Annotated in this window: 89 protein-coding genes and 1 pseudogene (2 of these 90 running past the window's edge); 56 read left to right on the top strand and 34 right to left on the bottom strand. The window is 48.3% G+C overall.

The window, feature by feature from the left end; all coding sequences use genetic code 11:
• Window positions 1-30 carry the 5' portion of a DUF2157 domain-containing protein gene (locus HGH91_RS23525; RefSeq protein WP_168741242.1) on the bottom strand. Its footprint begins 954 nt before the window's first position, so 30 of the gene's 984 nt are visible here — the first part of the coding sequence; it begins with the start codon at window positions 28-30; the stop codon falls past the left edge of the window.
• Between the two features lie 121 nt (window positions 31-151).
• Between HGH91_RS23525 and HGH91_RS23520 the strand changes: the two genes are divergently transcribed.
• Window positions 152-1,024, top strand: a complete 873-nt coding sequence (locus tag HGH91_RS23520) for an SMP-30/gluconolactonase/LRE family protein (RefSeq protein ID WP_168741241.1) — start codon at window positions 152-154, stop codon at window positions 1,022-1,024.
• A gap of 183 nt (window positions 1,025-1,207) precedes the next feature.
• Window positions 1,208-1,501, top strand: coding sequence for a GNAT family N-acetyltransferase (locus tag HGH91_RS23515; protein WP_168741240.1), 294 nt, complete (start codon window positions 1,208-1,210; stop codon window positions 1,499-1,501).
• A gap of 141 nt (window positions 1,502-1,642) precedes the next feature.
• On the opposite strand, the gene HGH91_RS23510 is transcribed toward HGH91_RS23515, so the two are convergent.
• Entirely contained in the window at window positions 1,643-2,143 is a 501-nt protein-coding gene (locus tag HGH91_RS23510; RefSeq protein WP_168741239.1) for an OmpH family outer membrane protein, read from the bottom strand.
• Window positions 2,144-2,509: 366 nt separating this feature from the next.
• On the opposite strand from HGH91_RS23510, the gene HGH91_RS23505 reads away from it, so the two are divergent.
• The 9 genes from HGH91_RS23505 (at window position 2,510) to HGH91_RS23465 (ending at window position 13,624) form a co-directional block, all read left to right on the top strand.
• Window positions 2,510-3,082, top strand: a complete 573-nt coding sequence (locus HGH91_RS23505; RefSeq protein WP_145675120.1) for an RNA polymerase sigma-70 factor — start codon at window positions 2,510-2,512, stop codon at window positions 3,080-3,082.
• Window positions 3,083-3,092: 10 nt separating this feature from the next.
• Window positions 3,093-4,079 carry a FecR family protein gene (locus HGH91_RS23500; protein WP_168741238.1) on the top strand — a complete coding sequence of 329 codons (987 nt, stop codon included), beginning with the start codon at window positions 3,093-3,095 and terminating at the stop codon, window positions 4,077-4,079.
• 15 nt (window positions 4,080-4,094) lie between these two features.
• The gene (locus HGH91_RS23495; RefSeq protein WP_168741237.1) at window positions 4,095-5,864 is read left to right on the top strand and encodes a carboxypeptidase-like regulatory domain-containing protein; all 1,770 of its coding nucleotides are present in this window, start codon (window positions 4,095-4,097) and stop codon (window positions 5,862-5,864) included.
• Between the two features lie 74 nt (window positions 5,865-5,938).
• Entirely contained in the window at window positions 5,939-7,084 is a 1,146-nt protein-coding gene (locus HGH91_RS23490) for a hypothetical protein (RefSeq protein ID WP_168741236.1), read from the top strand.
• A gap of 200 nt (window positions 7,085-7,284) precedes the next feature.
• Window positions 7,285-7,698 (top strand): hypothetical protein, encoded by a 414-nt coding sequence (locus HGH91_RS23485; RefSeq protein ID WP_168741235.1) that lies wholly within the window; start codon window positions 7,285-7,287, stop codon window positions 7,696-7,698.
• Between the two features lie 93 nt (window positions 7,699-7,791).
• On the top strand, window positions 7,792-8,472 hold the full coding sequence (locus HGH91_RS23480) for a TMEM175 family protein (RefSeq protein WP_168741234.1): 681 nt from the start codon (window positions 7,792-7,794) through the stop codon (window positions 8,470-8,472).
• Between the two features lie 83 nt (window positions 8,473-8,555).
• On the top strand, window positions 8,556-11,093 hold the full coding sequence (locus HGH91_RS23475) for a phosphocholine-specific phospholipase C (protein ID WP_168741233.1): 2,538 nt from the start codon (window positions 8,556-8,558) through the stop codon (window positions 11,091-11,093).
• 203 nt (window positions 11,094-11,296) lie between these two features.
• Entirely contained in the window at window positions 11,297-11,866 is a 570-nt protein-coding gene (locus tag HGH91_RS23470) for a hypothetical protein (protein WP_168741232.1), read from the top strand.
• Between the two features lie 174 nt (window positions 11,867-12,040).
• Window positions 12,041-13,624 (top strand): murein L,D-transpeptidase, encoded by a 1,584-nt coding sequence (locus HGH91_RS23465; protein WP_168741231.1) that lies wholly within the window; start codon window positions 12,041-12,043, stop codon window positions 13,622-13,624.
• 1 nt (window position 13,625) lies between these two features.
• On the opposite strand, the gene HGH91_RS23460 is transcribed toward HGH91_RS23465, so the two are convergent.
• Window positions 13,626-14,381, bottom strand: a complete 756-nt coding sequence (locus HGH91_RS23460) for a murein L,D-transpeptidase catalytic domain family protein (RefSeq protein WP_168741230.1) — start codon at window positions 14,379-14,381, stop codon at window positions 13,626-13,628.
• A gap of 314 nt (window positions 14,382-14,695) precedes the next feature.
• On the opposite strand from HGH91_RS23460, the gene HGH91_RS23455 reads away from it, so the two are divergent.
• Window positions 14,696-15,475, top strand: coding sequence for an Fpg/Nei family DNA glycosylase (locus tag HGH91_RS23455; RefSeq protein ID WP_168741229.1), 780 nt, complete (start codon window positions 14,696-14,698; stop codon window positions 15,473-15,475).
• On the opposite strand, the gene HGH91_RS23450 is transcribed toward HGH91_RS23455, so the two are convergent.
• The 10 genes from HGH91_RS23450 to HGH91_RS23405 form a co-directional block, all read right to left on the bottom strand.
• Complete coding sequence (locus HGH91_RS23450; RefSeq protein WP_168741228.1) at window positions 15,464-16,288, bottom strand: SDR family NAD(P)-dependent oxidoreductase; 825 nt, start codon at window positions 16,286-16,288, stop codon at window positions 15,464-15,466. The genes HGH91_RS23455 and HGH91_RS23450 overlap by 12 nt on opposite strands.
• A 12-nt stretch (window positions 16,289-16,300) precedes the next feature.
• Window positions 16,301-17,194 (bottom strand): phytanoyl-CoA dioxygenase family protein, encoded by an 894-nt coding sequence (locus HGH91_RS23445; protein WP_168741227.1) that lies wholly within the window; start codon window positions 17,192-17,194, stop codon window positions 16,301-16,303.
• 282 nt (window positions 17,195-17,476) lie between these two features.
• Window positions 17,477-18,076, bottom strand: a complete 600-nt coding sequence (locus HGH91_RS23440) for an NTP transferase domain-containing protein (protein WP_168741226.1) — start codon at window positions 18,074-18,076, stop codon at window positions 17,477-17,479.
• Window positions 18,076-19,230, bottom strand: coding sequence for an XdhC family protein (locus HGH91_RS23435; RefSeq protein WP_168741225.1), 1,155 nt, complete (start codon window positions 19,228-19,230; stop codon window positions 18,076-18,078). The genes HGH91_RS23440 and HGH91_RS23435 overlap by 1 nt, the downstream gene beginning before the upstream one ends.
• Window positions 19,227-21,446: a xanthine dehydrogenase family protein molybdopterin-binding subunit gene (locus HGH91_RS23430; protein ID WP_168741224.1), complete on the bottom strand. Its 2,220-nt coding sequence runs from the start codon at window positions 21,444-21,446 to the stop codon at window positions 19,227-19,229. The genes HGH91_RS23435 and HGH91_RS23430 overlap by 4 nt, the downstream gene beginning before the upstream one ends.
• On the bottom strand, window positions 21,443-22,423 hold the full coding sequence (locus HGH91_RS23425) for an FAD binding domain-containing protein (RefSeq protein ID WP_168741223.1): 981 nt from the start codon (window positions 22,421-22,423) through the stop codon (window positions 21,443-21,445). Before HGH91_RS23425 ends, HGH91_RS23430 begins: the two co-directional genes overlap by 4 nt.
• On the bottom strand, window positions 22,420-23,055 hold the full coding sequence (locus HGH91_RS23420) for a 2Fe-2S iron-sulfur cluster-binding protein (protein ID WP_168741222.1): 636 nt from the start codon (window positions 23,053-23,055) through the stop codon (window positions 22,420-22,422). Before HGH91_RS23420 ends, HGH91_RS23425 begins: the two co-directional genes overlap by 4 nt.
• Window positions 23,056-23,144: 89 nt before the next feature.
• Complete coding sequence (locus HGH91_RS23415; protein WP_168741221.1) at window positions 23,145-24,491, bottom strand: serine hydrolase domain-containing protein; 1,347 nt, start codon at window positions 24,489-24,491, stop codon at window positions 23,145-23,147.
• Between the two features lie 173 nt (window positions 24,492-24,664).
• On the bottom strand, window positions 24,665-25,885 hold the full coding sequence (locus HGH91_RS23410) for a tetratricopeptide repeat protein (RefSeq protein ID WP_168741220.1): 1,221 nt from the start codon (window positions 25,883-25,885) through the stop codon (window positions 24,665-24,667).
• Window positions 25,886-26,059: 174 nt separating this feature from the next.
• A complete protein-coding gene (locus HGH91_RS23405) occupies window positions 26,060-27,040 on the bottom strand; it encodes a sugar phosphate isomerase/epimerase family protein (protein WP_168741219.1) in 981 nt (326 codons plus the stop codon).
• A gap of 348 nt (window positions 27,041-27,388) precedes the next feature.
• Between HGH91_RS23405 and lepB the strand changes: the two genes are divergently transcribed.
• From lepB to HGH91_RS23375, 6 genes are all read left to right on the top strand, one after another.
• Window positions 27,389-28,573, top strand: coding sequence for a signal peptidase I (gene lepB / locus HGH91_RS23400; protein WP_168741218.1), 1,185 nt, complete (start codon window positions 27,389-27,391; stop codon window positions 28,571-28,573).
• Window positions 28,574-28,738: 165 nt separating this feature from the next.
• Window positions 28,739-29,644: a YheT family hydrolase gene (locus tag HGH91_RS23395; protein ID WP_211092397.1), complete on the top strand. Its 906-nt coding sequence runs from the start codon at window positions 28,739-28,741 to the stop codon at window positions 29,642-29,644.
• A gap of 52 nt (window positions 29,645-29,696) precedes the next feature.
• A complete protein-coding gene (locus HGH91_RS23390; RefSeq protein ID WP_168741216.1) occupies window positions 29,697-31,106 on the top strand; it encodes a glycoside hydrolase family 30 protein in 1,410 nt (469 codons plus the stop codon).
• Between the two features lie 295 nt (window positions 31,107-31,401).
• Window positions 31,402-34,047: a GH116 family glycosyl-hydrolase gene (locus HGH91_RS23385; RefSeq protein WP_168741215.1), complete on the top strand. Its 2,646-nt coding sequence runs from the start codon at window positions 31,402-31,404 to the stop codon at window positions 34,045-34,047.
• 66 nt (window positions 34,048-34,113) lie between these two features.
• The gene (locus HGH91_RS23380) at window positions 34,114-34,671 is read left to right on the top strand and encodes a DUF1543 domain-containing protein (RefSeq protein ID WP_168741214.1); all 558 of its coding nucleotides are present in this window, start codon (window positions 34,114-34,116) and stop codon (window positions 34,669-34,671) included.
• 283 nt (window positions 34,672-34,954) lie between these two features.
• Window positions 34,955-37,981 (top strand): PVC-type heme-binding CxxCH protein, encoded by a 3,027-nt coding sequence (locus HGH91_RS23375; RefSeq protein ID WP_168741213.1) that lies wholly within the window; start codon window positions 34,955-34,957, stop codon window positions 37,979-37,981.
• Window positions 37,982-38,031: 50 nt separating this feature from the next.
• Here the strand turns inward: HGH91_RS23375 and HGH91_RS23370 are convergent, their stop codons facing one another.
• The 3 genes from HGH91_RS23370 to HGH91_RS23360 are packed head-to-tail and all read right to left on the bottom strand — an operon-like array spanning window position 38,032 to window position 42,873.
• Window positions 38,032-39,294, bottom strand: a complete 1,263-nt coding sequence (locus tag HGH91_RS23370; protein ID WP_168741212.1) for an acetyl-CoA C-acetyltransferase — start codon at window positions 39,292-39,294, stop codon at window positions 38,032-38,034.
• A 24-nt stretch (window positions 39,295-39,318) separates the two neighbouring features.
• The gene (locus HGH91_RS23365) at window positions 39,319-40,293 is read right to left on the bottom strand and encodes a 2-hydroxyacid dehydrogenase (RefSeq protein WP_168741211.1); all 975 of its coding nucleotides are present in this window, start codon (window positions 40,291-40,293) and stop codon (window positions 39,319-39,321) included.
• Window positions 40,294-40,320: 27 nt separating this feature from the next.
• Entirely contained in the window at window positions 40,321-42,873 is a 2,553-nt protein-coding gene (locus HGH91_RS23360; protein WP_168741210.1) for a cation-translocating P-type ATPase, read from the bottom strand.
• Window positions 42,874-42,976: 103 nt separating this feature from the next.
• On the opposite strand from HGH91_RS23360, the gene HGH91_RS23355 reads away from it, so the two are divergent.
• The 5 genes from HGH91_RS23355 to HGH91_RS23335 all read left to right on the top strand — a co-directional run bounded on the left by HGH91_RS23355 (window position 42,977) and on the right by HGH91_RS23335 (window position 50,474).
• Window positions 42,977-45,049, top strand: a complete 2,073-nt coding sequence (locus HGH91_RS23355; RefSeq protein ID WP_168741209.1) for an alpha-N-acetylglucosaminidase — start codon at window positions 42,977-42,979, stop codon at window positions 45,047-45,049.
• Window positions 45,050-45,181: 132 nt separating this feature from the next.
• On the top strand, window positions 45,182-47,572 hold the full coding sequence (locus HGH91_RS23350; RefSeq protein WP_168741208.1) for an ABC transporter permease: 2,391 nt from the start codon (window positions 45,182-45,184) through the stop codon (window positions 47,570-47,572).
• 115 nt (window positions 47,573-47,687) lie between these two features.
• Window positions 47,688-49,208 carry an ArnT family glycosyltransferase gene (locus HGH91_RS23345; RefSeq protein ID WP_168741207.1) on the top strand — a complete coding sequence of 507 codons (1,521 nt, stop codon included), beginning with the start codon at window positions 47,688-47,690 and terminating at the stop codon, window positions 49,206-49,208.
• Between the two features lie 187 nt (window positions 49,209-49,395).
• Complete coding sequence (locus tag HGH91_RS23340; RefSeq protein WP_168741206.1) at window positions 49,396-50,085, top strand: hypothetical protein; 690 nt, start codon at window positions 49,396-49,398, stop codon at window positions 50,083-50,085.
• A gap of 8 nt (window positions 50,086-50,093) precedes the next feature.
• Window positions 50,094-50,474 (top strand): hypothetical protein, encoded by a 381-nt coding sequence (locus HGH91_RS23335; RefSeq protein ID WP_168741205.1) that lies wholly within the window; start codon window positions 50,094-50,096, stop codon window positions 50,472-50,474.
• Here the strand turns inward: HGH91_RS23335 and HGH91_RS23330 are convergent.
• The 3 genes from HGH91_RS23330 to HGH91_RS23320 form a co-directional block, all read right to left on the bottom strand.
• Entirely contained in the window at window positions 50,467-51,525 is a 1,059-nt protein-coding gene (locus HGH91_RS23330) for a response regulator (protein WP_168741204.1), read from the bottom strand. The genes HGH91_RS23335 and HGH91_RS23330 overlap by 8 nt on opposite strands.
• 5 nt (window positions 51,526-51,530) lie before the next feature.
• Window positions 51,531-53,045, bottom strand: coding sequence for a PAS domain-containing sensor histidine kinase (locus HGH91_RS23325; RefSeq protein WP_168741203.1), 1,515 nt, complete (start codon window positions 53,043-53,045; stop codon window positions 51,531-51,533).
• A gap of 196 nt (window positions 53,046-53,241) precedes the next feature.
• Window positions 53,242-53,955, bottom strand: coding sequence for a pirin family protein (locus HGH91_RS23320; RefSeq protein WP_168741202.1), 714 nt, complete (start codon window positions 53,953-53,955; stop codon window positions 53,242-53,244).
• A 167-nt stretch (window positions 53,956-54,122) separates the two neighbouring features.
• Here HGH91_RS23320 and HGH91_RS23315 point away from each other — a divergent pair, with 167 nt between their 5' ends.
• The 14 genes and pseudogenes from HGH91_RS23315 to HGH91_RS23250 all read left to right on the top strand — a co-directional run bounded on the left by HGH91_RS23315 (window position 54,123) and on the right by HGH91_RS23250 (window position 66,086).
• Window positions 54,123-56,207: a TonB-dependent receptor plug domain-containing protein gene (locus HGH91_RS23315; RefSeq protein ID WP_168741201.1), complete on the top strand. Its 2,085-nt coding sequence runs from the start codon at window positions 54,123-54,125 to the stop codon at window positions 56,205-56,207.
• Between the two features lie 11 nt (window positions 56,208-56,218).
• The gene (locus HGH91_RS23310) at window positions 56,219-56,806 is read left to right on the top strand and encodes an HmuY family protein (RefSeq protein WP_168741200.1); all 588 of its coding nucleotides are present in this window, start codon (window positions 56,219-56,221) and stop codon (window positions 56,804-56,806) included.
• 23 nt (window positions 56,807-56,829) lie between these two features.
• Complete coding sequence (locus HGH91_RS23305; protein ID WP_168741199.1) at window positions 56,830-57,780, top strand: DUF6607 family protein; 951 nt, start codon at window positions 56,830-56,832, stop codon at window positions 57,778-57,780.
• 379 nt (window positions 57,781-58,159) lie between these two features.
• The gene (gene ureA / locus HGH91_RS23300; RefSeq protein ID WP_145675032.1) at window positions 58,160-58,462 is read left to right on the top strand and encodes an urease subunit gamma; all 303 of its coding nucleotides are present in this window, start codon (window positions 58,160-58,162) and stop codon (window positions 58,460-58,462) included.
• 18 nt (window positions 58,463-58,480) lie between these two features.
• A pseudogene (gene ureB / locus HGH91_RS23295) lies at window positions 58,481-58,780 on the top strand (urease subunit beta); the annotation flags it as partial.
• Between the two features lie 71 nt (window positions 58,781-58,851).
• The gene (gene ureC / locus HGH91_RS23290; RefSeq protein WP_168741197.1) at window positions 58,852-60,573 is read left to right on the top strand and encodes an urease subunit alpha; all 1,722 of its coding nucleotides are present in this window, start codon (window positions 58,852-58,854) and stop codon (window positions 60,571-60,573) included.
• Window positions 60,574-60,583: 10 nt separating this feature from the next.
• Window positions 60,584-61,090: an urease accessory protein UreE gene (ureE, locus tag HGH91_RS23285; RefSeq protein ID WP_168741196.1), complete on the top strand. Its 507-nt coding sequence runs from the start codon at window positions 60,584-60,586 to the stop codon at window positions 61,088-61,090.
• A gap of 3 nt (window positions 61,091-61,093) precedes the next feature.
• A complete protein-coding gene (locus HGH91_RS23280) occupies window positions 61,094-61,783 on the top strand; it encodes an urease accessory protein UreF (protein ID WP_168741195.1) in 690 nt (229 codons plus the stop codon).
• Window positions 61,784-61,801: 18 nt separating this feature from the next.
• Window positions 61,802-62,440, top strand: a complete 639-nt coding sequence (gene ureG, locus HGH91_RS23275) for an urease accessory protein UreG (protein WP_168741194.1) — start codon at window positions 61,802-61,804, stop codon at window positions 62,438-62,440.
• 10 nt (window positions 62,441-62,450) lie between these two features.
• A complete protein-coding gene (locus tag HGH91_RS23270) occupies window positions 62,451-63,260 on the top strand; it encodes an urease accessory protein UreD (protein ID WP_168741193.1) in 810 nt (269 codons plus the stop codon).
• On the top strand, window positions 63,218-63,958 hold the full coding sequence (locus HGH91_RS23265) for a hypothetical protein (RefSeq protein WP_247651825.1): 741 nt from the start codon (window positions 63,218-63,220) through the stop codon (window positions 63,956-63,958). The genes HGH91_RS23270 and HGH91_RS23265 overlap by 43 nt, the downstream gene beginning before the upstream one ends.
• 147 nt (window positions 63,959-64,105) lie before the next feature.
• Window positions 64,106-64,795, top strand: coding sequence for an NUDIX hydrolase (locus HGH91_RS23260; RefSeq protein ID WP_168741192.1), 690 nt, complete (start codon window positions 64,106-64,108; stop codon window positions 64,793-64,795).
• Window positions 64,796-64,800: 5 nt separating this feature from the next.
• On the top strand, window positions 64,801-65,352 hold the full coding sequence (locus HGH91_RS23255) for a 2OG-Fe(II) oxygenase (protein WP_168741191.1): 552 nt from the start codon (window positions 64,801-64,803) through the stop codon (window positions 65,350-65,352).
• A 2-nt stretch (window positions 65,353-65,354) separates the two neighbouring features.
• Window positions 65,355-66,086 carry a metallophosphoesterase family protein gene (locus HGH91_RS23250; protein WP_168741190.1) on the top strand — a complete coding sequence of 244 codons (732 nt, stop codon included), beginning with the start codon at window positions 65,355-65,357 and terminating at the stop codon, window positions 66,084-66,086.
• Between the two features lie 43 nt (window positions 66,087-66,129).
• Here the strand turns inward: HGH91_RS23250 and HGH91_RS23245 are convergent, their stop codons facing one another.
• From HGH91_RS23245 to HGH91_RS23225, 5 genes are all read right to left on the bottom strand, one after another.
• On the bottom strand, window positions 66,130-68,685 hold the full coding sequence (locus HGH91_RS23245) for an outer membrane beta-barrel family protein (RefSeq protein WP_168741189.1): 2,556 nt from the start codon (window positions 68,683-68,685) through the stop codon (window positions 66,130-66,132).
• A gap of 137 nt (window positions 68,686-68,822) precedes the next feature.
• Window positions 68,823-69,533: a LytR/AlgR family response regulator transcription factor gene (locus HGH91_RS23240; RefSeq protein WP_247651824.1), complete on the bottom strand. Its 711-nt coding sequence runs from the start codon at window positions 69,531-69,533 to the stop codon at window positions 68,823-68,825.
• Complete coding sequence (locus tag HGH91_RS23235; RefSeq protein WP_168741188.1) at window positions 69,530-70,573, bottom strand: sensor histidine kinase; 1,044 nt, start codon at window positions 70,571-70,573, stop codon at window positions 69,530-69,532. The genes HGH91_RS23240 and HGH91_RS23235 overlap by 4 nt, the downstream gene beginning before the upstream one ends.
• Window positions 70,574-70,762: 189 nt before the next feature.
• Window positions 70,763-72,082, bottom strand: a complete 1,320-nt coding sequence (locus HGH91_RS23230) for an ABC1 kinase family protein (protein WP_168741187.1) — start codon at window positions 72,080-72,082, stop codon at window positions 70,763-70,765.
• Window positions 72,083-72,087: 5 nt separating this feature from the next.
• The gene (locus HGH91_RS23225; RefSeq protein WP_168741186.1) at window positions 72,088-72,714 is read right to left on the bottom strand and encodes a TetR/AcrR family transcriptional regulator; all 627 of its coding nucleotides are present in this window, start codon (window positions 72,712-72,714) and stop codon (window positions 72,088-72,090) included.
• 566 nt (window positions 72,715-73,280) lie between these two features.
• Between HGH91_RS23225 and HGH91_RS23220 the strand changes: the two genes are divergently transcribed.
• The 14 genes from HGH91_RS23220 (at window position 73,281) to HGH91_RS23155 (ending at window position 94,513) form a co-directional block, all read left to right on the top strand.
• Window positions 73,281-74,681 (top strand): RtcB family protein, encoded by a 1,401-nt coding sequence (locus tag HGH91_RS23220; protein WP_168741185.1) that lies wholly within the window; start codon window positions 73,281-73,283, stop codon window positions 74,679-74,681.
• 4 nt (window positions 74,682-74,685) lie between these two features.
• Window positions 74,686-75,300, top strand: coding sequence for a peptide chain release factor H (prfH, locus tag HGH91_RS23215; RefSeq protein WP_168741184.1), 615 nt, complete (start codon window positions 74,686-74,688; stop codon window positions 75,298-75,300).
• A 60-nt stretch (window positions 75,301-75,360) separates the two neighbouring features.
• Window positions 75,361-75,918 carry an RNA polymerase sigma factor gene (locus HGH91_RS23210; RefSeq protein ID WP_168741183.1) on the top strand — a complete coding sequence of 186 codons (558 nt, stop codon included), beginning with the start codon at window positions 75,361-75,363 and terminating at the stop codon, window positions 75,916-75,918.
• Window positions 75,919-75,972: 54 nt separating this feature from the next.
• Window positions 75,973-77,103 (top strand): FecR family protein, encoded by a 1,131-nt coding sequence (locus tag HGH91_RS23205; protein WP_168741182.1) that lies wholly within the window; start codon window positions 75,973-75,975, stop codon window positions 77,101-77,103.
• A 204-nt stretch (window positions 77,104-77,307) separates the two neighbouring features.
• Entirely contained in the window at window positions 77,308-80,547 is a 3,240-nt protein-coding gene (locus tag HGH91_RS23200; RefSeq protein ID WP_168741181.1) for a SusC/RagA family TonB-linked outer membrane protein, read from the top strand.
• A 10-nt stretch (window positions 80,548-80,557) separates the two neighbouring features.
• The gene (locus HGH91_RS23195; protein WP_168741180.1) at window positions 80,558-82,075 is read left to right on the top strand and encodes a RagB/SusD family nutrient uptake outer membrane protein; all 1,518 of its coding nucleotides are present in this window, start codon (window positions 80,558-80,560) and stop codon (window positions 82,073-82,075) included.
• Window positions 82,076-82,088: 13 nt separating this feature from the next.
• Entirely contained in the window at window positions 82,089-82,958 is an 870-nt protein-coding gene (locus HGH91_RS23190) for a PKD domain-containing protein (protein ID WP_168741179.1), read from the top strand.
• A 30-nt stretch (window positions 82,959-82,988) separates the two neighbouring features.
• Window positions 82,989-84,101, top strand: coding sequence for an acyltransferase family protein (locus HGH91_RS23185; RefSeq protein ID WP_168741178.1), 1,113 nt, complete (start codon window positions 82,989-82,991; stop codon window positions 84,099-84,101).
• A gap of 298 nt (window positions 84,102-84,399) precedes the next feature.
• Window positions 84,400-84,942 carry an RNA polymerase sigma factor gene (locus HGH91_RS23180; RefSeq protein WP_168741177.1) on the top strand — a complete coding sequence of 181 codons (543 nt, stop codon included), beginning with the start codon at window positions 84,400-84,402 and terminating at the stop codon, window positions 84,940-84,942.
• A 15-nt stretch (window positions 84,943-84,957) separates the two neighbouring features.
• Window positions 84,958-86,097 (top strand): FecR family protein, encoded by a 1,140-nt coding sequence (locus HGH91_RS23175; RefSeq protein ID WP_168741176.1) that lies wholly within the window; start codon window positions 84,958-84,960, stop codon window positions 86,095-86,097.
• A 180-nt stretch (window positions 86,098-86,277) separates the two neighbouring features.
• Window positions 86,278-89,721, top strand: coding sequence for a TonB-dependent receptor (locus tag HGH91_RS23170; RefSeq protein WP_168741175.1), 3,444 nt, complete (start codon window positions 86,278-86,280; stop codon window positions 89,719-89,721).
• Window positions 89,722-89,744: 23 nt separating this feature from the next.
• On the top strand, window positions 89,745-91,586 hold the full coding sequence (locus HGH91_RS23165; protein WP_168741174.1) for a RagB/SusD family nutrient uptake outer membrane protein: 1,842 nt from the start codon (window positions 89,745-89,747) through the stop codon (window positions 91,584-91,586).
• 31 nt (window positions 91,587-91,617) lie between these two features.
• Complete coding sequence (locus tag HGH91_RS23160) at window positions 91,618-92,916, top strand: IPT/TIG domain-containing protein (protein WP_168741173.1); 1,299 nt, start codon at window positions 91,618-91,620, stop codon at window positions 92,914-92,916.
• 61 nt (window positions 92,917-92,977) lie between these two features.
• A complete protein-coding gene (locus tag HGH91_RS23155; protein WP_168741172.1) occupies window positions 92,978-94,513 on the top strand; it encodes a right-handed parallel beta-helix repeat-containing protein in 1,536 nt (511 codons plus the stop codon).
• A 371-nt stretch (window positions 94,514-94,884) separates the two neighbouring features.
• Here the strand turns inward: HGH91_RS23155 and HGH91_RS23150 are convergent, their stop codons facing one another.
• The 8 genes from HGH91_RS23150 to nirB all read right to left on the bottom strand — a co-directional run bounded on the left by HGH91_RS23150 (window position 94,885) and on the right by nirB (window position 107,648).
• The gene (locus tag HGH91_RS23150) at window positions 94,885-95,742 is read right to left on the bottom strand and encodes a class I SAM-dependent methyltransferase (RefSeq protein ID WP_168741171.1); all 858 of its coding nucleotides are present in this window, start codon (window positions 95,740-95,742) and stop codon (window positions 94,885-94,887) included.
• 84 nt (window positions 95,743-95,826) lie between these two features.
• Window positions 95,827-96,984, bottom strand: a complete 1,158-nt coding sequence (locus tag HGH91_RS23145; RefSeq protein WP_168741170.1) for an MFS transporter — start codon at window positions 96,982-96,984, stop codon at window positions 95,827-95,829.
• Between the two features lie 76 nt (window positions 96,985-97,060).
• Window positions 97,061-98,518: a rubredoxin gene (locus HGH91_RS23140; RefSeq protein WP_168741169.1), complete on the bottom strand. Its 1,458-nt coding sequence runs from the start codon at window positions 98,516-98,518 to the stop codon at window positions 97,061-97,063.
• Window positions 98,515-102,018 (bottom strand): nitrate reductase, encoded by a 3,504-nt coding sequence (locus tag HGH91_RS23135; protein WP_168741168.1) that lies wholly within the window; start codon window positions 102,016-102,018, stop codon window positions 98,515-98,517. The genes HGH91_RS23140 and HGH91_RS23135 overlap by 4 nt, the downstream gene beginning before the upstream one ends.
• A gap of 20 nt (window positions 102,019-102,038) precedes the next feature.
• Window positions 102,039-103,328 carry a NarK family nitrate/nitrite MFS transporter gene (locus tag HGH91_RS23130; protein WP_168741167.1) on the bottom strand — a complete coding sequence of 430 codons (1,290 nt, stop codon included), beginning with the start codon at window positions 103,326-103,328 and terminating at the stop codon, window positions 102,039-102,041.
• 17 nt (window positions 103,329-103,345) lie between these two features.
• The gene (locus tag HGH91_RS23125) at window positions 103,346-104,668 is read right to left on the bottom strand and encodes an alginate export family protein (protein WP_168741166.1); all 1,323 of its coding nucleotides are present in this window, start codon (window positions 104,666-104,668) and stop codon (window positions 103,346-103,348) included.
• A gap of 81 nt (window positions 104,669-104,749) precedes the next feature.
• Window positions 104,750-105,127 (bottom strand): nitrite reductase small subunit NirD, encoded by a 378-nt coding sequence (gene nirD / locus HGH91_RS23120; protein WP_246121224.1) that lies wholly within the window; start codon window positions 105,125-105,127, stop codon window positions 104,750-104,752.
• Window positions 105,128-105,152: 25 nt separating this feature from the next.
• Complete coding sequence (nirB, locus tag HGH91_RS23115) at window positions 105,153-107,648, bottom strand: nitrite reductase large subunit NirB (RefSeq protein ID WP_168741165.1); 2,496 nt, start codon at window positions 107,646-107,648, stop codon at window positions 105,153-105,155.
• A 184-nt stretch (window positions 107,649-107,832) separates the two neighbouring features.
• Between nirB and cobA the strand changes: the two genes are divergently transcribed.
• Window positions 107,833-108,627 (top strand): uroporphyrinogen-III C-methyltransferase, encoded by a 795-nt coding sequence (cobA, locus tag HGH91_RS23110; RefSeq protein WP_168741164.1) that lies wholly within the window; start codon window positions 107,833-107,835, stop codon window positions 108,625-108,627.
• The gene (locus HGH91_RS23105; RefSeq protein ID WP_168741163.1) at window positions 108,602-109,294 is read left to right on the top strand and encodes a Crp/Fnr family transcriptional regulator; all 693 of its coding nucleotides are present in this window, start codon (window positions 108,602-108,604) and stop codon (window positions 109,292-109,294) included. The genes cobA and HGH91_RS23105 overlap by 26 nt, the downstream gene beginning before the upstream one ends.
• On the opposite strand, the gene HGH91_RS23100 is transcribed toward HGH91_RS23105, so the two are convergent.
• Window positions 109,295-109,966, bottom strand: coding sequence for a Crp/Fnr family transcriptional regulator (locus HGH91_RS23100; protein WP_168741162.1), 672 nt, complete (start codon window positions 109,964-109,966; stop codon window positions 109,295-109,297).
• A 111-nt stretch (window positions 109,967-110,077) separates the two neighbouring features.
• On the opposite strand from HGH91_RS23100, the gene HGH91_RS23095 reads away from it, so the two are divergent.
• Both HGH91_RS23095 and HGH91_RS23090 read left to right on the top strand, forming a co-directional pair.
• Window positions 110,078-111,877: a chloride channel protein gene (locus HGH91_RS23095; RefSeq protein WP_168741161.1), complete on the top strand. Its 1,800-nt coding sequence runs from the start codon at window positions 110,078-110,080 to the stop codon at window positions 111,875-111,877.
• A 126-nt stretch (window positions 111,878-112,003) separates the two neighbouring features.
• Window positions 112,004-113,041: an MBL fold metallo-hydrolase gene (locus HGH91_RS23090; protein WP_168741160.1), complete on the top strand. Its 1,038-nt coding sequence runs from the start codon at window positions 112,004-112,006 to the stop codon at window positions 113,039-113,041.
• Here the strand turns inward: HGH91_RS23090 and HGH91_RS23085 are convergent.
• Complete coding sequence (locus HGH91_RS23085; RefSeq protein ID WP_168741159.1) at window positions 113,013-113,849, bottom strand: class I SAM-dependent methyltransferase; 837 nt, start codon at window positions 113,847-113,849, stop codon at window positions 113,013-113,015. The two genes, HGH91_RS23090 and HGH91_RS23085, sit on opposite strands and share 29 nt — an antisense overlap.
• Before the next feature lie 221 nt (window positions 113,850-114,070).
• Between HGH91_RS23085 and acnA the strand changes: the two genes are divergently transcribed.
• Window positions 114,071-115,343, top strand: partial view of an aconitate hydratase AcnA gene (acnA, locus tag HGH91_RS23080; protein WP_168741158.1) — the 5' portion only. The gene runs 1,454 nt beyond the window's last position; 1,273 of the gene's 2,727 nt are visible here — the first part of the coding sequence; the start codon lies at window positions 114,071-114,073; the stop codon falls past the right edge of the window.

Below are 115,343 nucleotides of genomic sequence, written 5' to 3'. Positions count from 1 at the left end.
ATGGAGTTTTTCAAATACTTTAATGTTCATAATTGGAGTTAAAGAGCGGGTAATTAGCTGCAATATACGATATCAGTACATAAAAGTATATATTGTGATGTAGTCCTGTAGCGGAACAGGCGTGAATAAAACGCATTACAAAACACGTTATATGAAATTGTATCAGGCAGAATTATTGGCTGCATTGCCCGACGAACTGGGGGAAGGAGCTTGCTGGTGGCCCGAAAGAAACAGTTGGTGCTGGGTAGATATATTAGGACATAAGATCTATTTGAGAGATGTTGACGGCCGGCAACAGGCCTTTGATGCGGGTACTTATGTGAGCACGCTGGTACCGGTGGCAGGCCGCAATGAGTTGCTGGTGGGGTTGAAAGAAGGGGTGGCATTTTTTTCACCGGAGCATGGCGTAGGGCCATTGATAACGGTATTGCACGGGGAGCAACAACTGCGTTGTAATGATGGGAAATGTGATCCGGCGGGTCGTTTATGGATAGGTACCATGCAAATGCCGGCAACTGAAGGCACCGGCACATTGTATTGTATTACCGGTAAACAGGCGCCGGTGGTGAAGTTGCAGGGTGTTACCATTTCCAATGGGTTGGTATGGCGAAGTAATAAAATGTATTACAACGATACGCATACGGGAACGGTACAGGAATTCAGCTATGATGAGCAAACAGGAGAAATTGCGTTTACACGTATAGCGGTAACGGTGCCTGAGGAGCTGGGCTGGCCGGATGGGATGGCTATAGATGCTGATGGTATGTTATGGGTGGCGCAGTGGGGCGGTAGTGGTGTTTATTGCTGGCATCCGGATACGGGAGCGTTGTTGGCTAAGGTAGAGGTGCCGGCGCCGCATGTGTCGTCATGTACTTTCGGCGGGGTAGACGGGAATGAGATGCTGATTACCACAGCGCGGGAACATATGACAGCGGCTGAGGTAGCTAAGTATCCATTGAGTGGGAGTGTGTTTCACGTGCGCCTTCCTGTTAAAGGCATGCCTGTCAACTACTTTAAGTATTAGTTATTTCTACATATTGATGTTTCACGGTATTCTGCTGTTTTATTAGTATATTTGCAGGCAGAATGAACTTTTTTAAGGTATTTTAATACCAACCATGCTATCTTATTTCAACTTCCCTTTTGCATAGGATACTTCCCATTATTACGCTACTTCGAGGAACATTATGTAAAAATAATTATGATCATGAAGGATTTTAAAATCATTGACAACAAAGAAGCCAGGCAGTTTGAAGCGCATATTGCTGGACAGCTGGCGAAAGTAATTTATGAGAGAAACGGCAGCCGTATTTTCCTGACAGGAGCTGAGGTACCGCCGGTGCTGGAAAAGCAGGGGGTGTTACCAATGATGCTGGGTAAAGTGATGGAGGAAATTTCAGCACAGAATATCCGCATGGTGCCTTCCAGTAAAAAAGTAGCAGAATTTGTACGTAGCCATCCGCAGTGGAAATCATTGCTGGCGCATGGTTTACACATATAGTTCTTTGTTGGTTACATTTGACATTTAGTTATTTAATTATTTGCCGACGGTCAGCATCTACAGGATATAGAATGGCGGAAGAAACGGTAAATACTTTACATCAGGCAAATAACTAAATAACTAAATATTCAAATGCCCTCATTACTTGATCCCCAATTTCTCTTTCACAGCCGGCATGAGGTCGTCGGATGGTGCGGATACCAATACCGCGTCTCTGGAGTTATCAATCACGAGCGTGTAGCCTTTTTCGTTAGCCACCGCCTTTAAAATCTTTTTAGCTTTATCTAATATTGGTGTGAGTAATTCCTGTTCCCTGGCAGCGATGCTCTGTTCAGACATGTCCTTGTATCGTTGAATGCTGGCCTGGGCAGATTTCAATTCTCCCGTCTTTACTTCCAGCATATTCTGGCTCATGGTTTTACTGGCACTGTCAAATTCTGTCAGTTTCTTTTTGTATTCTTCTATGAGTTGTTGCCCGTCTTTGTTCAGCTTGTCCTGTAGCATATTTAAACTGTCGTTCGCCAGTTTGCTTTCCGGCATCAGTCCGATCATTTCCTGGAAATTAATATAACCTGTTTTGGATTGAGCGGAAAGGACAGTACTTCCCATCAGTAATAAGAAAAGTGTACAGATAATTTTCATTCGGGATAATTTCCACAATATTAATCGTCCAGTTGTGAAATATTCTTTAAGATGAATATAATGTAATGTTAAAGTGACAAGAAAAGATTAATCAATGAAATCGTCATGGAATTACAGGTGGTGGCGGAATGTAGCAGTTTGTGGCTGACTTTCTCCAATACTGCCTATTTTCTTTTAATTAGGTATAATTAATTGATAAACAACGTGGTGAATGCTTGCGTCGCCAAAAGTTCCCGCCCATTATCTCTTCTCCCGGAAAATTATTAGCAACCAACGTAGGGGTAAGCACCTTAATGGGTGTCGTATAATAAATCAGTTCAATTGGCAGAAGGAATTATATTTGACGTTAGATATCAAACCCTACGCATGGAATTTAGTCATCCGGGTACTGCCGTACCGGAAATAGAAAACTCATTAACATTTGAACAGGTTTTTAAAACTCATTTTAAAGGCTTGCATGCGTATGCGTGTACATTATTGAAGGATGAAGTGATGGCAGAGGAAATGGTGCAAAATGTGTTTTGTAAACTCTGGGAAAAGTCCGGTGATATTACCATTAAGCAATCTGTTTCCGGTTACCTGTACCGGGCGGTATATCATGAGTGTATCAATTATATCCGCCACCAGAAAGTAAAAGCTACACATCAGGCACATACCAAATACCAGATGAGCAATGATCATGATACCGGCAATACCTCCGGTAAAGTAATATTAAGGGAGCTGGAAGAGAAGCTGGAACAGGCATTACAGGCACTTCCCGAAAAATGCCGGACGGTTTTTCAGCTGAGTCGCTTTGAAGAACTAAAGTACCAGGAAATCGCCGACCGCCTGGATATCTCTATAAAAACTGTGGAAAATCAGATGGGGAAAGCTTTACGCTTACTACGACTCAATCTGGTAGATTTTCTGCCTTTGTTATTAATTTTGCTCCACCTGTAAAAGTGAATCTGTGAAACAACAATCTGACTATATAAACGATGATCTGCTGGTGAAATACCTGCTGGATATCACTACGCCGGCGGAAAAAGCAGCAGTAATAACATGGTTGGCAGAGAAGGAAGATCATCAACGTTATTTTGAACACTTCCGGATTATCTGGGAAGAAAGTAAAAAACTGGCAGTGGTAAGTACGGTGAATGAGCAGGATGCCTGGATGCGCTTTCAACAACGGGTAGGCACCCACGAAAATAGTACCCGCGTTATTAAGCTCGATACCGGCGTTTCGCCCTGGCGCAGTTTCCTGCGCATAGCCGCTGTATTGTTGGTTTTATTAGGCGCCGGCGGCGTATGGTTTATTGCACAAAGAGGCGCCAACGTTCCTACTATCGTGCGTTCGGAAGGAAAGATTAAACAGGAGTTACTGCCTGATGGATCTGAAGTAACGCTCAACAAGCAGTCTACCATCACCTATGCCGCCAACTTTAAGAAGGAAAGAAATATACACCTGACCGGGGAAGCATTTTTTAATGTTGCCCAGGATCCCGGGAAACCTTTTATACTCAAGGTAAACGACGTAACGGTAAAAGTGCTGGGTACTTCGTTTAACGTAAAAAGTGTCCATGGAAAAACAGAAGTGATCGTGGAAACCGGCGCTGTGGAGGTGAGTAAACATGATAACAGCGTACAGCTGAAGTCACATGAAAAAGCTATCGTAACCGACAGCGAAGCTGCTCCCAGCAAGCAAAGCAACACAGATGAACTGTACAATTATTACCGCACACAAACCTTTGTGTGCAACGGTACGCCGCTCTGGAAACTGGTGGATATTCTTAATGAAGCCTATGGCGTAAATATTGTTATTGCCAATAGCAGCAAACGCGATTTGCAGATAAATTCTACCTTCACCAACAGTTCGCTGGATAGTACATTAAATGTAATCGGGCTTACTTACGAGATTTCTGTGGAAAAGCAGGGATCACAAATCATCTTGAAATAACAGCCGCTGTATTGTATGCCACTATCCAAGTCATTGCTAACCTTGTTCGTTGTTTGCGTGTTGTCGCTTACCGCCGGCGCCCAGGGCTTATTGAATAAGACCGTACGTATTAATGTGAAAGACCGCCCACTGGCCGAAGTATTGACCACCATCAGTAAGCAGGGGCATTTTTATTTTTCGTACCTGACAACTGTGCTGCCACAGGATAGCCTGGTGAGTATATCGGCTACGGATAAGACAGTCAGGCAGGTGTTAGACCTTTTATTGGATGGGGACTATATCTACAAAGAGTCGGGTAATTATATTATTCTCTTAAAGAAAACGACCGGACAAAACTACTACCTGGTCACGGGCGTGGTCACGGACAAAAGCACAGGGCAGCGACTACCCAATGCCAGCGTGTACGAACGAACGCAACTCATTTCAACACTTACCAACAACGATGGTTATTTCCGGCTGCGGTTAAAGGATAAATATCCTACCGCAGCCATCAGCGTTAGTAAGGACCTGTATGCAGATACCTCGCTGTTATTGAGTACCGGTCGTGACCAGGACGTGGAAGTGACTATTTCGCCTACTACCTACCAGCTCAAAACAGTTGATATCACCGGGCACCAGGTGGAGAAAAGATGGTTTGGTAAAGTGTTTCTATCTCCCCGGCAGAAATTAACCAGCTTAAACATTGGGGCCTTCTTTGCCGACAAGCCTTACCAGTTTTCGCTTACGCCGGGTTTGGGTTCTCATGGCAGAATGAGCGGACAGGTAGTAAATAAATTTTCGTTTAACCTGTTGGGTGGCTATGCGGCGGGGGTGGATGGATTGGAGGTAGGCAGTATTTTCAATATCGTAAAGCACGACATGCAGTATGTACAGGTAGCGGGTATTTTCAACATTGTAGGTGGCAAAACCCATGGCGTACAGCTGGCAGGTGTTCACAACAATGTGCTGGATTCCATGAAGGGCGTACAGGCATCTGGTTTGAGCAATATTATAGAAGGAAGTATGCGGGGAGTACAGGTATCGGGCGTAGTGGGCCAGGTGTATAAAAATATGACAGGCGCACAGGTACAGGGTGTGATTGGTATTGTACGGCAAGACATGAATGGATGGCAGGTAGCCGGTATACATAACTACAGCGGTGGTAACATGGGAGGCGTGCAGGTGAGTGGTATTACCAACTATAATCGCCACGATGCAGACGGCGTACAGGTAGCCGGCGCCGGTAATATTAACCGCGGCGTGATGAAGGGGGTACAGGTAGGTAGCCTGTTTAACTATGCAAGACGGGTAGATGGTGTACAAATAGGCCTGGTGAATATTGCAGATACCGTAAATGGATATAGCATCGGGATCGTTAATATTGTACGGAAGGGATATAAGAAAGTAGCCTTATACAGTACTGACCTGTTACCTTTGAATGTGGCCTGGAAAACCGGTGGCAGCAAGTTATACAGCATTTTGCTGGGAGGTTATCAGCCTGGTCCCTATCATCGCTGGGCTATTGGATATGGCATTGGTAAAAGGATTCCATTCAATAAAGTATGGTCGTTAACCACAGAAGTTACGCTGCAGAATTTATTCCAGGGCAGCTGGAATTATAAATCGGAGCTGTTCACGCTGCAACCGGCTATCAATGTGCAGCTGGCGAAAGGGGTTAGTTTATTTGCCGGCCCCACGTTTATGGTGGGAGAAAATAGCCGGGATAATAAAGTATCGCCCACCTATCATTATATACAGGTGGATAACCGCTGGTTGGGCTGGCACGCAGGTATCAGCATTTTTTAATTTTTTGCCGGATTTTGTATAGGGGTAGAAGTTCCTCAACGTGTCGTTATGCTGTACGTAATAACAAACATAGTATGAGAACAATTTATTCCCACAGCCGGATCATTTATTTAATCATTGCCCTTTTTTCTTTTGCCAGCAATAGCTTCGCACAAACGCCACTGACCAGCCCTGCGCATATCGGTTTGGTGTATCCGCTGAGCAGCAATGGAAAGAATGCGGCCGCCTATACCAATCATTTTTCTTTACATATTATTGCCGGCTTATCCAAAGCAGAAACAGGAGTAGCCATTGCCGGTATTTCCAATATTATTAAAGAACAGGCTACCGGTGTGCAGATTGGTTGTTTTTCCAATCATATTGGCACTACTTATCATGCCGCTACCATTGCAGGTTTTATGAACCATGTGAAAGGAAATGCGGGTGGTGCAACATTGGCAGGATTCCTTAATTTAGTAGACGGTAATGTAAATGGTTTCCAGGGTGCAGGATTTGCCAACCTGGGGGCTAAAGATGTGAATGGTACGCAGATGGCCGGTTTTATTAATACCGCGCAGAATAACTCTCAGGCGCAGCTGGCCGGATTTTCCAATATCGTTAAGAATAAAGCCACCGTGCAGGTTGCTGGTTTCCTCAATAAAGCCGATACGGTACAACACCAGATCGCCGGGTTTATCAATATTGCGAAGAAGGTGAAAGGTGTGCAGGTAGCGGGTGTTATCAATATTGCCGATAGCAGTGAGTATCCTATTGGACTGGTAAATATTGTGAAAGGAGGAGAGAAGCAGGTGAGTGTATCGATCGATGAAACCATGACCACTATTGCTGCTTTTAAATCCGGCGGTCGTGTGTTGTACGGTATACTGGGCGTAGGATATAACCTGAAAAATAATCCGAATCCACTGTATGCCCTGCAGGGTGGTATAGGCGCACATTGGCCACTGACAGCCCATTTCAGGATCAATGGAGAGGCATTGAATACTGTATTGACCGATTTTAAGAAAGGCTATTATCATCGTCAAACTGTGGGCATTTTCCCTGCCTATCGGTTCGGCAACCGCGTGGAGATATTTGCTGGTCCTACCTTCAATTTCGTGAGCATTAAACATGATGTTGGCCGCGATTTAATCAGTCACTATATCTGGTCGGAAGATGTGAGCCGCAACCGGTTCCATGGAGGGTATATCGGCGCTGCCGGCGGGATCCAGGTAACGCTGTAGAGAGTAGAAAGCTTAAAGCGGAAAGCAAAAAGCTATTGAAGCGGATGATCTTTATGAGGCGTTTCCGGTGACTGCATCCCCGCCGCATGATGGCGTTTTTGTGAAGCTCTGGCAGGGGTGTTCAGGAAAAGAATGGAAATTCCCGACCGGGCTTCTTTTGTGGCATTGTATTTGGAGAAAATTTGCTAAACGCATCATTTATGAAAACATGGCTTTACCTACCGTTGCTCTTACTGGGTTTCATTTTACCTGGTTGCACCAAGAAAACCACTGAGATCGTCATTCCAAATCAAACTATTTTATACGAAATAACGCCGGATGCCTGGGGATATGATAGCAACGGTGGTTTCTACTATTATAATATTAAGGTGCCTGAGTTGAACGGAGTAAATCAAACGGATGGTGTTATTGTATCTATGGCCCGGTATGGTGCCAGTGGCCAAACACCGCAGACGTATGAGTTATTACCGCAGGTATACAATAACCAGTCTTACTTTATCGTCCATGATGACGCTAACCTGGAAGTAGATATCAAAGGTATTAACGGCGCAGCTTCTGTTAAACCAGCTACCAAAGTAAGAGTGAAGATCGTATTAATACCTTCTGTTAACTAGGATTCAGCCAGCTTTACCATTTCTCAACATACATATACAGGGCTCCTGCGAAAGCAGGGGCCTTTTTTATTATGTTTGTAATAAATCCCCTTTATGAGCAAACCAGTCGTATATAATCAGTTGGCCGGACAACGGGTACAGCGTATTGAAGCCCTTAGCGATGGCGTATTTGCTATTGCCATGACTTTGTTGGTATTGGACCTGAAAGTACCGGTAGCCAACGCCCTGCAATCGGAGAAGGAATTGCTGAAAGAGTTGCTGGCCCTGGGACCCAAGATTGCCACTTACTTTGTGGGTTTTATGACGATGGGTATCTTTTGGGTGGGGCAATCGGCGCAACTCACCTATATTGAAAAAACGGACCGGCGTCTCACCTGGTTGTCGGTATTTTTCCTGGCCTTTGTGTCGTTGTTGCCCTTTACCACTGCATATCTCAGCGAGCACCTTCAGTCTAAAGTGGCTATCGGCTTGTATTGGGTCAATATTTTCATGTTGGGATTCATCCTCTATATTCACTGGCATTGTGCCTATGGCAGCGGTTTGGTGAGTGCAAAAGGAGAACAGGGGGCTGCGGTGAGCAGGGCTATGTTACGGCGCATTGTACATGCACAGCTGTTATATGCCGGCGGCGCGCTTATCGGTATTATCTTCCCGGTGGTGAGTGTGGGTTTTATATTTTTGGTGCAACTGAACTACGCCACTGCCTATACGACTTTTATTAAAAACCTTTTCAGAAAAGGCCGTAACAATAACATAACTACCACTCCTCATTGATAGTTGCAGATAGCCCGGATTTTTTATTATTTTCCGCTTTTGATGGATCCCTTTATCAGTGTACATGAAAAAATCAACTATTAATGGATAACAGAAGAGATTTTATTAAGAAGGCGGCGTTGCTATCTGGTGCTGCTGGCGTATTTAGTGCCCTGCCAGCTTCTATTCAGCGGGCAATGGCCATAGACCCCAGGCCTGGAAGTACTTTCCTGGATGCAGAACATATTGTTATACTGATGCAGGAGAACCGTTCCTTTGACCACTGTTATGGTTCCCTGAGAGGTGTACGTGGCTACAATGATCCACGGGCTATACAGTTGCCCAATAAGAACCTGGTGTGGCTGCAAAGCAATGAAAAGAATGAAACCTTTGCTCCTTTCCGTTTAAACCTGAAAGATACGAAAGCCACCTGGATGAGCAGTTTGCCACATTCCTGGGGCAACCAGGTAGATGCCCGCAACAATGGCAAGTACGATAAATGGCTGCTGGTAAAGAAATCGGGCAACAAGGATTGGTCGCCCATGCCACTCACCCTGGGGTATTATAACCGGGAAGATATTCCTTTCTATTATTCCCTGGCCGATGCTTTTACCGTATGTGATCAGAATTTCTGTTCCTCCTTAACCGGTACAACACCCAACAGGCTTTATTTATGGACGGGCACCCTGCGTGATGAGCAAAATGCTTCCTCCAAAGCCAATGTATGGAATGAGGATGTGGATTACGGCAGCGAAGCGCATTGGACCACTTTCCCCGAGCGTTTGGAAGATAATGGCATTTCCTGGAGGATCTATCAGAATGAAATCAGTGCAGCGGGATTGGAGGGAGAGAAAGACGGTATGCTGGCCAACTTCACCGACAACCCAATAGAATGGTTTACTGCGTTCAATGTACGTTTTGCTGCGGGGTATATCGCTTACCTGCAACAGCAAGTAAAAGAGCTGCCGGGAAAAATAGCAGAAACGGAAGCCAAACTGAAAACCACGTCTGGTGAGGAGGCTACTAAGTTGCAAAAACAACTTACCCAGCAACAGACCGGCCTTGAGAAGGCAAAGAAGGACGCGGAACAATTTACCGCTGCCAATTTCGCCAAGTTGTCGCCCAGGGCGCAGCAACTGCATAACAAAGCCTTTACTACCAATATCAACGACCCCGACTATCATGAGCTGGAAACACTCACCTATAAAGATGGGGATAAAGAGAGAACAGTACAGGTACCGAAAGGCGATATCCTGCACCAGTTCAGGACAGATGTGAACGAGGGTAAACTGCCTACCGTATCATGGCTGGTAGCGCCGGGCGAGTTTTCAGACCATCCGGGTTCGCCCTGGTACGGTGCCTGGTATGTGTCGGAAGTACTGGATATTTTGACTAAAAAGGAAGAGGTGTGGAAAAAGACCATTTTCATTTTATGTTACGATGAAAATGATGGTTACTTTGACCATGTGCCTCCTTTTGTAGCGCCTCATAAACCTGGTACCGGCCTGGTATCTGAAGGGATTGACACTGGTATTGAGTATGTAACCCGGGAGGAAGAGCAAGCCAAGAAATACCTGCGACCGGATGAAGTCAGGGAAAGCCCGATTGGATTGGGATACCGGGTGCCACTGGTAATTGCTTCTCCCTGGAGCAGGGGCGGATATGTGAATTCGGAAGTATGCGATCATACTTCTATCCTGCAGTTTATGGAGCATTTCCTGCAGCATAAAACAGGCAAGGCCATCAGTGAAACGAATATTTCCGCCTGGCGCCGGGCTGTATGCGGAGATCTTACCTCCGTATTCCGTCCGTTTAACGGCGAAAAAATACATGTACCATTCCCGGAAAGGAATGAGTTTATAGAAATGGTGCATAACGCCCGGTTTAAGAAACTGCCGGATGGCTTTAAGTCCTTGACAGCAGCAGAGGTGGCACAGGTTAATCAAAACCCGGCGGGATCTGAATGGATGGCCCACCAGGAAAAGGGGATCCGTGTGGCCAACGCGTTGCCGTATGAGTTATATGTAAATGGTAAGCTGAGCGCCGATAAACAGCGTTTTGAAATCGGTTTTGAGGCGGCTAACAAAGTATTTGCCCAGCAGGCAGCCGGATCGCCATTTAACGTATATGCACCCGGGAAATACCTGCAGGAAACCACGCAAACAATGGAGCCGGTGAGGACGTGGTCCTATGGCGTAAAAGCGGGCGATAAATTAACGGATAACTGGCCATTGTTGTCTTTTGAAGATGCGCACTATCATTTGCGGGTATACGGACCTAATGGATTTTTCCGGGAGTTTGCCGGCGATGCCAATGATCCGCAGGTGGAAATACAGGTGGGTTATCAGCTTAGCCTTACCAACAGCCGGAAACTAACCGGTAATTTGGAGGTGAAGTTAATGAACCACGGGGCTAAAGCGGCAGCAATAGTTATTACTGACCTGGGCTATCATAAAGGCGCGCTGAAGAAAACCGTAGCGGCTAAAACGGAAGCGGTGTTAATCGTGGACTTGTCTAAGAGCCACGGCTGGTACGACTTTTCGGTAAAGGTGGCCGGCAGCCACCTGTTTGAGCAACGATATGCAGGCCGCGTAGAAACGGGTAAAGAAACGTATAGCGATCCTGTAATGGGAAGGGTATAGTATTATCAAGTAACCTATTATTATGTAAAGGGAGTACCTGGAAAACAGGTACTCCTTATCTTTTTATAGGTATTGGTTTGAACTAAATTATAAGATTTTTGTTATTTGTTTTTTTGTATATTGACTTAGGTGTTGGTGATCCCGAATCTGTCTAAGCCTCAACTCAAATTACCTATTCATTAAAACATCCAAAATCTCTTTTTATGAAACGTTCTAACTGTCACCTGTACTGGTTACTTTCATTGGTTATGATACTTGCTTTTGTGGCCTGTTCTAAAGAGGGTTCTCAAGGCCCTGCTGGTCCTGCCGGTCCTGCTGGCCCTGCCGGCCCCGCTGGTCCTGCCGGTGCGGATGCCGCTGGCATTACCTATTCGGCCTGGGAACCTTTAGCATTTGATTCCATCCGGGATAATAATGGTGTAGCCACAAAGACTGGTTTTTTTGCCATTATTGATGCCCCCAAACTGACAGATGATATCCTTAACAAGGGGCTGGTGAATGTTTATTTTAATTTCGATTCTACTTCCAAGCCGTATATTGTACCGGTACCTTATGTGGATAACAATATGTATATCACCTACCAGGCGCAGAAAGGAAGTATCTATATTGTTTCAAATATAGATCTGAGCGGTGGTTCCATTCATACGGGAGACAGTCCTATTAACCTGTTCCGGTATGTGTTGGTACCAGGAGCTACAGCGGCGCGCAGCGCCAACGGGGTAGACTGGAAAAATTATGCGTCTGTGAAGAAATTTTATGGCCTGAAAGACTAGGTACAGATAAAATCACAACGATACAAAGTCCTTCTTCCCGCCTTGAACCGGGAAGGGGGACTTTTTGTTGAGGTATATGCACAATTTGTTCCCGGTAGGCTACGTGAGGGGTTGTTTTTCTAGCTGCGGTACAGTATCTGGCGACCGGCTTTTATTTTGCTAACTGATATAATTATGGAAAGGCAAATTTTGAAGGTGTTGCTGGCTTGCCTTATTGTGGCCGCCTGCAAGGGACCTTCCTCCCCAGGTACCTCGTCACCCCCGGAATCCCAAGAAGAAGATACGGTCAGTCCCCGTAATAGGGGGATTACCTCCGCAAATGCCTATAATGATCTGTTCCTGGATAGTATGGCGGTAGAAAAATTTATTCAGCAAAAGCAGTTGGACAGCCATATGGCTAACCGGCTGCGAAGTTTTTACAATACCCGCAATTATGAGTTTGCCTGGCTGGATAGCAAGGGGCCTACTGAACAGGCCTCGGCCTTTCAGAGCTTGTACAGCTATAGCAAGGATACGGGTAGCAGCAAGGCCATCGATATCCGTTTAGACGGGCTAAAAGCGGAAGACAGCCTGGTGATCACCGCCAATAATCCTGAAATGACTCATCTTGAATTGCAGCTAACTGTGCGATTGGTGGCTTATTTCAGGAAACGGGGTGGTAGTGTGGAGCAAATAGAGCATATGGTGCCCGCCCAACGTTATGAAGTGATGCGGCTGGCTGATTCCATGCTGAAAACAAATGACCATTTATTTCCGGCAGTAGCGCCTATGAAAGCGCCGCTCAAAGCCTATATAGGATATGTGCGCGACGGAGGCTGGGATACGTTGCCCCGGGTTGGCAAAGGATACCGGAAAGGTCAATCTTCTCCCAATATCCGGTTGGTAAAAAAACGATTAGCCATTACCGGGGAGCTGGCAGACGAGGATAGCAGTGCGGTATTTGACGATACCCTGGAAATGGCGGTAAATACTTTTCGTAACCACCATGGCTACACGGAAAACGGGGTATTGAATGATACCATTACCAGGGAGTTGAACGTATCTGCACAGGCGCGCCTGCAGCAGCTGCTGATCAACATGGAAAGAATGAAATGGATGCCAGAAGCGGATAAAGGCAAGCTGATACTGGTCAATATCCCCGCTTTTAAACTACATGTGGTAGAAGGCAGCCGGAAACTTTTTGATATCGACATTATCGTTGGAAAGGAAGGGCACAGCACTACCATGTTTTCGGGTTGGCTGAGCCAGGTGGTGTTTAGTCCTTATTGGAATATTCCACGCAGTATTATAAGAAAGGAGATATTACCGGCTATGAACCGGCGGCCGGGTTACCTGGCATCGAAGCATATGGAAATAGTGGGGCATCAAAACGGGTTGCCGGTTATCAGGCAGTTGCCGGGACCGCATAACGCGTTGGGCCGGGTAAAATTCCTCTTCCCCAATAGTTATAACATTTACTTCCATGATACACCGGAGAAGAGCTTGTTTAACCACGATATCCGGACCTACAGCCATGGTTGTATCCGGCTGAAGGACCCAATGAGAATGGCACAGTTTGTACTGGAAAATTCGCCGGAGTGGACCACCGAAAAGATCACGGCGGCCATGGACAGTGGTAAGCAAACCTATGTAGCAGTGAAGCACCCGGTACCAGTGATTATCACCTATTTTACTGCCTGGGCAGAAGGGGACACGTTACATATAGCACCGGATGTATATGATCACGATATTCCTTTCCGGAATAAGTTGTTCCTGTAGCTTAGGAAGCGGTGCTGTTGTGCCTCAGGATTTTTGTGTGGGCAGAATAATATTTATCGGGGCTGTATAAAAACAGGCAGGTCCCGTTCTGTATCCGCTGAATTACCTTACGATGAATATCGATGGGAATAGCGGGGCATCCCAGGCTGCGGCCAATATAGCCCTGTACCTTAGCCAGGCTTTCATTAACATAGTCGGCACTGTGCATCACGATGCCCCTGTTGAGTGCATTGTCGTTGATGCCGGCTTCCTCGCCTTCCAGGCGAAGGGATAATCCATGCTCACCGTTGTAGGTGTCGCCGGTAATGTAAAATCCAAGGCTGCTTTTAAAGCTGTTCATCTTATTGGAAAAGGTATTGGCAATATCTTTTCCTGAATTTCTGCCATGTGATACGAGGGTGTTGAACAACAACAGCTTGTTTTTGAGATCTATTACGAACAGGCGTTTTTTGGTACTGGGCAGTGAGAAATCAACAATAGACAAGATATCCGGATTTTTTACCCTTCCGGTTTCTTCCAGGTGCTGAAAACCCAATAGTGCGTTTTCAAATGCTTCCCGGGATAAACCGGCAGAGTCGAGCCGCATGATATCGTACAAACTTTCTTCCTTTTGTGTAGAATCGGTTTTAACGCCGTTGCGTACCGGTTGATTGGCCGCAGTTGACTTTTCGGAAGTAGTAAGTGTAGTAATCAGAAAAACAAAGAGGCAAATAGCACTGATAAAAATTAACGGTTTAATCGTTTTCTTCACATTCATTTTCACTCCGTAATTTGTTAGGTGATTGATTAAAAAGGCATAGGTCACGAAGTTAACTGATTCTGGCCTGGAATAAAACCCCAAAAGACTGTTTGAGTTCGCTTGAAAATTGGTTTTAACAGCGCTTTCACATACATGAGAAAAACATATAAATGCTAAACATTGGTTAAAGCATAGAAATATCCCGATAATTGATTATTTTATGTGATATAACTTCAGCAGATAGTTTCGTAGAAAGAGAAAACTGCCATAAAAACGGGTCGGTTCTTGCGCCGGCCCTTTTGTTATTATCCATTCATTTAAACTAATGAGCCATGCCTGAATTACCCGATTTGCAAGCATTTCGTCATAACCTCGAAAAGAAATTATTGCATCAGCAGCTGAAAACAATTACTGTAAAGAACAGTAAGAAACTAGCGGTTGCTGAAAAGACGCTGCAATCTGCCCTGGAAGGGCAAAAGTTGAAAGAGATACAGCGGGTGGGGAAGGAATTACATTTTGTATTTCAGAATGGGCATGTACTGGGCATGCACCTCATGTTGCATGGCAAGTTATACTTCTTTGAACATCAAAATAAAGAGAAGTACACGATCGCCGAATTATTGTTTGGCAACGGAACGGGGTTAGCCATTACTGATTTCCAGGGCTCGGCCAACATAGCGCTGGATCCTGCCGAAAAAACGGCTCCAGACGCCCTGTCAGATGATTTTAATGAAAATTACCTGAAGACGCAGTTGAGCAAGAAAAAGACCGGTATTAAAAAATTCCTGTTGGATCAAAAACAGGTGTTGGGCATCGGGAATGCTTATGCCGATGATATTTTATGGTACGCCAGAATCTCTCCTTTTTCCATCTGTAATAAAATCCCTGCCGCCAAGGTGAAAGCACTGTTATCTGCCATCAAGCATATTTTACGGGAGGCAGAAAAGAAGATACTTAAAAGCAACCCCGACATTGTTCACGGAGAAGTCCGGGACTTTATGCTGGTACATAATGCCAAATTAAAGGAAAGTCCCGGTGGCGCTGCCATCCATAAAGATACCGGTGGCGGCAGAAAAACTTATTATACAGATGAACAGGAATTATTTGAGTAGCATTCCCGACGCCAAAACTGTATCCGGGGCAGTGTCCCGCGGCTCATAAATTCCTCCGGCGATTTTTTCCACAAAGGCTTTGGGGAAAAATTTGGGCAGCCAGGCGTTCAATTTATTGGTGAAGCCGGGCACAATTTCCGCTTTGCCGCTAAACAAGCCATCAACGGCTATTTTAGCTACCCGTTCTGGTGTCATATTAAACCGGTCGGCAATCTTCCGGGTGCGGTTGCCCATGCGCGCCCTGTTTACAAAATCGGTGTCGGTACTACCTGGACTCAGTGCGCTCACGGAAATATTGGAGTGCCGCAGTTCATGCCGGAGTCCACGGGTAAACGATAATGCAAAGGCTTTGGTAGCCGCGTAAATATTCAGGTAGGGCACCGTTTGATAAGCGGTAGTGCTGGCCAGGTTAAGCAGGTACGCCCTTGGGAACTGCCGTAGTACCGGGATATAGGCGTACGACAGGCTTACCTGCGCTCTTATATTTACATCGATGATGTTCAGCTGTTCGGGCAGCGTTAATGTTTCAAACGCGCCATTGATGCCATACCCGGCATTATTTACCACTACCGATAATAAGTCGTGGTAGGTGCTGCTCCAGGTAGTTACCCGTTGCGCAGCATCGGGGGCAGATAAATCCTGGTGCAGCGTGTGTACGTGTACGTGATATTGTGCCGACAATGCTTCTGCAGTAGCTGCCAGGGTAGTTTGGTCTATATCTACCAGCAATAGGTGATAATTTCTTTCTGCCAGTTGAGCCGCAATGGCTTTCCCTATTCCTTTGGCTGCGCCGGTAATTAATGCGTATGACATAGTTGTTATTTTTTAGAGAGAAGGAGTGTTTACTTCCGCCAGTTTATCCCCGTGTGCGGTAACGTTTGCCCACTGCGGCTTGCCGCCATAGAGGTGTTGTTTAAACTGGGCCAGCTTATGATAGAAAGGCGTGGGGCTATTGGCTGTTTTAGGCTGGTAGTCGCCGGTAATGATAGGGATGTACATCACCCGCCGGCGGCTTTTTTCGCCGGTGTAGGGCGACTGCTGTACGCGGTGCCACAGGCGCCCATCATGCACGGTAAGATCGCCTGCTTCGATATCGAAGCCTACTTCCTTTTTATCGGGATTGTTATCGATGAAATATTTCTTTCTGAATAATAGTTTAAAAAGGCCTTGTTCGTGCGTGCCGGGCAGTACCCGTAAACCACCGTTATCCAGCGGGCAATCGTCGAGGTGAATGCCTACGTTGAGCATAGGAAGAATGCGCGAGCCAAGGAACAGATCACGCGGACTATCCGTATGCCAGCCCAGCTGTTTGAATTGGCTGGCGGCAGTATTGACATAATGGTTGATCACCAGTCCATCTTTTTCATTTTCGCCTATCCTGCCGCTATAGGGGCCCAGTAATGCGATGAGCGACTGGAGCCTCTGGTCTTTCAGCAATTCACGTAAGGCATTGCTGAAGTGGGAAGCGAAAGCAATGCGTTGAATGAGCGGAGCGCCGTTGATGTCGGTGCCGAATTTCAACGGGATACCATTTACTTTCTGCACCTGGTTGCGTAGCAGGAAGTCCTGTACCTGCGCTACCTCGGTATGAATATGGGCGAGTGTATGTTTATCCAGGAAATTTTTAAACTGGATGATTCCATGTTGATGGAAATACTGGAGATGCGTGTTGTTGATCCCCTCCTCGAGGCGGAATATGGGTTGGTTGTTCGTGTTCATGACGAATGTGTTTAGGCTGACAGTAATGTTGGTTGTTGAAATAAAAATGCAAAGCGGCAATGGTGGGAGGCCGCAGGTGGGATGGGCGTTAACAACAACAATAAACAGCTGCTGGCTGTTGCGGGCGATTGATCAGATGGTATAACCGGTGTCGGTTAGGTGGATAATAATTAGCGTCCATGGTATACGATTTTTATTAGTCTACTAATTTTGTAGACAAATATAAACATTCACTGTTAATAACAAAAAAATATTTTCCTGCTGCCGGTGCTGGCAAGGATATTATTGACCGGTATTATTCAGCAGTGCTTCGTAATCGCTGTTGGTATCGATATCTATGGCGCCTTCGGGAAAATGGCGTGTAGCTACCTGGCCTGCGTGTTGCAACAATATTTTTTTAGCCCCTTCCTGCCCGCTGAGAGACAGCAGTTGGGGGAAGAATTTTTTATCGAAGAGTACCGGCGTACCTATTGTGTCGCCATAGGAAGCCGCTATCAAGCCTTTGCCGCTGGATTTTTTGAGGGCGTAGAGGTCTTGCAGCAGGGTAGTGCTGATATGTGGCTGATCGCATAAAAGCAGCAGTGCGCTGGAGGTATTGGGTTGTAGCTGCAGCAGGTGTTGCAGGCCTGCTTTAATAGAGCTGCCCATGCCGGTAGGCCAGTGTGGATTAACCACCGTATGCACTTTTTCTGTTGGGAGTTGTTGTTTGATCTGGGTAGCAAATGCACCCAGCACCACCACTACAGGCATAGGACCCGATTGCTGGGCGGTGTGTACTACATTTTGTAACAGGCTTTTATGTTGAAAAGGCAGTTGCTGTTTTGGGGTGCCCAGTCTCTTTGAGGCGCCAGCGGCGAGGATGATGATACCGGTTGTTTCCATTATAATACTTGTTGGAGGATGATTTGTTGCTCGCGTGGATGAATAGTGGTATTTCTTTCCCGTAAGGAAGTAGCGGCTGTTGCCGACATCACTGATTTTATTTCACTAATAACGGAGAGTGCAATTTCTTCCGGTGTTTCTGCACCGAGGTCCAGTCCTGCCGGTCCGTGTATACGTGCCCGTTGCTGCCGGGAAACCGGGATACGGTTTTCCATGAGTTCATTGAGCATACGTTGTAATTTTTTGGCGGGTCCCAATACGCCTATATACGGCAGCGGAAGTGGCAGTAATTGCGCCAGCAGGGCCAGGTCGTAATTATAGTTATGGGTCATAAGCACTACTGCAGTATAGGCGTCGGGGTTTACCGCCGACAGGAGTTGTGCCGGTTTGGCCAATACTACCTGGGTGGCATCGGGGAACCTTGCTTTGGTAGGGTATAGGGGACGTCCATCGGCCACAATAGTGCGCCATCCCAGCAGGCTGGCCATTTTTATCAGCGGCATTACGTCATTGCCGGCGCCGGCAACGAGTAACTGTACCGCGGGTGGCAGATAGGCTGTGTGCGCAGTAAAGTGGTTGTTACCGGCCTGGTAAGTTTTGGTAAAAGAGGTGTGTGTATCCAGCGCCACCTGTGCATCGGCCATCACAGCCTGTTGGAGCTTCCTGTCTTCGATAGGGTATACTGTTTGCCCGTTGGCACCCAATAGCAGGCAGGTGCCGGGTTGAGGTCCTTTACGCTGGCGCAGGCTAAAAAGGGTAACCAGCACGGCGGGACTGCGATGTGCAATGGCTTCCTGGAGCAGTGCCAGTGGATTGCCAGGAACGGCAGCGTTGACAGGTTCCAGGAGAATATGAATAATACCGTTGCATCCGAGTCCTACGCCGAGTGTAGCATCGTCTTCATCGTTGGTGTCGTAGGTAACCAGCATGGGCTGCTGTTGCAGTATTACCAGCTGGGCTTTGCGCAAGGCATCGCCTTCGAGGCATCCACCGCTGATGGCGCCGGTGAGTGTACCATTTTCGGTTACCAACATACGCGCGCCAGGTTGGCGATACGCCGATCCTTCTACGTGTACTACCGTAGCCAGTGCCGTTTTCAGTCCCTGCTGGCAAGCGTTGTGATAAGCTCTTACGATATCTTCCAGTTCTTTCATGCGGTTGCGTTTTCGGTGGAGACAATATGCAATAGCTTATCCGGTGTGATAGGCAGGTCGCGCACGCGTATGCCGGTGGCATGAAATACCGCATTGGAAACAGCGGCGGCAAATCCTATCAGCGCAATTTCTCCCAATCCTTTGGAGCCCATGGGGTTGATATACGGATCTTTTTTATTAACGAAATACACATCGGTGGGGGGCGTATCTGCGTTGACCGGTACGTGGTAATCGGCGTAGTTATTATTCACAAAGCGGCCGAAGCGGTGATCGAGTATGGCCTCTTCCGTTAGTGCCATTCCGATGCCACCTACTACGCCGCCAATCATCTGGCTGCGGGCTGTTTTGGTATTAACGATGGCACCTGCATCAGCCACACTTACGATATGTTGTATGCGTACTACGCCAGTAGCGGGATGGACATGCACTTTGGCAAAGTGTACAGAGAAAGAGTACATGGAATATTTCTTTCTTTCCTCGCCGCCCTGGGAGGTAGCTGTTACTTTTACTTCCGGCAGCTTTTGTTGTTGGAGGAGAGCTTCGTGCGTAATTTTTGTTTGCCGGTCGGCAGTGATGAGTTGTCCATCTTCATAAATAATCAGCTCCGGGGTGGTTTGTTTGAATGCAGGCACCTGGCTGATAGCGAGGTTCGCCAATTCTTTCAGCAGGGCATGGCAAACATCTGATACGGCGCTGCCAACAGTTGATACGGTAGCAGATCCTCCCTGTTCCGGTGCATAGGGAAAGGTGGACTCACCCAACATGAAAGTTATTTTATCCGGGGAGATGCCGGTAACATCGGCGGCGATTTGTACCATCGCTGTGGCGGTACCGGGACCAATATCTGCGGCGGCGCTCTGCAAGGTGAGGGTGCCGTCGGATTTTAGTATAGCCGATACCGTAGCTTTGCCGCGATAGGCGCCGAAGGTGCCGCTGCTCATGCCATAGCCTACCAGCATGCCGTTTTCCTGCATGCTGCGGGGCGCCGGGTTGCGGCTGGACCAACCAATTTTTTCTGCTCCTATCTGGTAAGCTTCCTTCAGGTATTTACTGGAGAAAGGGAGGTTTCGTTCAGGGTCGGTATCGGCATGATTGAGGATACGCAATTGCAGCGGATCTATTTTCAGTTTGTAGGAGAGCTCATCTATGGCCGATTCCAGGGCGAAGGAACCGGTGGCTTCTCCCGGGCCCCGCATCCAGATGGGCGTGCTCATATTGAGCGGTACCAGCTGGTAGCGGGTATTTACGTTGGGGCAATCGTACATGAATTTCGTCATGGCCACAATGCCCTCTGTAAAGTCTTCATAAGGCGACGTGATAGCGACGGCTTCATGGGTAATGCCCGTTAATTTCCCGTCGGCGGTGGCGCCCATGCTTATTTTCTGGCTGGAGTTGGGGCGGTATCCTACCAGTGTAAACATTTGTTCGCGGGTGATCACCAGCTTTACCGGCTTACGTATTTTTTTGGCAGCCAGTATGGTGGCAATTTCCAGTGGCCATACACGGAGCGCCATGCCAAATGCGCCGCCTACAAACCGGGAGTGGACGGTAATATTTTGTTCGGGGATTTCAAACAGTTCCTGTATCGTTTCCTGTACGCTTTTTACGCCCTGTGTTTTGGCGTAGAGCGTGAGGGTGTCGGGTGAGGTCCAGTGTGCAATGATGCCTGCCAGCTCCATGGGATTGTGTACTTCCAGTGGGATGGTGTATTGGGCGCTGTGGGTAACGGGTGCTTTTTGCCAGGCGTTGATTTCTCCACGGGAGTAGTCTTTCATGCGGTTGTTCTGAAAGGCTTTATCCATGCCGGCTTCCATATTGGTATAATGCGTTTCCTGGTTGTACTGTACCTCTACCAGGGAGGCGGCATATACTGCGCGTTCCATGGTGTTGGCCACTACAATAGCTACTGGCTGCCCGTTGGAATAGATGCGGTTATCGCGGAAAATTTGCAGGCCGTTTTTGTCACCCGGATTCGTTTTTTTATATCCCGGTACCGGCGGTGCGTTCAGGTGCGACACGACATCTGCTACGCCGGGTGCGCGCAATGCTTTGGTGGTGCTGATGCTGGCAATGGCGCCGCAGCTGATGGTACTGCAAACCAATGCAGCGAATTGCATATCCGCCGGTTGGTGGTCGGCAAAGTATTTGGCTCCGCCGGTTACTTTCAGGCGACCATCCACGCGGTCCATGGGTTGTCCTGTTTGTGGTTTTTTCATGCGGTAGCAGCTTTTAGTAAGGCAGTTTGAATACTATTGAATGCCAGGTCTTTTTTAAAGCCGTTGTGGGCGTATGTTTTAGCGCCCTGAGTGGCGATGGTTGCCGCCAGCCGGAAGTTGTCGCTGGTAGGCGCTTTGCCGGTGAGCGCTTTTTCTGCATCGGGCAGGCGCCAGGGTTTATGTGCTACACCTCCCATGGCTATACGAATATTGCGTATCACGTTGTCGCTGATATCCATGGCCACGGCTACGGATACCAGTGCGAAGGCATAGGAGGCGCGATCGCGTACTTTGAGGTAGCAGATATGTTTGGTGAATGGGTGCGGGGGTATTTCTACAGCCGTGATCAATTCGTTTTTAGCCAGGTTATTATCCAGCTGTGGGGTATTACCGGGCAGGCGGTGAAAGTCGGTAAATGGAATGCGGCGTTCACCTTTAGGTCCTGCTACCAGCACGGTGGCGTCGAGGGCGGCCAGTGCTACGCACATGTCGCTCGGGTGAACGGCGATGCAGTTGTCGCTGGCGCCGAAAATGGCGTGCATACGGTTAATGCCGCCGATAGCGCCGCAGCCACTGTTGGGCTGACGTTTGTTACAGGGCATAGACGTATCGTAGAAATAGGTGCAGCGGGTGCGTTGCATCATGTTGCCACCTACAGTAGCCATATTGCGTAGTTGTTGGGAAGCGCCAGCCAGCAGGGCTTCCGACAACAGTGGATGTTGTGTTTTTACCAGCTCATGTGCGGCCAGGTCGCTGTTGAGCACCAGGGCGCCTATGTGCAGGGTATTACCATCCTGCCGGATCTCCCGGAGAGGGAGCTGGTTGATGTCGATCAGTTTTTCCGGTAAGGTGACCCCGTTTTTCATGAGGTCGAGCAGGTTGGTGCCACCGGCAATGAAGCGGGCGCTATGATCGCGTGCCATAGCGTCTATGGCAGCTTTAAGGCTGTTGGGTCTTACGTAGGAGAAAGGATTCATGCTGTTTGTCCTCCATTTTTTACATCCATGATGGCGTTTACAATATTGTCGTATGCACCGCAGCGGCAGATGTTGCCGCTCATGAATTCGCGGATTTGTTCCGGTGAGCCGGCATGCCCTTCGTGCAGGCAGGCTACGGCCGACATGATTTGTCCGGGAGTACAATATCCGCATTGGAAGCCATCGTGCCGGATGAATGCTTCCTGTACCGGGTGCAGCTGATCGCCGTTGGAGAGGCCTTCGATGGTGGTGATTTTTTTGCCTTCCTGCATTACGGCGAGGGTGAGACAGGAATTGATGCGCTGGCCATTGACATGTACCGTGCAGGCGCCGCATTGGCCGTGGTCGCAGCCTTTTTTAGTACCGGTCAGCGCCAGCTGTTCCCGTAGGAGATCCAGCAGGGTAACGCGGGGCTCTACGGAGAGCTGCATTTTCTTCCCGTTTATTTCCAGGTTGACCGGCATCTTTTCGAATACGGCGGCTATGGCTTCGTCATGCTGCGCGGCCTTTAGCACCAGTGGCGGTGCCAAGGCCAGCGCCATAACAGCAGAAGATTGTTTCAGGAAATCGCGGCGGGCTTCCTGTTTATCTTTTTTTGGTGGAACAGATGATGGCTTGTTTTCCTGTGGCATTTTGCACCCGTTTTTTTTCACTAATAAGTTAGCGAAAAAAAATGGTTCCGGGTGCTAAACTTTGATGTATGGTGAACGGAAAAATTGGTCTATTGTTTAGGGGCTACCTGGGTTTCCCCGTTGCGGGTTATGCGCATGGCGGTAGCGTTGCCATTGTTGTCGGTTACGAACTCAATATCGAAGCCGGCCTCATTGTCCAGGAAAAAGTGCGTATTATCTGCTGCGCTCATAGGCGATCTGGGGCCTTTGTCGGGATAAGCCACCAGCTGCCCGTTTTCCAGTTTAAGCTCTACCAGCAGTGAATGTACCGTAATCTTATACATGCCGGTGTATTTTTTCAGGATGTCTTCACTCAATTTTATCGCTATTTTCTTTGTTGGTATATAGTACGGTTGTTGGTAACAGGCGGCCAGTATGCTTTTGGCGATGCCGTTGAGCGCAGGGGTTTCAGTATTGCTGAGTAAAATAATGCAGATATCATCTTCCGGTACTCTCAGTAGCTGGGAGCGGAAGCCAAAAATGCCACCGCTGTGCATCACTGCTTTATGTCCAAAGAGACTGTCTATTTCCCAACCAAATCCATAATGGTTTTTTACCGGCGTGGTGGCGAGGGCGATAGATGGTGCGCTGATAATGCGGTTTTGTTGCAGCGCCTGGTGAAAGCGGTACAGGTCGCCGGTGGTAGAATAAACCGCGCCAGCAGAAAAAGACACGGATGAATCTACCAGTGGAGATATTTTCGTGTAATCATTCAGGCTGTCGGCTACATATCCAATAGTTCTGTTGCTGCTCTGCAAGTGCGCAAAGTCAAACCCGCTGTGTTGCATGCCGGCTGGTTTGAAAATATATTTCCTCACTGCGGCTTCCCAGGGCATGCCGGTGGCTTTATGCACAATATATCCCAGCATGGAATACCCAGAGTTACTATAGTTCCAGTCGGTACCGGGTGAAAAATCCAGCGGTTTATCTTTAAACAGTGCGATCATTTTTTCTTCTGTAGCTGGTTGTTCGGGGTGCCAGAGGTCCTTGTCCAGCCTGGTATAATTGAAGATGCCGGAAGTATGCGACAGCAGTTGACGGATGGTAATACTATCGCCATGTGGATAAGCCGGGTAGAATTTGCTGATGTGGTCGTCGAGTGATAACTGATGCAGCTCTACGAGTTTTAGGATCAGGGTGGAGGTAAAGGTTTTGGTAACAGAAGCCAGCTGGTATTGACTGCTGGTAGTATTGGGGGTATGTTCGTTTACGTTAGCCGGACCATAGGCTTTATCTACCAGTATTTGTCCATGTACCGCCACGAGTGCTGTGCCGGAAAACTGGTGCTGGTCATGATAAGCATAGAGGAGGGTATCAATTTTTTGTGCAGTGGTTTGGGCATACAGGGTTTGTACCGCGAGGACGGCGCACAATAGGGGGAGTATTCTCTTGAGCATTGCAAAAATTTTTGGAAAGGTAGTCCCGGGGATGGGAAATGGGGTGGTAAATGTGATGGAACTATGGAAAAACAGGACGAAACAGGTAAAGCGGCGTTTATTTAATGGGGGCAGGCGCAAAATAAAAAGCACCCGGCAAAGAAAAGCCGGGTGCTTTTTCTATTTCAGTGATGCTATTGTTGTTCGCCATTTTTAAGCTGTGCTAACCATTGCTGGGCAAATTCGTTGCCGGGTTCCAGTCTGATCACCTCTTCAAAAGCAGCGATGGCATTGGGCAGCTGGTCCATATTATAGAACAATACGGCCCGGTTTACGTGCACATAGGGATCGTTTGGCGCCAGTTTCAACACTTCATCATAGATCTCCAGTGCCTCTTCGTTCAGCTGAAGCAACATAAAGATAGATCCTTTATTCATCATCAGGTTAGGCTCTCCGGGCGCCAGTTCCAGGCCTTTGTTGGCGTATTGCATTGCCAGCCGTAATTTGTTGATAATGCCCATTTGGGTATCCTGGTTATACCCGTTGTCTTCCATGTAAGCGATCGCTGCGTTGGCTTCCTGGAGAATTTTTATTACCTGCTGTTCATACCAGCCGGCACTTTTTTCCACATTTTCCGAGAAGGGAACATTTTCCAGGTCTATTTCTTCTGTTGCATTCATGGCGGGTTTCATTTTATCGGCTGCCGGGGCATACCACCATTCACAGAATTTTCCCAGTTCGCCGCCGATGGGCAGTTCATCGGAAGGTGGTAAGGTATCCGCATCAATGGCATCGTTGGCCAGTACCAGTTCCAGTATGGATTCCAGTGCTTTGTAATTAATAGGTTCGTTCATTTGCTCTGCATTCATCACGATGTAGGGCATCAGCTGGTAGTAGCTGGCCAGCAGGCTGGTATTTTTTTGTTCGCCTGCCAGTTCCGCAATTTCGTGCGACATGCTAAATACGTCTATTTCTTCCGGAGCTATCGCATCTTCGCCGGTTAAGGTACCATTGTCTACCAGGTCGGTCCACAGCAGGGAGCCAGCATCGCAATATAAAATATAGCGGTTGGTGTTATGGTCGTAGTTGGCGTAGCCGGCTACCGGGTTGGTTTCAGCGTCCCATTCGGCGGTGGGCTGTTCGTAGATGAAACTGAATTTTTTGCTGGCTTCCAACGCATCAAACCAGGCTTTATGGGCTTCGTAGGCCGGATGAGCGTTGATGGGAAATGTGTATACGAAGCGGTGTTTGATCAGCGTATCTATTACGCGGAAATGGGTAAACCCGGTATCAAACTGTTGTTGTACGCGATAAAGGTTATAGAAAAGACTTCTTCGGTCGAGTCCTTCTTCGGGGCTTTCGTCCAGGCAATAAACGGATAATTCCACCCATGATTCAACTTCATGCATCGACATATGTAGCGTGGTTTTTAGGCAAAACTACGTAAAAAGCAGCAAGCGTAAGGCAGAAGGCACGCAAAGGAGCTAAGGAGCAAAGCAGCAAAGGCATTTTGTCAAAACATGAACTCTTATTGAGCTTATAAATTTCTTTGCTGCTTTGCTCCTTAGCTCCTTTGCGTGCCTCCGGCTTTACGCTTTCAACAATACGTTCTTCACGTATTTGTAGCTTTTGGTGACGCTCTGGAACGGATCGATGGTGATTTTGTCCTGTTCTACAAACAGGTGTTTTACACCTGCCAGCTTTGCCTGGGCAAATATTTTATGGAAGTTGATACTGCCGGTGCCTACTTCTGCGAAGGTAACGCCGGAGAGCAGCTCCATAGAGGTTTTATTTTCCGTGCCGGCGGCAGTGAGACTGGCAGTATTGTTTTTATCCATGTCTTTTACATGCCAGGCAACGAAACGGCCGGGCGCTTCTTTAAAGAGGGCTACCGGGTCGCGGCCTGATTTTACTGCCCAGAAGAGATCCAGCTCAAAGGATACGAGGGAAGGATCTGTTTCTTTGAGCATAATATCATAGCCGGTGCTATTAGTATCTGACAGTGGTTTAAATTCCCAATAATGGTTATGGTAGCCAATGTGCAGGTTTGCTTTTTTACAGATTTCTCCTGCTTTATTGAGTTGTTCTGCCATGAATTTATAATCATCCGCTACCAGTTTTTTATCCCAGAGGGAGAGTGGTAATACCGGTACAATGAAGTAGCGTTGACCCAATGCGGCGGCCAGTTCAATTTGCGGTTGCAGGGCGTCTGCGTTACCATTGCCCCTGGTAAGGTAGTCGTTGAGCTGATAGTGACCGCTGGGTGTTACCAGTTGGTGCTGTTGTAATACGGCGCCCAGTTCTTTTGGCTTGAGGCCCCAGAATTCGCCTTTATCGCCAGCGCCCTGGAAGCCGTAGAAGGTTTCTACTTCGCGGTAGCCAATGCCGGCTACTTTGGCCAGGGTACCTTTAGGGTCCTTGTCCAGCTGATCGCGCAGGGTGTACAGCTGAATACCGATTTTCCTAGGGAGTGCTTTATTGCCGGTCATCGCCAGGATGCTGCCGGGGAGCATCATGCCTGCTGCCATCAGTCCTGTTTGCTGAAGGAAGGAGCGTCTCGAAGTATGCATGGTCATAAAAAATTTATAACGTGGGTAAATATATAACCACTGCGGTGGTTATATAGGGCAATTTAATAAAACGATTTTATCTTGACCGAATTTTTTAGTCGCTGTGCGGAGGGTTGATACTTTTTTGCAGAAACCGGCAGCATAATATAATAAAAAGATAGTTTGCTATAACGGAAAGGTGGGTACGATAAAAATAAATATTTCCTTTGTAATGATTTATGGTGGCTGGTTTAAGTGCTGTTGTGCTGTGTCGTTGCAGTAGCTGTTTTTATTCCTGTAATTTTTGAATGGAGGAGGTTTTAAAATGGTTAAATTGTTAGTGGTTACTTGTCCAAAACCTTGTCCAACATGCGTGTTTTTTTCAGCACTATAAAACAAGCCGAAAAGGGTACCCGCCAGAAATCCAGGTTGCGGGAATGGATAGAGGCGGTAATTTTTGCCATTGTTACTGCTACCCTGATCCGGATTTTTATTTTTGAGGCTTTTGTGATCCCCAGTGCTTCCATGGAGAAGACCCTGTTAATCAATGATTTTATTTTTGTGAGCAAAGTCAGTTATGGCCCCCGCATTCCTATTACCCCGCTGGCCTGGCCTTTTACTAACCATACCATGCCTTTTACAAAAGATGTTGCGCCCTTTTCCACGGCTGTACAGTGGCCTTACAGGCGGCTGCCGGGATTTGGGCATATTGAGCGTAATGATGTAGTGGTGTTTAATTATCCCTGCGGAGACACGGTGCTGAAAAATAAAGCGGGAGAAGATGAAGACTACTATAGCATGGCCAGTTTGGGAGCGGAATACCTGCACAAAAATTACGGACCACCCATTACCAGGCCGGTAGATAAACGGGAAACCTGGATCAAGCGCTGTATAGCGGTGAGTGGAGATACCATTGAGATCGTGAGTGGCGAAGTATATATCAATCATCGCCCGGGAAGGATACCTCCGCATTTCCAAGCCCGGTATTATGTTACCATGCCAGACCGCAAGCGGCTGAGCGAGGCCATGCTGGACAAGCTGGGTACAGATCATATCCCGCGGCCTATGCGCGATTCAGGCATGTTCATACATAACCTGTCGCCAGATAACCTGGATACCCTCCATGCCAGGGGGGCGCAGATAAAGCGGGTGATCGTGGAAGGCTACGGCGATTATAAGATATTTCCCTTCGATAACAAACATTATGAATGGACGCAAGATTGTATGGGCCCTATCTACGTTCCAAAAAAGGGTGTTACGGTGACACTTGATTCTTTAACCCTGCCTTTTTACCGCCGTATTATTGATACTTACGAGCACAATACGCTGAATGTGGTGGGCAACAAGATTTATATCAATAACCAGGAAACCAGTACCTATACTTTTAAAATGAATTATTACTGGATGATGGGGGATAACCGTAACGAGTCGACAGATTCCCGTTTCTGGGGCTTTGTTCCGGAAGATCATATTGTGGGGAAGGCCTGGGTTATCTGGATGAGCTTTGACCATGGCCATATCCGCTGGCGGCGGTTGTTTAACGTGATTAAATAAAGGAGGCCTTTGCATGATAGTTGGGTCGGGATTAACAATTTTCTCTATACCAGGAATGGGAAGCGGCAAAATTACAAATTAAGGAGTACGAATTCGTACTTTCGCAGCATGCCCGTATTGCATCATTCAGATTATAGAGCGCCATTCCTGCTGCAGAATCGTCATATGTTAACGATTTACCCTTCCCTGTTTCGTAATATAGCTCCTGCGCCTTACCGCAGGGAACGTATTGCTACACCTGATAACGATTTCCTGGACCTGGATTTCAGCGAAAAAGGGAATGACCGTATCGTGGTGATTTTGCATGGCCTGGAGGGAAATTCCACCCGTAAGTATGTACTGGGCATGGTGCATATTTTCAATGAAGCAGGCTTCGACACGGTGTCTATGAACTTCCGTGGTTGCAGCGGGGAGCCCAATAAAAACCTCTGTTTTTATCATAGCGGGGAAACAGGCGACCTGCATACCGTGATTACCTACCTGCAAGCATTGGGGAAATACAAAACCATACACCTGGTTGGTTTTTCGCTGGGTGGTAATGTTACCCTCAAGTACCTGGGAGAAAGGGGAAGTGAGCTGAAAGGCGTCATTAAATCGGCGGTAGCCATTTCGGTGCCCTGCGATCTTAAAAGCAGTTCGGCTGAATTGGAGAAACGGCATAATATCATTTACATGCAGCGGTTCATCCGCGACCTGGGGGAGAAGCTGCGGTTAAAGGAACAGCTATACCCAGACTGTATCGACTTGTCGGGCTATAACGCTGTAAAATCATTCCGGCAATTCGACGACCGCTACACCGCGCCCATACATGGTTTTGGGGATGCGCTGCAATACTGGGAGGAATGCAGCTCCCGCAGATACCTCCACAGGATACAGGTACCTGCTTTGCTGATCAATGCCATCGACGATCCCTTCCTGAGCAAGGAATGTTATCCTTATGACCTGGCTTCCAATAGCACCTGCTTTTTCCTGGAAACACCACAGCAGGGTGGACATGTAGGCTTCGTGAAATTTGGAGTGCCTTATTACTGGTCGGAACAACGGGCGTTATCGTTCTTGCAGGAAGCATAAATAGTTTGTATTTTGATATCCGCTTTAGCGTGGACGAATTATTTATTTTGCTATGAAAAGAACTGGTCAATTTTTTCTGAGCCTTGCCCTGCTCCTGGGCAGCTATACGAACGGAAACAGCCAACAGAAAGTGCCTGGTATCAGCTATTGGCTTACTTCTCCCGATAAATCTATTGTGCTGCAACAACAGCCGCATACCTTGTTGTTTAGCTCCGTTAAAAAAGATATACCCGTTATAACGGTAGATGATACCCGCAGCTTCCAGGGAATAGATGGATTTGGGTTTACGCTCACCGGCGGCAGCGCCACGCTGATTAACCAGCTGCCGGCCGACCAGCAGGATGCTTTGCTGAAAGAATTATTTCTTACCAAAGGAAATAGCATTGGTATCAGTTACCTGCGCCTGAGTATCGGCGCTTCCGATTTGAGCGCCAGCGTATTCACCTACGACGATATGCCCGAGGGAGAAACAGATCCGGAGCTGAAACATTTTACCATCAATGAAGAAAAAAAAGACCTGATCCCAGTATTAAAAAAGATTGTGGCGCTCAATCCTGCTATCAAAATATTAGGCTCTCCCTGGACACCACCGGCCTGGATGAAAACCAACGAATCTTTTATTGGCGGTAGTTTGAAGCCGGAGTATTACAGCGTGTACGCACAATATTTTGTGAGATATATACAGGCGATGAAAGCCGCCGGTATTACGATCGATGCTATCACGATTCAGAATGAGCCATTGCATCCTAAAAATAATCCGAGCATGCTGATGCTGGCGCCAGACCAGGCCGCCTTTATCCGGGATCACCTGGGGCCTGCGTTTAAAAAGGCCCGCATCAAAACGAAGATCATCTTATATGATCACAACTGCGATAAACCGGAATATCCCATTTCTATTCTGCAAGATGCAGCTGCCAACCCGTATATCGATGGATCCGCTTTCCATTTATACGGTGGTACTATCGATGCGCTCAGTAAGGTACACGACCTGTTTCCCGGTAAGCATCTTTATTTTACAGAACAATGGTCGAATGGGAAGGGCAGCTTCGCTGAAGAGCTGACAACAAATACTACGCAGTTGATTATTGGCGCTACCCGCAACTGGGCACACAATGTATTGCAATGGAACCTGGCAGCGGATGCGCAGTGGAACCCGCATACTGATAAAGGAGGCTGCTCCCAATGCCTGGGAGCTATTACCATTGATGGAAATGCTATCTCGCGCAATTCCTCTTATTATGTGATCGGGCATGCGTCTAAATTTGTGCCGGCTGGTTCGGTGAGGATTGCATCCGATATTCCCGGTAAGCTCGATAATGTAGCCTTTAAGACACCTGCCGGGAAAAAAATATTGATAGTCGTGAATAACGACACCCTGCCGCAAACTTTCCAGATCAGCGTGCGCGGGCAACAGGCCATTGCGTCGCTGAACAGTGGCGAGGTGGCTACGTTTGTCTGGTAATGCTTTATTCTCCTTTCATGGTGTTGGTTTAACCGGGGTAATGAACCTCCGGGAAGGTTATATATATTGCCAAGACACCGTTATGATCAACACCTGGCAGAAAGATATTGCAGTGAACAATGATAGTAGTGCTTTTAAGGCGTTATACCTGCGCCTCATGCAAAAAAGACGGTATGAATTTATAGCATCGCACCTTTAATCCCGTGAAACATTATACCTGGCCTATTCCACAGGAAGCACCGGATAAAAACAAAAACCTGGTGCAAACAGCTGCCTGGAAATAAAATCAATTACTATGCGTATTGAACGGAGAAAATTCTTAAGAAATGTAAGTCTTACGATGGCTGGTGCACTCACGGTGCGCCTGCCGGTAGTAGGCCGGGCTATCCACGATAGCCAGCACCGCCTGCTGACTACCATCCAGCCCCCGGCGGAGTGGATCGCTTCCCTGTATGAACGTGGCCAGGCTACCCGTTACCTGAAAAGCAGGAACGAGCTGCAGTACATCGGTATGCCGGTAGGGGGTATTATGTGCGGTACCGTATACCTGGGTGGCGACGGGCGTTTGTGGCTATGGGATATTTTCAATAAAAACCAGGAAGGCATTGAGCCGAAGGTAGTAGACTATAACGCCAATGTACTGGATGGTGGAAAGAAAGTGCGCTCCCGCGATGGTGCCTGCTACATTGCTCCTTCTAAAGATATCCGTCCGCTGGACCAGGGATTTGCCCTGCAGCTGCGTTATGGTAATAAAACGGAGATACGGAAGCTGGATGAACACAGCTGGCCGGAGATCAGCTTCGAAGCCACTTACCCGATGGCTACCATCCGGTATATAGATCCATTGTTACCGGTAGAAGTAACGCTGGAAGCCTTTTCGCCCTTCATCCCATTGAATGAAGATGACTCGGGGTTACCTGTAACGATCCTGTCTTACAAAATAAAAAACAAGAGCAATACGCCGGTTACCGCCACCATCATGGGATGGCTGGAAAACAAAACTGCGCTGTACTCCGCAGCCACCGCGCACGAGCGGGTAAACACTGTAGTAACTGGTACCGGGTGGAGAGGAATTAACGCCACCATCCGTACGAAAAACGGGAGTAACGAAGCACTGGAGAAACAGTTCGACTATGGTAATATGTGCCTCGCTGCCTTTGACAAAGCTGCCATGGCTAATTCTGCTATGCCGGAAGGACCGTTGACCAACAAAAGCTTTACCCTGATGCCAGAAAAGCAGACGGTAAAAGATACCGGGGAGAAATTAACCGGGGCCGTGGCGTTATACAATACAATACCACCGGGAAAGACTATACGAAATGACTTTGCTATCAGCTGGTATAGCCCCAACCTGCATTTCAACGGTATCCAGGGCGAAGGCCGTTACTATGCCAACAAGTTTGCCGACGCGGTGGCGGTTATGGATTATGTAAACACTCATTACGAGCGCCTGAGCCGTGAGAGCCGCTTGTGGAAAGATACCTGGTATGACGCGTCCTTGCCCTGGTGGTTTATGGAGCGTACTTTTCTCAACATTTCCACGCTGGCCACTACCACGGCGCATCGTTTCCGCTCGGGCCGTTTCTGGGCCTGGGAGGGCGTAGGCGCCTGTGAAGGCACCTGTACGCATGTATGGCAATATGCACAAGCGGTGGGCCGTATCTTCCCGGCATTGGAAAGGGATACGCGCGAACGGGTAGACCTGGGCATTGCACTCCTGCCCGATGGAGGTATTCTTTTCCGCGGCGAAGCAGAGAAACGCCCGGCAATAGACGGACAAGCCGGTACCGTATTACGTATTTACCGGGAGCACCAGATGAGTAAAGACAGTGCCTTCCTGGAAAGGAACTGGTCTAATATCAGGAAGGCGACGCTCTTTATTATTCACCAGGACCGCAACGGCGATGGCATGGAAGACACACCGATGGAGAACACGCTGGATGCCGTGTGGGATGGCGAAATAGCCTGGATTGTAGGGTTGTGCATTGCTGCCGTAAAAGCTGCGGGCCTGATGGCGGCTGAGGTGAACGACCAGGAATTTGTGGCCATCTGTAACGACTATACGGAGAAAGGCAGACGTAATATGGAAACGCAGTTGTTCAATGGCGAATACTTTATTCACCAGCCGGATAAGGTAAAGGGGAGAACGGTAATTGGTTCTTACAACACCTGTCATATCGACCAGGTATATGGCCAGAGCTGGGCTTTCCAGGTGGGCATGGACCGGGTGATTGACCGCGAAAAAACGTTGTCGGCATTAAAGGCTTTATACCGTTATAATTACAAATCAGATGTAGGATCTTATATTGCTGCGCATCCGGGTGGGCGGCCTTATGCGCTCGCGGGCGAAGCAGGAATGATCCTGAATACCAATCCTAAAAATGAGCCTTATCCATTTGGGGTAAAAGATGCCTGGCAGTTAGGATATTTCAACGAATGTATGACCGGCTTCGAGCACCAGGTGGCGGCGCATATGATGGCCGAAGGGATGACAGATGAAGCGCTTACCCTCACCCGCGCCGTACATGACCGCTACCATGCGGCCAAGCGCAATCCTTTTAATGAAATAGAGTGCAGCGATCACTACGCCCGCGCCATGGCCAGCTACGGCACTTTCATTACTGCCAGCGGGTTCCAGTATCATGGCCCTAAAGGCTATATCGCTTTCGCTCCCACTATGAATAAGGACAATTTCAAAGCCCCATTTGTGACGGCAGAAGGCTGGGGTACTTATTCGCAGCATAAAGGGCATCATGTGTTGCAGCTGAAATACGGTAAGGTGACCTTGAACACCCTTCGCTTTCAACATAGCGGCGTAAAGCAGGTGAAGCTGGGAAACAAGACAATACCTTTTAAAACAGAAAACGGATTTGTTACCATACAGCTGGATCAGCCACTACAACTACAGGCCGGTCAGCAGCTCGACATTACAATGGTATAATAACAACTGTGCGCTGCGATGCAGGAAGAATAAAATACAGTACCTTACTGCCATAAATTTTTATCAATGGCAGCATTAAAATTGTTCATGGTACTGTTGGGATGTAAGCCAGCCGGTCGTCATACAGAACAGCATGATATATTCTTTGGTATTGGAAACCAGCTGAGAGACCTGATTCCTGATATGGAAGCATTCTGGCCGGAAGCAAAAGGGAAGTTACATATTGATGGTTTCCGGGAGGTGAATATAGTCGATAATCACCAGATCAGGGTGGTGGAGAGAAACGGACAGGAACCCGGCGACCGGCAGCTATTTTTTCTGAACCTGGGTGGATATAAACCCAATGAGATGGAAGAGTTTCATTATAAGATACTCAGTGTACAAACGGATATCGGCGCCGCGATCCGGGCATCTAAGGAAACTGTCTTTTTTAAACATACCACTTTCGGTACCGCTACATCTCACGTGGATGACAAATATGGAGTGGACGTAGATGATATTTATACAGTGAAAGATATACTGCCACCACATCTCAAAAAAAAATATACGCTGGAAATAACACCGGTACCAGGTGTTGGTACTGATCAGCTGCACTTGGGATATTTCCAGTTTAGTACAATATAAGTCTTGATGGGGGCTGTTTTTCGGCAGAAAGACAGCCCTTTTTGACCCCTTTTTCCCACGCCGGTGATCATGACAGCTTGACCGCTTGTCAATAAGAAAAAATATTACACTAATGATTGTCCCTTTCATTTCCGGCATGGTATCTGTGCCGTAGACTACGAATTTTTATTCGGTGAAATGGATGACAATGACCACCCGTTCCGGTTTCCCGGGACGGGTTTTTTTATGCCATTAATTTTATTATTTTTAATAGTTGTAAAAATGACAATTAATATTTCCACGTATGAAACATATTTACTGGTTTATCCTGTTATTACCGGTTGTTATTGGCGCCTGTCAGGCCAATAAGCCTACGTCCACCTCCACTGTAGAGGGCCCACTCACAGAAGCGCAGCAGCGGTTGCCTGAAAACGCCGTCAGAGGGCTCAAAACCCGGGAAGGATTGGAAACGACCCTCTTTGCCAGTGAACCTGCCATCATGAATCCTACCAACATGGACATTGATGAAAAGGGACGGGTATGGATTACAGAAGCCTATAACTACCGCAATGAACTCAATCCAGGCCATCCTTACAAACAGGCGGGCGACCGGATTATGATCCTGGAAGACCTGGATGGTGATGGCAAATCCGATACGGCTAAAGTATTTTACCAGGACACCTGCATTAATGCAGCACTGGGAATTTGTGTGCTGGGCAATAAAGTCATTGTTTCCTGTAGCCCCAACGTCTTTATTTTCACCGATACCGATGGCGATGATAAGGCCGATAAGAAAGAACTGCTATTCCGCGGGATTGGCGGTATCCAGCATGATCATGCCATTCACGCCTTTACATTTGGTCCGGATGGTAAATTATATTTCAACTTTGGTAATGCAGGGGATAGTATACTTGACAGGAACGGCAACGTTATTAAAGATGCAGAAGGGCGGCTGATTGCCAATAAGGGCATGCCTTACCGGCAGGGCATGATTTTCCGCTGTAACCTGGATGGAAGTGACCTGGAAGTGATGGCGCATAACTTCCGGAATAATTATGAAGTAGCAGTAGATGCTTTTGGCAATATGTGGCAGAGCGATAATGACGACGATGGTAACCGGGCTGTACGCATTAACTATATCCTGGAGCACGGTAATTATGGTTATACCGATGAAGTGACCGGTGCTGGCTGGTCGAGCCGCCGTATGAATATGGAAGATTCTATTCCTTACCGGCACTGGCATCTGAATGATCCGGGCGTAGTGCCCAACCTGTTGCAAACAGGTGCTGGTTCGCCAACGGGGATGGTGGTATATGAAGGTGATTTATTACCTCCCGTATTTCGTAACCAGATGATCCATGGAGAGCCGGGACATAACGTGGTGCGGGCCTACCCCGTGAAAAAGCAGGGCGGAGGTTATACGGCCGCTATTGAAAACATACTGGAAAGTAGTACCGATCAGTGGTTCCGTCCTTCAGATGTAGGAGTGGCTCCGGATGGTTCGCTGTTTGTGGCCGACTGGTACGACCCCGGCGTAGGCGGCCACCAGGTAGCTGATCTCGATAGGGGACGTATCTTCCGCGTAGCACCCGCGGGGAGTAAGTATAAAGTATCACCGCCAGTACTCAACACTGCCGCAGATGCAGTAACCGCGTTAAAGAATCCCAATCTCAGTACCCGTTACCTGGCATGGACAAAGTTGCATAATATGGGCGCATCGGCAGAAAAAGAATTGGTGAACCTCTATCATAGCAATAACCCGCGTTACCGGGCACGCGCCCTTTGGTTGCTCAGCAAGCTGCCTAACGGTGCAGACTATATCAAAACAGCATTGCGGGATAAAGACGAAGATATCCGTATTACGGCCATCCGTGCGGCAACGGAAGCAGGAGTGACTTACGGCAATATGCTGGTGACCGATCCCTCGCCGGCTGTGCGTCGCCAGGCCCTGCTGGCCATGTATCATAGTCATGAGGCAGATATGCCTGCCAACTGGGCGCTATTAGCAGCACAGTACGATGGTAAAGACCGCTGGTACCTCGAAGCGCTGGGCATTGGGGCAGATAGTAACTGGGCCGCCTGCTTCGACGCCTGGCGGAAATTACCACCCAACAAACAACATCCCGAGGCAGACAATGATATCATCTGGCGCGCCAGAACGCCGGCAGCTTTGCCGCTATTGGCGGCTCTGATTCAACGCGAAGAGAATGACCCCATGCAAAATAAGCGCTACTTCCGGGCCTTCGACTTTTACCCGGCTAAAGAAAGTACGCCTGTTTTGTTGGGATTACTGAAAGGACATCATCCTAAACAGGATTATATCAATGCCCTGGCTTTTATGCAGTTGGATGCCGGCGCTTTGCCCAGGACCGGAGAAATGGCAAAGCTGCTGCATAATGCGTTGCAGGTATTTAAAGACCGTACAGAGTTCATAGACCTGGTGCGGAAGTATAAGCTACGCGACCAGAATGAAACATTGTTACAAACGATCCTCAATAAACCCGCAAATGAAATACAGGGTTATGCCATGAAAACGCTGCTCGAATGCGGTGGGCAACCGCTGGTGGTGAAACGCCTCCAGGGCAAAGACACTGCTGCCGCCTTTATCCTGGTGGAAGCCATGGGTAAGGCCCAGGACCGGCCCAACCGCGAGCTGCTAACCGCCCTTATTCGCAATAAAGTATACCCGGCCCCGTTACGTGAGCTGGCTGCCCGCAACCTGGGTCGTGGATGGGATGGATATGCTGATTTATGGAGCCTGGTAGAACGTAAATTATTGCCGGCCGACCTGGATACGGTAACAAAAGATGTACTTACCCATGCCTGGCGTCAGGATGTGAAAGCCAAGGCAGTAGCGTATTACGAGCCGGCTGTTGTAAATAAAGCATTACCGCCTGTTGAAAAATTGCTGGCTATCAAAGGAGATATACCGAACGGTAAAAAGGTGTTTGCCAGCTATTGCAGTTCCTGTCATTTAGCGGGAAATACCGGGGTGAATTTTGGTCCGGCCTTATCAGAAATCGGCAGTAAGCTCACCAAAAGTGCCATTTATGAGGCCATTATCCATCCTGATGCTGGTATCAGCTTTGGCTTTGAGGGTTACTTCTTCCAGCTGAAAGATGGCTCACAGGTGCTGGGGTATATTGCCAGTCAAACTGATGAAGAAATAGACGTGCGTATGGCAGGAGGGCAAGGGGTAAAATTGAGGAAAACAAATATTGCGTCCCGCAAAGCATATGAACATTCGTTGATGCCTACAGGATTGGCTACCGCTATGTCTCAGCAGGAGCTGGTTGACCTGGTGGAATACCTGGCGTCATTAAAAAAATAGTACTGGCCCATTTAAAGCTAAGCCGCGCCGGTGCTCCCGGCGCGGTTTTTTTATCGTTCCAGTATGGCGGTTACGCCCATACCGCCGGCGGTGCAAATAGAGATGAGCGCCCGGCCGCTACCGCGCTGCTGTAATATTTTAGCCGTTTGTGCTACAATGCGGGCGCCGGTGGCAGCAAAAGGATGGCCGATAGCTACGCTGCCGCCGCGTGTGTTGAGTTTACTGCGATCGATACTGCCGAGTGGTGTGTCCCAACCCAGCTTCTTACAGTAGTCCGCATCTTCCCAGGCTTTGAGGGTACAAAGCACTTGCCCGCAAAAGGCTTCATGAATTTCATATACGTCGAAGTCCTGTAGACGCAGGTGATTGCGTTTCAGTAAACGGGCCACAGCGTAGGTGGGCGCCATCAGCAGTCCTTCTCCATGTACATAATCAACAGCAGCTGATTCTGCATCTACCAGGTGAGCCTGCACCGGCCAGTTTTGTTGCTGGGCATATTCTTCGGAGGCTAGCAGGAGGGCCGCGGCGCCATCGGTGTACAAAGTGCTGTTGCCGGCGGTCAGCGTACCATTTCCGCTGAAGTCGAAGGCAGGCTTCAGTGCGGCCAGTTTTTCAGGTGTGGTATCTGCGCGCACAATAGTATCTCTTTTTACTGCTTTGAAGGGTATTACCAGGTCATTAAAAAAACCGTCGTTATAAGCTTTTGCAGCATTCATATGGCTTTGATAGGCGAGGGCATCCTGCTCTTGCCGGGTGATGCCCCATTCCTTTACCATCTTTTCGGTATGTTGGCCCATAGACAGGCCCGTTCTGGGTTCTACGATAGAAGGATATACCGGGGCCAGGTCTTTGAACCGGAGAGAGGCCAGTATTTTTAGCCGTTCTCCCACGGATTTGGCGGCGCGTAGATCCACCAGTTTCCAGGCCAGCTGTTGTTTAAACAGCAGGGGAATATCGCTGTTGGTGTCACTGCCTCCACTGATGCCGGTGTCTATTTGTCCGCAGGCAATGCGGAGACCTAGTTGTATGGTGGCATCGAGACTGGTGCCGCAGGCTCTTTGCAGGTTGTAGGCGGGAGTATGTGGATCGAGGGCCGTGCCCATAATACATTCCCTGGCGAAGTTCCATTCGGTAGAGCGATTCAGGAGTGCGCCCAGCGCCACTTCCCCGATTCTTTTTCCTTCCAGCCCGTAACGCGTAACGAGGGCATTGAGACAGGCGGTCAGCATTTCCTGGTTGCCGACATGGTTATATTCCTTGAAGGATTTTACAAAAGGGATGCGTACTCCACCAATGATAGCGACCTTTTTCATGGTAACGTTAAAGATTAAACGTAATTACAAAGCGTAAATATGATTTACCGGGTTCGGTACAGGTTGTCCCTCGAATGCGGCAATAATATTTTGTGCGGCAATGCGCGACATGGCATTGCGGGTTTCTACAGTAGCAGACCCGATATGCGGTAATACCGCCACCGTAGGCATTTGCAGCAAAGGATTATCGGGGTGCATGGGTTCGGGGTTGGTTACATCCAGGCCGGCGCCCCATATCTGCCCGGTTTCCAGGGCGGCGATGAGATCTGTTTCGTTGTGGATACCGCCCCTGGCAGCATTAATAAAAATGGCGGAAGGCTTCATTTTCGCGAAGGCGGCTTTGTTGAATTTCTCTTTGGTTTCCGGTGTAAGAGAGGTATGTACGCTGAGTACATCGCTCTGTTCGAGGAGTTCGTCGAAGCTCACCCATTGGGCGTCCAGCGCTTTTTCGGCGGCTTCATTGCGATGCCGGTTGCAGTAAATAATCTTCATGTCAAACGCTGCGCGGCATCGCTGGGCCATTACGCTGCCTATGTTGCCGAGCCCCCAGATACCTAATGTTTTTCCTTCTATATCTACTCCCAGGTTGGCTGTAGGAGAGGAGAAACCCCACTCGCCTTTGATGATTCTTTTATGATGAAAAAATGCTTTCCTGGCTACGGTGAGCATCAGCAGGAAAGCGGTATCGGCGGTGGCATTACTCAATACACCGGGTGTGTTGGTAATTTGTATACCTAGTTCGGTAGCGGCTTTCAGGTCTACGTTGTCGTAGCCTACGGATAGCAGGCTGATTATTTTCAGGTGCCGGCAATGTTCCAGGAGTGAGCGATCAATTTTCCTGCCCCCGGCAAATAACAGGGCATCGTTTTCCTTACATTTTGCAATCATCTCTTCGAGACTCATTTCCCGCGGTTCACTCCACTGGGTAACGGTAATGCCCGCACGCTCCAGCAGTGCAAGGCCTTCTTCGGGAATAATCCTGGTGGTAAATACCTTCATACATCTATTGCTTTAATATCGGGTAAATTACATGCTGCCGGCGCTCGCTGCAGCGAGCTTGCGATGCAATTGCTTTTTCCGGACATGTATATTTCTTTTCCATGCTTTCCATAATTCAAACCATAGTACGGCGGTGGCGCCTAAACCGGTACAGATAAGCAGTTGCGGTAGCTGTAAGGCAGTTATACTAAAGAAGTTTGCTATTGGCGGCACATACAGCATAATAGCCAGCAATGCCAGGGTAATACAGATAACGCCTGTCATCATTTTATTATGATTGCGCCGCATACTGTGTATAAAAGAGTAGTAGAATGAGCGGTTTACTAAGGTAAGAAAAATATTGGCGAGTACCAGGGTGGTGAATACCATGCTACGGGTATGGATCTCCGAATAACCCATGGCTATACTCCATTGGTAAGCGGTCAGCACTCCGGCCGTAATCAGTAGTCCCTGGAGGATGCTGATATTCATTTCCCTGAACGACAGGAAGGTTTGCGTAATAGGCCGTGGCGGCAGCTGCATGGCATTTTCCTCCATCGGTTCATTTTCATAAACAATAGAGCAGGTAGGCCCCATGATCACTTCCAGGAAGATAACGTGTACCGGCGTAAATATATTGGGATAAATCCATCCCAGGAATAGTGGAAGGGATACCGTAAGAATAATAGGGATGTGGATAGAAATAATATACTGTATCGCTTTTTTGATATTGGTATAAATTCTACGTCCCATGGCAATGGCGTCTACCATGCTGCTCAGGTCATCATTCACGAGGATCAGGGCGGCCGCCTGTTTGGCTATTTCCGTTCCTTTTTTACCCATGGCAATGCCAATATGTGCGGCTTTTAATGCCGGGCCGTCGTTGACGCCATCGCCGGTCATGGCCACTACTTCCTGGTCGGCTTTCAGTGCGTTGATAGCGGCCAGTTTAGCTTCGGGAAACATTCGGGTGAAAATATTAACTGATTGCAGGGTATCCTTCATCTCCTCCGCCTCCATTTGCATGAGCGCATCGCCATTTATGGCTTTGTCGGCATGCTGCAGTCCTGCCTGTTGGGCAATGGCCTTGGTGGTAACCGCATTATCGCCGGTAATGATTTTAACCACGATGCCTGCCTGGTAGAATTGCTGGAAGACCTTTTCTATGTTGGCTTTTGGCGGATCGTAGAAGGCCAGCAGTCCCAGGAAAACAAAAGGAAATTCCTGCTGGGTGGCCGGAAACTGATCGCCGGTAAATTCGGCGCTCGCTACGCCCAGCACCCGGTATCCTTTGCCGGCAAGGGTATTCACCTGGTCCAGCATTTGTTTTTTTTCTGTTTCCGGGAGATGAGATACCGCAATGATAGCTTCCGGTGCTCCTTTCGCTGCCACGATGCGCTGACCGGTTTTGTTGCCAAAAATATGCGTCATCATAGGTGGCTTACCTTCCAGCGGATATTCATGGATGATTTCATACGCCGGGCGTTCGTCTTTGGACATTATTTTTTCGTATAGCCGGTGCAGTGTTTTTTCCATGGGATCGAACGGTACTGGTTCACTGGCCCACATGGCCGTGGTGATAATATCGGCCGGGAGGTTGTCTTCGCCGTATAACGTATGATCCGCTGCGCTGTAGATAGCGGGCAAACTCATCTTGTTTTCAGTGATGGTGCCTGTTTTATCGGTGCAGATAATAGTGGCGCTGCCCAGTGCTTCTACCGTGCGTATCTTTTTTACGATGATACCCATTTGCATGAGTCGCCGGGAACCCAATGCCATAAAGGTGGTGAAGGCCACGGGTATTTCTTCCGGCAGGATAGACATGGCCAGGGTAAGGCCTTTCAGCAGGCTGTCGGTCAGGCTGCTACTGCGGATATAGTTAAACAACCATACTGCCAGGAATACCACCACACCGACAATTGCCATCCATTTCACGAACTGGCGGATTTGCAATTGCAGCAATGTAGGTTCTTCTTTAATGTCCAGTATCGCCTGTCCCAGCTGCCCTATTTTCGTTTGTGCCCCTACCTGCGTTACTTCGCAGATGGCCAGTCCGGATACCACCAGGGTGCCGCTATATACTTTATTGTCTTCGTCATCAGGTTGCTTGGATACGGCAAAGGCTTCGCCGGTCAGCGCCGATTCGTTCACCGAAAAATCGTTGGCATGTACTATTACGCCATCAGCGTTGATGGTATTGCCTTCTGATATCATGAGCATATCGCCGGTAACAATTTCGCTGGTAGGAATGCTGGTAAGCTGACCGTTACGGATAACCTTGCTAAGTGGCTCATTCAATTTCTGGAGGGCGTCCAACGCCTTACGGCTGCGGCTGTCCTGGTAAAAGGAAATACCTGATACCAGCGCAATGGCCGCCAGCATGAAATAGGCCTCGCCCAGTGCGCCCATCGCAAAATAAATGGCCGTTACCGCGATGAGCAGTACCAGCATGGGCTCGTCTATTATCTCTTTAAGTATATGTGTAAACAGGTTGCCATCAGGAACGGGAGGGGTATTGCTGCCATATTGTTCCCTGGAAGCGGCTACTGCTGCGTCGTCCAGTCCATGAATATTTTCCGGTAAGTTAATTTGTCCAACCATATAGGATCTTTTAGGGTGATAGCCGTGTACTAAATTTACGAATTATGTAATTCATCTTTTTATTACCATCTTTATTGCTTCATACGATCTAACAGTGAAACAAATGAAAAAGCAAGTAATACTGGCAGGGCTGTTGTTATGCCTGTCTTCTACGTTATTGGCGCAGGATTTTCCGGCCATACAGCAACTGGCGCAGCGCAGGGTGCCCTGGTTGGCCAAATCGCTGATCTTGAAAAATATACCGGCGGAAAATGACAAAGATGTTTTTGAAATTACTACCCCGGGAAAGCAGGTGCAGATCAGCGCTTCCAGTCCCAGCGCCGCTGCTGCAGGCCTCAACTGGTACCTTAAGTATTATTGCCACCGCGCTATGTCGCATATGGGCGACAACCTGGCGCCTGTATCTCCCTTACCGGCTGTAAAAGAAAAAGTACATATTAACACCGGCTACGATTACCGCTATGCGCTCAATTACTGCACCATCAGCTACACCATGAGTTATTACAACTGGAAAGACTGGGAGCGGGAACTCGACTGGATGGCGCTCAATGGGGTAAACGTGATGCTGGCTACCATGGGAACCGAAGCTATATGGCAACATACACTGGAGCGCCTGGGCTATACGCCGGAGGAAGCGCGCCGCTTTGCAGCCGGACCAGGTTTTACCGCCTGGTGGCTCATGGGTAACCTCGAAAGCTGGGGAGGACCGGTGACCCAGCAAATGATAGACCAGCAAACCCGCCTGGAGAAGCAGATACTGGCCCGCATGAAGGGCATGGGCATCGCCCCGGTGATGCAAGGTTTCTATGGTATGATTCCGGTAAATCTGAAAGAAAAAATGCCGCTGAAGGTGATTGAGCAAGGAAAGTGGGCAGGAGGCTTTCAGCGCCCGGATTTCCTCGTGCCGGGCGATAGTAACTTTACCCGCATTGCCGGCATCTACTATGAAGAAATGAAGAAATTATATGGTAACGATATTCATTTTTTTGCCGGCGATCCTTTTCATGAAGGAGGTATCAGTAAGGGAGTGGATGTGACTGCCGCTGCTGCTGCCATCCAGCAAACCATGCTGGCACATTTCCCGGGAAGCACCTGGGTATTGCAGGGCTGGCAGGCCAATCCCTCCAGCGCTTTACTGGCAGGACTGGATAAGTCGAAAGTGCTGGTGCAGGAACTTTTTGGAGAAAATACCGCCAACTGGGACACCCGCAAAGGATATGAAGGCACACCCTTTATCTGGTGCAGTGTGAATAACTTTGGTGAGAAACTGGGATTGTACGGTAAACTGCAGCGGTTTGCTGACGAAACCTGGAGAGCGGCTCATAGCCCCTATGCCGGCTTGTTTAAGGGCACCGGCATTATGCCGGAAGGTATTCACAACAACCCGGTAGTATTTGACCTGATGCTGGAACTGGCCTGGCGCCCGGAAAAAACAGACGTAAAAGAGTGGATAAAATCATATGTACGTTACCGTTATGGCAGCGATAACGCCGACTTACAGGCAGCCTGGCAAGGCTTGCTGGCGACGGTATATAGCAGTTTTTCACAATACCAGGAAGGACCCAGCGAGTCGATCTTCTGTGCACGGCCTACCTTAACGGATCGCCCGGTATCATCGTGGGGCACCCGCAAACGCAATTACAACACAGCCGATTTTGCCGCTGCCGTAGCCACTTTTCTGAAAGCGGCGCCCAAGATGAAAAACAACGCCACCTATGACATTGATGCCATAGATTTCCAGCGACAGGTGAATGCCAATAAAGGAGAAGAGGTCTATACCAGCATGGTAGCCGCCTATGAGCGGAAAGACCTGGCCGCCTTTAAGCAAAGCGCCGCCAGCTTCCTGGCACTGATACAGCAACAGGACCTGCTGCTAAGCGGTAACCCGCACTTCCGGCTCGACACCTGGGTGAACGCCGCCAGGAACCTGGGACAAACGCCCGCGGAAAAAGCTTTGCTGGTAAAGAACGCCAAAACCCAGATCACTTATTGGGGACCCGATAACCCGGATACGGATTTGCACGAGTATGCGAATAAGGAATGGGGCGGACTCCTGCGCAGTTATTACCTGCCCCGCTGGAAAATGTATATCACTGCATTAACCAGTCAGCTGGAAGGAAAACAGGTACCACCAACAGATTTCTTTAGCTGGGAAAAGCAATGGACGCTGCAATAGCAGCTGTTCATAAATGAACAGAGGAGGTTGAAAGTGAACACTGTTGCTGGCCTGTTGAGCCTGTAAGTAATTGATAATCAAAAGTGCCGGATTCCGGCACTTTTTTTATGAACAATAGCCAAATTCGCTCCCATGTTCGGTAATTACTGCAAGATCGCGTTCAGAAGCCTGTTGAAAAACAGGTTTACAACGTTTGTAAATATTGGTGGGCTAGCCGTTGGCCTGGCCAGTTTTATCATCATCTTATTGTACCTGAACTATGAGCTGAGCTACGATCGCTGGGATGCCTCGCTGCAGCGGGTATACCGGGTATCGCAGCAAACAGAAAGTAATTTTACCGATAACCCCACCCCAGCACCCCTGGCGCCCCTGCTGCGGGAGCACCAGGAAAATATCACCGCCTACACCCGGATACAGCCATCGGGCAGCTTTGAAAGCCTGGTGAGTGCAGGAGACAAGAAGATTTACCAGTCAGACATTGTGGGGGCCGATAGCGGATTCCTGGAGGTATTCCCTTACCGGCTGTTGGCCGGGAATGCAGCTACGGCTTTCAAGGAGCCTTCTTCCGCGCTGCTTTCCAGGGAGGTGAGTGAAAAGCTTTTTGGCGCCGCTGATCCCATTGGGAAAGTTATTACGCTATTCAATAAACAGCCCTTTACAGTGACCGGCATTTTTGCGGAACCCGAAACGCCCACTCACTTTAAGGCAACCATGATATTGCGTAATCCATCGATGCCCGATAACAATGCCTGGAGTAATATTTCTTTCATTTCGTATGTGCGTTTACGGGAACCAATGGCGCCATCGAAATTGGATGAGCTGCTGAACCGCACTTATTTCGACTATCATATAAAATCGGGGAATCAAACCTATGCCGCCTGGCTGGGGGCAGGTAACAGGCCTTCCCTGTTTACAGAGGCGGTGGCGGATATCCACAATTTTCCACGCCTGGGCAGCAGTTCCTTTAAAACAACGATTATCCTGTTTTTGCTGGCAGGATTGTTACTACTCAGTGGCGCGCTGAATTCCAGCAACCTGTCGCTCGTAAAAACCCTGAAGCGTTCACGGGAAGTGGGCGTACGAAAAGTAATGGGTTCCAGCCGCCGGCAAATACTGTGGCAGTTCCTGCTGGAAGTGACTATCCAATGCAGTATCAGCCTGGTGCTGGCGTTGTTGTTATGCGTGGTGATGCTGCCGGTGTTTAACCGTACGTTTGATCTGCCCTTGTCGTTTTCCCGCCAGCTGCAGGGTTATACCATGCTATGGCAATGCGGGGCGGCCCTGGTGGCCATTGTATTAATTTCCGGGCTGTATCCGGCCATCGTATTTGCCCGCCGCGAAGCGGTGCATGTGCTGAAGGGCAATTTCAGCATGGGACTTAGCAGCAAGCGTTTCAGTCATTCGTTGATCGTAGTACAGTTTGCCGTATCGGTATTCTTTATTATCAGCGTACTGGTGATGTCGAACCAGATGCGTTTTATGCGGCACCGCGATATAGGCTTCAATCCCCAACAGGTAGTGCAGGTACAGGCGATGCAACCTACGCGCGAGGGAAATTTTGAAAAGACCCGGGCGAAGTTGCTACGTATTCCCGGCGTACAGTATGTGTCCAAAACCACGGCTGTTCCGGCAGGCAGGGTAGATACTTCCAGCATGCAGTTTCACTACCAGGGCAATACTACTTCCCTTACCTCCGTACGGATAAGTACCGATTACTTTCAAACATTGGGGATAGCGGTGCTGAAGGGCCGTGGTTTCGATGACGCCCATCCTGAAGACCAGAACAATACCGCTATTATCAACGAAACAGCGGCCCGGTTGCTCGGTGTAAAAGACCCGGTGGGGTCACCCATCAGCTATGCGGAGTGCGACAGTGTGCCCTACCGCATTGTGGGTGTAGTGAAGGATTTCCAGGTGCAGGGCTTCGACAGTTATGTACGGCCTACGTTTTATAGTATTTCCAATGCGCATTGTACGTATCAATCGGGAGGGGCGCTGATGGTAAAGGTAAATACAGCCAACCTGGACAAGACCCTGGCGGCGATTACGCAACTGTGGGGAGAAGTAGAGCCGGGATTTCCTTTACATTATTCTTTCCTGGACGATAATTTCCAGCGCTTATTCAGCAGCTATAGCCGGATACAGGCCATCATCCATGTGTTTACGTTGATATCCGTTTTCATTTCGGTAATGGGATTACTGGCATTAACCATCTATGTAACAGAGCAGCGTACCCGCGAAATTGGTATCCGGAAGGTATTGGGGGCCAGCATCAGCGGTATAGTAACGTTGTTGTCGAAAGATTTCCTGGTACTGGTAGTATTGTCAGTGGTGATAGCCACGCCGGTTGCCTGGTATTTGCTGGAGCAGTGGTTGAGAGATTTTGCTTTCCGGACAACGATTACCTGGCAGATATTTGCCGGTGGTGCTGCCAGCGCCCTGCTGATAGCCGTTGTAACGGTAGGCTGGCAGGCCTTTAAAGCCGCCAGCGCTAACCCTGCTCATAGTTTAAAGGTGGATTGATGTAGTCCCTAGTGTTAAATTTAGTTAAGGACAACCTGCCTGACGGTGGTACGGCATGGAGATTGTGGCCCTTGTATTCCTACACACGATCTGTCACATTAACTGTTAGCATGCTATGGAGGAATCGGCCGGGGTTAAGCGCTTTTTAAATTATCTTACTGCGGATAAGTGGGTGGCGGTGGCCATCTGTTTCATTACGGTATTAAGACTTTCTTTTACGGGATTAATGGGGCCTATGCCCCAGGATGCCTATTATTACTTCTACGGGCAGCATTTTGCCCTTTCCTACTTCGATCATCCACCGGCAATTGCCTGGATTTTACGGGCTTTTACAGACCTTTTCGGACGGCATGTGTTTGTGATCAAGCTGGCCGACACCCTGGTAACGGCAGGTACCCTGCTGGTGTTTTACCAGCTGGCCCGGTGTTTCCTGCCCAGGGAGCGGGCCTGGAATGCCTGGCTGCTACTCTATGCCACGCTGATGGTAACGATATTGTCGCTCATTTCCACGCCGGACGTCCCACTGTTGTTTTTCTGGTCGTTGTCTTTGTTGGCCATGTACAAAGCGCTGTTTGAGCAGCGCCGGATGTACTGGATCTGGTCGGGCATTGCCATGGGACTTACGTTCGACAGTAAGTATACTGCGTTGTTTCTGCCGGCGGGCGCTGTGCTGTTTTTATTATTGTCGCGGGAACACCGGCGCTACCTGTGGTCTGGCGGTTTTTTGCTGAGTATCCTGTTTTTTGCGATCACCATCTTACCGGTAGTGATCTGGAATGTGGATAACCAGTTTGCCTCTTTCCGGTTCCAGTCGTCTGAACGGGTAGGTGGGGTGGAGTTTCACCCGTTAGACTTTTTCGGTGTTATCGGGCACCAGGCGGCGATATTGTTACCGGTATTGCTGGGCGTTTTATGTTATTATCTCTGGAAATTTGTTCGTAAATACGGGATACATATTGGCCGCATCCCGGCGCGGCACCTGTTCCTGTTATGCTTTTTTGTGCCCATCTGTGGCCTGTTTACCGTGATATCGCCGGTATATTGGGTAAAGATTAACTGGATGATGCCTGCTTATATCACCGGCATCATCTGGGTAAGCACCTGGCTTACGTTTAAGTATATACGCTGGCAGTGGATTTGTTCACTGGTAGTGCATATGGCCCTGGCGGTGGAAGTGCTGTTATACCCGGTGCCGATCCACTCGGATGATACGATGATAGGCTGGAAGGGCCTGGGTGATGGGGTGAAAACATTGTCGGCCAGTTACCCGGATGATTTTATTTTTTCGGCAGATGATTATAAAACCAGTGCCATGCTCAACTTATATCTTGGCCGCATGGTATATTCCCGCAACGTGATTGGGGAAAACGCATTGCAGTTCGATTTTATAGGCACTGATTTGAATATCCTCAAAGGTAAAAACGCCCTTTTTATTAATTCTCTCACTGATGTAGATGATGATAAAGACGAAGTAGCTTTTATGGATGAGTTAGCTCCATTTTTTAGTTCCGTCACGCCGCTCCCCCCGATTATAGTCACGCAAAACGGCCGTGTAGTAAGGAAATTCCTGGTATACCGCTGCCTGGATTACCGCCCTCCCAGGGGTACCGATGATCGCCGTCATCCCGAAAAATGATGAATGTCATCCCGACAGGTAATGCGCATCATTGTTCAGCAATATGCGCGGAAGTAATTTTACATCATTGAATTTCTAACCGGATCATCATCATACTAAGATAAAATAGTGAACGGAGAGGTGCTGTTGTAAAGTATCACCGTTAAAAGCGGTGATACTTTTCCTGGTATCTTTAAAAATGCAAATTATGTTTAGTGGCTTGACTCCTACTTCCAGGCAACGCAGGTTTTGCGAAGGCTTCCTCTTCTTCCCGATTAAGCATCTGCGTAAATACGGGCATTTCATTTTCAGGCAATATGGAGGTCATGCGGGCGTGAAATCGTTGCTGGATATGAAGTTGGGGGCGTTGGACTTTAATACCCGGTATGCAGAAAGTATCCAACAATGTATTACCGAAGAGGCAGCGCCTAAAGCCCTGCGGGTATTGGATAAGATGGAAGCGGCCTATGCCAGAATGCAGGCAGCGGGAGCGCCGGTAACAGGTGTTTACCAGGATTTCAATGAATTGTTTATTCACTACTATCGTGAGGTGATGGTATATCATAACGTGGTATTGCGGAACCTGAAGGATGAGCTGAAGCCGGTGCTGAAGCCTAAGATCACTGATGGAACGACCGCTGTAGCCGGGTATGATCACATCCATAAAGTAGCTAAACTGGTCAGGGAGTTTTTGATACAGAGCAAAACGATATTGACTTTACTGGATGATTTTGTGGAGAAGGAAAACAATTTCCCGGCAGCTTACAATCATCGGGAAATCGTATTGCTGGTAAACGATATCAGGCAGTTATATTTTACGCAGAAAGACCTGGTACAGCTGTTAAAGAGCTGGGCCAGAGACAAAGACATACATGGACTTCAAACGTATTACAATTAGCCTTTGATATGGCGCATGAACTGCTGAAAGATCCTACCCATGCAGAATTTATTGAATGGTGCAGTGCATGGATCAGGATCCTGAAAACCTTGAGAGCGGAAAATGCAGCGTTGATTAACCAGTTGGCGGATGCATTAAAAGAAACCGCACGCCGTTCTTTCATAGAACAGGCGGAGGAATTTCAGTTGTTGATGTTGTCCAGGGAGCAGTCTATGATATTATTGAGGCACGAGATAAATGAGCAGATGGAATGGCTGGAAAAGCAGCCCGTTGGCGTACCTGCCCCTCATTTGTATGAGGTGTTGAAAGGAGATGTAGAGGGGATGGTACAGGAGCATGATAGGGTGAGGGTTGCTTTTCTGGTCTTTATTAACCAAGAGGTTAGTTAACCAGTTCCGTGAGTTTTTTGATAGACAGGGAGGCAATCTGTCCTTCTTTTAAGGCAATCAGTTGCTCGTCCCTGAAATCGCCCAGGGTGCGTATCAGCGACTCTTTGGCCACGCCTGCTACGGCGGCCAGGTTTTCCCGGCTGATATCTATCGTAAAATGTTTACTGCCGGTGCTGTTATATTTCTTATCCAGCATCAACAATGCTTCTGCCACTTTTTTACGCAACGAATTATAAGCCAGCCCAATCAGCTGCTGTTCTTTTTCAACCATTTCCTTCGACAATAACTGGATGAATTTCCCCAGAACTTCGGGATTGCTGCTAATCAGCTGCTCGAAGTCTTTCTGGGGGATAATGGCCAGCAGGCTTTCTTCCATGGCTTCTGCATTTTCCTGGTAGTTGCCGCCTTCCAGCAACGCATTATATCCCAGGAAATCCCCTTCATTGTACAACCCGATAATCAATTCCTTGCCATCATCATTACGTTTATACGTTTTTATTTTTCCCTGCACGATATAGTACAGGTATTCGGGCCGGTTGCCGGCGGTATAGACGCTTTGTTTCTTTTTGTACAGGTGGGTATTCCGGTCCTCCCGCAGGCGGGACAGGTGTTCATCGCCGGTGCTGGCAGACAGCAATACTTTTACGCCGTGTAAGCCGGTAATGCTGGTATCTTTAATTTCGGCGCATCTTTTCAGCCGGCTTTCAATGGCGCTCAGCAGCTCGGTTCCTTCAAAAGGTTTGGTGATATAATCATCGGCACCCATTTCCATGCCCTTGCGTACGTCGCCCCGTTCCGCTTTGGCCGACAGGAAAATAAAAGGTGTGGTTTGCAATGCTTTGTTTTTATGGAGCATATGCAGTACGCCAAATCCGTCGAGTACCGGCATCATAATATCGCAAACGATCAGGTCGGGATGATGTTCCAGGGCCTTGGCCACGCCTTCTTTCCCATTGGCGGCGGTAATCACCTCGTAGTTGGCCAGCTCCAGGATTTCGGCCACATTTTCGCAGATAGCGGTATTATCTTCTATCAACAGGATTTTTTGCATGGTATTTAGTTTTTCGGAAATGGAAGGGATACCAGGAATTCGGTACCCTGATCAAGTGTACTGTTGCAGGAAACAGAACCGTTCATCAGTTCTGCATATTTGGCTACGATATGTAATCCAAGACCGGTGCCTTGTATGTTGGCAACATGCTGGCTACGGAAGAAACGCTCAAACAGGTGAAGCCGGTCTTCCTCTGAAATGCCGATCCCCTTATCCCGTACGGACAACTGGAAGGCGCTGTTGCTGCACTGGGTACGAATAGAGATAATGGCGCCTTCGGGAGAAAACTTAATAGCGTTAGACACCAGGTTCATGACGATGTGCTTCAACAGTGTAGGGTCAAGATGTGCCTGTGTATTGCCGTGATGGGCATAATAGATTTGCTGGGCCGATTTTTTCAATCCATCCATTTCGCTGATGATAGTGCCGATGTGTTTGCTGGCATCGAACAGGCTGTGACGTACCTGGATTTTTCCTTCTTCAATTTTTCCTACAGATAAAAAGTCATTCAGGATATCGGTCAGCATATTCACCGAAGAAATGATACGCTGTATATGTTTACCGCGTTTGGGGGCATCTTCCACGGCTTCATACTTGGATACCAGGTATACCGACGACAGGATGGCGCTCAGTGGTGTTCTGAATTCGTGCGATGCCAGGGAAACGAACCTGGACTTCAATTCATTGAGTTCCCTTTCTGTTTCCAGGGCTACCCTTAATTCGGACTCTGCCTGTTTAATCCGGGTAAGGTCTATGGCGATACCTATATAGCCGGTAATTTCGCCCGCTTCGCGTATAGCCGATACCGTGAGTGATACCGGCAGGGAGGTGCCGTCTTTACGCAGGTACAGCCATTCATATTCATTGTGTAAATTCAGTTTAGCCTTGATCGTGAGTGTTTCCATCCCTGGTTCTACGGCCTGGTGCAGTTGACGTGAAAATTCCTCTGCTCTCAGCGCTACTTCTTCCTTATCATGCAGCATCATAGGGGTGTATATATCAATAACCTCGCTCGCTTTATACCCCAGTATCCTTTCTGCCGCCGGGTTAAACCATTTAATATATCCCTCCTTGTTGATAACAATGATCATAGCGCCGGCATTGCTCCATACGCTATTGAGAATGCTGTTGATCTTTTTGAGCGTACCTTCTTTAATCGCTACTTCCTTCTTTTGTTGTGTAAGTTGCTGCTGCGTTAGCTCTGATTTTTTCCGGTCGGAAATGTCCATTACATATATAATGGTTAGCACTCCTCCGGGTGTTTCATGGTCGCCCTGGTTGACTTCCACCGGGAACCGGCTGCCGTCTTTCCGCAGTGCAACCCGTTCCCCGTCCTGGCAGAACAGGAGACTGTCTATTGGTGCGCCGGTAATTTCCTCTTTCGTATAGCCGAACTGGTTAAGCAGGAAGGGGTTCGCCATGAGAATAGCGTTGTCACTGTCGGCTACCAGTATACCGATCGATGCATGGTTAAAGAGCACTTCGAAGCCGATGTAATTATTTTGAGTGGTACTAGTCATACCGTAACTGACCCTTTATTGCGGTGCTATATAAATTTAATGATTCCGTTTGGAATAACACGCAGCCAGTTCAAAAACCGATGTTAAGTCTTTCATTCTGAACATAGATTTTTTTATTGCTATAGGTAAGTGCTTCAAAATAATTATCATCCTGGGGTAAAATGAGTGGGACGCCTGGGCGTCCCTCACTGCTGTATTACTTCTGGTTAATCGGGGTTTCTATAATCAGGAACTCTGTCTTCTCACCACACTGCAGGGAGATATCACCGGTTTCCCAGATGCCTACGGCATCTCTTTCCTGTAACACCTGGTCCTGTACCCGCAGTCCGCCGGCAATGGAAAAAATGAACACGCATTTATTCAGCGGGTTGAAGGTGTAGGTAAGACTGGAAGGTTGCTCGTAATAACCCAGCGATAATTTAGCATTCTGGTTAATCCAGCAATGTTGCAAACCTTCCTCTCCTGAAACGATGGTTACCAGTTTATTTTTACGTTTATCTTTTGGAAAGCTGCGTTGTTGATAACGGGGCATGATATTTTGTTGCTTGGGCATAATCCATATTTGCAGGAAGTTCACCTCTTCGCTGCCAATATTATATTCTTCATGTCTTAACCCGCTACCGGCACTCATAATTTGTACCGCAGGCGCTTCTATTTCAGTGCTATACCCCATCGTGTCTTTATGGTTCATTTTACCTTTCAGCAACACGGAAATGATTTCCATGTTAACATGCGGGTGTATACCAAAGCCTTTGCCGGCCTCCACAAAATCGTCATTGAATGCCAGCAAAGTGCCGAATGCGCTGCGCATCGGATGGCAATAATCGCTGAAGCTGAAGAAGAAATTGCTTTTCAACCAGCCAATATCTTTAATACCCCTTTCGCTTGCGGGGAAGAGTTGCAGTTTCATATAATCAAGAACAGGTAACGTGTAAAAATTGTTTGCACCGGTACATAATTACCGTGAAAACGAAGTTAACGGCAATTTTCCGTATCTCGTAAATAACTTTCCCGAACTCGTAAGCCTTGTTTTTTTTCTGCACTTACTTTTGCTTCACTTTTCAGATAAACTTTAACATGTATAAATATTTACTCCTGATCGTATGCATCATGGGGATAGGGAATCTCTATGCCCAAACAGATACAGCTGCCAACGCTAAAGTGTTGCAGGAGATAGTGGTGACTGCTACCAGGAATGAGCAGCTGCTCAGTAAAGTACCGGTACCGGTGAAGGTAATTACGAAGCAACAGATACAAGCCATGGGCGCGGTATTGCTGCAGCAGGTGCTGGCCGAACAAACAGGTTTGTTTATCACCTCCAATCATGGCACCGGTGTACAAATGCAGGGGCTGGAAGCCGAATACACCCTGATACTGCTGGATGGCGAACCGCTGATAGGCAGAACCGCCGGTACCTTCGACCTGTCGCGCATCGTCGTGTCCAATATTGAAAGAATTGAAATTATTAAAGGTCCTGTATCATCCCTGTATGGAAGCGACGCGTTGGCCGGTGTTATTAATATTATCACCAGCCCTCGTCAAGCTGCTGGTATTACCAGCATTACCGGCAGGTATGGATCCAATAATACCTATACGCTGGATGCGAATACCCGCGTGCCTTATGCCAATGGTAGTTTTTCTGCCGGTATTAACAGGTATAACAGTGATGGATATACGTTAAATACCAATGCTGCATCACCTACCGTGTCGCCATTTAAAGCTACTACGGCGCAAGCCCGCTGGCAGCACAACTGGTCATCGAAATGGCATACCGTTGTGTCGGGCCGGTATTATGAACAGCGGGCCAACAATTATTTCGATGATGCCAAAGGCAGGGTGGATGATATTGGGAAGGAGAAAGATATGAATGCCTCCCTGCAAATCAGCCATACACCTTCTGCCAACTTCAAACAGGTGCTGCGCGGATACTACTCCAGGTATTCCACCAATGAAGAAATGCGCTACCAGCAGGATAAAAGTATGTACGATGCTTCCTTTTTTAAACAGCAATATATAAAGCCCGAATACCAGGCCGACTGGCAGATACATCCGAAACACCAGCTGACTGCCGGCGCCGGTTATGTGCATGAAACATTGGAAGCTACCCGCTACGATGAACGCATGGCGTTTAACACCGGTTACATTTTTGTGCAGGAAAACTGGAAACCTGCTAATGCCTGGAACATATTGGCTGGAGGGCGTTTTGATACACATAATCAATACCCTTCCCAGTTCAGTCCCAAGCTGTCGGTGTCCTGGAATTTCCATCCTGACTGGCGTATACTCGGTACCGTTGGCCGTGGCTACCGTGCGCCGGATTTCCGGCAACTGTACCTGCATTTCAACAATGCGGCAGTAGGCTACTCCGTAGTAGGTACCAAGCTGGCTGCTGATATTTTAAAAGAGATGCAAAATCAAGGACAGATCAAGCAGGTAAACATCGACCCGGAGCAACTGAAGAACCTGGATGCCGAAAGCTCCTGGTCTTACAACCTGGGAATAGAAGGAAAAGTATTTGCGGCTACTACGGCGAAGGTGAATTTCTTTTACAACCAGGTGAAAAACCTGATTGATACCCGGGCTATTGCGGTGAAGACCAATGACCTGGCCGTATACAGTTATATCAATATCAATAGCATTACTACCAGTGGTGCAGAGCTGGAGCTGGGGCAGCGTATAGGAGATTGCTGGCAGTTGTCGGGCGGATACCAGTACCTGCGTTCCAAAGACAATGAGCTCTTTAAAAAAGTAAAAAACGGGCAGGTATATACGAAGGATGCCGGTACCGGAGAAACGCGTGCACTTACCCGGAGGGAGTACTTTGGTTTGTTTAACCGTTCCCATCATGCGGCTAACCTGAAAGTAGCGTTTACCCATTCCCGTTTGGGTATAGATGCTAATGCCAGGCTGCTGTATCGCAGCAAATATGGATTTACGGATGAGAATGGAAATAATGTACCTGATTTAAAAAGCGAGTTTGTGCCGGGGTATGCTATGGTGAACCTGGCAGCAGCCAAATGGCTGTTCAGGCGCCAGCTGCGCCTGCAGGCTACCCTGGAAAACCTGTTTAATTATACCGACCCGCAGCATATTAGCACTATGCCAGGGCGGATTTATAGCGTTGCTGTTACCTGGAATTTTTATCACCCTGTTAATAAATAATCACAACCTATATGAAGATGCAATCTCTTACATCAGGCCTGCTTGCCTGTTCACTGGTTTTCCTTTTTTCCTGTAAAAAAGATGATAACAAAGATACCCAGCCGGTACCTGGCGCTACCTCTAAAACCGTCGTTAACCTCGACGCCGATGCGGCCAACAAAAACAGTTTTACCCTGTATAACCTGGAGGAAGGGAAAATTGTATCCAACAGCGATTCAGCTACCACCAAATGGGATATTGGGTTTAAGGCTACTACCATCATCATCAATGGTGGCAGCAGTGGCCCCGGCGGCACCGTAGCGCAGGTAATATCCGGTGTATATAACCAATTGAACCAGGCGCCGGAGGCAGGTTATACCACCGATGCTACCGCGAAAAAAGCCATTACCGGCTGGTATTCCTACAATATGAATACCCATGTGATTTCACCGGTAGTTGGATCTATTATTGTTGTGAAGACCACCAGCGGAAAGTATGTAAAAATAGAAATTACGAGCTATTACAAAGATGCGCCAGCTAACCCGGATCAGACTTCCCTGAGTCGCCACTATCATTTCCGCTACGTATACCAGGCCAATGGCTCCCGTAATTTTAACTGATTCTGTTACTAAACTCAAACAGCATGAAACACATCATTACCTTTACCATGGCTGGTATATGCCTGGCATGGACAGCTTCTGCACAGCAGAAAGGCGGCGACAAACTGGCGCAGGACAAAGCCGCTATAAAAAGCATGTGCGGATGCCAGGAAGTAACCTTTGAATATACCGAAACCTTCCCCGCCGATACGAGCTATAGACCTAAAGGATACCATAAAATTACTGACGCAGTGGAATATGTGACGGTAGCCGCGGAAGATAAAAACCGTATTGTATTGCAGCACCTGCTGATTGCCGATAGCATGGTCATCAAGCATTGGACAGAAGACTGGCTATACGAAAACCAGCAACTGCTGGCGTATGATAAAGACGATGAATGGAAGAAAGTATCCCTGCCAGCGGCACAGGTAAAAGGGCAATGGACCCAGAAAGTATATGGTGTGGATGATGAGCCCCGCTATGAGGGCTCCGCTACCTGGGTGCATACAGATGGCCGTCACTACTGGGAATCGGCCAGTGATGCACCGCTGCCCCGCCGGGAATATACTACCCGCAAAGACTACAACGTATTACACCGTACCAATCACCATGAAATTACCGCTACCGGCTCTATCCACGAACAGGACAACCTGAAAGTAGTGCGTATAAACGGTACCGATAAAGTAATTGTGGGCGAGAAAGGACTCAATACCTATAACCGTACTGATGAAAACAGGTGCAAGCTGGCAAAAGCCTGGTGGGAACAAAACCAGGCTTTCTGGGCGGTAGTGCGTAAGAGCTGGGATAAAGTATATGGCGGCAACAGCGCCATTCACCTCCAGCGTAAAGTGAATAATGAGCCGCTGTATAAGGTAATGGCAGCACTGGAAGAGAAGGCATTGCGCAAGGAACTGACCGGCGCCGCGCTGGAAAAAGAAGTAACCGCCACCCTGCAACAGTTTGCCACCAATAAAGAGTTGAGTTTACAACGATAAACGAGTGGATAAGAAAAGTCGCCGCAGTCATTCCTGGCTGCGGTTTTTTTTTGCTGCTAACCTTCGGGTTACCACACCTTTTTATTTGGTACCTGCTACGTATCTTTGCAGCTTGTTACTTTAACAGTGTAACAGTTGTAGGTTATGAGATGACTGGAATATTCCTATCCCGGGTCCAAATAAAAAAAGCGGTGCATGTGCAAACATGCGCCGCTTTTTACTTCCACAGCTGACATTCGTTAGCCAGGCAGTTGCTGTTATACAACACAACATTTCTTACCGGCGTTTTCCTGCCGATATGATTTTCGCGCCATTATCTGTATATTTCTGAAAAATATAACGGATACCGGTTTCCTATTGTCATTCACAAAATTAATATATGCATTTAACTCCCCGCGAAACGGAGAAGCTTCTGCTTCATCTGGCCGGCGAACTGGCCGCTAAACGAAAGGCCCGCGGCCTTAAACTCAATTACCCGGAGTCTATCGCCTACATCAGCAGCCACCTGCTGGAAGCTGCCAGGGATGGGAAATCAGTAGCGGAACTGATGCAATACGGCGCTACTATTCTCACCCGGGATGATGTCATGGAAGGTATTCCTGAAATGATACACGATGTACAGATAGAAGCTACTTTCCCGGATGGTACCAAACTCGTGACCGTCCATGATCCTATTCGTTAATATGTAAAACTACGCGACATGATTCCTGGAGAATATTTTTTAGGAGAAGGAGATATTGAATGCAACGTGGGCCGCAAAACCGTGAAGGTAAAAGTGGTGAACACCGCTGACCGCCCCGTACAGGTAGGCTCCCACTGCCACTTTTTTGAAATCAACCGCAAAATGAGTTTCGACCGGGAGAAAGCTTTTGGTAAACGCCTCAATATCGCCGCCGGTACGGCTGTTCGCTTCGAGCCTGGCGAGGAAAAAGAGGTGGAGCTGGTAGAACTGGGCGGCGCCCGCCGGGTATTTGGTATCAATAACCTGGTAAATGGCGACACCACCCTGGAAGCCAGCAGGGAAAACGCGATGACGAAAATGCTGGCCGCAAACTTTAAAAACAAAGCACAATGAGCCTGAAAATAAACAGAGTTAAATACGCCAATATGTACGGCCCTACTGTAGGGGATAAAGTAAGATTGGGCGATACTGATATTATCATTGAGATAGAGAAGGACTTTAACGAATATGGCGATGAGAGCAAGTTTGGCGGCGGTAAAACAGTAAGAGACGGCATGGCCCAGTCCAGCACCGCTACGAGCGACCAGGGTGTACTGGATTTTGTGATCACCAACGTGATCCTGATCGATCACTGGGGCATCGTGAAAGGTGACCTGGGCATCAGAAACGGAAAAATTGTAGGTTTTGGCCAGGCAGGTAACCCCGATACCATGGATGGCGTACATCCCGATATGATCATTGGCGCCGGTACAGAAGTACATGGCGGCGAAGGCCTCATTGCCACTGCCGGAGGCATCGATACCCATATTCACTTTATTAGCCCCCAGCAGATCGAAACCGCCCTGTTTAGCGGCATCACCACCATGATAGGCGGTGGTACCGGCCCGGCAGATGGCACCAATGCCACCACGGTGACACCCGGTAAGTGGTTTATGGAAAGAATGCTGCAGGCAGCCGACGCTTTCCCGATGAACCTGGGCTTCTTCGGAAAAGGCAACTGTGCCACCGAAGGCCCTATCGCAGAACAGATTGAAGCAGGTGGACTGGGTGTAAAAATACATGAGGACTGGGGCGCCACCCCCGCCGTTATCGACGCCGCACTGAAAGTGGCCGACCAATACGATGTACAGGTGGCTATCCACACCGATACGCTCAACGAAGCAGGCTTCCTGGAAGATACCATGAACGCCATCAATGGTCGCGTGATACATACCTTCCACACGGAAGGCGCCGGTGGCGGTCACGCACCCGATATTATCAAAGCAGCCATGTACCCCAATGTACTGCCCGCGTCCACCAATCCTACCCGTCCGTATACCGTCAATACAATTGATGAACACCTCGACATGCTGATGGTATGTCATCACCTCAGTAAAAGTATCCCGGAAGATGTGGCCTTTGCAGATTCCCGCATCCGCCCGGAAACCATTGCTGCAGAAGACATCCTGCACGACTTGGGCGTATTCAGTATGATGAGCTCCGACTCCCAGGCCATGGGACGCGTAGGAGAGGTAGTGACCCGCACCTGGCAAACCGCCGATAAAATGAAAAAGCAACGGGGTGCATTACCGGAAGATGCCGGCAAAGGCAACGATAATTTCCGCGCTAAACGCTATGTGGCCAAATATACCATCAACCCGGCCATCGCGCAGGGGATTTCCAACTATGTAGGCTCTGTGGAACCCGGCAAAATTGCGGATATCGTGCTGTGGAAACCAGCCCTGTTCGGCGCTAAACCGGAAATGATTATCAAAGGCGGTATGATCATCGCCAGTAAAATGGGAGATCCGAACGCGTCTATTCCTACGCCGCAGCCGGTAATATTGCGCACTATGTTCGGCGCCTATGGTAAGGCTATTCACAAAACCTGCGTGTCTTTCGTGTCCAAAGTATCGCTCGAAAAAGGCATCGTAGAAAAGTATGGCCTCGAAAAAATGGTGTTGCCCGTTTCCGGTTGCAGAACCATCACTAAAAAGCACCTGATCCATAACGATAAAACACCGGAAATTACCGTGAACCCGGAAAATTATGAAGTGCGTGTAGACGGAGAGGTGATCACCTGTGAACCGGTAAGTACCGTGCCTTTAGCGCAACGCTACTTCCTGTTCTAAAAATAACTGTATGATCATAGAAAAAATAGCTGGCAATATCGCATCCATGGCAACAGGTAACCGGAAGGTAGACCTGTTGCAACTGGAATGGTACGAAATGACGAAACGCATACAGCGCAAGCATACGCAGGGTGGATTGGAGATCGCCATTAAGTTTCTGAAAGAGGGGCAGCGCCTGCACCAGGGGGATATCCTGTATATGGATGATGAGAAAGTAGTAGTGGTAGATATCCTGCCCAGTGATGCCATTGTGGTTACTCCCCGCTCCTTATTGGAAATGGGTAGTGTATGCTATGAGATTGGCAATAAACACCTGCCTGTTTTTATACAAAACGACCAGGTGCTCATTCCTTTTGAAGAGCCCATTTTTCGCTGGCTGGCGGCTAGTGGCTATGATACCGTGAAAGCGCATACCCGGCTTACCAACCTGCTCAACGCCCACGTGCAGCCACATAGCCATGGTGGCGGTAGCTCGTTGTTCTCTAAAATTTTAGGCATGGCAGCAAAAGAACGTTAACATATGCAGCACCCGTTTTTAGGCAGCCTGTTGCACCTCAGCGATCCTACTTTGCCCATTGGCGGCTATTCTCATTCCAATGGCCTGGAAACCTATGTACAACAAGGGCTGGTGCATGACAGGGCTTCTGCCAAAGCATTTGTGGAACAAATGCTTACCGCCAACCTGCATTACAATGATGGCGCTTTTGTATGCCTGGCTTACAATGCAGCTGCCAGCAACGACCTCAAAGCCCTGCTGCTGCTGGATGAAGAAGTGGGTGCGCTGAAGCTGCCCAAAGAGATCAGGCAGGCCAGCCAGAAGCTGGGACTACGATTGATAAAAATTTTCAGCAGAAAGTATAATAGCCCTTTGGCAGAAGAATACGCTGCCGCTATTGCTACTAAAACGGCAGAAGGCCACTACTGCCTGACTTATGGTATGTATGCCGCGCTGATGGACATTCCGCTTACCGAAGCGTTGTACGCCTTTTATTATAACGCTGCCATCGGGATGATTACCAATGCCGTGAAACTGGTGCCCCTGGGGCAACTGGAAGGACAGGATATTCTGTTTGACCTGCAACCGGTGATAGCAGAGCTGATAGAAAAAACCATCCACCTGGACCGGGAACTGGTGGGTGTTTGCAACATAGGATTCGATATCCGCTGTATGCAGCACGAAAAATTATACTCCCGCTTGTATATGTCTTAATAAAAAAAGTAATTAACCATGAGCGATAGAAAATATGTGAAAATAGGAGTAGCCGGACCGGTAGGATCTGGTAAAACCGCCCTGATAGAGAGATTGTCGAGGCACCTGATGAATACCTATAGCATAGGGGTGATCACCAATGATATTTATACCAAAGAAGATGCAGAGTTTTTAACCAAAAACAGCCTGCTGCCCAAAGAAAGGATTATTGGTGTAGAAACCGGCGGATGCCCGCACACCGCTATCCGCGAAGATGCCAGCATGAACCTCGAAGCGGTGGATGAAATGGCTGCCCGTTTCCCGGAAATAGAACTGATCCTGATAGAAAGCGGTGGCGACAACCTGTCTGCTACTTTCAGTCCCGACCTGGCCGATGTCACCATCTTTGTGATTGATGTGGCGGAAGGAGATAAGATTCCCCGTAAAGGTGGTCCGGGCATTACCCGCTCCGACCTGCTGGTGATCAACAAAATAGATCTCGCGCCCTATGTTCATGCCGACCTGGGCGTGATGGAACGCGATGCCCGCAAAATGCGCGCCGGCAAGCCTTTCGTGTTTACCAACCTCATGTCGCTACAAGGATTGGATACGGTGATTGGCTGGATTAAGAAATATGCTTTACTGGAGGATGCAGCGGAACCTGCGCTGGTAAGATAAATGAATAGGAATGATTAACAAGCTGCGTATAATAAGCGGGTATAAAAATGGGCGCTCCTTTTTGCGGGACACCTACTTCACGCGCCCTTTCCGGGTGGCGAACGTAGGGGAACACAAAACGGATCCCTCACTGTACCTGATGGTGATGAGTTCCTCACCGGGGATATTGGATGGCGATCATTACGATATTGATATTAAGGTAGAAAGCAACAGCCGGTTGCAGTTGCAGTCACAATCGTACCAGCGCCTGTTCAATATGCAGCGTGGCGCGCAGCAACAGCAGCTGGTTACGCTGGAACCCAACAGTGTATTCAGCTATGTACAACACCCGGTAGTGCCGCACGAAAATGCCATCTTCAAAGGCCGCAACATTATCCGGATGGGCAACAACTGCGAGCTCACCTTCGGTGAAATTGTGACCTGTGGCCGCAAACATTCAGGGGAAGTATTCCGCTTCAGCCATTTTCAGAACGTTACTTCCGTGTTTTATGGGGATAAACTGATTGTAAAAGACAATGTGTTGCTGCAGCCTCAGTTGTTGTCGATGGAGGCAATTGGGCAGATGGAAGGATATACACACCAGGCCACACTCATTTATGTGAATACAGGTGCTGGTGTGGCGGCCGATTTACCGGATCAGCTATACATTTTACTGGAAGGAGAGGACGGGATTGTTGCCGGCGCCTCGGCCAGCGGGCCTTACAGCACCGTGGTCAGGATACTGGGCAACGGTGGAGAGCAGTTGTTTAACTGTCTCCGTAAAATACAGCAACATTTATGGAAAGCCGCGGTAGTGACGGCAGTAATGAAAGTACTATGAATATTGGGTTAACAACATTGATACTATCGGCGGTTACCATCAGCTGCCTACATACCGCCACCGGGCCGGATCATTACCTGCCTTTTATTGTGCTGTCGCGCTCCAGGAAATGGAGTATGTCCAAAACCGTTTTCTGGACCATCCTCTGTGGTTTCGGGCATATTTTCAGTTCTGTTATTATAGGGCTGATCGGTGTATTGCTGGGATGGCAGTTGTCGAAGCTGGCGTGGTTTACTGATGTGAGAGGTAATCTTTCCGGCTGGTGCCTGCTGGCCTTCGGCGCGGTATACCTGGTATGGGGACTGCGACAGGCATGGCTGAATAAGCCACACAAGCATTTTGATGTATATGAGGGGGGAGATATTTATGTATATGAACATAAACATGGAGAGGTAGTATATCCGCAAAACAGGGTGAAAGTAACCCCCTGGATATTGTTTGCCATTTTTGTAATGGGCCCCAGCGAGCCCCTGGTGCCGCTGTTATTTTATTCGGGCGCACATCGCTCTTCCCTGGAAGTGATGGTGCTGATTAGCGTTTTTGCGATCGTTACCGTTATTACCATGTTAGCCATGGTACTGATAGGTTGTTATGGTTATTCCATTATTAAAACAGATAAACTCGAACGGTACGTACATGCCATAGGCGGAGGAGTGGTGACCCTGTGTGGGATAGGAATGGTATTTCTTGGCTGGTAAATTCTCACGTTAAAAAAAATACGTAAATGAACCAACGGAAACGTTTTGTTTCCCCTTATCTGAGGGGGAGTAAGGCAGATCATGCCTTTTTTTTAGGTTTTCTCCCAAAAAAATTGTTACTTCACGTTATATTGACGCAAACAACCCATGAAGCTTTTTCACGAATATAGAAACCCCTCTCTCGCCATAGACCTCGTTGTATTTGGCTACCACGACAATACCCTGTCTGTATTGCTGCTCAACCGCAAAGAGGAGCCGTTTAAAGACTGCTGGACGCTGCCGGGAGGTTTTTTACAGATGGAGGAAACCTTCCTGGACACCTGTTCCCGCATCCTGCAAACCAAGCTGGGCATGAACGAAGTATTCCTGGAGCAGTTATATTCTTTCGACGATCCGGGCAGGGATCCCCGGGGACGGGTAATTGCCGTAGGGTATTACGCCCTTATTAATCCTGCCAAGTTCAAAATCGTGGCAGGTAGTATGGCCAACGACGTAAAATGGTTCAATGTAAGGAAGCTGCCGGTGCTGGGGTTTGACCATAAACACATTTTTAAGGCGGCCTTACAGCGGCTGAAATCGAAAATACTGTACCATCCGGTGGGCTTCGAGTTGTTGGATGAACTGTTTACCATCACAGAGCTGCATGAGTTATATGAATGTATCCTGCATACCACGCTTGACCGCCGCAATTTCCGCCGCAAGATCCTGGATGCGGAATATGTTATCAATACCGGCATGAAGCGGGAAGGACTGAAGAACAGGCATCCTGAGCTTTACCGCTTTAATAAACACCTGAAGAAAAACAATTTCCAGATTAATGTACCTACAGAATCATAACGACCATGGAAAAGTATACTTACAATCCCGGCATTTTCACGATTCGTGAATTTTTTTCTTTGGAAGAATGCAGCGCGCTGATTGAAAAAAGTGAAGCCCTTGGCTATGAAGAAGCCATGGTAGACGTGGGGAATGGTGTGCAGCGCCTGATCAAAGGTGTACGAAATAATGAGAGGGTATTGTATAAGGATAAAGCATATGCTACCTTTATCTGGGAGCGCCTGCACGAATTTGCGCCGGAGGGCACAGATAACCGGGTAGCCGTTGGTCTGAATGAATTGTTCCGTTTTTATAAATACAGTCCCGGACAACGCTTTAAAATGCATAAGGACGGGAGTTTCGAGCGGAACCGTTTTGAAGCCAGCCAATATACTTTTATGATCTATCTGAACGAAGCATATACCGGGGGAGAAACCATTTTTGCCTCTGGTGAAGTCATTCGCCCGGAAACCGGCACCGCGCTGATCTTTCATCACCCATTACGGCATGAAGGCTCCCTGCTGACGGCCGGTGTGAAATATGTGCTGAGAACGGATATTATGTACAAACAAATTTAAACATGTCCGCAACCTACGTAATAGGTGATATACACGGCGCGCTGAAAGCCTTAAAACAACTGATAGCACGGATTGCGCCGAAAGAAGCTGATACACTGATTTTTTTAGGAGACTATGTAGATGGCTGGTCGGAGTCGGCCGGCGTACTGGAGTACCTGATGGAGTTGGAATTAACCTATCGCTGTATTTTTATCAAAGGTAATCATGATGCCTGGTGTGAGTCCTGGCTGAAAGGTGTTATGCCCGAAGCTTCCTGGATAAGGAACGGTGGCGCGGCTACCATCGCCAGCTATGAAAAGTTGTCCCCTTCGCAGCTGCAAAGGCATACTGCTTTTTTCAACGATATGCGCCTTTTTTACATCGATACACAAAAGCGCTTGTTTGTACACGCCGGCTTTACCTCTACGCATGGGCCTGAATTTGAAAGGTTTGCTCCCATGTTGTATTGGGACCGCAGCCTCTGGGAATTGGCTCTGGCACTGGATCCGCAAATGCCGCGCGATGCACGGTTCTACCCCAAACGTTTATTGCTGTTCCAGGAAATTTATATTGGTCATACCCCCAGTGTTAATTATGGAGAAGTACTGCCCATGATTGCCTGTAATGTACATAACGTAGATACCGGCGCGGCCTTTATGGGCAAGATTTCTGCGATGAATATTGATACCAAGGAAGTGTGGCAGAGTGATACGGTACAGTCGTTTTACCCGGACGAAAAAGGCCGGAATGCTTAGGCTTCCCTTCGCATTCCGGCGCTTAAATATAACAGACAACTTCTTATTGAATCACTTCCTGCATTCCCTGCATGCCTGCGCCCATATTCTTTCTCTTGAACAGGCTGGCATCTATTTTACCAAACCGGTAAGCAAAGTTGAGGCGTATCATTTGCGGGTCACGCAAACGGCTGTAGTACTGTGTGAAGTAAGCGCTTTCAGAGTACTGATCTGACCAGCGGGTTCTGAAAATATCGTTCACGCTCAGTGTTACGGAGGCAGCATTGTTTTTCAGGAAACTCTTTTTGATAGCCGCATCTACACCCCAGAAGGAAGCAATATACCCCTGGGAGGCATTCTGCGACTGACCGAACATGGGGCCGTTTTGCGGACCACCCTTGTTGTCGTTTACCGGCAGGTTGGTTTTGGACTGATAAGTACCGGTAAGCTGCACCTCGAAATTAGCGGGTAGTTTAAAGGTGTTGTTGAGCTTTCCAAACCAGCTCCAGAGGGCATCCTGCGACTGTGCTACATTATCCGTATTGATTTTGGAATTGTAGATATTCACGTTGGTCGACATATTCCACCACTTGGTAATGGTATTCATAGCGGTAACTTCAGCACCGGCAGAATAGCTGGAGTTGGCGTTGATATAAGTATTGACCAAAATTTTCTGGTTATTTACCGGGTCGGTTTCGTTGGTCAGGTAACGGGTAATCAGGTTGTTGGTATGACGGTAGTAGAGAGATGCCAGCAAGGTGTTGTTACCCTTAAACGTTTTCAGGTACGACATTTCCATTGACTGGGTGAACTCCGGTACCAGGCCTGGGTTACCTTTCGTGATGTTCAGCTTATCTGTTGAGTCGGTAAACGGTATCAGCTGGAAGAAATTAGGCCGGTTAATTCTGCGGGTATAACTTACCTGCAGCTCCTGGTCATGTTTCAGCTTCTGGCTTAAAAACACGGAAGGAAACAAGCTTACCGGGTAACTATTGCTGAAGTGCTGGCCATTATTGAGCAGGTCGCCGGTATAGCTGGAGCTTTCTGCGCGTACTCCTACCTTATAGCCAAAATTCTTGATGGTGTTGGAGATGCTGGCATAGGCCGCATATACGTTGTCGTTATTCTTATAATTATTAGAGGCCGCCGGAATCAGGATGTACTTACCTGTTTCGGGATCCATCATATAGTTATTGAAGTTACTTTTCGTAGTGCGGATAGAAGTTCTCAAACCTGTTTCCAGTTTTAGCTTGCCGCGGAAAGGCTTCACATAGTCCGTTTGGATGGTCATGAAGCTCACAGAGCCACCACCGAGGATCTGCTGGATATCGCTGCCGGTAATATTGTTTTTATCAACAGCGTACCGGTCTGTTCTATAGTCGGAGTTGTTGTTGCTTTTACCGCCGAAGTAGTTGAAATCGGCTGTTAGTTCTTCTCCTTCTTTAGGGAACAGGTGCTTCATGCCCAGCACTAATCCATTGGCATTGAATTTATTATGCGAGCTGGAATTCCGTTGGCTGAAGCCGTGGGTAACAGGATTCAACAGCGTGTCGCTGTTGATATCAATTCTTTCGGTAGGGTTCATTGCTCCATGCACTTTAATACCTGCGATAGACAGGGTGGTGCGGTTGGTAACGAACCAGTCGAGCCCCAGTTTACCAAAAATGAAGCCGCCATTGGTTTTGTTGGCATTTTCCTGGTTGATGAGGGTGTGCGGTATGTCTCCGAAATTATCACGATCGGTGGTACCATTGGTACGTCCCTTCATTTGGTTGCCCATTACGCTGGCACTGATGTTTACCTTGTCCTGGCGAAGGTTGAAGTCGCCACCACCATTGAGCGCGCCGCGTTTGTCTACACCCGCGCGGATATTCCCGTTGTAACCGGTTTTACGGTTCTTTTTCAGCACGATATTCAGGATACCTGCGCTACCGCCAGAAGCGTCGTATTTAGCGGAAGGATTGGTAATTACTTCCACGTTTTCGATCGCATCGGCAGGGATCTGTTCCAGTGTAAGCGTAGTAGGACGTCCATCGATGTAGAGCTGTGGCGCTGCATTGCGCAGGGTTACATTTCCGTCGATGTCTACGTTAACAGACGGTACGTTTTTCATTACATCGAGAGCCGTACCGCCGGCGCTCACGATATTTTTTTCCACGTTGAATACCTTTTTATCGATATCCATCTGCATAATGGGTTTGGTACCGGCAACAGTTACACCCTGTAATTGAGTGGTGCTGACAGCCAGCTTAATATTACCCAGGTCTTTGTCGAATGGCGGAAAGGTAACAGGTTGTTCTACCGTTTTATAGCCGGTAGCCGTAATCCGCAGTTTGAGTGGGCCCCTGCCAGGCAACTCATCCAGGCTGAATTCACCATTGCCTTTGGTGAGTACGCCTTTCAGCAGTTTTTCCTTCATTTTTTTGCTGACAGTATCCATGCGATTTTGCAGGATAATTACAGAAGCATAAGCAACGGGTTTTCCATCTGGGTCAATAATTTTTCCGTAAAGATGTCCGTTCATTCCCATGGGCATTCTGGCGCCAGCGCCAGCGGGGGCCTGTGCCCAGGCAGAGACGGTAAGCAAAAACAGGGCGATTAACGAGTAGATCTTGTGCATTTTATTTAAAATTCAGAGATGCAAAAGTATACCGCGTTGGTGGATTAAATAAAATAAATGAGATGAGCGGGAAAAATATGTCTACGAAATGCGGGCGCCAGGAAGTATTTTAACAAAGAAGAGAAGCCTGGAATACTTTACTGACCTGATTTTCCGGCTAACGCGTATACGGAATCCCGGTAGGTGTCTCCTACAGGTAATTCTATTTCATCCAGGAAAACACTGTTCTTCCGGATGGCGGTAATAGCCCCTACAGATACAATATGCGACTTGTGAATACGGATAAACTTTCCCGGAGGTAGCTGTTCTTCCAATCCCTTGATACTCATACGGGTTATCACTGGTTTAGGGTTGCCATGGAGATGTATTTTTACATAGTCTTTCAGTCCTTCAATCCAGGTAATGTCTGCAAATACCACTTTCAGCAAGCTGTAATCCACATTCACAAAAAAGAAGTCTGCCTGTTCCCGGTTGGCCTTACTACCCGATTTCAACAGGAAGAGCTCCTGTGCTTTATTGCAGGCCCTGATAAAGCGTTCCAGCGATACCGGTTTTACAAGATAGTCGGTTACTGCCAGGTTAAAACCCTCCAGGGCGTACTTTTCGTAAGCGGTAATCAGGATCACCATCGGTTTATTGGGCAGCGATTCCAGGAATTGCAGGCCGGTAAGCCCGGGCATTTGTATATCAAGAAATATCAGGTCTACCGGCTGATGACGCAGTATTTCCATCGCTTCAAAGGCATTCTGGCATTTGCCCGCGAGCTGCAGGTAAGGCACCATGCTGATGTTGTCTTCCAGCAGGTCCAGCGCCAATGGCTCATCATCTATGGCAATACATTTCATCATCCATGAAGATTTAATTGCAAGGATACTATAAACCAATCATCTTTTTTGTCGATATGCAGCACGTACTCCTCACCGTACAGCAAATTTAAGCGTCTTTTTACGTTCACAAGCCCTATCCCACTGGTTTTATCCTTCACCTCCGAAGAAATGGGATTGTATTTGTTACGCACAGAAAAAAAGAGCATCCCCGGGCGGGTATACAACTGGATATCTATCTGAGCATCGGATATTAATCCGGTGCCATGTTTAAATGCGTTTTCCACAAAAGGAATGAGCAGCATGGGGGCTATCTCATAAGTGTTTTTACTAGCTTCCAGGGACACATGAATGATTACATTTTTTCCGAAACGCTGTTGCTGCAGGTCAATATAACTTTGCAGGTACTCTGCTTCCTTTTGCAGCGGCACTTTGTCTTCGTCGGCTTCATACAGCATATACCGCATTAACGACGACAGCTTGATCAGCGAGGGCTCCAGCACATCCGATTTTTTACGGGCCAGCGACACCATGTTGTTGAGCACATTAAACATAAAATGAGGACTCACCTGGGAACGCAACAGCGATAATTCCGTTTTCAGGTTTTCGTTTTCGCGGGCGCTGGTTTTTCTTTCCTGTCGCACCTTATCCACAATCATCTGGAAAGCTGTGCTGGTAGACCAGATGAAGAAAAATACGAGCAACGTAAAAAGGATAGCGGGTCTGATATCTATCACATGAGGGTTCAGGAAAAGGACTTCAAACTCATAGCGTGCCATCATCATAAAAATAAATACTGCCAGCACCGACAGTGTGTATTTTACCACCTTTTTTTTGTTGAGCAACCGGGGAATAAATACCCAGGCATTCAGGTAGAAGAAGGTAATCATCACCAGGTCTGTAAAGTACATATACAGCTCCCACTTGTGTTTTTCATTCATGCGTTCCTGCGCATGCGTATCTGACGAGGGATGTAGCAGGTAAGGCAGTGAAATGAATGCGAGCCATCCTAAAATATGGAGTGCTATAATAACCCATTTTTGTTGATACCATTCCCGTTTCATGGTGGCAAATTAGGAATTTATATATTTATCATGTGTGCGAGTTGCGACCAACCCGGATATTTCTTCGACCAACGTGTTTTGGAGCGTAAAGCTGAAAGCATAAAGCACAAAGCTATTGAGGAGAATGCTTGAAGCGAATTTTCAATACTCGCTAAGTTCTTCTCCTCAATAGCTTTGTGCTTTATGCTTTCAGCTTTTCGCTAATTCTTTGATCCGGCTATTCCCGGTAATGATATTTGCTTTCAGTTCACTGAGAATGGAATATAATCCAAAGTAAGTACGATTGATATACAAACTATGCCGGGAACCCCGCGCCACTTTGGAGTCGCGGATTTCCTTCATGTTGTACAGTTCATCCATGTAGGCGTAGATCTCGTTGAAGTAGGCTTCATTACCGAAATCGAAGTTCTCTACGGTGAAGGGGAGCGTCAGCAGATCGATCATATGCTGGAATAACCCAGAGAAAAATTCCACTTCTTTGGGTGTATCTGTAGGGTGGATCATTTCCAGGTTAGTATATATTTCGTGCCGGCGTTTTTCATCTTTCAACACTTCTTTATCTACCAGCAGGAAATAATTTTCATAAAAGTCGAGCGGTACTTCTTTTACACAACCAAAGTCGAATATGCCTACGGTGCCATCGGGGCGCATGAGGAAGTTGCCTGGGTGCGGATCGGCATGTACCTGCTTCAGGCTATGTACCTGGAACTGGTAAAAATCCCACAGGGCCTGGCCTATCTTATCTCGTACTTCCTGGGAAGGGTTTGTCAGCAAAAATTCTTTCAGGTGTTTGCCTTCCAGCCAGTCCATCGTAATAATCCGTTCAGACGACATGTCGGGGTAGTAGCCTGGAAAGCGGAGGTTGGGGATATGTGCGCAGGCGGCCGACAAATCCATGGAGCGTCGAAGCTCCAGTTTGTAGTCGGTTTCTTCCAGTAGTTTACTTTCTATTTCATCGAAGTATTTATCCATGTCCACTTCGTTCATGCCTACAATGCGTATCGCGAACGGTTTTACGATACGGAGGTCGGATTTCACGCTGTTGGCTACGCCGGGATACTGGATTTTTACGGCCAGTGTTTTACCGGCTTTGGTGGCTTTATGCACCTGTCCGATGGAAGCGGCGTTGGAGGCCTGCATTTCGAAGGTATCGTATAACTGGGTGGGTGATTTGCCCAGTGTTTTTACAAAGGTATTCACTACGAGCGGGCCGCTCAGCGGGGGCGCGCTGTACTGCGACATCGCAAACTTTTCTGTATAGGCTTTGGGGAGCATTCCTTTGTCCATGCTCAGCATCTGTGCCACCTTGAGGGCGCTGCCTTTCAGGTTGCTAAGTGTATCGTAGATATCAGCGGCATTGTCCTGGTGGAGCGTTTCCTTCGTGGTGGAAGGGTCCATCAGTTTGCGCGTGTAGTGTTTGATATAATTGGAACCAACTTTAAGTCCGGTCGTAACAAATCTGCCTGCCCTTTCCACCTTGGAGGTAGGAATGTTGGATTGCTCTTTCATGGTGTTTATTTCCTCGTAAAAATAAATTTCCCAAAGTCCAGCAAGCTATCCAGGGTATTGGATTTAATCAGCTGGAAACTGAGATTCACTGCTTTTTCAATCGCAGCATCGGTCATTTCAAATTGGTGACTGGTATCATCCAGCCAGTATTTCAATACAAACAGGGCCTGTAGCCAGAAGCCATGTACATATTGATCGGAGATATATTTTCTTTCTTTGATTTCGTTGGATTGATAGCCTTCTTTTACCAGGTCGCGTACATACGCATTAAAGGCATCGTGGAAGGTATCGAGCTTGTTGCGGTACAGGTCTGGCAGGCGGAAATGTTTCCGTTGCAGTAACAGGTAGCTGCGGTCTTCCTTCAGTTTTTGTACCCAGAGAAAATAAAAGGCCAGGAGTTTTTCCTGTGCGTTGTACTGGAGATAGGTAGCATCTGCCTGCAATTGTTCCAGTGTTTGCTGGAAAATAGCTAACCAGATATCCTGTTCCACCGACTCAAGAGAGCTGTATTGTTCGTAAAACGCAGCTTCCGTGATATCTACAATTTTGCAGAGTGCATATACCGATACCGGCGCTTTGCCATTTTCAAGCCAGTACACTTTATAGGCGTTGCGAATAAGCTGTTTGTCCATAAAAAAAAGGTTTACGGTTGTTGAATAAGCCCGTCCGGATTGGTACCGGAGGTTAATAGTGCGGGCGCATACAAATTTACGGCATGCGCGCTTATAAACAGCTTTTTATCGTGGGTGGAAATGTTAAAATCTGTTTTATTTACCGGGAAATTACTATGATAAAAAAAGGAATTTGGTATTTGGAAAATAACCATATCTTTGCACCCGAATTCCTTATTCTTCATCGTTTAAAATTACAAGGAATCATGACAGAACGTACCCACATATCACCCGCACTGCTGCTTGCCTGATCAGGCAAACGCCTTGTTATTGCTCGTATTTTCCTGCATTACATTACCCGATTGTTTATACAAGATAGTATAAATCAAGATCGTATATACAGCCATATTTTATAATAATTTTCCGGCTGTAACAGGATATCGTATAAGCGTATACGTTAGGATATTGTTTGCCCCATCACGCCTCACCCAGCAGTTGCTTCATCACCATATTACAATGGGCGCCCGCGCCCAGAGGGCGTGCTATGCCCGCCCCGCAACAATTATACATACTACAATCACCATTTTATGGGCAGTATAAAAACAAAAGAACTAAGTAAAATAGGTTATACCAACGACAGGGCCAGAAGCCTTGTTATCAATACTATTTCCAAACATTTTAAACATACCGGCAAGGCAGACCTGATGGCGCTGCTAACAGCCATCAAAGCAGATCCTGCAGCTTACCACGGAGATGAAATACTGGGTAAGATTGCCGCCACCTTTATGGATGAACCGGTGGAATGCCATTTTCAAAGTTATGAGCTGCTGGAAAAAGCAGGGCAACTGAAAGTATATGGCAGCAAGGAAATTGAGCGTTCGGCCAAGCAACAAATGGAAGTGGCCATGTCGCTGCCGGTTACGGTGCAGGGGGCTTTAATGCCCGATGCGCACACCGGCTACGGACTTCCCATCGGCGGCGTGCTGGCAGTAGATAATGCCGTACTGCCTTTCGCCGTAGGCGTAGACATCGGTTGCCGGATGGCGCTCACCATTTTTGCAGAAGGGGAGAGTTTCCTGAAACGCTTTTCCCACCAGGTAAAAGTGGCATTGAAAGACTATACTCACTTTGGCATGGAAGGAGGACTACCCTTCGAGCAATCGCATGAAGTGCTTGATGATCCTGCGTTTCAATCGATCGAGCTGCTGCGGAAATTACAGATCAAAGCAGCGCGTCAGCTGGGATCGTCTGGTAGTGGTAATCACTTTGTAGAATTTGGGTTGATAGAAATGGCGGAAGACAATGCGCTGCAACTGCCGCCAAAGCAATACCTGGCGTTGTTGTCGCATTCCGGTAGCCGGGGCCTGGGCGCCAATATCGCGCAGCATTATACCCGCATCGCTATGGATAGCTGTAAGCTGCCACGGTCGGCACAGCAACTGGCCTGGCTGGACCTCCACAGTGAGGCCGGTCAGGAGTATTGGCTGGCCATGAACCTGGCCGGCGATTATGCCAAAGCCTGTCACGACCGGATTCACGCTAATCTGATGAAGGCGCTGGGCCTGGAGGCACTGGCCACCATTGAAAATCACCACAATTTTGCCTGGGAGGATACCCTGCCCAACGGTCAACGGGTTATCATTCACCGCAAAGGGGCTACCCCTGCGCATGCCGGCGAAATGGGTATCATTCCCGGCAGCATGTGCTCGGCGGCCTACCTCGTAAAAGGGAAGGGCGTGGAGCAAGCGTTATACTCCGCTTCCCACGGCGCAGGCAGGGCCATGAGCCGTAAGCGCGCCAAAGAAAACATGACCGTATCGGGTATGAAGAAAATGCTGGCCAACGCAGGCGTTACCCTTATTGGTGGCAGCGTAGAAGAAAATCCGCTGGCGTATAAAGACATCGAAGCAGTGATCAACGCCCAGCAGGAACTGATCGACATCGAGGGCCGTTTTATGCCCGCTATTGTAAGAATGAATAAAGATTAATGACATGGACAAGGCAATTATACAAATCACTTCCGGCCGCGGCCCTGCAGAATGTAGCAGGGTAGTGGCCCGGGTACAGGAACTGATGCTGAAGCAGGGCCGTGCGGCGGGCATCTCCCTGGAAGTACTGGAAAACATAAAAGGCGACCTGCAAGGCACCCTGTCATCCGCCACACTGCTGGCCCAGGGCGAACGCCTCCCGGCCTTTATCAAAGAGTGGGAGGGAACGGTGCAATGGGTTTCTCCCAGTCCCTACCGTAAATTTCACAAACGCAAAAACTGGTTTGCCGGTGTGTCGGTATTCGATGTACAACAACAGTTGTCGTGGAATGTGAAAGACGTAGTACTGGAAGCCTGCCGCGCTTCCGGACCAGGAGGCCAGCATGTGAATAAAGTGGAAACCGCTGTGAGGGGCACGCATCTTCCCAGTGGCTTGCAGGTACTGGCCATGGACAGCCGCTCACAGCTGCAAAATAAACAGCTATGCCTCCAACGTCTTGAAGCGAAGTTCCTGGCCTGGCAAACTACCAGGCTCGTAGGCCAGCAGCAGGACCGCTGGCAGGAACACAACGAGCTGGAAAGAGGACAGGCCGTGAAGGTGATCCGGGAAAGGCTGTAGAGGAGCAGAAAGCTTAAAGCTTTCTGCTTTTTTTATTACATTTATTGCAAAGAGGGATACTTGCACGAACTAAGTGACATAGCGCTATTGCAACGACTACAACAGGCCGATGAAGCTGCTTATACCGAGATATTTCATCGCTACTGGGAAAAGCTATATGCCATTGCCTATAATCGCCTACGTATACGTACCGCCGCAGAAGATGTAGTACAGGAAGTATTGGCCAGCCTCTGGGTGCGACGTAAAGAACTCGACATACGCCATCTCTCCGGTTACCTGGCCACCGCCACCCGTTATGCCGTATTCCGCCAGATCAGCCGCTTATTACCAGATCAGCCACTCGATAATCCGGATGTACAGCAGCTGGTATCCACGCCAGACAGCGACCTGCTCGATTTTTACCGGCTGCAGCAGAGACTGGGGAATGCCATTGACGAATTACCTGAAAAATGCCGCCTGGTATTTTTATACAGCCGCCGCGATCAATACAGCAATAAAGAAATTGCCGCCGCCCTCCAGCTATCCGAAAAAACAGTGGAAGCCCATCTCACCAAGGCATTGAAACACCTGCGGATACGCCTGAAAGATGTATACCCTTATTTTTCCTTCTTCTTCTAAAAAAAATATCTCCCCACACTAAGGGTTATCGCTGTATTTCTGTACTCTACCTATATGCAGCACCTGAAAGACCTGATTCAACGTTACCTGAAAGGCCGCGCTACGCCGGAAGAAACGAGTGCGCTGGAAGACTGGTATCACAGCTTTGATGATAACGAAGTACCGTTGCCACTGGAGCCGGGAGAAGATCCTGCGCAATTGAAACAACGCCTGTTATGCAGGCTGTTGCCCGTTATGCAACCGGAAGCGCCCATCAAAGTAATGCCTCGCTACCGCCGTTACGCAGTGGCTGCTACAGTGGCGCTGTTGATTGCTGCTGCCGGCAGTATCGCTTTATGGCATCGGTATAAGGTTATACCCAAAAATGAGATGGCGGTTCATATCCCTGCCGGGGAAATTGCGCCCGCCCAAAAGAAAGCCCTGCTCACCCTGGGCGATGGCAGCACTATTGCCCTGGATGATGCCGCCAACGGCGCATTGAGCCAGCAGGGCGGTGCTCGCGTAGTAAAGCGTTCTCCCGGGCAATTGGACTACCAGGCCAATGGCAGCGCCGGAGAAGTGGTGTATAACACCCTCAGCGTTCCCCGGGGCGGCCAGTACCAGGTTACGTTACCTGACGGTACCAAAGTATGGCTCAATTCTGCGTCCTCTCTACGTTATCCCACCGCCTTCAAAGGCACAGACAGGAAGGTACTGCTCACGGGCCAGGCCTATTTTGAAATTGCGCCCAACGCTACCCAGCCCTTCCACGTACAAACCAACGACATGGAAGTACAGGTGCTGGGTACCCGCTTTGATGTAATGGCATACGCCGATGAACCTACTGTAAATGCTACCCTGCTCGATGGCAAGATAAAAGTGCATGATAAAATATTGCAGCCGGGACAGCAGGCGGTGTGGTCGCCCACAGCAGGGAAACTACGCATCAGCACCGCCGATGTGAATAAAATTATGGCCTGGAAAAATGGCCTGTTCGTCTTCAATAATATGGATCTCCCTACTATCCTGCGGGAGGTAGCCCGCTGGTATGATGTGGAAATTGTGTATAACACCGTTCCCGGTAAAGAACTGTATGGGGGCGGTATCAGCCGGAATCTTAATTTATCAGCCGTGTTGCACGTACTCGAAGAAAACGGCAACAATCATTTTAAAATTAATGGAAAGCAAGTAATGGTATTACCGTAAACCTGTAAACAGCAACGTATGAAATAACTTTTGAACAATGGAAAAACCGGAGGTGGTGACACACCCCCGGCGAAAGTCCAGCATCCTGTAAGATCAGCGAAAGATCATTTAAGAATTCTAAACCTTATTAAAAGTATGTATTTAAAATTTAAGGAGATACCTTTTCTCCCCAAGGGACTTTTATTAACCAAAATTTTGCGGGTGATGAAAATGACCACCTGGCTTATCCTGGTAACCTGCTTACATGTAAGCGCCAGGAGTTTTTCACAACAAGTCACACTCTCTGTGAAAAACATGCCGTTACAGAAAGTATTTGCAGAAATAATCCTGCAGTCGGGCGCCACTATTGTATACAATGAATCGGTGCTGAAAAATACGGTGCCTGTTACCCTGCACGTTAACAATGCCAATGTGGAAACGGTGCTGGAGCAATGCCTGCAACACCAGCCAGTTACTTTTACCGTGAGCAATGGGGTTTTTGTGATTCGCCCTATATCGCCCCCGGCTACTGTTCCCCCGCCCACAGATACTATCGGGAAAATAAGCGGCGCCGTACGATCGGCCGATGGAATGCCCCTGCCCGGGGCTACCATCCTGGTAAAAGGCACCAGCCGCGGTAATGCTACGAATGCAGCGGGGCTATTTACGGTGGCCGCCAATCCCGGTGAAATACTCATCTTTACCTATACCGGTTACGATAAACAGGAACTCCCCGCTCATCCTGGCATGCAGGTGATCCTGAAAACCGGCAGCAGTCAGCTCGACCAGGTGGTGGTAGTGGGTTATTCCGATAAGAAAAAAAGTGAATTAACCAGCGCTGTTACCGTAGTTAACGCCGCAAAATTGAAAGACGTTACCACCAACGATGTGGGAACCATGTTGCAGGGAAAGGTATCGGGGCTGCAGGTAGTAAGCAGCTCCGGCGTTCCCGGTGCTGCTGCCGAAATCCGCCTCCGTGGTATTTCTTCGGTCAATGCTTCGCAGAGTCCACTGGTAGTGGTAGATGGTATCATTGGCGGCAACTACGACCCTAACGATATTGAAAGTGTAACGGTATTGAAAGATGCCGGCGCCACCGCCATGTACGGTTCCCAGGCCAACGCAGGGGTGATCATCATCACCACCAAAAGAGCCGTATCGGGCAAAACACAATTCCAGGCAAAGATCACCACCGGTTTCCGTACACCCGACTTCGGAACAATGGATATGATGAATGGCAGTGAATTGTATGAGCGGCAAAAAGAATATTACCGCGACTATATTCCCGGTGCTACCAACAACTCCTATAAAATAGACCTGCTCAAGTTTTATAACGAACGGCCCTTGTCGCTCCGCAATCAAAATTACAACTGGCTCACAGACATGTTTCGCCGCGCACCCATGCAAAACATATACCTGTCGGCCGCCGGCAAAACAGAGAAAGCCGATTATTACCTGGGCTTGTCTTACTACAATGAGAAAGGCACTTTCATGAATACCAACTACCAACGGGTAAACCTGAGAGCCAATTCTACCTATCATTTCTCTCCGCGGATCAGTCTCACCAACAACATTAACCTCAGCGGTTCTTTTGGCAAAACATACGACTACAACGATATGTACTATGCGTTTCTGAACATGCCCTGGGATAATCCGTACGACAGTATGGGAAAACCATTGTACGTAGATGGCAATGCCGCGTTCAAATGGTGGTCGCGCGATAAGGTAAACCCGATTCATACGATCAACAATTCAGAACATCCTTACAAGAATTTTGATGTGAACTATGATATGGGATTGAACATCGGTATTACCAATTGGTTGTCTTTTGTGAGCACCAACCGCTTATCATTGGGATATAATAAAAACAAAACCTGGTATTCGCCATTGGTAGCCGGGCAATATCATGCTACCGGCTATTTGAGTGAACTGAGTACGCTCAACTATGGATATGTATCCAACAACTTGTTGAAGGTCGATTTTCATCGGGGTGATCATCATATCAGCGGCCTTGCAGGCGTTGCCTTTGAGGGCAGCAATACCGATGTGATGGGCGCTTCTGGTAAGGGATTGCCGGTAGGGCTAAAAGTGCTGAATACGGTGGCTAATAACCAGCAGGTATCTGGCAGCCTGAATGAAGCCATCATACAGTCTTTTATTTCCCAGGTAAACTACAGTTTCCAGGATAAATATTTCCTCACCGGTTCCTTCCGGGTAGATGGTTCTTCCAATTTTCCTTCCGGCAACCGGTATGCTTCCTTCCCTTCGGTGTCGGCCGCCTGGTTAATGAGTAATGAAGATTTTTTGAGAGATAATCACATTTTCACTAACGTGAAACTAAGGGCTAGCTATGGGGTTACCGGTACGCAGGACATCGGGTCGTCGCGCTACCTGGCACTGTTTTCACTGGCCAGCCAGTATAATGGGCAAAGCGCTGCTACGCCCTCTCAGTTACCAAGCCCGGACCTTACCTGGGAAAGCAAATATCAATGGAATGGCGGTGTTGACATCAGCCTGTTTAAACGGATCGACCTGAGCGTAGATGTGTATAACAACGTTACCAAAAACCTGTTGCTGCAGGTATCCCAGCCTTTATCAGTAGGCTTTGAAACCAAATGGCAGAACGTGGGTGAGCTGGTGAATAACGGGGTAGAGCTGGGATTGAGTTCCGTTAACATCCGCAGTGGCAAGTTTCAATGGAGCACCGACTTCAATATCAACTTCAATACCAACAAATTGCAAAAATTCCCCGCTAATATTATCAATACGCAATCCACCTGGAGTATTTCGCAGATATACCGCAATGGCGGCAATCTCTATGAATTTTACATGCCTAAATGGCTGGGGGTAGATAAACAAACGGGCGCGCCGTTGTGGGAAGTGGTGAACAAAGATGGTACTACCAAAGCTACTTCCGATTATGCCAGTGCTACCTACCAGGAAGTGGGTTCCGCGCTGCCTAAATTCCAGGGAGGGATGACCAATACTTTTACCTACAACGGTATTTCGCTGGGTGTGAATATCTATTTCCTGTCGGGCAATAAAGTGTATAGCAACAACCTGCGTTTCGTTGAAAACGATGGTAATGAACCTTACTACAACCAGGTGAACCTGCCCAAAGGCAGCAGTACCTGGGCTAAGCCGGGTGATGATGCTACGGAGCCCAGTCCGCAAAATTCGGCTAACTCCACCCAAACATCTACCCGCTTTTTGAAAGACGGGAGTTTCCTCGCCCTGCGTAATATCAGCCTGAGCTACGAGCTGCCGCATGCGCTGGTAACCAGGATGAAACTGAACGGCATTACAGTAGGCTTTACAGCCGACAATGTACACACGTTTACCAATTTCCTCGGACAGGACCCGCAAACCACGATCACGCCCGGTTCCCAGGTGATGCCAGGGGTATCGGATTTTAAATATCCGAATAACCGCCAGTACCTGTTCAACATTAATTTCAGATTCTAAACCGCTCATCATGAGATCAGCCATTATAATATTGATACTACTGCCCTTGCTGTTGTGGCAAACCGGTTGTATGAAAGATGTAAATCCCAGCGATGCCCTGAGTACGGAGACAATTACCGGCTCTGCAGAGGGATTAAAGAATGCCGTAAATGGCGCATATTCACTGTTGAAAGATCATGTGCCTTTCAACGGTACTACCGATGATAATAACATGTACCTGCGCCAGTATTTCCAGTTGTCGGACTTTGCCAGCGATGATATTGTATGTGGACAAACCACAGAAGATCCGCTGTTTTATAGCTTCTCCCTGGACCATGCTCCCACGCAAACGAATACCCGTTATTTCTGGTATATCTCTTACAAAATTATCAATGACGCCAATACCGTGATAGAGGCGGTGAACAAGCTGCAGCATGTGGATGCGGCCACACAGCAGATGTTGGGCGAATGTTATTTCCTGCGGGCGCTCAGTCATTTAAACCTGGTGAAGTTATTTGCCATGCCGTATACGCAACAGGCTTCCGCACCAGGTGTGATCTTACGTACCTCTACCAGTGATCCCGCACAAAAGGCAAGAGCCACTGTAACAGAAGTGTATGCACAGGTGATAGCCGATGCCAGCAAAGCGGCGGAGTTAATGAATCAATCGCGGGGACCGCAGTACGCTTCCCGGGAAGCCGCCTGGGCACTTCTTTCCAGGGCTTACCTGTATGAAGGGAAAAATGACAGTACTATTTACTATGCCAACAAAGTAATAGGAAGCGGCCGGTTTACATTAACTACCGCAGCTACTTATCCGGATATGTTTGCCAATGCTACCGCTGCCAGCGAAACCATTCTTTGTGTAGCATTTACTCCGATAGATGACTACAAGAAGTTTGGTTCGATTGCCTCTATGATCTACTCAGATGGTAACTCCGGCTGGGGCGAGGAATTTGCGTCTGCTTCGCTGAGAGATACCATGTCGGCCAACCCGGAAGATGTACGCTGGAAATACATTGTGCCGCTGAAAGATGGCAGCGGCGCCGTGCAACAAAAAAATGGCATCGATATTTATTACATCTCTAAGTTTTCCGGGCAGGGTGGAAGTCCCACGCTGAGTTCACCTATCCTGTTCCGCCTGGCGGAAATGTACCTCAACAAAGCGGAGGCGGAAGCAAAGTTGGGTAATACCGCCGCTGCGCTCGACGATGTAGACATGATCCGGTCGAACCGCGGCTTATCCGGTGCATTATATCATCAGCAGGTGCCGGCGGGTAAAACGGCGCTGGACCTGGTATTGAAAGAGCGGCGCCTGGAGCTGGCGTTCGAAGGGCACCGTACCTATGATGTTTACCGTAATAAACGGGTGATGAACAGAACTTACTGGGGCTATCATTTGCCGGGTTTAAAGCAATCGGATATTAATCCCGCTGCCAATCCTTCCGGTTACAATGGGATGCTGATACAGCCGGATAATCCGAAGATTGTTTACTACATCCCGATCGACGAAGTAGAAACGAATAAACTGTGTACCCAGAATCCTTAAAAATTTCCTGAACATGCAAAAGAAACTGCTTTATATATTCCTGCTGCTTTGTATAGCTACTGCCTGTAAGAAAGACGATAACGAGCCGGCGCCGCTGGTGGTGTATACGGTGAATGTAGATGGTTATACTGTTACCTTCAACAATACCTCCACAGGAGCCACCTCCTGGAAGTGGGATTTTGGCGATAGTACTACTTCTACAGAAAAGAGCCCGGTGCATACCTATAAGGGCAAAGGGAAGTATGTGCCCACCCTGTATGCCACGTCTGCTGCGGGCGTGGTGGCAGAGGGCGCTACGGTGTTACGGATCTCCAAAACTTCCCCGGTAAAACTGAATGATAACAGCCTGGCCGACTGGGATACGATCAGCCAGAACATGATCACCGCCGGCCCGGCGGGTGGCGTGTTTAAAAAGGCCAAATTTGATTACGATGGACAGAGTATGTATTTCTATGTAGAAATGACCGGTAAGGTGGCCGACGGGGTTATTTTCGATGTATATATAGATAGCGACAACAGTGCGGGTACCGGGTTGCTGACAGCATTGTTTACCGGTGGGGGATATGATGTGCTGCTGGAAGGGCAGCTATTGCTGAAGCCGGCTACTGCCGCTATTCCTATGGCCATGTATTATCATACCGGGGCGCAAACCAGCTTCAGTTTTGACCAGCAGTCGGGTACCGACTTTTACAGTATCGGCACCGTACAGGAATCCAATGGGGTGATCCGGTTTGAAGGAAAGCTGGATCGCTCCAAGATAAAGGGTTTTACGGGGGCGGCTATACGTTTGGGGATGGTGGCTACAACCAGCGACTGGGGCACACAGTTGGGCACTATCCCGGATGAAGGGGCGCCTTCCTTTTTATTGAATATGCCGGAATAAATGATTAATTTAAGCACTCCAATCTGTACTATGAATACTACTACCAATGTCAACCAACGATTGATTTCCCTGGATGTGATGCGTGGATGTATTATGATTTTGCTGGCGGCAGAAAGTGCCCATGTATATGGATCACTGGAGCATTTGCACCCAACCGGGATATGGGGTGCTATAATGCAGCAGTTCTTTCATCATCCCTGGAACGGGCTGCGTGCCTGGGACCTGGTGCAGCCGGCGTTTATGACCATGGCAGGGTCGGCGATGTATATCTCTTATTATTATAAAACACAAAAAGGGGTCACCTGGGCACAAAATTTCCGGCATATTGCTTTTCGTTGCCTAAAGTTGTTTATATTTGGTACCGCCCTCCATTGCGTATATGCAGGCCGGTTAGTGTGGGAATTATGGAATGTACTTACACAGTTATCCGTTACCACACTTATTGCTTACCTGATTATACGACGTTCCTATGTTTTCCAGCTGGGTGTAAGCCTGTTATTATTGCTGGCCATTGATTTACTCTATCGTTTCGTGCTGTTGCCGGGCTATGATCAGCCTTTTGTGCAGGACCATAACCTGGGATCATATGTAGATATGTTGCTGATGGGTAAATTAAATGATGGGGGAGGATGGGTTACCATCAACTTTATTAGCACTGCGGCGCATACCATTTGGGGCGTATTGGCGGGAAAGCTGCTGATTAGTAACCGTGCCGCCGGGCAAAAGATCCGTATCCTGCTCATTGCAGGCGTAGTGGGGCTGATAGCGGGGTTTGGGCTGGACTGGGCCGGTATAACGCCTATTATTAAACGGATTGCCACCGCTTCTTTTACGCTGGCATCCGGAGGTTGGGTGATGTTATTACTGGCGTTCCTGTATTGGATTATCGATGTAAAACAGCAAACGCGCTATGCCTGGATCGCCACCGTGATAGGGATGAACGCTATTTTTATTTACCTGTTTTTTGAAACGGTAGGAGGACAATGGGTAAATCCGACCACCGGTATTTTTGTAAAGGGATTTACCGGGATGACAGGCTTGCCGGAATCCCTGCAGGAGGTAGTGAGCGCCTTCGCGGTATTGGCCCTGGAATGGGGATTGTGCTACTGGCTGTATAAACGGAAAATATTTTTCAAATTATAAGCTATCTACTGAAACCCCCATGAAAAAAAGGCTCCGGTATCTTTACCGGAGCTTTTATTTTTTTATGTTTTTACATTTTTATTATTTACCTTGATTCAAGTTTAAGAAGTCATTCGCCAAAATCTTAGTAATCGTAATAATATAATCATCATCATAATGTGAACAATGGGAGAAATTTTCTTCCAGGAGTTATAAAGTATCATTGTCACCTGTAACGGGTTATCTGCTATGCAGTATACCTGATGTCATGTTTTATGCCACGTGTAAAGTATTATCATCAATAAGGCTTTCTTATTAAATGGATCATTGTTCAGATATCATATTAGTGCAACGATTGAAAGAAGGAGATGCCACGGCGTATGATGATTTATTTATGAAATATCATAAGCTGCTTTGCCTGAATGCGTATTGGTTTTTGCGGAATGATGCGGAAGCCAATGACCTGGTGCAGACATTCTTCCTGGACATTTGGGACAAGAAGTTATACCTTCATTTCGAGGGCGATATAAAAGGATACCTCCACCAGGCGGTGAAAAACCGCTGTCTGACTTACTTAAAAAAGCAGAAGGCAGAGCGGGAGCAGCAGGTGGCCTTTACCCAGTTGCAGGACGCCACCTGTACGGGGCATGCAGAAAATTCACCAGACTATTATAAACAGGCGTTGACGGCTATCAATGAGATGGCCATACAAAAGCGTTCTGCCATACAAATGGTGTATATGGAGGGAAAGCGTTACCAGGAGGCAGCAGATGAGATGGGAATCAGTATTAATTCCTTCAAAACCCATTTGAAGCGGGGCTTGAAGGTATTGCGTCATGCAGTCATTCATAAGGGATATTAACCCGGTTTTGTTAACATGGAAACATCGCAGGAAAAAATATTTGAACTATACATACAACATCTGTCGGGAACACTTTCCGCGGAAGAGGAAAGTTATGTACAGCAGCAGTTGCAGAACGATCCAGCTTTCTATGCCGAATGGCAACTACTGTCAAAGGAAGCGGCCAACATGCATGCCGGCGACTACCTGCAACGCATCGATTCCAGTGCTTCCCTTGAGCAGGTGAAACAACAAAGAGAGCGGCCCGTTACCCGCCCGGTGATCGCCATGAAAAGGGTTGCCGCAGCTGCGGCAGTGGCGGTACTGTTAATCGGCAGCGGGGCGGTGTTCTTCCTGGTCAACAAACGTCACCAGGCCCCTTTAACTGCCAACGCCTTACTCCGGCAAGCCAAAGAACCGGTAAAGCTGGTGCTGGGCCAAGGGCAAACCGTTGTACTGGGAGATACCACGCATCAAACCATCGCTTTAAACAACGCTACGCTGAATACCAGCCAGGGTGCCCTGCAATATACTTCTGCCGATACCATGCTCAATACCCTGGAAGTACCGGTGGGAGAAACGTATAAACTGGTGCTGTCCGATGGTACGGAGGTGTGGCTCAATGCCGCTACCAAGCTGCGTTTTCCCTTTATGTTCGGACAGTCGACCAGGGAAGTATATGTAGAAGGAGAAGCTTATTTCAGCGTGGCAAAAGATGTCCGCCGTCCCTTTATAGTGCGCACGGCTTTAACACAGGTACAGGTACTGGGCACTGCTTTTAATATTAATACTTACCAGGCTGGCATGGTGAAAACATCACTGGTGAGTGGTAAGGTAGTTACCAGCGCCAAAGGTGGTGCGCAACAGGCCCTGAGCCCCGGCATCCAGGCCAATTATGATGCGAATGCCGGCTTTACTACCAGTCACTTTGATGAAGAAGAAGTGCTTTCCTGGCGCGATGGGGTATACTACTACCACCACATGCCCCTGGTGGCCCTCCTGTCTGCCGCCTCCCGCTTTTATGGCGTACGTTTCGTACTGGACCAGGAAAAAATGGCCGGGAAATCTGTTACCGGTTTAATGGACAGGAAACGCCTCGATGACTTTTTATCCGACCTCAAAACAACCGCCCATATCGACTACCAGGTAGCTGGTAATGAAATTACATTGAGATAATTACATCCTTCCCCCAAAGTATTTTCCAATACGTACTCCGTTCCCACGGCTCATTTTACGGATTTGAAAAAAAAGTTGCTACTTCCTGTCACCCGTTTTTATAAAACCGGAGTAGTTGTATTGTAAAGCTTTTGTCAACCAATCGCTATCCAATCATTTTAACTTGTAAACAATTCCCGAATGAGAAAAAGTATACGCCAACGCTACCTGGCTATGCGAACAATGGTACGTCTGCTGGTACTGTGCGTCCTGGTATGTACCACGTTTTTTCCTGTACAGGCCCAGACTTCCACTCCTTCCCTGCAATCTATTGTTACCGTTACCGGTAATGATGTATCGCTCCTGCAGGTGTTCCGGGCTATTAAAAAACAAACCGGCCTTACACTGGTATACAGTAACCAGTTGCTCAATGATGCCGAAAAAATCAGCCTGAATTTCCAGCAAGCCAAACTGGCCGATGTATTGGCTTTTATTTTTAAGAATAAAAATATCAGCTATGTACTGCAGCGGAACCGTATTGTGCTGGACAAAAAAGAAACGCCGGCCGAACCTGTTTCTGCCGCGGCGCCGCCAGCAGAAGATAAACAGGCTGAATGGCTGGTACGGGGCCAGGTAATGGATGCCGATGGTAGTCCTATACCTGGTGCTTCCGTTACCGTGAAAGACTCCAAAAAAGGGACCGTTACGGACGTTTTGGGCGTTTTTTCTATCAGTGCCAACCGCAACGATATCCTGCGTATAGCCATGATGGGTATGCAAACGGAAGAAGTGAGGGTGAATAATCAAAAGACCATGAAAATCAGTTTAACGGCTAAGGTGGATAAACTGACAGAAGTGGTGGTAGTAGGTTTTGGTAACCAGAAAAAAGTAACGGTAACAGGTTCGGTCGCTTCTGTAAATATGGAAGATATGAAAACGCCGGTACGCTCCCTCACTAATGCACTGGTAGGTAAAGTGGCCGGTATCATTTCCATGCAGAGCGGTGGCGGTGAACCAGGTTATGATAACCCCAACTTCACCATTCGCGGTATTGGTAGCTTTACCGGTAGCACATCGCCCCTCATTATCGTAGACGGGGTGCAAAGAGAAGATGTAAACAGTACCTATGGCGGTGCTTTCAATAATATTGATCCTGAAGATATCCAGAGTATTTCCCTGTTGAAAGATGCATCTGCAACAGCCGTATATGGCGCCAAGGGCGCTAATGGCGTGTTGATCATCACTACCCGCCGGGGGATAGCTGGTAAACCCAAAGTATCTGCCAAAGCAGAAACAGGTATGAGTGGCCTCACACAGCTTCCTAAAATGCTGGATGGCGTTAGTTATATGAAGTTGTATAATGAAGCACAGGTGAACATGGGAAACCAACCTACCTACTCCGATGAAGTGATCCAAAAAACAGCCAGTGGATTGGATCCTTACCTGTATCCGAACGTCGACTGGATTAATACGATTTATAAAAAGTGGGCTTCCATGACCAATGCTAATGTGAACGTAAGCGGTGGTGGAGAAGCAATGCGCTATTATGTGTCGATGTCATTTTATGACCAGGAAGGTCAGTATAAAGTTGCCAAAACAACTTATAACCCCAATCTTAATTTTAAACGATACGATTTCAGGAGTAACGTAGATCTGAACGTCACCAAAACAACATTGCTTTCCCTCAACCTCGCTTCCATGCTGGTAAACAGCCGTTACCCGGGCAATCCGGCCGGCGGCATCTGGTATGCGGCGTATGGTACTAACCCGATTTCTTTCCCCGTAAAATATCCGGGTGATAAATGGGCCGGTCCGCGGAATAATGGCGGCGCCAATCCCTTTAATATGGTGCAGAACGCCGGGTATAGTACAGAGTTCAGACCTTCGGTGCAATCAGTATTAAACCTCAACCAAAAGCTGGATATGTTTACTTCCGGGTTGAGCGCTAACGTTAAATTCTCTTTCGATACCTACGGCGAGTTCGACAATTCCCGGAAAGGATTAAATGATTTATGGTACGCCGGCAGCCGGAATGAAGATGGCTCGCTGAATTTTGAACGCACCCGTACCGGTAGTACTTACCTGGGTTACGGTAGCTCGTCGAGCGGTGAGCGCATGATGTACCTGGAAGGCAACCTGACTTATGATCACAGCTTCGGTAAGCATAATGTTGGTGCTTTACTGGTGGGCGCCTTAAGAAACCGGGTGATCGGTTCGGCAGGAGATCTGAAAACTGCTATTCCTTACCGTAGCCAAAATGCTGCGGCGAGGGTTACTTATTCTTACCTCGACAAATACCTGGCAGAAGTAAACATGGGCGCCACCGGCTCTGAAAACTTTGAGACAGGAAAACGCTGGGGCTATTTCCCTGCTGCTTCCGCCGGATGGGTGATCTCAAAAGAGAATTTCTTTCAGCCACTCACTAAAACCATCAGCCTACTTAAAATCCGTGGTTCCTACGGCATGACGGGTAATGACCTGATCGGCAATGGTGATAGGTTTGGTTATCTCACCTATATCAATGATGCTTCCGGTACATCTTTCGGTGGTTCCGGTTCGCCTACCTACTATCCTGGCATTGCTGCTTCCGTTATCGGAACGCAGAACCTCACCTGGGAAAAATCTGCTAAAACAGATGTGGGTTTGGAAATAGGATTTTGGAATAAGCTGAGTTTTGTATTCGACGCTTTCCGGGATAAAAGAACCAATATCCTGGTACGCCGCAACTCCCTCTCTTCTATTGCAGGTTATGGTGGTATCGAAATTTATGGTAACCTGGGCGAGTTGGAAAATAAAGGGGTGGATGGTAGTGTAGAGTACACTGATCATATCGGTAGAGATGTTACTATTCGTTTATTCGGTAATATTACTTATGCCCGTAACAAAGTACTATATGCTGATTATCCCAAGGCAATATTTCCATATCAGCAGCGGGAAGGTACCAGCGCCACCGCTTTCTATGGCTATAAAAGCCTGGGATTATTTAAAGATCAGAACGATGTGGATAAAAGTCCAACTCAACTCAGAACCGTATTCCCCGGAGATATCAAATATGAAGACCTCAGTGGCGATGGAAAAATTACCGCCAACGATGCGAGTTACTTAAATAAATCGGCTTTTCCCGTATGGTCTTACGGATATGGCTTCAACATTGGTTATAAAGGATTTGAATTGTCGGGTGTATTTGCTGGTGTAGCAGATGTAGGTATCATGGCTAACGGCGTCGATATTTCCCATGGCCAGGATGGCGCGCCGGGCGTAGGAGTAATACCTTTTGCCGGTATGGGACAATATACCGCCAATGGTTTATCTGATATGCTGAATCGCTGGTCACCGGATAATCCGAACCCTAATGCGCATTATCCCCGGTTAACCGTAGCCAGTATAAATGATAACAATTACCAGAACAGTACCTGGTGGTTGAAAGATGGCAGCTTCATGCGGCTCCGGCAGGCATCGCTCAGCTATTCTTTTATCACTCCCCAGATGAAACGCCGTGGTATCAGCAGTTTACAGGTATATGGTGCAGGCACTAACCTGCTCACTTTCACGAAGTTTAAATTATGGGATCCGGAGCTGGGTAATAACTCCGCGAAGTATCCTTATCCGAAAACAGTGACCGTTGGCGTGAGAGCGCAATTCTAATCAAGACAAAAAAGAATACGTTTATGACCAGATATAAATACCTGTTACTTTTTTGCTGCGGTATGATCGCCATGAGCCTGGCGTCCTGCAGCAAGTACCTGGATAAGAAACCGGATAACCTTTTAACGGAAGACCAGATATGGCAAACTAGGGCTAACGCCGAAGCCTATCTGAATAATGTGTACACCGGCATGCGCGGGCCTGATGGTGGTGATTGGGCTTCGATGGGCTTTTCCGATGAAACTTCTGTGGCTATCCCCACGGTGGGAGTAAGGTTTATGGTATCGGGCAACTGGACCCCTTCTGATGGCAACAACTGGGACAGCTGGGGCTATATGTATGGCTTCATCCGCAAATCTATCATCTTCGACCAGAATGTGGATAAAGTGCCGGAGAGCCAGTTGAGCCAGGCGTTGAAGGATCAATATAAAGCAGAGAATAACTTTTTACGGGGATATTTCTATTACCAGTTATTAAGAAAATACGGTCCGTTTGTTATTGTATCCGGACTGATTGGGCAGGATGAAGATTTTACCAAATACTCCCGCGGCTCATTCGATGAATGTGTGGCGCATATCAATGGGTTGATGGATAAAGCCGCTGCCGGATTACCGGGTGTATGGAATTCTTCCGGTAACCTGGGAAGGCCCACCAAAGGGGCTTGCATGGCCATAAAGGAAAAAATAGCACAACTCGCTGCGAGTGAATTATGGAATGGAAATCCTGCGTTCGCCAATTTTAAAAATAATGATGGCAAGCAACTGGCGCCGGTGGGTTATGATGTGAATAAGTGGAAAATTGCCGCCAAAGCAGCAAAAGATATCATCGACTCCGCACACTATAAGTTATTCACCAACCTGGATAATGGTGGCTCCTCCTTCGATCCGTACCTCTCTGTGCGTGATTTGTTCCTGACTACCTGGAACGATGAAATCATCCTGGGCAGTATCGACTGGAGCCGCTGGGGGTACACTAAATGCGTTTCTCCAGGTCCCGGAGGTTATAACATGTATAATGCCACTCAAAACCTGGTAGATGCCTTTTACATGAATAATGGCCGTACCATCGATGATCCGGCTTCCAACTATGTGGAAACCGGATTTGCACCATCGGATGGAGATCAGGGTTGGTCGCATCACCAGGGAGACTGGAACATGTATGCCAACCGGGAACCGCGCTTTTATGCTTACATCGCCTACAACGGACGCCCGGTAGTACCGGCAGTGACGGTAGATGACAAGAACTATTATTCTTCCGACAATAACGTGAATGGGAAAGGACGAGTGGAGTTTTACTACAGTGGTAAATCCGGGCAGAAATCAGCCGGAAGCAACAACCTTACCGGTTACCTGCCCCTGAAGCGGGTGAGCTCCAGTGATAACATCCGCAACGATGTCACCGCTTATCGTTCTCCGTATATTCTTATCCGTTATGCAGAAGTATTACTGGATTATGTGGAGGCATTGAATGAATACGATCCTACCAATCCGGACATTGTTACTTACCTGGATATGGTAAGAACCCGTGCGGGATTACCGGGTATTGAAACCACTTATCCGGATGCAGTAGGTAATAAACTGGCGATGCGGAAGTATATACTGAGAGAAAGACAGGTAGAATTTTGCTTTGAAAGTGATCGTTGCTTTACCATGCTCCGCCGGAAAATGTTGGGTAACCCGGAAAACCAGACCATCTACGGATTGGATGTAAATGCCAACGATCAGGGACTTGGATTTTCATTCACAGGTTTTTATAAGCGCACCTTGTTCCAGAAAAGAGTATGGAATGATAAGATGTATTTGTTCCCGATCATACAGGGCGACCTGGAAAGGGATCGTTCATTGGTACAAAACCCAGGCTGGTAAAATTTTATTCATTCAATTTTAAATCATTGCTATGATCAGGTCATTGCATACATATATACTTTCCGGTTGTTTTTTAATGTCGGCCATACTAACAGGATGCCAGAAAGATGAAGGGTTGCAGCATGTGGCGGGGGCGCCCATCACGATAGCCGATTTTACTCCCGCCACTGGAGGAGGTACTACAGAAATTTTAATTACGGGAGATAATTTCTCGGGAGATACCAGCCAGATCACCGTTACCATCAACGGTAACCGCTGTGCCGTCGTGGGTGCCAACACAAAGCAGATTATGGCGGTAGTACCAAAGAGATGCGGTTCCGGCAATGTGGTGGTGACCATAGGGAAAGACAGCGGCAAGTCTACTGGTACCTTTAATTATGTATTCACCCATACGGTAACCACACTGGCCGGTAATGGGAAAGCCGGTTATGCAGATGGTGGTCCTGCAGACGCGATGTTTACTTTCAGCAATCCTGGTTGGCTGAGAATGATGGGTATTGTAGCCGATGATAACGGCAACGTATATGTGGCCGATCCTGGAAATGCCTGCATCCGTAAAATCGATAAAACCGGGCAGGTATCTATCCTGGCAGGGCATCCGGGCAATGCGGGTGGTTCAGATGGGGTGGGTACCGGCGCTACCTTTAACATCCCTTATGGACTGGGTATCGATGCAGCGGGTAATGTATATACCGCCGATCCCGGCACCTGGAGTATCCGGAAAATTACGCCGGATGGTACTACGTCGAGGATAGGTGGCACCGTACAGGAGCCCTGGAATGTAACGGTTAATAGAGCAAACGGAAAAATATATTATTCCAGCACTGGTGGTGGCGGTGTATTTGAAATGAAGCCTGATGGCAGCAGTGTGAACATTGCTACCATTGCGGCGCCGGGAGGACTTGCATTTGATCCGGCAGGTAACCTGTTTGTATCCAGCAATAGCGAGCATACGATCATTAAGTTAAAGGCCGATACCTGGGAGCCTACAGTAATTGCAGGTGCTACCGGTACGCCTGCTTATGCAGACGGAGTAGGTACAGCTGCCCGTTTTGCCAATCCATGGGGCCTCGCTATCGATGCCGGCGGTAATATTTTCGTAGCCGGTAATGGTAGCTATGGACCTAACGTGGATGAAAGTGTTCGCTATATCAAGGCTGGTACCTGGGATGTAAGCACCTTTGCGGGCAGCGGTACTGGAGGGTTTGCAGATGCTATTGGCACCGCCGCCGCATTTAATATGCCCATGGGTGTAGCGGTAGATAAAAATGGAATTGTATACGTTTTAGATAAGAATAACAACAGGGTCAGAAAGATAGTCACAGAGTAAAGCCATCAAATGTAAACCCGGGGCTGCAATAGGAATATTGCAGCCTTATATTTTTAATCGTATGTTTAACAACACTATGCATCTCTTTTTATTCATACTGCTGGCGGGAGCCTGCAGTAAAGGCGGCTCGCCTGTACCTGAACCGGTAGCGGCTAAAACACATACCTACTACGTAGCCACGAGCGGCAACGACGCCGCCAGTGGATCATTGAGCGCTCCCATGCGCACTATCAATGCTGCCTTATTGAAAGCCATCCCCGGCGACAGCGTTATTGTAAGGGCTGGTAACTATTATGAAAAGGTAACCTTTCCTCAATCCGGGCGACTCGATAAATTAATTACACTCAAGGCTTATGCCGGTGAAAAAGCCGCGATTGATGGTACTGGGTTATCGGTGAGTGGAAAGGAATCGCTGGTAACGATTAGTCGTGCCAGTTATGTAGTATTGGAAGGATTTGATATCTGCAACCTCAAAAGCAGTGCGCCAGGGGCCAACGTTAATGGGGTCACAGCAGATGCGGGCTCCAGCAATATTATCATCCGCAATAACCGTATTTATAACATTGAGCACAATGCTGCTCCTGCCGATGGCAGAAGTGGACACGGTATTGAAATCATTGGTAATACGGCCGATGTGATGAAAAATATCCTGGTGGAAAACAATGTGATTCACGATACCAAAACAGGGTACAGCGAAAACCTGACTATCAACGGGTATGTAGACGGATTTACTATTCGTGGTAATACCATTTATAACACGGAAAATATCGGTATTGATGCCGCCGGTGGATATGCTGCTAACAGCAACCCTGCGTTCAATTATGCCCGCAACGGCGTGATTACTGATAACGAATTATATAACATCGATATGACCCGCGGTCCTATTGGAGGCGTACATGGCCACGGCGCGATTGCTATTTATGTAGATGGCGCCCGGAATATTACCGTGGAACGCAACCGAATACACGAAGCGGACCGCGGTATAGGCATTGTGAGTGAAAATGACGCCTATCCGACCCGCGACTGCATTGTCAGGAATAATTTTGTATTTAACTGCTGGAGAACCGGTATTTACCTGGGTGGCTACCTCGGATATACTTCCGGCGGCACGCGCAACTGTTATGTAGTAAATAACACCCTGTTCATGAATAACCGGGAACCAGGTGCATTTGGGGAAATAGAAGGAGAAATCCGGTTGACGGAGCAATGCTTCGACAACATTATTAAGAACAACATCGTATATGCGAGACCGGTAGATGTATTTGTGCATAAATACACCAACACCGGATCGGGCAACGTAATAGACAATAATCTCTTTTATACCACAGGCACACCGCAATGGATCTGGGGAAGCACCAATGGTCCTGCTATAACCGATTTTAATGTGTGGAAAACTACTTCCGGTGTAGATGCGGCTACGGTTTACGGCGCAGATCCGCTGCTGGTTAGTACTACCACGCCCGATCTGCATATTACTGCCAATTCCCCCGCAAAGAATACCGGGGTGGTGATTTCAGAAGCGGTGAATGGAAGCCTGGATATCGATGGTAAGGCCAGGATGGTGAACAACCAGATTAGCAAAGGCGCACAGCAATAAACGCATAATAAACCCCTAAGAAGGTAAAGGGCTGGCCGTTATAAGGCTGGCCTTTTTCTTTTGCAGACTCCGGCGTGAATGGTAAAAATCCCCCTTTTACGTGATTGTTGGTATCTGCTTCTTAATGTACATTACAACTACCAGAATCTGTACACCATGGAAATGAAACCCTGTTTAAACGGCAACGTAGCTATATTCTTATTTCCGGTATCAGTAAGGCATTAACAGTTAACAATACGGCAGCAAGCTGCTGCAGGTAGCGTATACCCCTTGGGGGAAAACTTTTTGGGTATGCTAATAGCCGGATATCCAATTGCTCAAGTCTCGTTTTAGTTGAGTAAACCCGCTCTTTTTGGGCGGGTTTATTATTATCACGTAACGGCCAGCAGGAATTCTTCACCGGTAATGGGGCGTAAATCATCTGATCTCCCGGTAAAGTATTGTTCGGTAATATTTTCGGTATTAATGATTTCCACATGCTTGAATCCTGCGGTGCGGGCTGCAGCGGCGATTTCGCCGGGCGCAAAGAAACTGAGAAAAGGAGTGCCCGCGGCGGCTGCGCCTTTTTTAGCGATATCCAGCAAGGGCCTGTCTGCTTCCGCCAGCAATTCTGCCGGCAATAGGAAAGTCATGGCCAGTATAGACCCTTTGGCGAGTTGCGCTACCTGGTGCAGGGTGGCCGCAATGGCTTCCTGGGTAAGATACATACTAACGCCGGTACAGGCTACTACAGCAGGTTGACTGGTATCAAAACCGGCAGCGGTCAACTCCTCCCACCAGGAAGATATTTCGAAGTTGACCGGCACAAACTGCAGTGAATCCGGGATATGGAATCCCAGGTCCTTTAGCCGCTGTTGTTTCCAGGCCTGGGTGTCAGGTTGATCTATTTCGTATATCCGGAGTTGGGAAGCTATATCTGGTCTGCGTTGTGCGAAGGTATCAAGGCCGGCGCCCAGGAGTACATACTGGGTAACCCCTTTTTTATGTTGTTCGATGATCAGGTCTTCTACAAACCTGGCCCTGCCTACAATGGAAGCTCGTAACCCCCGGGTGAAAACGGGGTCCATATCGGGCCGTTCACGCCAGTTGCTATCCGGTGCAATTAGCTGTAATCCTATAGTATCTTCCAGGATATGCGGCGGTGCATCAATCTCTACATGTAATGCTCTCCACAAGGCCACGCGCACGGCGGTATTGTCTGGTGCTGCTGGGTAATTGCTTTGTTCCATAAATTTCGGGTGATAGGTTACAAAATAACTAATGCTACTAAAAATTAGAAATTAAGTGGCGCTTCACCAAAAATGGTTTTCCTGCTATTCCGCTTTGATGCCTTTCACCATCCATACAATCAGGAGGCCACATATGGCCATGATGGCAAATGACCAGCGCAGGCTGGTAGCCTGGGCTACAAAGCCCACCAATGGAGGCACTACCAGGAAGCCCAGGTAGCCAATGGTAGAAATAGATGCCAGTGTTTGTCCGCTGTTAGCGCTTTTTGATTTACCTGCCAGGCTGAATACCAATGGTACTACACAGGCTACCCCCAATCCGGCCAGTATAAAGCCAATACCTGCGGTAATGGGGTAGGGAAGAAGAATGGTGAGTAATAAGCCACTTAAAATAAACCAGCCGCTATACATCAGGATGGGCTTGATCCCTAATTTTTTTACGAGACGGTCGCCGGCAAAACGGCCGGTAGTCATGGCTACCATATAGATCACAAAGGCCGCTACTGCGGTAGATTTGCTGGCGCCTACTACCTTCTCAAAATATAGCCCGCTCCAGTCGTACATGGTATTTTCTGTGGCCATACAGGCAAAGCAGATCAGCGAGTACTTCAGCAATGACTTGTCCGGTAGTGCAAAGGCTGCCCGTTTTACGGTTTCTTTTACCGGCTGGTCGGGAAAGGTTTTGGGGGTATAATATATCGTGAAAATCAGCAGTAATACGCTCACGATCAACAGGTGCCAGGACGGCGCTATATTCATACTCACCATCAGGTAGCCGATAGCCGCGCCGGTAAAACCTGCCACGCTCCAGATCCCGTGAAAGGTGGTCATGATCGATTGTGGATATAAATGCTGTACCTGTACGGCCTGCGCATTCATAGAGAGATTGAGCAGGTTGCGGGCCGATCCGAAACAGAATAATACCAGGGCCAGCTGCCAGATATTGGTGGTAAATCCCGGCAAACTCAGTACGATGTTAAATATCAGTGCTCCAAAAATCATGATCTTGCGACTACTGAAGCTCCCCAACAATTTGCCGGTGATGGGCATTGTGAGCATCAGTCCTATCGGCAATGCAAATAACACCGCTCCCAGCTGGGCCTCATTTAAGTGCAATTGCTGCTGTATGGAGGGAATCCTGGATGCCCAGGACGAATAACCTAATCCGGAGAGGAAGAAAAATACGGAAGTGGCAATCCTGTACTGCCTGGCATCGGTTTCGTTGTGAATATTTGCTAACATGATCTGCGTACTGAAGGATGCAAAATTAGACAAACCACGGGAAACTCTGGTGGTCTTTTTAACTGTATATCCGACATTAAGCAGGCTGTGCCAGCAGCGTGGCTTCCCGAACCATCGTAAAATCCGCCACCGGCGCGGCACATATGGAACAACCATAGTCAGCCGGTAAGCTGGTAAACGGGGTGCCCGCTGCCACCCCCTGTGCTGCATCTCCTACCGTTTCATCGTACACGGTAAGACAGGTGGTACATTGATATACCTGTTTTTCCTCCACTGCATGCACTGTCAGCGAGGCCTGCTCGGTCACATAATGTTGCAATACATTGGCGGCGCTACGTTGCTCGTAAAAAGCTTTACACAACGCCACAATGTACGGCCCCAGCTGTTCTTTGGTCACCGCCTCCCGGTATACCAGCAACTGCGCCGAATTGGCGTTGTAATCTGCCGTATACAGGATATCATACCGCTGCATGTACTTCAGTTTGCTGCCATATTTATTTTCCTGCCGCCGGATAACTACCGTACCAAAAAGGCTGGCAGGATGCCTGACTCTTACACTGAAACAAAGCCCATAGGTTCGTACATCGGCGGTATCAAAATACCGGATAACATGCCGCTTCAATATCAGCCCATCTTCACAGTTATCTTCTACCTGCCAGTTCAGCTCATTGGCGGCATGGCGCACATTGATACCATGTTTGCCTAGTACGTAATCCCATAAAGGCCGATGCCGTGCATCAATATTTTTAATGATCAGCGATTTCCAGGGAGTGGCATAAAGTTGTCCCGTGCGGGTTTCCAGGCAAATGGTACATACTTCTTTCAGAAAGTCGATGGGGAAATCTTCATCCCGCCGGTAAATACCCAACCAGTAATTGTTGTCGTATTTGTTAAATCCTTCATAGTAGGGGAGATGAAAGGCCGGTAAATCGAGGTCGCGGTCTTTAGCACGGGAGATGTACGACAACCCGTCTTTCACTGCAGCATAGGCCTGCTCCGGCGAATGGCCGGCCAGCAAAAACGATTCCACAGCTTTGCTTACTTCGGCAATATGATTGGTGTAAATGAGTTCGGGCCATACATATAACTGCTGACTGCCGGGCAGGCGCAGGTACAGGTACCAGTAATGGGTATACGAAGAAGTGATCCAGTTGATATGCCCGGTAAACAGGGGCACAAAAGTTTGTCCGCTATCGCAGATATTCACTTTGAGTGCCGGCATCCCTTCAAAAAGATTAAACACATCTTTGTAAATACCTTCGCTGAGCCAGCTGTTTTGCACAAAGATGCCTGCCGCCGGATAGGCGCTCATCATATTGGGTTGCGTGGCAAAGGTAATTTGCCTGGCGGCGCAGTCTTGTTTGAAAGCTTCCAGGTGCTTATCAGGAATGTCTATCAACAGCTGTTGCCTTAGTCCAAAACGTACATGGGTAGCCTGCGCGTTGGTAGCGGTTTCCAGCAATTCCAGCAGGAAGCCCGGTGATATAATGCCACCGGTGAAATTAACGGACAGGGTATGGCTATGTTTTGTCATGATGATACCAGTTCGGTGGTTGTTTTAGGAATAGATTTTTCCAGTAATGCCTTTACCTCCGGTTTACAGCTACCACAGCCCATGCCGGCGCCGGTGGCCTGGCATAAAGCAGGCAGGGTATGACAGCCGCTTTTAATTTTCTCCAGGATATTCCCTTCTCCCACATTACCACAAGAGCATACCAGTTTGCCGATTACCGGCGTACCTTTTTTCCCGGAGCGTAATAGTTCCAGCCTTTTATCCGACAGCTCAATCCGCTGCTGGATGAGGTCCCGGAATTCGATGAACTCTGATTTATCCCCTATCAATATAGCGCCTACAAGCTTGTCCTGGTGTATGATACATTTCTTATAATAACGTTTGGCTTTGTCGATGAACACAACTTCTTCATAAGCCGGATCCTTGGGTGTTTCTACCATGCCCAGTGAGCAGAGATCGGTGCCATGCATCTTCAGGATATTCATGAAAAGGGAGCCCTGGTAATACTGGCTGATATCGCCGTTGAGATATTGCGCTACCACGGCAGCTTGTTGCTCGGCGGCCGCGGTGATGCCATACAACACGCCATTGAAAGCTGCTATTTCGCCAATGGCATAAATATCCGAATCGCTGGTTTGCAGGTATTCATTTACTACCACGCCCCGGTTGCACTGCAATTGCGCCGCCTGCGCCAGTTCTATATTGGGTACGGTGCCGATGCTCATCACCACCGCCTGGCAGGGAATGTACACCCCACTTTTCATGCGGATGCCTTCCAGTTGTGTTTGCCCGATGAACCGGTCTATTTCATCGTTGTAGATGATGTCGATGCCCCGGTCGGTCAGCTCTTCGTACAGGAGCTGTCCTCCCAGCGTATCGAGCTGCCGGTCCATGAGCCGGGAAGTACGCTGTATAACGCCTACGTCTATATTAATTTCTTTGAGAGATGCTGCCAGCTCTATCCCCAACAGGCCACCACCCACTATCATTACTTTCCCCCCGGAAGGATGTATATGTTGTTTGAAGCCATCAGCATCCATACGGGTGCGCATGGTGAAGATGCCGGGAATAGGCGGGATATCACGCAGGGTGGCTGCCCGGCTACCGGTAGCCATCAGAAGTATGTCGTACGTATGTACGTCGCCGTTACTGTCTGTTACCTGCTTGTTACCGCGGTCTATATGAGTAATGCTCACCCCGCGATGCAGCGTAATGCGGTGCGCGGCTTCTTCCTGGCGGGTCATTTTCACCAGCTGCTTCCATTGCTGGGTGCCACTGATATAATCAGGCAGCATTACCCGGTTGTAAAACGGCAGGTTTTCTTTGCTGAATACCACAATTTCATCAGTGGTATTCAATTCCCGGTACGATTTCACAAATCCGCAGGCGCCTGCACCTGCGCCAATGATCACTATTTTTTGTTTTGGCTTCTGGTAGCGATGTACCTGTACGGCGGAATATTTAAAATCCGGTTGTTTGGAAATAGGGTCCAGTAAATGATTGGTGAGGTTATTGGCGCGATGCAGGTCGCTATTTAAAATTTTGCCCCAGTGCATGGGTAAAAAAACAACGCCCTGTTTGATGCTGTTGCTGAGTTGTGCTTTTACCCGCACATTTCCCCGCCCATTGCTCACCGTTACAATATCGCCTTCTTTGATATGGCGCTGCCGGGCATCTTCCGGGTGTATTTCCAGGAAAGAGGAGGCAATATGTTGTTTCAGTTTGCTCACCTTGCCTGTTTTACTCATCGTATGCCACTGATCGCGTATACGGCCGGTAGTGAGTATCAGCGGACGTTCGGGGCTGAGCGGTTCAGAATGATTGGCATCTTCAAAGCTGTGGATAACGGCGCGCTGATCCGGCGTGTAAAATGCATGATCTTCAAACAGGCGGGGAGTGCCACTGCCGGTATGATACGGCCATTGTACACTGCGCTTTGCTTTAAGGGTGCTATAGTTCAGGTGACTGATGTCGATGTTGGTGCCCGCGGTGAGGCGGCAATGCTCGTCATAGATTTCTGACATATTCGTATAGTCGAAACCGTGATATCCCATCTTTTTGGCGAAGCGGCAGATAATTTCCGCATCCGGTAAGGCTTCTCCGGGTGCATCGGTAATTTTGGTCAGATAGCTGATGCGCCTTTCGGCATTGGTCATCGTACCTTCTTTTTCTGTCCATGCGGCGGCAGGCAACACTACATCGGCGTAACGCAGGGTTTCCGGCTTGTTGGAAATTTCCTGTACTACTACAAATTTTGCCTTTTGCAGCGCCGCTTCTGCAAAGCGTACATCCGGCAGGCTTACCAGTGGATTAGTACACATGATCCAGATGGCTTTCAGCCGGCCGTCGTTCAATGCGGTAAACATTTCCGTGGCGGTGAGCCCCGGTTTATCTGATAAGGTAGTGCCTCCCCAGAAGGCCTGCACTTCTGCCCGGTGCTTCGGATTGCTGAGTACCCGGTGGGCCGGCAACAGGTTGGATAAGCCTCCTACCTCACGGCCGCCCATCGCATTAGGCTGACCGGTTAATGAAAACGGCCCGCTGCCGGGTTTGCCAATATGGCCGGTGATCAGGTGGAGATTAATCAAACTCAGGTTCTTGTTCACGCCCACCACACTTTGATTCAGCCCCATGGTCCAGAAAGTCATGAAGCCGGTAGCGTTGCCGATATAATCTGCCGCGGTATATATCTCCCCCGGGGTAATACCACAAATGGCAGCCGCTTCTTCTATGCTCCGTTCCATCACGATATCCTTGTACTGATCGTAACCATTGGTATGTGCCTGGATAAACTGGCTGTTGGTATGACCGGCGGTGATCAGGGCGCGGCCAATGGCATGGTGCAAAACGATGTCGGTACCGGGATTTACCTGTAAGTGGAGGTCGGCTATTGCACAGCTCTGGGTAACCCGCGGATCGCTGACAATGATTTTCATCGAAGGATTAGCGGCCCTGGCGGCTTCTACCCGGCGCCATAAAATAGGATGGCACCAGGCGGGGTTAGCGCCGGCTACAAAAATACAATCGGCCTGTTCTATATCATCGTAGGTACCTGGTACCGCATCTTCTCCCAGGGCCATCTTATAGGCAGCTACCGCGCTGCTCATACATAAGCGGGAATTAGTATCGATGTTGTTACTGCCAATAAATCCTTTGATCAGCTTATTTACCACATAGTATTCCTCTGTTAAACACTGCCCCGATGCGTAGAAAGCTACGGCATCGGGACCATGTTGTTTTATAATGGCGGCAAATACAGCAGCAGTTCTTTCCAATGCCTGGTCCCAGCTCACCCTTTTCCTCGGAAGATCCCGGTGATAGCGCATTTCAGGATATAGCAGCCTGTCGGAGGTATCCATTACCGTATAGTGCAGGTTCATACCTTTGGAACAAAGCATGCCCTTATTTACAGGGTGCGCTTTGTCACCTGCTACATGCAGCTTACCTTGCCGGTCTTTTTCTACTACGATACCACAACCTACCCCACAATAACAACAGGTGGTTTTGAATGTTGCTTGCATGCCGGAATTTTAAAAATGAGTTAGGATACTGCTACGGGCACATTTACCGCTGCTTCGCTGGTGGCCGGTTGGCGAACGAATCTTGTCAGCATCACGATACAGGAAACACCGATCACAATAAACCCGATATATGTAAAGGCCTGTACGTAGGTGATGCTATCTGATTTAAACAGGAATCCGAATAACATGCCACCCATATTGCCACCGGCTCCTACGATGCCGCTGACCAGTCCCGCATTTTTTTCATTGATAAAAGGGACAATGCCGTAAGTGGCGCCATTGGCCATCTTGAGAAACAGGGCAAAGCTTAGCATCGCCATAATGGCGATCACCAGGGAGCCTGCCTGGGCAAATAATAATAATCCGATTCCTTCCGCCAGCAGCATCAGGGCCAGGAGCCATCCTTTGCCTTTCATGCCTGATTTAGCGCCTACTTTGTCTGATATAATGCCACCCAATGCCCGGGCAAAAAGGTTCATAAAACCAAATATGCCCGCCCAGAACCCTGCGCTGCCTTGAGAAAGATGGAAGGTATCCACGAAATGCAGCGACGCCACATTGTCGAACGTAATTTCCATACCGAAGCACATCCCATATGCCAGGGTGAGTGCCCAGATACGCCAGTCGCCCAATATTGACCAGTCCGTTTTTTCGTTTTTACGATGATGACCGATTTCATCAAAGTTGCCATTGGGCGTATCTTTGGTGAAACGATAATATAAATAGGCTACCCCCAGCATCATCAGCCCCGGTACTATCATGGCATATCGCCAGGCCGAAGCATTACTGTAACCAAAACCTACAATAGCCGCAAAAATTATGGGCATCACCATATTGGTAACACCGCCACCCAAATTACCCCATCCACCGGTAATGGCGTTGGCAGTGCCTTTGATGGACGGCGCAAACATCAGCGAAGTATGAAACTGTGTGATCACAAATGAACCACCTATCACGCTGATGGCTAAACGAAACAGCAGGAAAGAGGTATAGTCTCTCGACAACCCTACCAGGAACACCGGGATGGAACCTACCAGCAACAGCCGGATGGCTGTCTTGCGGGGTCCCCAGGTATCACAGAGCCTGCCTATGATTAACCGGGCAATGATAGTTCCGGATACAGAAGCAATAATAATATTGCCTACCTGTGCTTTGCTAAGTCCCAGGTCGGTACGGATGGTCGGCATCAACGGCGCCAGGCCAAACCAGCCAAAGAAGCAAACAAAAAACATCAGCCACGTGATGTGAAACGTGCGCATCTGTATGGTATTCAGACTAAAGAGTTTTATTTTATCTAGCGGAGCAGCCATAGTCGTATTTTTTCGGGTTATTTAATCAGCCACTCAGGCCGGATATTGACAGACAGGTAAGCCCAGTTACTGTTACTGGCAGCATTCCTGATATTTTTTACCGCAGGAGAGGTAAGCGTATTGGTATTCCAGAAGTGGCTGTAGCCGGCTTCCAGGCCCACCATTTTGGTGAGGGTATAGTTGGCCGTTACATCCGTTTCCGTACCAAATTGTTTCGACATGCCTGCAATGGCGGCGGCGCTGTAAAACTCATGTACATCGCCGGTGAAAGCCCATCGCTTGCCGGATTTCAGCCGGGTTTTGATATAGTAATCCTGCAACCCTTTGTTGCCAAAACCGCTGGCTACATAGAAGTAATCCATGTTACCCCAGAACTTATGCGGGGTGCCGTACAACGGGTCAAAATCCGGGTTGGTATAATCCACGCCAGCGCCTGCGCTGAAGGCCGGGCTCACACTATATAAGAAGGAGGCGGCTAACAGGCGGCCATCTATCGTTTGTCCGTTGGCGTTAGTGCCAAACTGTTGATAGGCGGCAGCGGTGAAGGCAATGCGATTGAACTGTTGCGTATAAAACAGGCCGGTGGTCATGCGCTGATGGGTACCCTGTTCCCATACTTTTACTGCTACATGTTCCACACTGTCTGTATGATATTTGGAAAACTGGTCGGACAGGAACAGGAAAGACAGGTTGCCTGCATGCAGCTTCCTGGAAACATACAGGAATTCCATGCTTTTATAGGCATTGCCTCCATTGGTATTGGCAGTGTAATTGCCGGGAGGGGTGGCATTGTACACGGTACCAGAGGCATTTTCCTTGTTCTGATTGAAAGCCGCGCCGGCGTGCATGATCCAGCTATTGCTTTCATATTTTAGTACGGCAGCATCATGGCGCCGGCCCTGTTGCAGCCAGTCGAGATTACCCAGCAGGCGGCTGTCGTCGTATACCAGTTCCTGCCTGCCAATTTTCAGTGACAGTGCTTTATTTTTTACGATAGTGTCGGTCAGCAATATTTCGGCCCAGGCTTCATGCAGCATAAAGCCGTTGTTATCAGGCGTGGTAGTGCGGTTAAGGGTAGATACATCCTGTCCCCATACACGTACATCCTGTACCGTTAGTCCCAGTTTAATCCGGTAGGCGTTAAATCCTGCGATGAGCCGGGTGCGCTGGGAGGTGAAAAAAGCCGGTGCAGCGCCTTGTACCTGTGGCGCTGCTTGTCCGTCGCGCAATTCGGTGCGGGTCCGGAGCTGGGCGCCGAGCGAAAGCTGGGCATAGCCGTACTGCGACAGCAGTAGTCCGGGGAGTATCATAGATACCCTGCGGGAGAACCATTTTTTCATGTAACTTTGGTTGATTTTGAATGAGCCAATCATTTCCGGATCAGAAGCCCGGTCAGCCTGCCAGCTGCCGGGTTTCGTCTTTTACACTTCTGCCATCACCGGTATCTCTGCTACGTTGATGTATACCCGGTCATCCACAATCTTTACGGGATAGGTGGTGAGGGAACATTCATGTTCGTCGGAGAGGCAACGGCCGTCTTTCAGGGAGAAGGTCTTTTTGTGAAATGGACAGGCTACTTTGGGCTCATCTTGCACGGTGCCGGTCATGCCGCGGCTGAGGGCCATCTGGCGGCGGTGCGGACAAAGATTCTGGGTTGCATACCATTCATTTCTGCGGGCAAAAAAGAATAATGCAATCTGTTCATCATTGTACTTTACGCATACGCCTCCATTGGTGGGTACATCCGTTGTTTTGCAGGCAAAGAACCAGGTGCCGGTGGTAGTGTGAGTAGTAGACATAGCCATATATTTTTGTGTAAAGAAATTATTTCCATTCTGCGGCTTTCTTCTGTGCCCGCATGGTTTCAAATTTTACAGTTGGGTCTTTATCGGCCGGTGCATTTACGAAGTGGGAAAAACGTTTACGCAGCTCGGGGTTTTCCACCACTTCTCTCCATTCGCATTTGTAATTGTCGACCAGCAGTTGCATGGCGGCTTCCAGCTGTTCGGCGATACCGAGACTATCGTTCACCACTACATTGCGGAGGTAGTCCATACCACCGTCGAGTTTGTTGAGCCAGGTGGCCGTACGGGTAAGCGGATCGGCTGTTTTAATGTAGAACATCAGGAAGCGATCGATGTACCGGATACAGGTATCGCTGTCGAGGTCGGCTGCCAGGAGTTGTGCGTGCTGTGGTTTGGAGCCGCCGTTACCGCATACATAAAGGTTCCAGCCTTTTTCGGTAGCAATGATGCCGAAGTCTTTCGACTGGGCTTCCGCGCATTCGCGGATACAACCTGATACGGCGGATTTGATTTTATGCGGTGCTCTCAGTCCCCGGTATCTTTCTTCTATCTGGATAGCGAAGCTAACGCTGTCGTGCAGTCCGAAGCGACACCAGGTGGAGCCTACGCAGCTTTTTACGGTGCGGAGTGCTTTCCCGTAAGCGTGACCGCTTTCGAAGCCGGCGGCAATCAGTTCTTCCCAGATGTCCGGAAGGTCGCTGAGATGGGCGCCGAATAAGTCGATACGTTGTCCGCCGGTAATTTTCGTATAGAGATTATATTTAGTAGCAATCTCCCCGATGACAATTAATTTCTCGGGTGTAATTTCTCCGCCCGGAATTCTTGGTACTACGGAGTAGGTGCCTCCTTTCTGTATATTGGCCAGGTAGCGGTCGTTGGAATCCTGGGCGGTGTCGTTGCCTTTGTCCAGGATCATATCATTCCACAGGCTGGCCAGGATAGAGGCTACCACTGGTTTACATACTTCGCATCCTTCCCCGGAGCCGTAGTGGTCCAGTACTTCATCGAATGAACGGAGTGATTTCAGTTTAATGAGATCCAGCATTTCCTGGCGGGAGTAGGCAAAGTGTTCGCATACCACGTTGCGGATATATTTGCCTTGTGCTTTCATGGAAGCGGTGATGAGGTCTTTTACCATGGGGGTACAACCACCGCAGCAGGTGCCGGCTTTTGTACATTTTTTTACGTCGTCCAGTGTTTCATGACCGTCGGTTACCGCCTGGCAAATAGCGCCTTTGCTCACATTTTCGCAGCTGCAGATCATGGCTTCGTCAGGCAGAGCAGTTACGCCGGCGCCATTGTCGGCAGTACCGCGACTTCCCAGCAGTAGTTCTTCCGGGTTGGCGGGGAGTACCATTTTATTACGGGCGGTTTGCAGCAGCAGGTTATAGGCTGCGGCATCGCCAATGAGGATGCCTCCCAGCAGGAACTGTCCGTCGGGTGTGATGTTGATACGTTTATAGGTGCCTTTGTATTTATCTTCAAATACAATGCTATGGCAGGTGTCGGGGGCTGGGAACGGATCGCCGAAGCTGGCCACATCTACGCCAATGAGTTTTAATTTGGTACTCATATCAAAGCCGGTGAAGGCTTTATGGTCGCTGCACATATGGGAAACGGCTACTTCCGCCATTTCGTAGCCGGGGGCTACCAGGCCATAGATCATATTATTATGCAGGGCACATTCTCCAACAGCATATATATAGGGATCGCTGGTTTGCAGTTGTTCATTTACGATGATGCCGCCGCGGGGACCGGTAGCGAGGCCACAGGCCCTGGCCAGCTCATCGCGGGGCTTGATGCCGGCGGATACTACTACGATGTCGGCTGGCAGGATGGTATCGTCTGCAAACTGTAGCCCGGTAACGGCTTCGTCGCCCATTACTTCCCGGGTGTTTTTGCCGGTGAGTATTTTCAATCCCAGTTGATGCAGTTTATGTTGGAGGATAGCAGAACCTTGTTCATCGATTTGCCGGGGCATCAGCCTGGGCGAGAATTCGATCACATGGGTATTGCTGATGCCGAGGTCGAGCAAGGCTTTCGCTGCCTCCAGTCCGAGCAGGCCGCCGCCGATAACGGCGCCGCAGCTGGCTTGTGGCGCATAGGCCTTCATCATTTCCAGGTCTTCTATGGTGCGGTAAATAAAGACACCTTTTTTATCCATGCCGGGTACTGGTGGAACAAATGCCGCGGAGCCGGTGGCGATTACCAGGTAATCATACTGTTCGGTGATGCCTTTATATGAAGTCACGGTTTTGTGTGTCCGGTCTATTTGCATGACCGGGTCGCCCAGGTGAAGCCGGATGCCATTGTCGGTATACCAGCTAAGTGGTGCGAGGAGAAGGTCGTTGGCTGTTTTGCCATCGAACCAGGAGGTTAGATGTACGCGGTCGTAGGCAGGGCGGGGTTCTTCTCCAAATACAACCAGTTCGAGGGGGGAGGAGGCGGACCTCGCTATTAGCTTTTCACAGCATTTATAGCCCACCATGCCGTTTCCGATGACTACTACTTTCATTAGATTATATTTATGGATCAGAAAAAACAGATATATTATAAATTATTTAATATAATGTTATTTAGCGTTTTGGAGATGATTTTTAAGGCGGGTGTATGATGTTGATTATAAAATTAAGCGTTTTTGTTTTAAATTTATGTATGATTAGTGTTAAATATGATATATAAATTTAAATATAATATGTATGCCAGTGTCGAATCCCTTTCTATCTTTAGTTGGAGCAGGTCCCGGAGACCCGGAAATGATCACCCTGAAAGCGGTCAATACCATTCATCGGGCCGATGTTATATTATATGATGCATTGGTCAATGAATCATTACTATGCCATGCCCGCCCCGGCGCCATTATCCGGTTTGTAGGTAAACGGTATGGATGTCATGCCTTATCGCAGCAGGAAATCAACCACCTGATCGTGGAAATGGCGATGGCGCACGGGCATGTGGTGCGACTCAAAGGCGGCGATCCCTTTGTGTTTGGCAGGGCAGTGGAAGAAATCACCGCCGCAAGAGACCACGGCATCGGGGTGGAAGTTATACCAGGTATCTCCAGTGCCATAGCAGTGCCGGCTTCGCAGTTTATCCCGCTCACCTGCCGGGGAATGTCTGAAAGCTTTTGGGTAACTACCGGCACCACCCGCTCTGGTGATATTTCGGGAGATATTGCCCTGGCAGCCCGCTCCACTGCTACAGTCGTGATCCTGATGGCCATGAGTAAGCTCAGCGAAATCATGGAGCTGTTTGCGGCACACGGGAAGCAGGACACGCCGGTGGCTATCATCCAAGAAGGGACTACCGTGCAGCAAAAGATGATCACCGGTACGGTGACAGATATTGCCTGGAGGGCTACGGCTGCAGGGATGAGCAACCCGGCTATTATCGTGGTGGGTGAAGTAGTGAACCTGCATGCCCTGCTCACTGCTACAGCAGTGCAACAACTAAACAATCATCTGGTACATGAAGAAAGACAAACAAGGCTGTGATGGTAAAACCTGCCTCCTGTGCCGGCTATCGCTCAAGGAATGGGCGCCGGCGGTAACATTACACCGCCGTAATTTTATCCTGCAAAAAGGCGAAACGCTGTTTAAAGAAGGCGACCCCGTGGAAGGCATTTACTTTATTCATGAAGGGCTAATGAAAGTGCATAAGCACTGGGGGCCGGAAAAAGAGCTGATTGTGCGTTTTGCACAGAAAGGCGATATTGTAGGGCACCGGGGTATCGGGGGGCTGGAACAGTTTTACCCTGTGTCAGCTACGGCATTGGCACCGGTAAAGGTTTGTTTTATAGAGATGGATTTTTTCCAGGCTTCTCTGAAAATCAATCATGCGTTGCTGTACGAGCTGATGTTATTTTATGCACAGGAGTTACAATCTTCCGAAAAGCAAATGCGCAATCTCGCCCATATGTCGGTAAAAGGCCGTATGGCTAATGCGCTGCTGTTGTTGCAGCAAAAATTCGGATTTAATAAGGATGGATTTATCGACATAGCTTTGAGTAAGCAAGACCTGGCTTCTTATATCGGGACTACTTATGAAACCACGTTCCGGATATTGAATGAGTTGATTGCAGACCGGCTGGTAGCGGTATCGGGGAAAAACTATACCATCCTGAATGAAGCGATGCTGCTTCGTTTGACCGATATACAATGATCAAAGGGTAATATATTTTTTCAATTTCTTTTCCTGTAGAATGGTGATGCTTTTGCCATCTACTGCAATTAATTTCTCCTGTATAAATTCCTGGAGGTTGCGGTAAATAGTTTCGTAAGTGGTGCCGGCAAAAGCCGCCAGGTCCTGGCGGCTGATGGTAAACTGAACATCGTTGTGCAGCCGGCTAATATCGAGCAAAGCGTCTGCCAGCCTGCTTTTTACATCCATGTGCACCAGGTTGCGCATCTTCCTTTCTGCTTCCTGTAGTTCGTCGGCATAAAATTGCATGAGTTTGAGGGTGAGCTGGGGATTTACTTTCAGTGATGCTTCAAAAAATGCCAGGTCGGTATAACACACCGTGGTATCTTCCAATGCCGTGGCAGACACGGTATACAGGCGCTCGCCGCTACCCAGGCCCCTATGCCCCAGGATATCTCCCTTTTGTGCAAAGCGTACAATCAGCTCTTTTTCCGCGCCCCATTGTTTATGCACTTTTACTTTCCCATCGTATAAAAAATAAATACCCTTTACCGGGCTGCCTTCCTGGAAGATGGTTTCATTCTTCTTATAAGAGAGATGTTGTTTATGGTCCCCTATAGCGGCAATCCATTCAGGAATGCTGAACTGGCAAAGGAAACAAGTCTTTAAATCGCAGGACCCGGCTTTCTTCATGGTTGCAAACGTAATGTTTTTTTGCCTTTTTGAGAGAAAAAATAGGATTTAATATGATTTAGATCATATTTTTGTGGTGTTTTTTAAAAAGAGGTTGTCATTTTATATATTATGAATCATAAAAAAGAGCAGAAGTTTGCCGGAAATATGTCCCGTAGAGTGTTTTATCTCAGTATACAGGCATGTATCAATGCGTTGGTAATAGGCTTCGTGGCAAAGGGATTGGTGCTGTTGATCAATCTGATCACCAATTTGTCGTTTTATGGAAAGTTTTCATTTGGAGAAGAAGGGCCGGCCGGCAATCAGCTGGGTTGGCTGGTGGTACTTGTACCTGTTATTGGTAGTGTTATAGTGGGTATCATGGCCCGTTTTGGCAGCAAGGCCATCCGCGGACACGGTATTCCCGAAGCCATGGAAAACATTATCCTGAATGAAAGCAAGATCCCGCCGGTTATTACTTTATTGAAACCTATATCTGCCGCTATTTCTATTGGTACGGGTGGTCCCTTTGGCGCGGAAGGTCCCATCATTGCCACGGGGGGAGCTATCGGCTCTTTCACCGGCCAGGTGATCCATATCTCTTCTGCTGAAAGAAAGGTATTGTTGGCCGCCGGCGCCTGCGCGGGTATGTCGGCTATCTTCGGAAGCCCGCTGGCAGCTATTTTGCTGGCGATTGAATTATTGTTGTTTGAGTTTTCGCCCCGTTCCGTGATACCGGTAGCCATTGGCTGTATTACCGGCGCCGGTATGCACATCCTGCTATTCAGCTCACACCCCGTATTTGCGATGCCCGACATTCCTGCGGTATCCGACATTGCGCTGGTGACTTATGTGCTCATGGGCGCAGCAGTGGGTGTAGTAGCGGCTTATGTATCAAAATCGGTATACTTCGTAGAAGACATGTTTGAAAAGCTGCCTGTCCACTGGATGTGGTGGCCCGCTTTAGGTGCGGTAGTCGTAGGTGTGGTAGGTTATTATGCGCCACATACCATGGGGGTGGGATATAATAATATTACCAGCCTGCTTACGGGTAACGTGCCGTTAACCCTGGTGATATCGCTTTGTGTATTGAAGTATATTTCCTGGGTAATTTCCCTGGGTAGTGGTACTTCCGGTGGTACCCTGGCCCCGTTATTCACCATTGGCGGCGCACTGGGCGCATTAATGGGCATAGTGGTACAGAAGCTATTTCCCGGTAGTGATATCAACATTGCTACCGCCGCGCTTATCGGTATGGCTGCCATGTTTGCCGGCGCCTCCCGCGCCTTGCTCACCGCCATCGTTTTTTCGCTGGAAACTACCGGGCAGCCACATGGACTGCTGCCGTTGATCGGCGCCTGTACAGCGGCTTACTTCGTTTCTTTCTTCCTGATGAAAGGAAGTATCATGACGGAAAAAATCCGCCGTCGTGGCGTATCTGCACCAGATGAGTATACCCCGGATGTGATGCAGCTCATCAATGTGGCGTCAGTGATCAGTCGCCCGTTAGCTGCGCTCCGTTACGACATGACCCTGGTACAGGCACAACAACTGTTGCAACAAAACGGTGCCTATTACTACCAATACCTCCCGGTAACAGATGAAGCCGGGCATTTTAAAGGCTACCTCAACCGGGAAACATTGACCAAGGCCGATCAAACGATTGTTCATCAATACCTGGAAGTTGCAGCACCTTATGTATATGCTTCCGACGATATTAACCTGGTAACAGAATTATTCGACAGTTACCGGCCGGATGTGCTGGTAGTACTGGACGAAGAAAAGAAAATAACCGGTATCGTTACCGCCGATGCCGTATTAAGAGCCTATGGTGAACGCCGCCGGGCCGATGCAAAGTATCATTCGGCCTTTTATGGAAACACCCGCCTGCTGCGCCTGATGGCCAGGGGGAAAAGATTGTTGGCACGGTAAAGTGTCTGCTTAAAGATAGGTTGAATGCAGGCCTGCCCTTCGGGGCAGGTCTTTTTTTATGCTATCCTAAAATATCCGGCGCGGGTATCCGTCTCCCTTATATCACGAGTTTCTTAACTTTAAGATATGCCGCAAAAATTAGCTTCTATAAAAGACAGGATCCGGTTGTCGCCGCAGTTTAAGCAAGGCGCTTTTCAGAACTTTTCGCCCACTCCCATGAAGCCGGACGATGTTACGTATTACCAGATGCTGAGAGAAACCTTTCAGCGCCCGGCGGATGTACGGCCCCCCATGCCGCTGCCTTCAGTAAAAAACAACCTGAAAACGCTGTACTCCGAAAAACCAGTGATCGTTTGGTTCGGACATTCTTCTTACCTGGTGCATGTAAAGGGTTTCAATATCCTGGTAGACCCGGTATTCAGCGGGAGCGCATCTCCTATGTCTTTTATGATCAAGGCTTTCCCGGGTGCAGATGCCTATACACCGGCAGATATGCCCGAAATAGACCTGATGATTATCACGCATAATCACTATGATCATCTCGATAAAAAAACACTAGCCCAGCTGAAGCCTCATACCAAAATGATCTATACCGCCCTGGGCGTGGGTCGCGATCTGCAATCCTGCCTGGTGAAGGACAACAATATTCATGAACTCGACTGGTGGGAAAGCGGTGAAGTAGCGCCGGGAGTAATGCTAACGTCGACGCCTGCACGACATTTTTCCGGCAGGGGACTGAAGCGGGGAGGTAGCCTGTGGAGCTCTTTTGTATTACAGATATACGGCTATCAATTATTTATAGGCGGCGATTCAGGCTACGACAGCCATTTCAAGGCCATTGGCGATAAATACGGTCCCTTCGACCTGGTTATACTGGAATGCGGCCAGTACAACGATAACTGGCCTTTTATCCATATGAAGCCAGAAGAAACCGTACAGGCAGCCATCGACCTGAAAGGAAAAGTATTGTTGCCTGTACACTGGGCTAAATTTGCGTTGGCCAACCATCCCTGGAATGAATCGGCCAAACGCGTCACTGCCAGCGCGGCCGCACGGGGCATGAAGATCACCACGCCTAAAATAGGACAGCCCGTGGTGGTGGGTGAGTCTTATCCCGATGAACCGTGGTTCCTGCTTACACCGCAAAACTCAGCATCTCTATAATTCCTTCGCCGGGCAGATGAAAAAAATGATGATGACCTCTTACCCTTTTTTCGATATCGCATAATGGTTCCAATGTTTCCAGCGACGCATTGAGCTGGTACAGTACTCCTGCCATATCTGCCCGGCTGTTGACATTGAAAGGCTTACCAATATAAGATTCCATCACCTCGCGGATACCCCGGTAGGTGGGCAGGAAGGAGGGGACCAGGTTTTCTTCCGACACCGAATAATCCAGCATCACATGATTACGGTGATCCGCTGTTTTAAACAACTGCATGGTCTGGATAAACGCTTCATTACTGATGTAATGTATCACGCCTTCAAAAATGATAATAGTAGGAATATCTTCCTGGTAGCCATTTTCCAGGAGTTTGCTCCATAGCAGCGCCGTATCGGTAACATCGCATTTGACAAATTGTATCTGCGCCTCCACAGGAACGAGATGATGATAGATGTGTTGTTTTTCTTCGATATACCCATTATCTACTTCTATAATGCGGCTAATATTTTCCCGATAATTTTCCAGGAGATATAAAGACAATGGATCCAGCCCGGCGCCCAGGATAATGACTTGTGGCCTGGAAATAGTAACCAGCTGCGATTTTAACTGGTCCCGTATACTTTGTTTACGCAGGCAGATGGTATCTATTATCTGTGGAAAACTGCGTTGCAGCTCGTAAAAAATACGACTGGTTTCACTGAAGTCGATAGCGGCAATATATTGCTGTTGCAGCGGCGAAGTGTAGAGCTGCATGGCAGCTTCCAGCACGAGGCGGGAAGTAGCGGGTACTTTTAGCTGTACGGTCATTTTGAGGTGTATTTATAGTTAAAACTAGGCATCCATCATGCATCGCGATAGCAGGGTTATTTTCTTATGAACCTATCACAAACCATTTATAATGAGGTATATTTATAGTGTAATGTTACCCGCTGTTGCCGATAGTTTAGGGCAACGGCTTTCTGCCTTTCGCGGTGATTTTTGATAAACAAATTACCAGCGGTATTGTTTCTATAAAACAATTTCTCACTATGCAGCCTAGTATCGCTTCTCTCAGCAAACTGGAAAAGGAAGGACGGCAAATTTCCCGCCTGCCTTTTTCTATCAGGATCCTATTGGAAAATGTATTACGGAACCACGACAACTTCGCTATTACCGACGAGCATCTCGACACCCTGGTGAATTGGGAACCGGGAGGAACCGATAAGGAAATTCCCTTTAAACCCGCGCGGGTACTGATGCAAGACTTCACTGGCGTAGCCGCCGTAGTAGACATTGCCTCTATCCGGGCGGAAGTGATCCGCAAAGGGAAGGACGGCGCCAAAATTAATCCGGCTATCCCGGTCGACCTGGTTGTAGATCACTCTGTACAAGTAGATTTTTTCGGTACCGATTATTCCTATACAAAAAATGTGGCCTATGAATATGAGCGCAATAAAGAACGTTATCAGCTGCTGAAATGGGCGCAACAGGCATTCGATAACTTTACGGTGGTGCCTCCCGGCATGGGCATTTGTCACCAGGTAAACCTCGAATACCTGGCCAAAGGCGTGATCAGCCGCGATGGCTGGCTGTTTCCCGACACCCTGGTGGGTACCGATTCACATACGCCCATGGTAAACGGGATCGGCGTATTGGGCTGGGGGGTAGGTGGTATAGAAGCAGAAGCGGCCATACTTGGTCAACCTATTTATTTTTCCTGTCCCCAGGTAATCGGGTTAAAGCTCACCGGGCGGCTGACCGAAGGTGTAACCGCTACCGACATGGTATTAGCCATTACCCAGCTATTACGTAAATATGGGGTGGTGGATAAATTTGTGGAAGTATTTGGCGATGGATTGGATCACTTATCGGTACCCGACCGCGCCACCATCTCCAATATGTCGCCCGAATTTGGCTGTACCGTTACCTACTTTCCAATTGATCAGCAAACCTTGCAATATATGCGGCGTAGCAATCGCCCGGAGCCCGAGATTGCGCAAGTGGAATCTTACTGCAAAGACAATATGCTCTGGCGGCATGGCGATGAGCAGATCATCTATTCTGATATCCTGGAGCTGGATCTCGGGCAGATACAATCTGCTGTAGCGGGGCCTAAGCGCCCGCAGGACCGTATCCTGGTGCGGGATCTGCACAACGAGTTTGAAACATTGCTCAATAAGGAATTCAAACGCATGTATACGCCGGAAGGCAAACGCCGGGACACGGCCTGGTTGTCGGAAGGTGGCTCTGGTACCGCGTTTACCTACGAAATACAGAAGCAAGCAGAAGAGGTGGCCGTGGAACTGGATTACTTGAAGTCGG

This window comes from Chitinophaga eiseniae, from assembly GCF_012641265.1.
In the GTDB taxonomy this organism is placed as follows: domain Bacteria; phylum Bacteroidota; class Bacteroidia; order Chitinophagales; family Chitinophagaceae; genus Chitinophaga; species Chitinophaga eiseniae_A.
Note: the sequence above shows the minus strand (reverse complement) of the source record. Positions and strands in the feature narration are given on the sequence as shown.

Bases quoted from the DNA above. Each gene is read 5' to 3' on its own strand.
- HGH91_RS23520 (WP_168741241.1), top strand. From the start codon at position 152: ATGAAATTGTATCAGGCAGAATTATTGGCTGCATTGCCCGACGAACTG.
- HGH91_RS23515 (WP_168741240.1), top strand. From the start codon at position 1,208: ATGAAGGATTTTAAAATCATTGACAACAAAGAAGCCAGGCAGTTTGAA.
- HGH91_RS23510 (WP_168741239.1), bottom strand. From the start codon at position 2,143: ATGAAAATTATCTGTACACTTTTCTTATTACTGATGGGAAGTACTGTC.
- HGH91_RS23505 (WP_145675120.1), top strand. From the start codon at position 2,510: ATGGAATTTAGTCATCCGGGTACTGCCGTACCGGAAATAGAAAACTCA.
- HGH91_RS23495 (WP_168741237.1), top strand. From the start codon at position 4,095: ATGCCACTATCCAAGTCATTGCTAACCTTGTTCGTTGTTTGCGTGTTG.
- HGH91_RS23490 (WP_168741236.1), top strand. From the start codon at position 5,939: ATGAGAACAATTTATTCCCACAGCCGGATCATTTATTTAATCATTGCC.
- HGH91_RS23485 (WP_168741235.1), top strand. From the start codon at position 7,285: ATGAAAACATGGCTTTACCTACCGTTGCTCTTACTGGGTTTCATTTTA.
- HGH91_RS23480 (WP_168741234.1), top strand. From the start codon at position 7,792: ATGAGCAAACCAGTCGTATATAATCAGTTGGCCGGACAACGGGTACAG.
- HGH91_RS23475 (WP_168741233.1), top strand. From the start codon at position 8,556: ATGGATAACAGAAGAGATTTTATTAAGAAGGCGGCGTTGCTATCTGGT.
- HGH91_RS23470 (WP_168741232.1), top strand. From the start codon at position 11,297: ATGAAACGTTCTAACTGTCACCTGTACTGGTTACTTTCATTGGTTATG.
- HGH91_RS23465 (WP_168741231.1), top strand. From the start codon at position 12,041: ATGGAAAGGCAAATTTTGAAGGTGTTGCTGGCTTGCCTTATTGTGGCC.
- HGH91_RS23460 (WP_168741230.1), bottom strand. From the start codon at position 14,381: ATGAATGTGAAGAAAACGATTAAACCGTTAATTTTTATCAGTGCTATT.
- HGH91_RS23455 (WP_168741229.1), top strand. From the start codon at position 14,696: ATGCCTGAATTACCCGATTTGCAAGCATTTCGTCATAACCTCGAAAAG.
- HGH91_RS23450 (WP_168741228.1), bottom strand. From the start codon at position 16,288: ATGTCATACGCATTAATTACCGGCGCAGCCAAAGGAATAGGGAAAGCC.
- HGH91_RS23445 (WP_168741227.1), bottom strand. From the start codon at position 17,194: ATGAACACGAACAACCAACCCATATTCCGCCTCGAGGAGGGGATCAAC.
- HGH91_RS23440 (WP_168741226.1), bottom strand. From the start codon at position 18,076: ATGGAAACAACCGGTATCATCATCCTCGCCGCTGGCGCCTCAAAGAGA.
- HGH91_RS23435 (WP_168741225.1), bottom strand. From the start codon at position 19,230: ATGAAAGAACTGGAAGATATCGTAAGAGCTTATCACAACGCTTGCCAG.
- HGH91_RS23430 (WP_168741224.1), bottom strand. From the start codon at position 21,446: ATGAAAAAACCACAAACAGGACAACCCATGGACCGCGTGGATGGTCGC.
- HGH91_RS23425 (WP_168741223.1), bottom strand. From the start codon at position 22,423: ATGAATCCTTTCTCCTACGTAAGACCCAACAGCCTTAAAGCTGCCATA.
- HGH91_RS23420 (WP_168741222.1), bottom strand. From the start codon at position 23,055: ATGCCACAGGAAAACAAGCCATCATCTGTTCCACCAAAAAAAGATAAA.
- HGH91_RS23415 (WP_168741221.1), bottom strand. From the start codon at position 24,491: ATGCTCAAGAGAATACTCCCCCTATTGTGCGCCGTCCTCGCGGTACAA.
- HGH91_RS23410 (WP_168741220.1), bottom strand. From the start codon at position 25,885: ATGTCGATGCATGAAGTTGAATCATGGGTGGAATTATCCGTTTATTGC.
- HGH91_RS23405 (WP_168741219.1), bottom strand. From the start codon at position 27,040: ATGCATACTTCGAGACGCTCCTTCCTTCAGCAAACAGGACTGATGGCA.
- lepB (WP_168741218.1), top strand. From the start codon at position 27,389: ATGCGTGTTTTTTTCAGCACTATAAAACAAGCCGAAAAGGGTACCCGC.
- HGH91_RS23395 (WP_211092397.1), top strand. From the start codon at position 28,739: ATGTTAACGATTTACCCTTCCCTGTTTCGTAATATAGCTCCTGCGCCT.
- HGH91_RS23390 (WP_168741216.1), top strand. From the start codon at position 29,697: ATGAAAAGAACTGGTCAATTTTTTCTGAGCCTTGCCCTGCTCCTGGGC.
- HGH91_RS23385 (WP_168741215.1), top strand. From the start codon at position 31,402: ATGCGTATTGAACGGAGAAAATTCTTAAGAAATGTAAGTCTTACGATG.
- HGH91_RS23380 (WP_168741214.1), top strand. From the start codon at position 34,114: ATGGCAGCATTAAAATTGTTCATGGTACTGTTGGGATGTAAGCCAGCC.
- HGH91_RS23375 (WP_168741213.1), top strand. From the start codon at position 34,955: ATGAAACATATTTACTGGTTTATCCTGTTATTACCGGTTGTTATTGGC.
- HGH91_RS23370 (WP_168741212.1), bottom strand. From the start codon at position 39,294: ATGAAAAAGGTCGCTATCATTGGTGGAGTACGCATCCCTTTTGTAAAA.
- HGH91_RS23365 (WP_168741211.1), bottom strand. From the start codon at position 40,293: ATGAAGGTATTTACCACCAGGATTATTCCCGAAGAAGGCCTTGCACTG.
- HGH91_RS23360 (WP_168741210.1), bottom strand. From the start codon at position 42,873: ATGGTTGGACAAATTAACTTACCGGAAAATATTCATGGACTGGACGAC.
- HGH91_RS23355 (WP_168741209.1), top strand. From the start codon at position 42,977: ATGAAAAAGCAAGTAATACTGGCAGGGCTGTTGTTATGCCTGTCTTCT.
- HGH91_RS23350 (WP_168741208.1), top strand. From the start codon at position 45,182: ATGTTCGGTAATTACTGCAAGATCGCGTTCAGAAGCCTGTTGAAAAAC.
- HGH91_RS23345 (WP_168741207.1), top strand. From the start codon at position 47,688: ATGGAGGAATCGGCCGGGGTTAAGCGCTTTTTAAATTATCTTACTGCG.
- HGH91_RS23340 (WP_168741206.1), top strand. From the start codon at position 49,396: ATGTTTAGTGGCTTGACTCCTACTTCCAGGCAACGCAGGTTTTGCGAA.
- HGH91_RS23335 (WP_168741205.1), top strand. From the start codon at position 50,094: ATGGCGCATGAACTGCTGAAAGATCCTACCCATGCAGAATTTATTGAA.
- HGH91_RS23330 (WP_168741204.1), bottom strand. From the start codon at position 51,525: ATGCAAAAAATCCTGTTGATAGAAGATAATACCGCTATCTGCGAAAAT.
- HGH91_RS23325 (WP_168741203.1), bottom strand. From the start codon at position 53,045: ATGACTAGTACCACTCAAAATAATTACATCGGCTTCGAAGTGCTCTTT.
- HGH91_RS23320 (WP_168741202.1), bottom strand. From the start codon at position 53,955: ATGAAACTGCAACTCTTCCCCGCAAGCGAAAGGGGTATTAAAGATATT.
- HGH91_RS23315 (WP_168741201.1), top strand. From the start codon at position 54,123: ATGTATAAATATTTACTCCTGATCGTATGCATCATGGGGATAGGGAAT.
- HGH91_RS23310 (WP_168741200.1), top strand. From the start codon at position 56,219: ATGAAGATGCAATCTCTTACATCAGGCCTGCTTGCCTGTTCACTGGTT.
- HGH91_RS23305 (WP_168741199.1), top strand. From the start codon at position 56,830: ATGAAACACATCATTACCTTTACCATGGCTGGTATATGCCTGGCATGG.
- ureA (WP_145675032.1), top strand. From the start codon at position 58,160: ATGCATTTAACTCCCCGCGAAACGGAGAAGCTTCTGCTTCATCTGGCC.
- ureC (WP_168741197.1), top strand. From the start codon at position 58,852: ATGAGCCTGAAAATAAACAGAGTTAAATACGCCAATATGTACGGCCCT.
- ureE (WP_168741196.1), top strand. From the start codon at position 60,584: ATGATCATAGAAAAAATAGCTGGCAATATCGCATCCATGGCAACAGGT.
- HGH91_RS23280 (WP_168741195.1), top strand. From the start codon at position 61,094: ATGCAGCACCCGTTTTTAGGCAGCCTGTTGCACCTCAGCGATCCTACT.
- ureG (WP_168741194.1), top strand. From the start codon at position 61,802: ATGAGCGATAGAAAATATGTGAAAATAGGAGTAGCCGGACCGGTAGGA.
- HGH91_RS23270 (WP_168741193.1), top strand. From the start codon at position 62,451: ATGATTAACAAGCTGCGTATAATAAGCGGGTATAAAAATGGGCGCTCC.
- HGH91_RS23265 (WP_247651825.1), top strand. From the start codon at position 63,218: ATGGAAAGCCGCGGTAGTGACGGCAGTAATGAAAGTACTATGAATATT.
- HGH91_RS23260 (WP_168741192.1), top strand. From the start codon at position 64,106: ATGAAGCTTTTTCACGAATATAGAAACCCCTCTCTCGCCATAGACCTC.
- HGH91_RS23255 (WP_168741191.1), top strand. From the start codon at position 64,801: ATGGAAAAGTATACTTACAATCCCGGCATTTTCACGATTCGTGAATTT.
- HGH91_RS23250 (WP_168741190.1), top strand. From the start codon at position 65,355: ATGTCCGCAACCTACGTAATAGGTGATATACACGGCGCGCTGAAAGCC.
- HGH91_RS23245 (WP_168741189.1), bottom strand. From the start codon at position 68,685: ATGCACAAGATCTACTCGTTAATCGCCCTGTTTTTGCTTACCGTCTCT.
- HGH91_RS23240 (WP_247651824.1), bottom strand. From the start codon at position 69,533: ATGATGAAATGTATTGCCATAGATGATGAGCCATTGGCGCTGGACCTG.
- HGH91_RS23235 (WP_168741188.1), bottom strand. From the start codon at position 70,573: ATGAAACGGGAATGGTATCAACAAAAATGGGTTATTATAGCACTCCAT.
- HGH91_RS23230 (WP_168741187.1), bottom strand. From the start codon at position 72,082: ATGAAAGAGCAATCCAACATTCCTACCTCCAAGGTGGAAAGGGCAGGC.
- HGH91_RS23225 (WP_168741186.1), bottom strand. From the start codon at position 72,714: ATGGACAAACAGCTTATTCGCAACGCCTATAAAGTGTACTGGCTTGAA.
- HGH91_RS23220 (WP_168741185.1), top strand. From the start codon at position 73,281: ATGGGCAGTATAAAAACAAAAGAACTAAGTAAAATAGGTTATACCAAC.
- prfH (WP_168741184.1), top strand. From the start codon at position 74,686: ATGGACAAGGCAATTATACAAATCACTTCCGGCCGCGGCCCTGCAGAA.
- HGH91_RS23205 (WP_168741182.1), top strand. From the start codon at position 75,973: ATGCAGCACCTGAAAGACCTGATTCAACGTTACCTGAAAGGCCGCGCT.
- HGH91_RS23200 (WP_168741181.1), top strand. From the start codon at position 77,308: ATGAAAATGACCACCTGGCTTATCCTGGTAACCTGCTTACATGTAAGC.
- HGH91_RS23195 (WP_168741180.1), top strand. From the start codon at position 80,558: ATGAGATCAGCCATTATAATATTGATACTACTGCCCTTGCTGTTGTGG.
- HGH91_RS23190 (WP_168741179.1), top strand. From the start codon at position 82,089: ATGCAAAAGAAACTGCTTTATATATTCCTGCTGCTTTGTATAGCTACT.
- HGH91_RS23185 (WP_168741178.1), top strand. From the start codon at position 82,989: ATGAATACTACTACCAATGTCAACCAACGATTGATTTCCCTGGATGTG.
- HGH91_RS23180 (WP_168741177.1), top strand. From the start codon at position 84,400: ATGGATCATTGTTCAGATATCATATTAGTGCAACGATTGAAAGAAGGA.
- HGH91_RS23175 (WP_168741176.1), top strand. From the start codon at position 84,958: ATGGAAACATCGCAGGAAAAAATATTTGAACTATACATACAACATCTG.
- HGH91_RS23170 (WP_168741175.1), top strand. From the start codon at position 86,278: ATGAGAAAAAGTATACGCCAACGCTACCTGGCTATGCGAACAATGGTA.
- HGH91_RS23165 (WP_168741174.1), top strand. From the start codon at position 89,745: ATGACCAGATATAAATACCTGTTACTTTTTTGCTGCGGTATGATCGCC.
- HGH91_RS23160 (WP_168741173.1), top strand. From the start codon at position 91,618: ATGATCAGGTCATTGCATACATATATACTTTCCGGTTGTTTTTTAATG.
- HGH91_RS23155 (WP_168741172.1), top strand. From the start codon at position 92,978: ATGTTTAACAACACTATGCATCTCTTTTTATTCATACTGCTGGCGGGA.
- HGH91_RS23150 (WP_168741171.1), bottom strand. From the start codon at position 95,742: ATGGAACAAAGCAATTACCCAGCAGCACCAGACAATACCGCCGTGCGC.
- HGH91_RS23145 (WP_168741170.1), bottom strand. From the start codon at position 96,984: ATGTTAGCAAATATTCACAACGAAACCGATGCCAGGCAGTACAGGATT.
- HGH91_RS23140 (WP_168741169.1), bottom strand. From the start codon at position 98,518: ATGACAAAACATAGCCATACCCTGTCCGTTAATTTCACCGGTGGCATT.
- HGH91_RS23135 (WP_168741168.1), bottom strand. From the start codon at position 102,018: ATGCAAGCAACATTCAAAACCACCTGTTGTTATTGTGGGGTAGGTTGT.
- HGH91_RS23130 (WP_168741167.1), bottom strand. From the start codon at position 103,328: ATGGCTGCTCCGCTAGATAAAATAAAACTCTTTAGTCTGAATACCATA.
- HGH91_RS23125 (WP_168741166.1), bottom strand. From the start codon at position 104,668: ATGAAAAAATGGTTCTCCCGCAGGGTATCTATGATACTCCCCGGACTA.
- nirD (WP_246121224.1), bottom strand. From the start codon at position 105,127: ATGTCTACTACTCACACTACCACCGGCACCTGGTTCTTTGCCTGCAAA.
- nirB (WP_168741165.1), bottom strand. From the start codon at position 107,648: ATGAAAGTAGTAGTCATCGGAAACGGCATGGTGGGCTATAAATGCTGT.
- cobA (WP_168741164.1), top strand. From the start codon at position 107,833: ATGCCAGTGTCGAATCCCTTTCTATCTTTAGTTGGAGCAGGTCCCGGA.
- HGH91_RS23105 (WP_168741163.1), top strand. From the start codon at position 108,602: ATGAAGAAAGACAAACAAGGCTGTGATGGTAAAACCTGCCTCCTGTGC.
- HGH91_RS23100 (WP_168741162.1), bottom strand. From the start codon at position 109,966: ATGAAGAAAGCCGGGTCCTGCGATTTAAAGACTTGTTTCCTTTGCCAG.
- HGH91_RS23095 (WP_168741161.1), top strand. From the start codon at position 110,078: ATGAATCATAAAAAAGAGCAGAAGTTTGCCGGAAATATGTCCCGTAGA.
- HGH91_RS23090 (WP_168741160.1), top strand. From the start codon at position 112,004: ATGCCGCAAAAATTAGCTTCTATAAAAGACAGGATCCGGTTGTCGCCG.
- HGH91_RS23085 (WP_168741159.1), bottom strand. From the start codon at position 113,849: ATGACCGTACAGCTAAAAGTACCCGCTACTTCCCGCCTCGTGCTGGAA.